The sequence below is a fragment of the Serratia sp. FDAARGOS_506 genome (assembly GCF_003812745.1).
Taxonomy (GTDB): domain Bacteria; phylum Pseudomonadota; class Gammaproteobacteria; order Enterobacterales; family Enterobacteriaceae; genus Serratia.
Genome location: NZ_CP033831.1, coordinates 397,996 through 513,338, shown reverse-complemented (window position 1 = coordinate 513,338; position 115,343 = coordinate 397,996). Strand labels below are relative to the sequence as shown.

General features: G+C 58.4%; 99 protein-coding genes, 2 tRNA genes and 3 rRNA genes (2 of these 104 only partly in view). 62 read left to right on the top strand and 42 right to left on the bottom strand.

The window, feature by feature from the left end; genetic code table 11:
- The 4 genes in view from EGY12_RS02735 to EGY12_RS02720 are tightly spaced (at most 60 nt apart) and all read left to right on the top strand, a layout consistent with a single transcriptional unit that may run on beyond the window.
- Window positions 1-4,384: the 3' portion of an alpha-2-macroglobulin gene (locus EGY12_RS02735; protein ID WP_123892490.1), read on the top strand. 1,592 nt of this gene lie to the left of the window's left edge; only the last 4,384 of its 5,976 coding nucleotides appear in the window; its start codon lies beyond the left edge, outside the window; it ends in the stop codon at window positions 4,382-4,384.
- 49 nt (window positions 4,385-4,433) lie between these two features.
- A complete protein-coding gene (gene pbpC, locus EGY12_RS02730) occupies window positions 4,434-6,782 on the top strand; it encodes a penicillin-binding protein 1C (protein ID WP_123892489.1) in 2,349 nt (782 codons plus the stop codon).
- A 60-nt stretch (window positions 6,783-6,842) separates the two neighbouring features.
- Window positions 6,843-7,613, top strand: coding sequence for a tRNA pseudouridine(65) synthase TruC (gene truC, locus EGY12_RS02725; protein WP_123892488.1), 771 nt, complete (start codon window positions 6,843-6,845; stop codon window positions 7,611-7,613).
- Between the two features lie 33 nt (window positions 7,614-7,646).
- On the top strand, window positions 7,647-8,099 hold the full coding sequence (locus tag EGY12_RS02720) for a flavodoxin (protein ID WP_123892487.1): 453 nt from the start codon (window positions 7,647-7,649) through the stop codon (window positions 8,097-8,099).
- A gap of 57 nt (window positions 8,100-8,156) precedes the next feature.
- Here EGY12_RS02720 and EGY12_RS02715 read toward each other — a convergent pair whose 3' ends face one another.
- The 4 genes from EGY12_RS02715 to map all read right to left on the bottom strand — a co-directional run bounded on the left by EGY12_RS02715 (window position 8,157) and on the right by map (window position 13,073).
- Window positions 8,157-8,546, bottom strand: a complete 390-nt coding sequence (locus tag EGY12_RS02715; protein WP_004931929.1) for a DUF3461 family protein — start codon at window positions 8,544-8,546, stop codon at window positions 8,157-8,159.
- 129 nt (window positions 8,547-8,675) lie between these two features.
- Complete coding sequence (dapD, locus tag EGY12_RS02710; protein ID WP_004931932.1) at window positions 8,676-9,500, bottom strand: 2,3,4,5-tetrahydropyridine-2,6-dicarboxylate N-succinyltransferase; 825 nt, start codon at window positions 9,498-9,500, stop codon at window positions 8,676-8,678.
- Between the two features lie 42 nt (window positions 9,501-9,542).
- Entirely contained in the window at window positions 9,543-12,206 is a 2,664-nt protein-coding gene (gene glnD / locus EGY12_RS02705) for a bifunctional uridylyltransferase/uridylyl-removing protein GlnD (protein WP_123892486.1), read from the bottom strand.
- 72 nt (window positions 12,207-12,278) lie between these two features.
- Window positions 12,279-13,073 (bottom strand): type I methionyl aminopeptidase, encoded by a 795-nt coding sequence (map, locus tag EGY12_RS02700; RefSeq protein WP_004931936.1) that lies wholly within the window; start codon window positions 13,071-13,073, stop codon window positions 12,279-12,281.
- Between the two features lie 345 nt (window positions 13,074-13,418).
- Here map and rpsB point away from each other — a divergent pair, with 345 nt between their 5' ends.
- The 25 genes from rpsB to EGY12_RS02575 all read left to right on the top strand — a co-directional run bounded on the left by rpsB (window position 13,419) and on the right by EGY12_RS02575 (window position 44,699).
- Window positions 13,419-14,144: a 30S ribosomal protein S2 gene (gene rpsB / locus EGY12_RS02695; protein WP_016929891.1), complete on the top strand. Its 726-nt coding sequence runs from the start codon at window positions 13,419-13,421 to the stop codon at window positions 14,142-14,144.
- Window positions 14,145-14,273: 129 nt separating this feature from the next.
- Complete coding sequence (gene tsf / locus EGY12_RS02690) at window positions 14,274-15,125, top strand: translation elongation factor Ts (RefSeq protein WP_033632247.1); 852 nt, start codon at window positions 14,274-14,276, stop codon at window positions 15,123-15,125.
- 148 nt (window positions 15,126-15,273) lie between these two features.
- Complete coding sequence (gene pyrH / locus EGY12_RS02685) at window positions 15,274-15,999, top strand: UMP kinase (RefSeq protein WP_004931940.1); 726 nt, start codon at window positions 15,274-15,276, stop codon at window positions 15,997-15,999.
- 119 nt (window positions 16,000-16,118) lie between these two features.
- A complete protein-coding gene (gene frr, locus EGY12_RS02680) occupies window positions 16,119-16,676 on the top strand; it encodes a ribosome recycling factor (protein ID WP_004931943.1) in 558 nt (185 codons plus the stop codon).
- A gap of 157 nt (window positions 16,677-16,833) precedes the next feature.
- Entirely contained in the window at window positions 16,834-18,030 is a 1,197-nt protein-coding gene (ispC, locus tag EGY12_RS02675) for a 1-deoxy-D-xylulose-5-phosphate reductoisomerase (protein ID WP_123892485.1), read from the top strand.
- 277 nt (window positions 18,031-18,307) lie between these two features.
- A complete protein-coding gene (ispU, locus tag EGY12_RS02670; protein WP_038878777.1) occupies window positions 18,308-19,066 on the top strand; it encodes a (2E,6E)-farnesyl-diphosphate-specific ditrans,polycis-undecaprenyl-diphosphate synthase in 759 nt (252 codons plus the stop codon).
- A gap of 9 nt (window positions 19,067-19,075) precedes the next feature.
- Entirely contained in the window at window positions 19,076-19,918 is an 843-nt protein-coding gene (gene cdsA / locus EGY12_RS02665) for a phosphatidate cytidylyltransferase (protein WP_049198254.1), read from the top strand.
- Window positions 19,919-19,945: 27 nt separating this feature from the next.
- The gene (gene rseP, locus EGY12_RS02660; RefSeq protein WP_004931952.1) at window positions 19,946-21,301 is read left to right on the top strand and encodes a sigma E protease regulator RseP; all 1,356 of its coding nucleotides are present in this window, start codon (window positions 19,946-19,948) and stop codon (window positions 21,299-21,301) included.
- Between the two features lie 35 nt (window positions 21,302-21,336).
- The gene (gene bamA / locus EGY12_RS02655; RefSeq protein ID WP_123892484.1) at window positions 21,337-23,763 is read left to right on the top strand and encodes an outer membrane protein assembly factor BamA; all 2,427 of its coding nucleotides are present in this window, start codon (window positions 21,337-21,339) and stop codon (window positions 23,761-23,763) included.
- Between the two features lie 156 nt (window positions 23,764-23,919).
- On the top strand, window positions 23,920-24,417 hold the full coding sequence (skp, locus tag EGY12_RS02650; RefSeq protein ID WP_004931958.1) for a molecular chaperone Skp: 498 nt from the start codon (window positions 23,920-23,922) through the stop codon (window positions 24,415-24,417).
- Window positions 24,418-24,420: 3 nt separating this feature from the next.
- Entirely contained in the window at window positions 24,421-25,443 is a 1,023-nt protein-coding gene (lpxD, locus tag EGY12_RS02645) for a UDP-3-O-(3-hydroxymyristoyl)glucosamine N-acyltransferase (protein WP_049198252.1), read from the top strand.
- 160 nt (window positions 25,444-25,603) lie between these two features.
- Window positions 25,604-26,059, top strand: coding sequence for a 3-hydroxyacyl-ACP dehydratase FabZ (gene fabZ, locus EGY12_RS02640; protein WP_004931962.1), 456 nt, complete (start codon window positions 25,604-25,606; stop codon window positions 26,057-26,059).
- Between the two features lie 3 nt (window positions 26,060-26,062).
- A complete protein-coding gene (gene lpxA / locus EGY12_RS02635) occupies window positions 26,063-26,851 on the top strand; it encodes an acyl-ACP--UDP-N-acetylglucosamine O-acyltransferase (RefSeq protein WP_038878788.1) in 789 nt (262 codons plus the stop codon).
- Window positions 26,852-26,854: 3 nt separating this feature from the next.
- Window positions 26,855-28,003, top strand: a complete 1,149-nt coding sequence (gene lpxB, locus EGY12_RS02630; protein WP_038878789.1) for a lipid-A-disaccharide synthase — start codon at window positions 26,855-26,857, stop codon at window positions 28,001-28,003.
- Entirely contained in the window at window positions 28,000-28,593 is a 594-nt protein-coding gene (rnhB, locus tag EGY12_RS02625) for a ribonuclease HII (RefSeq protein ID WP_123892483.1), read from the top strand. The genes lpxB and rnhB overlap by 4 nt, the downstream gene beginning before the upstream one ends.
- An 82-nt stretch (window positions 28,594-28,675) precedes the next feature.
- The gene (gene dnaE / locus EGY12_RS02620; protein ID WP_123892482.1) at window positions 28,676-32,164 is read left to right on the top strand and encodes a DNA polymerase III subunit alpha; all 3,489 of its coding nucleotides are present in this window, start codon (window positions 28,676-28,678) and stop codon (window positions 32,162-32,164) included.
- A 12-nt stretch (window positions 32,165-32,176) separates the two neighbouring features.
- The gene (gene accA, locus EGY12_RS02615; protein WP_004931972.1) at window positions 32,177-33,136 is read left to right on the top strand and encodes an acetyl-CoA carboxylase carboxyl transferase subunit alpha; all 960 of its coding nucleotides are present in this window, start codon (window positions 32,177-32,179) and stop codon (window positions 33,134-33,136) included.
- 111 nt (window positions 33,137-33,247) lie between these two features.
- The gene (locus EGY12_RS02610) at window positions 33,248-35,392 is read left to right on the top strand and encodes a lysine decarboxylase LdcC (RefSeq protein ID WP_123892481.1); all 2,145 of its coding nucleotides are present in this window, start codon (window positions 33,248-33,250) and stop codon (window positions 35,390-35,392) included.
- A gap of 105 nt (window positions 35,393-35,497) precedes the next feature.
- Window positions 35,498-35,887, top strand: a complete 390-nt coding sequence (locus EGY12_RS02605) for a VOC family protein (RefSeq protein ID WP_123892480.1) — start codon at window positions 35,498-35,500, stop codon at window positions 35,885-35,887.
- 89 nt (window positions 35,888-35,976) lie between these two features.
- The gene (gene cadC, locus EGY12_RS02600; RefSeq protein WP_123892479.1) at window positions 35,977-37,530 is read left to right on the top strand and encodes a lysine decarboxylation/transport transcriptional activator CadC; all 1,554 of its coding nucleotides are present in this window, start codon (window positions 35,977-35,979) and stop codon (window positions 37,528-37,530) included.
- A gap of 369 nt (window positions 37,531-37,899) precedes the next feature.
- On the top strand, window positions 37,900-39,243 hold the full coding sequence (cadB, locus tag EGY12_RS02595; protein WP_123892478.1) for a cadaverine/lysine antiporter: 1,344 nt from the start codon (window positions 37,900-37,902) through the stop codon (window positions 39,241-39,243).
- A 95-nt stretch (window positions 39,244-39,338) separates the two neighbouring features.
- On the top strand, window positions 39,339-41,477 hold the full coding sequence (gene cadA, locus EGY12_RS02590; protein WP_033635725.1) for a lysine decarboxylase CadA: 2,139 nt from the start codon (window positions 39,339-39,341) through the stop codon (window positions 41,475-41,477).
- 68 nt (window positions 41,478-41,545) lie between these two features.
- Window positions 41,546-42,997, top strand: a complete 1,452-nt coding sequence (gene dtpD / locus EGY12_RS02585; RefSeq protein WP_123892477.1) for a dipeptide permease DtpD — start codon at window positions 41,546-41,548, stop codon at window positions 42,995-42,997.
- A 56-nt stretch (window positions 42,998-43,053) separates the two neighbouring features.
- On the top strand, window positions 43,054-44,382 hold the full coding sequence (gene tilS, locus EGY12_RS02580) for a tRNA lysidine(34) synthetase TilS (protein ID WP_123892476.1): 1,329 nt from the start codon (window positions 43,054-43,056) through the stop codon (window positions 44,380-44,382).
- 2 nt (window positions 44,383-44,384) lie between these two features.
- Complete coding sequence (locus tag EGY12_RS02575) at window positions 44,385-44,699, top strand: cytochrome c (RefSeq protein WP_123895544.1); 315 nt, start codon at window positions 44,385-44,387, stop codon at window positions 44,697-44,699.
- A 50-nt stretch (window positions 44,700-44,749) separates the two neighbouring features.
- Here EGY12_RS02575 and rof read toward each other — a convergent pair whose 3' ends face one another.
- Together rof and EGY12_RS02565 are read right to left on the bottom strand one after the other, a co-directional pair.
- On the bottom strand, window positions 44,750-45,013 hold the full coding sequence (rof, locus tag EGY12_RS02570) for a Rho-binding antiterminator (protein ID WP_004931991.1): 264 nt from the start codon (window positions 45,011-45,013) through the stop codon (window positions 44,750-44,752).
- A complete protein-coding gene (locus EGY12_RS02565) occupies window positions 45,000-45,200 on the bottom strand; it encodes a YaeP family protein (RefSeq protein WP_004931993.1) in 201 nt (66 codons plus the stop codon). Before EGY12_RS02565 ends, rof begins: the two co-directional genes overlap by 14 nt.
- Before the next feature lie 213 nt (window positions 45,201-45,413).
- Here EGY12_RS02565 and EGY12_RS02560 point away from each other — a divergent pair, with 213 nt between their 5' ends.
- Genes EGY12_RS02560 through nlpE form a run of 3 tightly spaced genes read left to right on the top strand, consistent with a single transcriptional unit; the run spans window position 45,414 to window position 47,092 of the window.
- A complete protein-coding gene (locus tag EGY12_RS02560) occupies window positions 45,414-45,962 on the top strand; it encodes a YaeQ family protein (RefSeq protein WP_123892475.1) in 549 nt (182 codons plus the stop codon).
- A gap of 3 nt (window positions 45,963-45,965) precedes the next feature.
- Window positions 45,966-46,379: an alternative ribosome rescue aminoacyl-tRNA hydrolase ArfB gene (gene arfB, locus EGY12_RS02555; RefSeq protein WP_028127523.1), complete on the top strand. Its 414-nt coding sequence runs from the start codon at window positions 45,966-45,968 to the stop codon at window positions 46,377-46,379.
- Between the two features lie 29 nt (window positions 46,380-46,408).
- Window positions 46,409-47,092 (top strand): envelope stress response activation lipoprotein NlpE, encoded by a 684-nt coding sequence (nlpE, locus tag EGY12_RS02550; protein WP_123892474.1) that lies wholly within the window; start codon window positions 46,409-46,411, stop codon window positions 47,090-47,092.
- A 62-nt stretch (window positions 47,093-47,154) separates the two neighbouring features.
- Here nlpE and proS read toward each other — a convergent pair whose 3' ends face one another.
- From proS to metN, 6 genes are all read right to left on the bottom strand, one after another.
- Window positions 47,155-48,873, bottom strand: a complete 1,719-nt coding sequence (gene proS / locus EGY12_RS02545) for a proline--tRNA ligase (protein WP_123892473.1) — start codon at window positions 48,871-48,873, stop codon at window positions 47,155-47,157.
- A gap of 120 nt (window positions 48,874-48,993) precedes the next feature.
- Window positions 48,994-49,701: a tRNA (N6-threonylcarbamoyladenosine(37)-N6)-methyltransferase TrmO gene (gene tsaA / locus EGY12_RS02540; protein ID WP_123892472.1), complete on the bottom strand. Its 708-nt coding sequence runs from the start codon at window positions 49,699-49,701 to the stop codon at window positions 48,994-48,996.
- The gene (gene rcsF / locus EGY12_RS02535; protein ID WP_025304011.1) at window positions 49,698-50,102 is read right to left on the bottom strand and encodes an Rcs stress response system protein RcsF; all 405 of its coding nucleotides are present in this window, start codon (window positions 50,100-50,102) and stop codon (window positions 49,698-49,700) included. The genes tsaA and rcsF overlap by 4 nt, the downstream gene beginning before the upstream one ends.
- Before the next feature lie 114 nt (window positions 50,103-50,216).
- Window positions 50,217-51,032 carry a MetQ/NlpA family lipoprotein gene (locus EGY12_RS02530; protein WP_123892471.1) on the bottom strand — a complete coding sequence of 272 codons (816 nt, stop codon included), beginning with the start codon at window positions 51,030-51,032 and terminating at the stop codon, window positions 50,217-50,219.
- Window positions 51,033-51,072: 40 nt separating this feature from the next.
- Window positions 51,073-51,726: a methionine ABC transporter permease MetI gene (locus tag EGY12_RS02525; protein ID WP_123892470.1), complete on the bottom strand. Its 654-nt coding sequence runs from the start codon at window positions 51,724-51,726 to the stop codon at window positions 51,073-51,075.
- Window positions 51,719-52,750, bottom strand: a complete 1,032-nt coding sequence (metN, locus tag EGY12_RS02520; RefSeq protein ID WP_004932012.1) for a methionine ABC transporter ATP-binding protein MetN — start codon at window positions 52,748-52,750, stop codon at window positions 51,719-51,721. The genes EGY12_RS02525 and metN overlap by 8 nt, the downstream gene beginning before the upstream one ends.
- 187 nt (window positions 52,751-52,937) lie before the next feature.
- On the opposite strand from metN, the gene gmhB reads away from it, so the two are divergent.
- The 7 genes from gmhB (at window position 52,938) to EGY12_RS02485 (ending at window position 60,604) form a co-directional block, all read left to right on the top strand.
- Entirely contained in the window at window positions 52,938-53,501 is a 564-nt protein-coding gene (gmhB, locus tag EGY12_RS02515) for a D-glycero-beta-D-manno-heptose 1,7-bisphosphate 7-phosphatase (RefSeq protein WP_015378880.1), read from the top strand.
- A gap of 392 nt (window positions 53,502-53,893) precedes the next feature.
- Window positions 53,894-55,435 (top strand): 16S ribosomal RNA (locus EGY12_RS02510).
- 74 nt (window positions 55,436-55,509) lie between these two features.
- A tRNA-Ile gene (locus EGY12_RS02505) sits at window positions 55,510-55,586 on the top strand.
- A gap of 38 nt (window positions 55,587-55,624) precedes the next feature.
- Window positions 55,625-55,700 (top strand) — tRNA-Ala (locus tag EGY12_RS02500).
- A 207-nt stretch (window positions 55,701-55,907) separates the two neighbouring features.
- Window positions 55,908-58,813, top strand: a 23S ribosomal RNA gene (locus EGY12_RS02495).
- A 106-nt stretch (window positions 58,814-58,919) separates the two neighbouring features.
- Window positions 58,920-59,035, top strand: a 5S ribosomal RNA gene (rrf, locus tag EGY12_RS02490).
- The 16S, 23S and 5S rRNA genes sit together here with 2 tRNA genes alongside, the layout of an rRNA operon.
- 258 nt (window positions 59,036-59,293) lie before the next feature.
- Window positions 59,294-60,604 (top strand): MFS family transporter, encoded by a 1,311-nt coding sequence (locus EGY12_RS02485; protein WP_123892469.1) that lies wholly within the window; start codon window positions 59,294-59,296, stop codon window positions 60,602-60,604.
- Between the two features lie 36 nt (window positions 60,605-60,640).
- Here EGY12_RS02485 and pssA read toward each other — a convergent pair whose 3' ends face one another.
- From pssA to trxC, 4 genes are all read right to left on the bottom strand, one after another.
- Window positions 60,641-61,996 carry a CDP-diacylglycerol--serine O-phosphatidyltransferase gene (pssA, locus tag EGY12_RS02480; protein WP_172962897.1) on the bottom strand — a complete coding sequence of 452 codons (1,356 nt, stop codon included), beginning with the start codon at window positions 61,994-61,996 and terminating at the stop codon, window positions 60,641-60,643.
- A 152-nt stretch (window positions 61,997-62,148) separates the two neighbouring features.
- Entirely contained in the window at window positions 62,149-64,797 is a 2,649-nt protein-coding gene (locus tag EGY12_RS02475; protein WP_123892467.1) for a bifunctional acetate--CoA ligase family protein/GNAT family N-acetyltransferase, read from the bottom strand.
- A gap of 48 nt (window positions 64,798-64,845) precedes the next feature.
- The gene (locus tag EGY12_RS02470; RefSeq protein ID WP_123892466.1) at window positions 64,846-65,535 is read right to left on the bottom strand and encodes a tRNA-uridine aminocarboxypropyltransferase; all 690 of its coding nucleotides are present in this window, start codon (window positions 65,533-65,535) and stop codon (window positions 64,846-64,848) included.
- Between the two features lie 114 nt (window positions 65,536-65,649).
- Complete coding sequence (gene trxC, locus EGY12_RS02465) at window positions 65,650-66,069, bottom strand: thioredoxin TrxC (protein ID WP_004928868.1); 420 nt, start codon at window positions 66,067-66,069, stop codon at window positions 65,650-65,652.
- A 207-nt stretch (window positions 66,070-66,276) separates the two neighbouring features.
- Between trxC and EGY12_RS02460 the strand changes: the two genes are divergently transcribed.
- Window positions 66,277-67,365: a tRNA/rRNA methyltransferase gene (locus EGY12_RS02460; protein WP_015378876.1), complete on the top strand. Its 1,089-nt coding sequence runs from the start codon at window positions 66,277-66,279 to the stop codon at window positions 67,363-67,365.
- Between the two features lie 60 nt (window positions 67,366-67,425).
- Here EGY12_RS02460 and emrB read toward each other — a convergent pair whose 3' ends face one another.
- The 7 genes from emrB to EGY12_RS02425 form a co-directional block, all read right to left on the bottom strand.
- Window positions 67,426-68,964: a multidrug efflux MFS transporter permease subunit EmrB gene (gene emrB / locus EGY12_RS02455; RefSeq protein WP_123892465.1), complete on the bottom strand. Its 1,539-nt coding sequence runs from the start codon at window positions 68,962-68,964 to the stop codon at window positions 67,426-67,428.
- Window positions 68,965-68,981: 17 nt separating this feature from the next.
- Window positions 68,982-70,154 (bottom strand): multidrug efflux MFS transporter periplasmic adaptor subunit EmrA, encoded by a 1,173-nt coding sequence (gene emrA, locus EGY12_RS02450; RefSeq protein ID WP_033649764.1) that lies wholly within the window; start codon window positions 70,152-70,154, stop codon window positions 68,982-68,984.
- Window positions 70,155-70,177: 23 nt separating this feature from the next.
- Window positions 70,178-71,629, bottom strand: a complete 1,452-nt coding sequence (locus EGY12_RS02445) for an efflux transporter outer membrane subunit (RefSeq protein ID WP_123892464.1) — start codon at window positions 71,627-71,629, stop codon at window positions 70,178-70,180.
- A 28-nt stretch (window positions 71,630-71,657) separates the two neighbouring features.
- Entirely contained in the window at window positions 71,658-72,176 is a 519-nt protein-coding gene (gene mprA, locus EGY12_RS02440) for a transcriptional repressor MprA (protein ID WP_004928879.1), read from the bottom strand.
- Window positions 72,177-72,338: 162 nt separating this feature from the next.
- Entirely contained in the window at window positions 72,339-72,686 is a 348-nt protein-coding gene (ygaH, locus tag EGY12_RS02435; protein WP_033635704.1) for an L-valine transporter subunit YgaH, read from the bottom strand.
- Complete coding sequence (locus tag EGY12_RS02430) at window positions 72,676-73,422, bottom strand: AzlC family ABC transporter permease (RefSeq protein ID WP_123892463.1); 747 nt, start codon at window positions 73,420-73,422, stop codon at window positions 72,676-72,678. The genes ygaH and EGY12_RS02430 overlap by 11 nt, the downstream gene beginning before the upstream one ends.
- A gap of 121 nt (window positions 73,423-73,543) precedes the next feature.
- The gene (locus EGY12_RS02425) at window positions 73,544-74,743 is read right to left on the bottom strand and encodes an MFS transporter (RefSeq protein ID WP_047730006.1); all 1,200 of its coding nucleotides are present in this window, start codon (window positions 74,741-74,743) and stop codon (window positions 73,544-73,546) included.
- A gap of 105 nt (window positions 74,744-74,848) precedes the next feature.
- Between EGY12_RS02425 and EGY12_RS02420 the strand changes: the two genes are divergently transcribed.
- The gene (locus tag EGY12_RS02420) at window positions 74,849-75,727 is read left to right on the top strand and encodes a LysR family transcriptional regulator (protein ID WP_123892462.1); all 879 of its coding nucleotides are present in this window, start codon (window positions 74,849-74,851) and stop codon (window positions 75,725-75,727) included.
- A 30-nt stretch (window positions 75,728-75,757) separates the two neighbouring features.
- On the opposite strand, the gene proX is transcribed toward EGY12_RS02420, so the two are convergent.
- The 5 genes from proX to EGY12_RS02395 form a co-directional block, all read right to left on the bottom strand.
- Window positions 75,758-76,759, bottom strand: a complete 1,002-nt coding sequence (gene proX / locus EGY12_RS02415; protein WP_033635697.1) for a glycine betaine/L-proline ABC transporter substrate-binding protein ProX — start codon at window positions 76,757-76,759, stop codon at window positions 75,758-75,760.
- Between the two features lie 70 nt (window positions 76,760-76,829).
- Entirely contained in the window at window positions 76,830-77,936 is a 1,107-nt protein-coding gene (proW, locus tag EGY12_RS02410) for a glycine betaine/L-proline ABC transporter permease ProW (RefSeq protein WP_123892461.1), read from the bottom strand.
- Window positions 77,929-79,131, bottom strand: a complete 1,203-nt coding sequence (gene proV / locus EGY12_RS02405) for a glycine betaine/L-proline ABC transporter ATP-binding protein ProV (protein ID WP_123892460.1) — start codon at window positions 79,129-79,131, stop codon at window positions 77,929-77,931. The genes proW and proV overlap by 8 nt, the downstream gene beginning before the upstream one ends.
- Before the next feature lie 408 nt (window positions 79,132-79,539).
- Window positions 79,540-80,226, bottom strand: a complete 687-nt coding sequence (locus EGY12_RS02400) for a response regulator (protein ID WP_033635694.1) — start codon at window positions 80,224-80,226, stop codon at window positions 79,540-79,542.
- Between the two features lie 32 nt (window positions 80,227-80,258).
- The gene (locus EGY12_RS02395; RefSeq protein WP_123892459.1) at window positions 80,259-81,851 is read right to left on the bottom strand and encodes a sensor histidine kinase; all 1,593 of its coding nucleotides are present in this window, start codon (window positions 81,849-81,851) and stop codon (window positions 80,259-80,261) included.
- Between the two features lie 326 nt (window positions 81,852-82,177).
- Between EGY12_RS02395 and EGY12_RS02390 the strand changes: the two genes are divergently transcribed.
- Window positions 82,178-83,533 (top strand): 2-hydroxycarboxylate transporter family protein, encoded by a 1,356-nt coding sequence (locus EGY12_RS02390; RefSeq protein WP_123892458.1) that lies wholly within the window; start codon window positions 82,178-82,180, stop codon window positions 83,531-83,533.
- Between the two features lie 98 nt (window positions 83,534-83,631).
- Here the strand turns inward: EGY12_RS02390 and EGY12_RS02385 are convergent, their stop codons facing one another.
- A complete protein-coding gene (locus EGY12_RS02385) occupies window positions 83,632-84,603 on the bottom strand; it encodes a patatin-like phospholipase family protein (RefSeq protein ID WP_123892457.1) in 972 nt (323 codons plus the stop codon).
- Between the two features lie 206 nt (window positions 84,604-84,809).
- On the opposite strand from EGY12_RS02385, the gene EGY12_RS02380 reads away from it, so the two are divergent.
- Window positions 84,810-85,754: an MBL fold metallo-hydrolase gene (locus EGY12_RS02380; protein ID WP_123892456.1), complete on the top strand. Its 945-nt coding sequence runs from the start codon at window positions 84,810-84,812 to the stop codon at window positions 85,752-85,754.
- Between the two features lie 12 nt (window positions 85,755-85,766).
- Here the strand turns inward: EGY12_RS02380 and EGY12_RS02375 are convergent, their stop codons facing one another.
- Complete coding sequence (locus tag EGY12_RS02375; RefSeq protein ID WP_123892455.1) at window positions 85,767-86,660, bottom strand: LysR family transcriptional regulator; 894 nt, start codon at window positions 86,658-86,660, stop codon at window positions 85,767-85,769.
- Between the two features lie 101 nt (window positions 86,661-86,761).
- Between EGY12_RS02375 and EGY12_RS02370 the strand changes: the two genes are divergently transcribed.
- Entirely contained in the window at window positions 86,762-87,502 is a 741-nt protein-coding gene (locus tag EGY12_RS02370; protein ID WP_123892454.1) for an SDR family oxidoreductase, read from the top strand.
- Window positions 87,503-87,566: 64 nt separating this feature from the next.
- The gene (locus tag EGY12_RS02365) at window positions 87,567-87,770 is read left to right on the top strand and encodes a DUF1289 domain-containing protein (RefSeq protein WP_123892453.1); all 204 of its coding nucleotides are present in this window, start codon (window positions 87,567-87,569) and stop codon (window positions 87,768-87,770) included.
- A 62-nt stretch (window positions 87,771-87,832) separates the two neighbouring features.
- Here EGY12_RS02365 and nrdF read toward each other — a convergent pair whose 3' ends face one another.
- The 5 genes from nrdF to EGY12_RS02340 form a co-directional block, all read right to left on the bottom strand.
- Window positions 87,833-88,804 (bottom strand): class 1b ribonucleoside-diphosphate reductase subunit beta, encoded by a 972-nt coding sequence (gene nrdF / locus EGY12_RS02360; RefSeq protein ID WP_123892452.1) that lies wholly within the window; start codon window positions 88,802-88,804, stop codon window positions 87,833-87,835.
- Between the two features lie 8 nt (window positions 88,805-88,812).
- Complete coding sequence (gene nrdE, locus EGY12_RS02355) at window positions 88,813-90,957, bottom strand: class 1b ribonucleoside-diphosphate reductase subunit alpha (RefSeq protein WP_123892451.1); 2,145 nt, start codon at window positions 90,955-90,957, stop codon at window positions 88,813-88,815.
- Entirely contained in the window at window positions 90,939-91,343 is a 405-nt protein-coding gene (gene nrdI, locus EGY12_RS02350; RefSeq protein WP_015378865.1) for a class Ib ribonucleoside-diphosphate reductase assembly flavoprotein NrdI, read from the bottom strand. The genes nrdE and nrdI overlap by 19 nt, the downstream gene beginning before the upstream one ends.
- 9 nt (window positions 91,344-91,352) lie before the next feature.
- Window positions 91,353-91,583: a glutaredoxin-like protein NrdH gene (gene nrdH, locus EGY12_RS02345; protein ID WP_004928934.1), complete on the bottom strand. Its 231-nt coding sequence runs from the start codon at window positions 91,581-91,583 to the stop codon at window positions 91,353-91,355.
- A gap of 273 nt (window positions 91,584-91,856) precedes the next feature.
- Complete coding sequence (locus tag EGY12_RS02340; RefSeq protein WP_123892450.1) at window positions 91,857-92,288, bottom strand: carboxymuconolactone decarboxylase family protein; 432 nt, start codon at window positions 92,286-92,288, stop codon at window positions 91,857-91,859.
- A 95-nt stretch (window positions 92,289-92,383) separates the two neighbouring features.
- Here EGY12_RS02340 and EGY12_RS02335 point away from each other — a divergent pair, with 95 nt between their 5' ends.
- Window positions 92,384-93,817, top strand: coding sequence for a PLP-dependent aminotransferase family protein (locus EGY12_RS02335; RefSeq protein WP_123892449.1), 1,434 nt, complete (start codon window positions 92,384-92,386; stop codon window positions 93,815-93,817).
- A gap of 61 nt (window positions 93,818-93,878) precedes the next feature.
- Here EGY12_RS02335 and EGY12_RS02330 read toward each other — a convergent pair whose 3' ends face one another.
- Window positions 93,879-94,187: a YqjD family protein gene (locus tag EGY12_RS02330; RefSeq protein WP_004928950.1), complete on the bottom strand. Its 309-nt coding sequence runs from the start codon at window positions 94,185-94,187 to the stop codon at window positions 93,879-93,881.
- A gap of 92 nt (window positions 94,188-94,279) precedes the next feature.
- Window positions 94,280-95,254, bottom strand: coding sequence for a nickel/cobalt transporter (locus tag EGY12_RS02325; RefSeq protein ID WP_123892448.1), 975 nt, complete (start codon window positions 95,252-95,254; stop codon window positions 94,280-94,282).
- A gap of 200 nt (window positions 95,255-95,454) precedes the next feature.
- Here EGY12_RS02325 and asr point away from each other — a divergent pair, with 200 nt between their 5' ends.
- Complete coding sequence (asr, locus tag EGY12_RS02320; protein WP_004928953.1) at window positions 95,455-95,805, top strand: acid resistance repetitive basic protein Asr; 351 nt, start codon at window positions 95,455-95,457, stop codon at window positions 95,803-95,805.
- Between the two features lie 195 nt (window positions 95,806-96,000).
- Here asr and EGY12_RS02315 read toward each other — a convergent pair whose 3' ends face one another.
- Both EGY12_RS02315 and EGY12_RS02310 read right to left on the bottom strand, forming a co-directional pair.
- Complete coding sequence (locus EGY12_RS02315; RefSeq protein WP_123892447.1) at window positions 96,001-96,381, bottom strand: DUF4440 domain-containing protein; 381 nt, start codon at window positions 96,379-96,381, stop codon at window positions 96,001-96,003.
- A complete protein-coding gene (locus EGY12_RS02310; RefSeq protein WP_123892446.1) occupies window positions 96,378-97,760 on the bottom strand; it encodes an MFS transporter in 1,383 nt (460 codons plus the stop codon). Before EGY12_RS02310 ends, EGY12_RS02315 begins: the two co-directional genes overlap by 4 nt.
- Window positions 97,761-97,865: 105 nt before the next feature.
- On the opposite strand from EGY12_RS02310, the gene EGY12_RS02305 reads away from it, so the two are divergent.
- From EGY12_RS02305 to EGY12_RS02295, 3 genes are all read left to right on the top strand, one after another.
- Entirely contained in the window at window positions 97,866-98,771 is a 906-nt protein-coding gene (locus tag EGY12_RS02305; RefSeq protein WP_123892445.1) for a LysR family transcriptional regulator, read from the top strand.
- A 90-nt stretch (window positions 98,772-98,861) separates the two neighbouring features.
- A complete protein-coding gene (locus EGY12_RS02300; protein WP_123892444.1) occupies window positions 98,862-100,034 on the top strand; it encodes an MFS transporter in 1,173 nt (390 codons plus the stop codon).
- A gap of 102 nt (window positions 100,035-100,136) precedes the next feature.
- Complete coding sequence (locus EGY12_RS02295; protein ID WP_033644143.1) at window positions 100,137-100,475, top strand: DUF2002 family protein; 339 nt, start codon at window positions 100,137-100,139, stop codon at window positions 100,473-100,475.
- Between the two features lie 25 nt (window positions 100,476-100,500).
- On the opposite strand, the gene EGY12_RS02290 is transcribed toward EGY12_RS02295, so the two are convergent.
- Both EGY12_RS02290 and EGY12_RS02285 read right to left on the bottom strand, forming a co-directional pair.
- Entirely contained in the window at window positions 100,501-100,947 is a 447-nt protein-coding gene (locus EGY12_RS02290; protein WP_025303978.1) for a DUF1198 family protein, read from the bottom strand.
- Window positions 100,948-101,013: 66 nt separating this feature from the next.
- Window positions 101,014-101,349, bottom strand: a complete 336-nt coding sequence (locus EGY12_RS02285; RefSeq protein ID WP_004928976.1) for an MbeD/MobD family mobilization/exclusion protein — start codon at window positions 101,347-101,349, stop codon at window positions 101,014-101,016.
- Between the two features lie 184 nt (window positions 101,350-101,533).
- On the opposite strand from EGY12_RS02285, the gene smrA reads away from it, so the two are divergent.
- Window positions 101,534-102,106, top strand: coding sequence for a DNA endonuclease SmrA (gene smrA / locus EGY12_RS02280; protein ID WP_123892443.1), 573 nt, complete (start codon window positions 101,534-101,536; stop codon window positions 102,104-102,106).
- A gap of 64 nt (window positions 102,107-102,170) precedes the next feature.
- Here the strand turns inward: smrA and EGY12_RS02275 are convergent, their stop codons facing one another.
- Window positions 102,171-102,842: a LexA family transcriptional regulator gene (locus EGY12_RS02275; protein ID WP_019455565.1), complete on the bottom strand. Its 672-nt coding sequence runs from the start codon at window positions 102,840-102,842 to the stop codon at window positions 102,171-102,173.
- A gap of 173 nt (window positions 102,843-103,015) precedes the next feature.
- Here EGY12_RS02275 and EGY12_RS02270 point away from each other — a divergent pair, with 173 nt between their 5' ends.
- The 11 genes from EGY12_RS02270 to EGY12_RS02220 form a co-directional block, all read left to right on the top strand.
- Window positions 103,016-103,384 carry an antiterminator Q family protein gene (locus EGY12_RS02270; RefSeq protein WP_123892442.1) on the top strand — a complete coding sequence of 123 codons (369 nt, stop codon included), beginning with the start codon at window positions 103,016-103,018 and terminating at the stop codon, window positions 103,382-103,384.
- Window positions 103,385-103,655: 271 nt separating this feature from the next.
- Window positions 103,656-104,060 (top strand): phage tail terminator-like protein, encoded by a 405-nt coding sequence (locus tag EGY12_RS02265; RefSeq protein WP_172962896.1) that lies wholly within the window; start codon window positions 103,656-103,658, stop codon window positions 104,058-104,060.
- Between the two features lie 126 nt (window positions 104,061-104,186).
- The gene (locus tag EGY12_RS02260) at window positions 104,187-104,849 is read left to right on the top strand and encodes a phage tail protein (protein WP_123892440.1); all 663 of its coding nucleotides are present in this window, start codon (window positions 104,187-104,189) and stop codon (window positions 104,847-104,849) included.
- A 73-nt stretch (window positions 104,850-104,922) separates the two neighbouring features.
- On the top strand, window positions 104,923-105,276 hold the full coding sequence (locus EGY12_RS02255) for a phage tail assembly chaperone (RefSeq protein ID WP_019455561.1): 354 nt from the start codon (window positions 104,923-104,925) through the stop codon (window positions 105,274-105,276).
- A 110-nt stretch (window positions 105,277-105,386) separates the two neighbouring features.
- Window positions 105,387-105,578 carry a DUF1799 domain-containing protein gene (locus EGY12_RS23445; protein ID WP_019455560.1) on the top strand — a complete coding sequence of 64 codons (192 nt, stop codon included), beginning with the start codon at window positions 105,387-105,389 and terminating at the stop codon, window positions 105,576-105,578.
- Window positions 105,579-105,633: 55 nt separating this feature from the next.
- The gene (locus EGY12_RS02245) at window positions 105,634-108,078 is read left to right on the top strand and encodes a phage tail tape measure protein (protein WP_123892439.1); all 2,445 of its coding nucleotides are present in this window, start codon (window positions 105,634-105,636) and stop codon (window positions 108,076-108,078) included.
- Between the two features lie 74 nt (window positions 108,079-108,152).
- Window positions 108,153-108,494 (top strand): phage tail protein, encoded by a 342-nt coding sequence (locus EGY12_RS02240; RefSeq protein ID WP_123892438.1) that lies wholly within the window; start codon window positions 108,153-108,155, stop codon window positions 108,492-108,494.
- 8 nt (window positions 108,495-108,502) lie between these two features.
- Window positions 108,503-109,255, top strand: a complete 753-nt coding sequence (locus tag EGY12_RS02235; protein ID WP_123892437.1) for a phage minor tail protein L — start codon at window positions 108,503-108,505, stop codon at window positions 109,253-109,255.
- 2 nt (window positions 109,256-109,257) lie between these two features.
- Window positions 109,258-109,968: a C40 family peptidase gene (locus EGY12_RS02230; protein ID WP_123892436.1), complete on the top strand. Its 711-nt coding sequence runs from the start codon at window positions 109,258-109,260 to the stop codon at window positions 109,966-109,968.
- Window positions 109,965-110,585, top strand: coding sequence for a tail assembly protein (locus tag EGY12_RS02225; RefSeq protein WP_060441078.1), 621 nt, complete (start codon window positions 109,965-109,967; stop codon window positions 110,583-110,585). Before EGY12_RS02230 ends, EGY12_RS02225 begins: the two co-directional genes overlap by 4 nt.
- A 54-nt stretch (window positions 110,586-110,639) precedes the next feature.
- Window positions 110,640-115,343: the 5' portion of a DUF1983 domain-containing protein gene (locus tag EGY12_RS02220; protein ID WP_172962895.1), read on the top strand. It continues 1,014 nt past the right edge of the window; the window shows 4,704 of its 5,718 coding nt (coding positions 1-4,704); it begins with the start codon at window positions 110,640-110,642; the stop codon falls past the right edge of the window.

Here is a 115,343-nt window from a genome sequence, read left to right as displayed (position 1 = left end):
CGAGCATTTCAAATACCAGACGGCGCTCAACAACGAGCGGCCAGGGGAAGTGAACTATCAGGGCATCGATCTCTCCCGTTATCTCTCCACCAACGCCAGTTCCCATCGAGGGGTATTCCTGCTGACGCTGTCTGAATGGCAGCCGAACCGGAAACCGGCGGCGGAAGAGGCGGGCGCCGAGCCAGAACAGGAACCGGACGAGAACACCGGGGATGAGCAGCCCGACGTCGGCGATTCGCGCTTTGTGGTGGTGACCGATCTGGGCATCGTCGCCAAGAGCTCGCAGGATAAGACGCGCGACGTCTTCGTGCAGTCGATCCAAAGCGGCGCGCCGGTCAGCGGCGCCAACGTGTCGGTAGTGGCCAAAAACGGCGTGACGCTGCTCAGACAAACCACCGGGGCCGACGGCCACGTGCGTTTCCCGGCGCTCGACGTGTACACCAACGAGCGCCAGCCGGTGATGTTCCTGGTGGAAAAGGAAGGGGATGTTTCCTTCCTGCCGACCGGCAGTTATAACGACCGCGGGCTGGACTTCTCGCGCTTCGACGTCGCCGGTGAACAAACGCCGACCGATCCGCGCACGCTCAGCAGTTACCTGTTCTCCGATCGCGGCGTTTATCGGCCGGGGGATACCTTTAACATCGGCCTGATCACCCGCGCCGCCGACTGGGGCGTTGGCCTGGCCGGCGTGCCGGTGCGCGCCGAAATCCGCGATCCGCGCGACAAGCTGATGACCACCGTGCCACTGACGCTGGGTGCCAGCGGTTTCAACGAGCTGAGCTATACCACCGATGAAAATTCGCCCACCGGCGAGTGGAACGTCTATCTGTATCTGATCGGCAAAAACAACGATACCTCCACGCTGCTCGGCCATACTGCGGTTAATGTGAAGGAGTTCGAGCCGGATCAGCTGAAAGTGAAGCTGGCGCTGACGCCGAACCGTCAGCAAGGCTGGGTCAAACCGTCTGAGCTGAAGGCCAGCATCGATGTGCAGAACCTGTTTGGCACCCCGGCGCAGGATCGCCGCGTGGCCACCAGGCTGACGCTGCGGCCGATGTATCCGAGCTTCGATCGCTTCCCGGATTATGCGTTCTATGAAAACCGGCAAAACAGCGACGGGTTCGAAACCGAGCTGGAAGATCGCACCACCGATGAGCACGGCGCGGCCGATATCCCGCTCGATCTGAAATCTTATGCCGACGCCACCTATCAGCTGCAGCTACTGTCGGAGGCGTTCGTCGCCGGCGGCGGGCGTTCCGTGGCGGCTACCGCCCGCACGCTGGTTTCGCCTTACGATTACCTGATCGGCGTGAAGGCGGACGGCGATCTGGGTTACATCAACCGCGACGCGGAGCGGCATCTGAACGTGATCGCCATCGATCCGAACCTGAAACAGATCGCCATGCCAAACCTGAAACAGGTGTTGATCGAGCAGAAATACATTTCAGTGCTGACCAAACAGGATTCGGGCGTTTACAAATACCAGTCGAAGATGAAGGAAGTGCAGCTGGCGGAACAGCCGCTGGGGTTGAGCGCGCAGGGCGCCGATCTGCGGCTGGCGACAGACAAGCCGGGTGATTTCGTGCTGGTGATCGAAGATGCGCAGGGCAAGACGCTCAACCGCGTCGCCTACAGCGTGGCCGGTAACGCCAACCTGAGCCGCTCGCTGGATCGCAACGCCGAACTGAAGCTGAAACTGAACCAGGCGGAATACCAGCCGGGTGAAGAGATCGAGGTGGCGATCAACGCGCCTTATACCGGCAGCGGCTTGATCACCATTGAGAAGGACAAGGTTTACGCCTGGCAATGGTTCCATACCGACACCACCAGCTCGGTGCAGAAGATCCGCGTGCCGGCCGGCATGGAGGGCAACGGCTACATCAACGTGCAGTTCGTGCGCGACATCAACTCCAGCGAAATCTTCATGAGCCCGCTGAGCTATGGCGTGATGCCGTTCAAGATCAGCACCAAGGCGCGCCAAAACAGCCTCGAGGTGACGGCGCCGGAGGTCATCAAGCCGGGTGAAAACCTGACGATGACGGTCAAGACCGACGCGCCGCAGCAGGTGGCGCTGTTCGCCGTCGATGAGGGCATTCTGCAGGTGGCGCGTTACCGCCTGAAGGATCCGTTGGAGTTCTTCTTCAGCAAGCGTGAACTGAACGTGAGCAGCTCTCAGATCCTCGATCTCATCTTGCCGGAGTTCAGCAAGCTGATGGCGCTGACCGCAGCGCCGGGCGGCGATGCGGGCGAAGGGCTGGATCTCAACCTCAACCCGTTCAAACGCAAGCGCGACAAGCCGGTGGCCTATTGGTCCGGCATTACCGAAGTCAGCGGCGAGAAGCAGTTCGTCTACCCGGTGCCGGACTACTTCAACGGTAAAATCCGCGTGATGGCGATTTCGGTGACGCCGGAGAAAATCGGCAAGGCGCAAACTGCCGCCACGGTGCGCGACAACTTCATCATGACGCCGAACGTGCCGGCGATGGTGGCGCCGGGCGACGAGTTCGACGTCAGCGTGGGCGTCAGCAACAACCTCGAAGGGCTGAACGGCCAGTCGGTGGCCATCAACATTCTGCTGACGCCGCCGCCGCAATTGGAGGTGGTGGGCAACGCGACGCAAAGCCTGACGCTGGCGGAAAAACGCGAAGGCGTGATCACCTTCCGCCTGCGTGCCAAATCCGTGCTGGGCGATGCACCGCTGGTGTTCGACGCCCGTTACGGCGACCAGGCCAGCCGCCGCACCGTCAGCACCTCGGTGCGGCCGGCGGCGCCGTACCGTACCCAGTCGGTGATGGGGCGCATGAGCGGCAGCAGCCAGAACGTCGATGGCCTGCGCCAGATGTTCGACGCTTTCGCGCAGCGTCGGGCTGCGGTGTCGAATTCGCCGCTGGTGCTGACCAGCGGGCTGGCGCAATACCTGGCGGATTACCCGTATTACTGTTCCGAGCAGATCGTCAGCCGCTCCATTCCGCTGATGCTGCAGAGCCGCCACCCAGAGATGAAAAGCAGCCTGAGCCAGGCGGAAGTCAGCAAGCAGCTGCGCAACCTGCTTGGCGTGCTGCGCGCGCGCCAGAACGACAGTGGAGCGATCGGCGCCTGGCGTTCGTCGCCGGATGCCGATCCTTTCGTCACGCCTTATGTGGTGCAGTATCTGCTCGAAGCCAAAGCGGCGGGCTACGCCCTGCCGGAAGGCATGCTGGACGAGGCCAACGGCGCATTGCGCGAGCTGGCGGCCAGCGGTTTCGACGATCTGTATCTGCTGCGCCTGCGCAGCTGGGCGGTTTACCTGCTGACGCTGCAGGGCGAAGTGACCACCAACTCGCTGGCGGCGGTGCAGGATACGCTGCAAAAACGCTATGGCGAAGGGTGGAAAACCGATCTGAGCGCGTTGTATCTGGCCTCTTCCTATCGCCTGTTGAAGATGGACGACGAAGCCGCCGCGTTGCTGCAACCGAGCTGGCAGCAGCTGAGCAAGGCGTATGACAGCGCCTGGTGGACGCAGAACTATTTTGATCCGCTGGTGCAGGATGCGACGCGGCTGTATCTGATTACCCGTCACTTCCCGGAGAAGGTGGCGTCGATCCCGCCGCAGGTGCTGGAGAATATGGTCAAGGCGCTGAAAGAAGAGCGTTATACCACCTACTCCTCCGCGATGAGCATTCTGGCGCTGGAAAGCTACTCGACTCAGGTGGCGGCGCAATCCGCCAATGCGGACGCATTGGGCATCGCGCAGGTGGGCAAAGCCGGCGGCGAGCAGCAGCGCATCAGTGAGCTGCAGGGGATGTTCGTTCAGGGGCAATTCAACGCCGATGCCACTGCGGTGCGCTTCACCAACGGCGGCAATGCGCCGGCCTGGTATGTGGTGACGCAGGCCGGTTACGACCTGAATGCGCCGCAAAAAGCGCTGTCACGCGGGATTGAGATCGTCCGCGATTACACCGACGAACAGGGCAAACCGGTGACGCAGGTGACGCTGGGGCAGAAGATCAACGTCCATCTGAAGGTGCGAGCCAATTCGAAAGAAGGGCAGAGCAACCTGGCGATCGTCGATCTGCTGCCGGGCGGGTTCGAAGTGGTGCAGCAGACGCCGCCGGAACCGGCCGATGCCGGCGAGGAGAGCGACGAACGCGGCGGTTGGCAGTCGCCGCTGGCCGCCTCCGGCTCCACCTGGGCGCCGGATTACAGCGATATCCGTGAAGATCGGGTGATTATCTACGGCAGCGCCGGCACCGAGGTGCAGGAATTCGTCTATCAGATCAAGGCCACCAATACCGGCAGCTTTATTGTTCCACCGGCGTACGGCGAAGCCATGTATGACCGTGAAGTACAGGCCATGTCGGCTGGCGGCGGCAAGCTGGTGGTGGTGCCGGCGGGCAGCGACTAGGCCGGATCCGGCGCCAGGCCAGCGTCTGGCGCCGGGGCGGTGAGAACCTATGAGGATCCTGACCGGGCGTGCGCTGCAAAACGGTTTGATGGCGGTGTTTTTACTGGCACTGCTGTTGACCGCGATTCGGTTGTGGCCGCACCCGCCCCTGTGGCAGGGGCTGCCGCAGTCATCCGTCTATTACGACAGGCACGGCGCGCTGCTGCGCATCACGCTGGCCAACGACGACCGCTACCGGCTGTGGACGCCGCTGGAGCAGGTGTCGCCGCTGGCGGTGCACGGGCTGCTGCTGCACGAAGACCGCTGGTTCTACTACAACCCCGGCTTTAACCCCGTCAGCCTGATGCGCGGCTTCTGGCGCAGCTATGTCGCCGGCGGAAAAATGCAGGGCGGATCGACCATCAGCATGCAGCTGGCGCGCATGCGCTGGCATCTCAACACCCGCACGCCAGGCGGCAAGCTGCTGCAGGTATTGCGCGCAGTGCAGTTGGAACTCAGTTACTCCAAGCGTGATATCCTGGAAGCCTACCTGAATTACGCCCCCTACGGCCGCAACATCGAAAGCATCGGTGCCGCCAGCCTGATCTATTTCGGTAAGTCGCCGAAGGCGTTGACCCTGCCGGAGGCGCTGACGCTGGCGGTGTTGCCGCAGTCACCCAGCTACCGTCTGGAGCCGAAAACCGGTGTGCTCGGCGCCGCGTTGACGCAGGCGCGCAACCGTCTGTTTCAGCGCTGGCAGCGGGTTTACCCGACCGATGCCAGCCAGCAAACGCTATTCCGCCTGCCGCTGGCGCTGCGGCAGCCTGAGCAAGTGCCCTATATCGCGCCGCATTTTATTGAACAGCTACGCCAGCAGACGCAGCAATTGGTGCAGCGCGATACCCGTGTCGACACCACGCTGGACGCCGGCTTGCAGCGGCTGGTCGAGCGGCAGGTCAACGCGTTTATCGCCCGCAACCGCAGCCGCGGCATCCAAAACGCCGCGGTGCTGCTGGTGGACAGCCGCGATATGGGGGTGCGCGCGCTGGTGGGATCGGCGGACTATTACAATCGGCCGATCCAGGGGCAGGTGAACGGCACCAACGCCAAGCGTTCGCCGGGATCGACGCTGAAGCCATTCATCTACGCGCTGGGCATGGAGCAGGGCGTGCTGCATCCGATGACCATCCTGAAAGACGTGCCTTCGTCGTTCGGCGCCTATGCGCCGGAAAACTTCGACCGGCGTTTTCTCGGTCCGGTGACCGCCACCGATGCGCTGAATTTCAGCCGCAACATTCCGGCGGTGTATGTCGCCTCGCAGCTGCGTCAGCCGACCTTTTATCAGTTCTTGCGCCTGACCGGCGTGGCCAATATGGCCAATGAGAGCCACTATGGGCTATCGCTGGTGCTGGGCGGCGGCGAGGTGACGGCGCAGGAATTGGCGAAGCTGTATGCGCTGCTGGCGAACCGCGGCGAGCTGCGGCCGCTTCGTATGCAGCTGAATGAGGCCGAATCGACGCCGGTTCGGCTGCTGAGCGAGGAGGCCAGTTTCATCACGCTGGATATGCTGCGCCAGCACCGGCGGCCGGGCGATACGCTGGCACAGCGTTCTTCTTCGCTGCCGGTGTACTGGAAGACCGGCACCTCCTGGGGCTTTCGCGACGCCTGGAGCGTCGGGATTTTCGGCCCTTACGTGCTGGTGGTGTGGGAGGGCAACTTCGACGGACGCGGCAACAATGCGTTGGTCGGCGCCGAGGCGGCAGCGCCGCTGTTCTTCAACATCATCGACAGCGTGAACGCCAGCTACCCTGGCCTGCGGGAACCGAAGCACCCGTTCCCCCAACGGCTGCGGCGGGTGGACATCTGTCTCGCCAGCGGCGATCTGCCGACGCCGTGGTGCCAGCAGAAGGGCAAGACCTGGTTCATTCCCGGCAAGTCGCCGATCAAGGTCGACAGCGTTTACCGGCCGGTGGTGCTGGATATTCACAGCGGCGAGGTCGTTTGCCCGCCGTATGACGCGGCGCAGACCCGCACCGAAATCTTTGAGTTCTGGCCTTCCGATTTGGCCAACGTGTTCGCCCAGGCCGGGCTGCCGAAGCGCACGCCGCCGGTCAACCGCTGCAAGGACAACGGCATCGCCGTCGGCGGCAACGCGCCGCGCATCACTTCGCCGCTGAAAAACACCACTTATACCCTGCGCCAGTCGCAGCAAGGGCGGGATAAAATCGCCTTCAACGCGGTGACGGACGCCGACAGCAAGACGGTGTACTGGTTCGTCGACGATATCTATCTCGGCAGCAGCGCCAGCAAAAAGCCGATCGACTGGCGGCCGATCAACAACGGGCGCTACCGCATTCGGGCGGTGGACGATCGCGGCCGCGCCGATACGCGCCTGGTGACCATCGAATGGGTGAACTAGCGCTGAGCCGCACGCCTGTTATACTCGCGCCCGAAACGGCTATTTACCTGGGAAAGCGATGTGATTGAGATTTTGTATCAGGATGAACACCTGGTGGCGGTGAACAAGCCGTCGGGCTGGTTGGTGCACCGCAGTTGGCTGGACCGTCATGAAACTCGCTTTATGATGCAGACGGTGCGCGATCAGCTCGGGCAGCACGTCTTTACCGTGCACCGTCTCGATCGCCCGACCTCCGGCGTATTGCTGATGGCGCTCTCCAGCGAGGTGGCGCGCCTGCTGTCACAGCAGTTCGAGCAGCATCAGGTGCAGAAAACCTACCATGCGGTGGTGCGCGGTTACGTGCAGGAGGGGGCGACCCTTGATTACCCGCTGACGGTGGAGCTGGACAAAATCGCCGATAAACATGCCGATGCCGACAAGGGGCCTCAGCCGGCGGTGACGCACTACCGGCCGTTGGCACAGGTAGAGATGCCGGTGGCCGTCGGCCGCTACGACAGCGCGCGCTACAGCCTGGTGGAGTTGCAGCCGGAAACCGGCCGCAAGCACCAGCTGCGGCGCCACATGGCGCATCTTCGCCATCCGATCATCGGCGACAGCAAACACGGCGATCTGCGGCAGAACCGCGGTATGGCGCAGCATTTCGGCTGCCCGCGCCTGATGCTGCACGCCAGCCATCTGCAGCTGACGCATCCGGTGACCGGCGAACCGCTGCGGGTGACGGCGCGCTGGGACGAAGATTGGCAAGGGGTGATGGCGCAGTTCGGCTGGGCGGGGGTATTCCCTGAACTTGCCGGGGTTGAGTTTAGCGCGGCTAACGGTCAGGATAGCTGACAATTTTTAAAGGTAATGAAGGGAGTAGGAGCCATGGCTCAGGTTGGTATCTTCGTGGGAACGGTCTACGGCAATTCGCTGCTGGTGGCGGAAGAAGCGCAAAACATCCTCAGCGAACAGGGCCATGAGGTCACATTGTTCGAAGAGGGCACGCTGGAGGCCTGGCAGTTTTATCGCCAACACTACGCGCTGGTGATCACGTCCACCACCGGGCAGGGCGATCTGCCGGACAGCATTGCGCCGCTGTTCCACGCCATTCGCGATCAGGTTGGTTACCAGCCGGAACTGCGCTATGGGCTGATCGCCCTCGGCGACAGCAGCTATGACAACTTCTGCGGCGCCGGGCGCGCGTTCGACGCGTTGCTGCAAGAGCAGGGCGCGACCCGCGTTGGCGAAGTGCTGGAGATCGATGCGATGGAACAGCCGGAGCCGGAAGTGGCCGCCTGTCCGTGGGTCGAACAGTGGGGCACGCTGCTGCAATCGTAAAGTAAAAAGGCGCCGCGAAAGGGCGCCTTGGCGATGATGCGGGTCAGCCGATCCGCATTACTTGCCGCGGGTGAGTTTTTCCAGATCGGCTTCGATCTCGGCAATCTTGTGCGACACCACGCCTTCGAGATGGCGCAGGTCGTCGAGGATTTTACGCTTCAGATCCACTTCCACCTGATCGCGCTGGCACAGCTGATCCAGTTCGTCGATCACGTAACGCAAGTTCGGGTTGATCTCGTGAATTTCCTTGTAGCCCTGGCCGGCGTTGTCCGCCACCACGGTTTTACGCTGGCGCGGGTACTTGAACTTCACGCTCTTGGCGAAGAACTCGCCCTTGTCTTTGCGGAAATAGATCTTGAGGATGTCGTTGTTGGCCTCTTGACGCAGGCTATAGCGATCGACGTCTTCCGGTTGATTGATGCCCAAACTCTTCAAGTTATCGTACATACTGCGCCCTCTTTAGATGTGATCGTTATATTCCACGACTGCGATTATGGCGGAAAGCGAGATCTGCGACTGTGACTGCCAGCGAAACGCAGACAAAAAAATAGCGGGTGAATCACCCGCTATTTCAATTTAGTCGATAGTACGCAATAACTCATTAATGCCCACTTTACCGCGCGTTTTGGCATCGACTTTCTTGACGATCACCGCGCAGTACAGGCTGTAAGAGCCGTCTTTCGACGGCAGGTTGCCGGAAACCACCACCGAACCCGCCGGCACGCGGCCGTAATGGATTTCGCCGGTCTCGCGGTCATAGATACGGGTGCTCTGGCCGAGGTACACGCCCATCGAAATCACCGAGCCTTCTTCCACGATCACGCCTTCCACCACTTCGGAGCGCGCGCCGATGAAGCAGTTGTCTTCGATGATGGTCGGGTTGGCCTGCAGCGGCTCCAGCACGCCGCCGATGCCGACGCCGCCGGACAGGTGAACGTTTTTGCCGATCTGCGCGCAAGAACCGACGGTGGCCCAGGTGTCGACCATGGTGCCTTCGTCGACGTAGGCGCCGATGTTAACGTAAGACGGCATCAGCACGGTGTTGCGGGCAATGAACGCGCCCTGGCGCACGGTGGCCGGCGGCACAACGCGGAAACCTTCCTTCTGGAAGCGTGCTTCGTCGTAGTCGGCGAACTTCATCGGCACTTTGTCGTAGTAGCGGGTTTCCGCGCCGTCCATCACCTTGTTGTCGTTGATGCGGAAAGAGAGCAGCACGGCTTTCTTCAGCCACTGGTGGGTGACCCATTGACCGTCGATCTTCTCGGCGACGCGCAGGGCGCCGCTGTCCAGCAGGCCGATCACCTGGTTTACCGCTTCGCGCGTTACGGTGTCTACGTTCGCCGGGGTGATGTCCGCACGGCGCTCGAAGGCGCTTTCAATAACGTTCTGTAATTGCTGCATGCTGTTCTCTTTCCTGATGTTGTCGGTAAAAAGTTACTTGTATCACATTTTATCGTTTGGGGTGAGGGCCTCTGTCAACCGTTGCTCCAACTTTCTGCGCGTTTCCTGATCGAGCGCGCGTCGCTCGCCGTCGGCCAGGATAAACAAGTCCTCGACCCGCTCGCCGATGGTGGTAATGCGTGCGCCGTGCAGCGACAGCCCCAGATCGGCGAACACTTCGCCCACCCGCGCCAGCAGGCCGGGCTGGTCGAGTGCGATCAGCTCCAGGTAGCTGCGGCGATCGGTGTGGGTCGGCAGGAAGGTCACCTCGGTCGGCACGCTGAAGTGACGCAGCTTGGAAGAAGGCCGACGCACGCGCGGCGGCTGGTATTCCCGCTGAGTGATGGCCTGCAACAAGGCCTGGCGGATCGCCGTGTGGCGATCCTGTGCCAGCGGGCTGCCGTCCGGCTCCAGCACGATAAAGGTGTCCATCGCCATGCCGTCGCGGTTGGTGAAGATCTGCGCGTCGTGCACGCTCAGGTTGCGGCGATCCATCTCCCCGGCGACGGCGGCGAACAGGTAAGGGCGGTCCGGGCTCCAGATAAAGATCTCGGTGCCGCCGCGCGTCGCCTGGCGGCTGACCAGCACCAGCGGCTGAGTGGAGTCGTGAGCCAGCAGGTGACGGGCGTGCCAGGCCAGCTGGTTCGGCGAGTGGCGCAGGAAATAGTCGGCGCGGCAGCGGCTCCAGATGCGGTGCAGCGCCTCTTCGTCGATGTTGTCCATGCGCAGCAGCGCCAGCGCCTGCAGGCGGTGATGACGCACGCGTTCGCGCAGATCCGGGCTGTTTTGCATGCCGCGGCGCAGCTGCTTCTCGGTGGCGAAGTACAGCTCGCGCAACAGGCTCTGCTTCCAGCTGTTCCACAGGGTTTCGTTGGTGGCGCAGATATCCGCCACCGTCAGGCACACCAGGTAGCGCAGGCGGGTTTCGCTCTGCACTTCGCTGCTGAATTGCTGGATCACCGTCGGGTCTTGAATATCGCGGCGTTGCGCGGTGACCGACATCAGCAGGTGCCAGCGCACCAGCCAGGCTACCAGTTGGGTTTCGCGCGAGTTGAGGCCGTGCAGTTCGGCGAACTCCACCACGTCTTCCGCACCGAGGATCGAGTGATCGCCGCCGCGCCCTTTGGCGATATCGTGGAACAGCGCCGCCAGCAGCAGCAGCTCCGGATGCGGCAGACGCGGGTACAGCTCCACGCACAGCGGATGGCGCGGCCGGGTTTGCGCATCGGCGAAGCTCTCCAGCTTCTGCAGCACGCGGATGGTGTGTTCATCGACGGTATAGGCGTGGAACAGGTCGAACTGCATTTGCCCGACGATCTTGCCCCACTGCGGCATGTAGGCCCACAGTACGCTGTGACGGTGCATCGGTACCAGGGCGCGCGACACCGCGCCGGGATGGCGCAGAATGGCCATAAACAGATCGCGCGCTTCCGGAATGGTGCACAGCGGTTGCTTCAGGTGGCGGCGCGCGTGGCGCAGTTGGCGCACGGTGGTGGAATAAATGCCCTTGATCTCGCGGTTGCGCACCATCAGGTAGAACATGCGCATGATGGCTTGCGGCTCGCGGATGAACAGCGTTTCGTCGCGCAGATCGATCAGATCGCCGCGTAGCTGGAAATCGTCGTTCAGCGGGCGCGGCTTCTCGGTGGCGTCCAGCGCCAGGATGGCCTCGTCGAACAGCTGCAGCAGCATGTGGTTGAGCTCGCTGACGCGCCGCGTCATGCGGTAGAAGTCTTTCATCATGCGCTCGACCGGCTCGTTGCCTTCGCCTTCATAGCGCAGCAGCTGCGCCACGCTGAGTTGACGATCGAACAACAGGCGGTTGTCGTAACGCGGCAGCACCAGGTGCAGCGCGAAACGGATGCGCCACAGGAAGCTCTGGCATTCGTTCAGCTCGTTGCGCTCGGCCTGGGTGAGGAAACCGAAGCCGACCATTTCGTCCAGCGAGGTGGCGCCGAAGTGGCGACGCGCCACCCACAGCAGGGTGTGGATGTCGCGCAGGCCGCCGGGGCTGCTTTTGATATCCGGCTCCAGGTTATAGCTGGTGCCGTGGTAGCGCTGGTGGCGCTCCTGCTGTTCGTTGACCTTGGCGTGAAAAAACTGCGGTGAGGGCCAGAAGCCATCGCTGAAGATATGCTTTTGCATCTGCAGGAACAGCGCGACGTCGCCGCAGATCATGCGCGATTCGATCAGGTTGGTGGCCACGGTCAGATCCGCCAACCCCTCCAGCAGGCACTCTTCCAGGGTGCGTACGCTGTGGCCCACTTCCAACTTGAGATCCCACAGCAGGGTGATGAATTCGCCGACCCGCTGCGACTGTTGTTCCGTTAGTCGGCGCTGGCTGAGCACCAGCACGTCGATGTCCGACAGCGGGTGCAGTTCGCCGCGGCCATAGCCGCCGACCGCCACCAGTGCGGTTTCCGGGATATCTTCGAAGCCGTAGAAGGTCCACAGCCGACGCAGCAGGCGATCGATGAAGTCGCTGCGCGCCGCCACCAGGCTTTCGGCGCTGGCGCCGGCGTCGAACGCTGCCGCCAGCCACAGCTGAAACTGTTCCAGCCGCTGTTTCAGCACCGGACAGGTGAGCTCGTTGTCGCCGTAGGTACTGGGGGAGGCAGGCGGCATCGGCACGGCCGGGGCCGCCGGTTGAAGGAGATTGTCAGACATAGTGCGCAGCCCATAAAAAAGCCGGCAAAAGCCGGCCTGGTGACATTCTGCACGCGGCGTTCGCCGCGGTGCTTACATCTCGTGCGTAATGATGTTGGGGATGGTGTCATCCTTGCGCAACGTCATTATCTCGCAGCCGTTATCTGTGACCACAATAGTATGCTCATACTGCGCCGACAAGCTGCGATCTTTGGTTTTTACCGTCCAGCCGTCTTTCATGGTGCGGATGCGGTAGTCGCCGGCGTTGACCATCGGTTCGATGGTGAAGGCCATGCCCGCCTGCAGTACCACGCCGCCGTCATCGGCATCATAGTGCAGCACCTGCGGTTCTTCGTGGAACACTTCGCCGATGCCGTGGCCGCAGTACTCGCGCACCACGGAGAACTTCTCGGCTTCGACAAACTGCTGGATAGCCTTGCCCAGGGTGCGCAGGCGGATGCCTGGCTTGACCATCTTCAGCGCCAGATACAGGCTTTCCTGAGTGACGCGACACAGGCGCTCGCCCAGAATGGTCGGTTTGCCGACGATGAACATCTTCGAGGTGTCGCCGTGGAAACCGTCTTTAATCACGGTCACGTCGATATTGACGATGTCGCCGTCTTTCAGCGTTTTGTCGTCGCTCGGGATGCCGTGGCACACCACTTCGTTCACCGAGATGCACACGGATTTCGGGAAGCCGTGATAGCCGAGGCAGGCGGAAATGGCCTGCTGCTCGTTGGTGATGTACTCGTGACAGATACGGTCCAGTTCGCCGGTGGTCACGCCAGGTTTGACGTGCGGCTCGATGATTTCCAGCACTTCGGCGGCCAGGCGGCCGGCCACGCGCATTTTTTGGATGTCATCAGGTGTTTTAATTGAGATTGCCATGAAATTTGTCCGCAGGTGTCGTTATCGTCGACAATAAGAAGCAGTGACTTATGGTATCAGCCCGGCCGGGGGCTGCCAAATTTCATTTCCCGATGCCCGGCGCAAAGCAACAAAAGTTGGTGTCCGCGGCGGGTTTATGGTATAAAGCGCGCCGGCGATCCGCGACTTGGTTCTTGTGACCTGGCAGGAATTGGCCGAAAATACTTTAACTGCACTCATTTTGTGTAAATAACACACACGTATCGGCACATCCGCCGGGGTGCCCTGAGGTGACTTGTCGCCGCCAGGGTCGGCGTTATGGGATACGTGGAGGCATAACCCCAATTAATCTATAGAGGTTTAATCATGGCAACTGTTTCCATGCGCGACATGCTCAAGGCTGGTGTTCACTTCGGTCACCAGACCCGTTACTGGAACCCGAAAATGAAGCCTTTCATCTTCGGCGCTCGTAACAAGGTTCACATCATCAACCTGGAGCAGACCGTACCAATGTTCAACGCCGCTCTGGCTGAACTGAGCAAGATCTCTTCCCGTAAAGGCAAGATCCTGTTCGTTGGTACCAAACGCGCAGCAAGCGAAGCGGTAAAAGACGCTGCGAACAGCTGTGACCAGTTCTTCGTGAACCACCGTTGGTTGGGTGGCATGCTGACTAACTGGAAAACCGTTCGTCAGTCCATCAAGCGTTTGAAAGATCTGGAAATCCAGTCTCAAGACGGCACCCTGGACAAGCTGACCAAGAAAGAAGCGCTGATGCGCACTCGTGAACTGGCCAAGCTGGAAAACTCCCTGGGCGGTATCAAAGATATGGGCGGTCTGCCAGACGCACTGTTCGTTATCGATGCCGATCACGAGCACATCGCGATCAAAGAAGCCAACAACCTGGGTATCCCGGTATTCTCTATCGTTGATACCAACTCCAACCCAGACGGCGTTGACTTCATCATCCCTGGTAACGACGACGCAATCCGTGCAGTAAACCTGTACCTGACTGCTGTTGCTGCCGCTGTGCGTGAAGGTCGTTCTCAAGATCTGGCCGTTCAGGCGGAAGAAGGCTTCGTAGAAGCTGAATAATAAGGCAAGCTCATCACTGAGCCCTTATTAACCAGGTATTGACATATGTTGGTTAGGGGGGCCTGTAAAGGCCCCCTTTGCTTATCTGAATGAGAACTGTCTCTACGCGAGATAACCGAGGAAAAATAAATGGCTGATATTACCGCTGCCCTGGTAAAAGAACTGCGCGAGCGTACCGGCGCTGGCATGATGGATTGCAAGAAGGCGCTGGTTGAATCCAACGGCGACATCGAACTGGCAATCGAAAACATGCGTAAGTCCGGTGCGATCAAAGCCGCTAAAAAAGCAGGCAACGTGGCTGCTGACGGCGTGATCAAAACCAAGATCGAAGGCAACTACGGCATCATCCTGGAAGTTAACTGCCAGACTGACTTCGTAGCGAAAGACGCCGGTTTCCAGGCGTTCGCCGACAAAGTGCTGGATGCCGCTGTTGCCGGCAAAATCACTGACGTTGACGTGCTGAAAGCACAGTTCGAAGAAGAGCGCGTAGCGCTGGTGGCAAAAATCGGCGAAAACATCAACATTCGTCGCGTTGCTTCCCTGGAAGGCGAAGTGCTGGGTAGCTACCTGCACGGCGCGCGTATCGGCGTTCTGGTTGCGGCTAAAGGCGCTGACGAAGAGCTGGTTAAGCAAATCGCAATGCACATTGCGGCAAGCAAGCCAGAGTTCGTGAAGCCAGAAGACGTGTCTGCTGAAGTGGTAGAAAAAGAGTACCAGGTTCAGCTGGACATCGCCATGCAGTCCGGCAAGCCGAAAGAAATCGCAGAGAAAATGGTTGAAGGCCGCATGAAGAAATTCACCGGCGAAGTTTCTCTGACCGGTCAGCCTTTCGTTATGGATCCGAGCAAATCTGTTGCTCAGGTGCTGAAAGAGCACAATGCTGACGTGACCAACTTCATTCGCTTCGAAGTGGGCGAAGGCATCGAGAAAGTCGAAACCGACTTCGCTGCTGAAGTTGCCGCGATGAGCAAACAGTCTTAATGACTGTCGATGGAACCGCCGTCTGGCGGTTCCATACTATCCAGCCAGAATTACACCGGTGGCAGGCCCTGCAGCGTGATACTCACCTCAGGCGCGTTTCATCGGCTGAAATCCCCAATACTAATACTGCTTCTTAGGACAGAACACCATGGCAACCAATGCAAAACCCGTATATCAGCGTATTCTGCTTAAACTGAGTGGCGAAGCCCTGCAAGGTGCAGAAGGTTTTGGTATCGACGCCAGCGTTTTGGATCGCATGGCTCAGGAAGTAAAAGAGCTGGTCGAACTGGGAATTCAGGTCGGTGTAGTTATTGGCGGCGGGAACTTGTTCCGCGGCGCGGGCCTGGCGCAAGCCGGCATGAACCGCGTAGTGGGCGACCACATGGGAATGCTGGCTACCGTGATGAACGGCCTGGCTATGCGTGATGCACTGCACCGTGCCTATGTGAACGCCCGCCTGATGTCAGCGATCCCGCTGAACGGCGTATGTGATAATTACAGTTGGGCAGAGGCTATCAGCCTGCTGCGCAACAACCGCGTGGTGATCTTCTCCGCCGGTACCGGCAACCCGTTCTTCACCACCGATTCCGCCGCTTGTCTGCGCGGCATCGAGATCGAAGCGGACGTAGTGCTGAAAGCCACCAAAGTGGATGGCGTATATTCCGCAGATCCGGTGAAAAACCCGGATGCGACGCTGTATGAACAATTAACCTATCAGGACGTGCTGGAGCGCGAGCTGAAAGTGATGGATCTGGCGGCGTTTACGCTGGCCCGCGATCACGGTCTGCCGATCCGCGTGTTCAACATGAACAAGCCTGGTGCGCTGCGCCGCGTGGTGATGGGTGAGAATGAAGGTACGCTGATCAGCAAATAAGGCTGTTCACACCCCTTTTTCGGAGCGCGTGACGCCAGGCGCTGCGCGCTCTCCGAGTACGATTACGGGCTATACTTGAGTATCGCCTGCCAAGTAACCAGCTTCCAAGGGTTTGCAACGTGACTAATGAAATCAGAAAAGATGCTGATTCACGCATGGAAAAAAGCGTAGAAGCATTCAAAAACCAAATCAGCAAGATCCGTACCGGCCGCGCTTCGCCAAGCATTCTGGACGGCATCATGGTGGAATACTACGGCGCCGCTACGCCGCTGCGCCAGCTGGCCAACGTGACCGTGGAAGACTCCCGCACGCTGAAAATCAACGTGTTCGATCGCAGCCTGAGCCAGGCCGTTGAGAAAGCGATCATGAGCTCTGACCTGGGCCTCAACCCGTCTTCCGCCGGTTCTGACATTCGCGTTCCGCTGCCTCCGCTGACCGAAGAGCGTCGTAAAGATCTCATCAAGATCGTGCGCGGCGAAGCCGAGCAGGGCCGCGTAGCGGTGCGTAACGTGCGTCGCGACGCTAACGACAAAGTCAAGGCGCTGCTGAAAGACAAAGAGATCAGCGAAGACGAAGAACGTCGTTCACAAGACGAGATTCAGAAAATGACTGACGCTTACATCAAGCTGGTCGATGCCGCGCTGGCAGAGAAAGAAAAAGAGCTGATGGATTTCTAATCAGCATCGCGCAGAAAAAAAGCGTCGCCTGGGCGGCGCTTTGTTTTTTGTGGCGCAGATCCCGTTTCATCGTACTGAAAGATCATGGACAAGCGGTGTCCAAGGTTCCACACTGGAGCACCTCCGATCTCATCAGACAGTTATTCAGAGTGAACTCATGAAGCAACTGACCATTCTTGGCTCGACCGGCTCGGTAGGGACCAGCACCCTGGCCGTGGTCAGGGCAAATCCTGACCGTTTTGCGATCAAAGCACTGGTGGCCGGCCGCAACGTCGCGGTCATGGCGCAGCAATGCATGGAATTCCGGCCCGCCTTTGCCGCTATGGCGGATGAAAGCGCTGCGCGCGAGCTGCGCGCCATTCTGGCGGAAAACGGCGTCGCTACCGAGGTATTGGCAGGGGAACAAGCGGCCTGCGAACTGGCTGCTTTGGATGACGTCGATCAAGTGACGGCAGCGATCGTCGGCGCTGCGGGGCTGTTACCGACGCTGGCGGCGATCCGCGCAGGCAAGCAGGTGCTGCTGGCCAACAAAGAGTCGCTGGTCACCTGTGGCCGTTTGTTTATGGATGCAGTGCGGCAAAGTCAGGCGCAGCTGCTGCCTCTCGACAGCGAGCACAACGCGATTTTTCAGAGTTTGCCTGAGAGCATTCAGCGTCAGTTGGGATACTCTTCACTGGACGATCATGGTGTTTCGCGCATCGTGCTTACCGGCTCCGGCGGCCCGTTCCGCACCACGCCGCTGGAGCAGTTCGCCGCGATGACGCCGGATCAAGCCTGCGCTCACCCGAACTGGTCGATGGGGCGCAAGATTTCGGTGGACTCCGCCACCATGATGAACAAAGGTCTGGAATACATTGAGGCCCGCTGGCTGTTTAACGCCTCGGCCGAGCAAATGGAAGTGATCCTGCACCCGCAATCGGTGATTCACTCGATGGTGCGCTATGCCGACGGCAGCGTGCTGGCGCAGCTGGGCACGCCGGATATGCGCACGCCGATCGCCCACGCGATGGCGTATCCGCAGCGTGTGAACTCCGGCGTGGAAGCGCTGGACTTCTGCCGCATCGGTTCGCTGACCTTCGCCGAACCGGATCGCGAGCGTTATCCTTGCCTGTATTTGGCGATCGAAGCGTTTGACGCCGGCCAGGCGGCGACCACCGCACTGAACGCGGCCAATGAAATCGCCGTGGCGGCATTTTTGCAGCAGCAGATTCGCTTTACCGACATCGCCGCGGTCAACCGCCAGGTGGTGGAGTGCCTCGCGCTGCAGGAACCGACGTGCATCGAAGCGGTCTTAGACATTGACCGCCAGGCGCGCGCCGCTGCCGAGGAGCGCGTTCGCTCGTTGCGCGGTTGATCACGGTGATTATCCGATTTTGCTCGTAATTCGCGTGTGCCGCAGCGGGGCCGTTTGTTCATGCCCCGCTGAGGTGGTATAGTCTGCGCCACCTGTCAGCGGTTATACCGTTGAATTATGGCCCGATTGGTGCCCTGTGCGCCAATGGCGACCCGGCAGTGCCGGGTATCGCGAGGGCAGGCTGAAAGCCGTGTCGGGCACACGGCTTTTTTTGCGCGTAAGGGCCTGATGTTCCGGAAAGGCAGTTATATTTCTATTGAGGAAATAAGTACGAGTTATGTCGTCCGCAAACCAACAAGAGGCTAATCCATCTTCCCCGGGGCCGCGCCATGTCGCCATTATCATGGACGGTAACGGACGCTGGGCCAAACGTCAGGGCAAGTTACGTGTCTTCGGTCATAAAGCAGGGGTGAAATCGGTTCGCCGCGCGGTCAGCTTTGCCGCCAGCAACCATTTAGATGCACTCACGCTTTATGCCTTCAGCAGCGAAAACTGGAATCGTCCGGTGCAGGAAGTCTCCGCCCTGATGGAGCTTTTTGTCCGTGCTCTGGATAGTGAAGTAAAAAGCCTGCATAAACATAACGTCAGGCTGCGGGTGATCGGCGATATCAGCCGCTTCAGCTCGCGTTTGCAGGAGCGGATCCGCCGTTCTGAAGCACTGACGGAAAATAACGATGGTCTGACGCTCAATATCGCTGCCAACTACGGCGGCCGTTGGGATATCATTCAGGGAGTAAGGGAACTGGCCGAACGGGTACGGGTGGGGGAGTTGCACCCGGATCAGATCAGCGAGGAATTATTGAGCGAGCGGGTTTGCATGAGCGACCTGGCGCCGGTGGATCTGGTTATCCGCACCGGTGGCGAGCATCGCATCAGTAACTTCCTGCTGTGGCAAATCGCCTATGCTGAACTTTACTTTACTGATGTGCTCTGGCCTGATTTCGATGAACTTGTCTTTGAAGGTGCGCTGAATGCATTTGCACAACGTGAGCGCCGCTTCGGGGGAACAACACCTATCGGCGCCGATGCGTCCTAGGGAGAACTTTTGCTGAAGTATCGCCTCATAACTGCTCTGATTTTAATCCCGATCGTTATCGCGGCGCTGTTCTTGTTGCCGCCGCTGGCCTTTGCTCTGGTAACGCTCGTCGTGTGCATGTTAGCAGCCTGGGAGTGGGGCCAACTGGCCGGTTTTACCTCCCGTCCGCAGCGCATCTGGCTGGCGATACTGTGTGGTTTCTTGCTGGCGCTGATGATGCTCAGCGTCCCCGCGTACCATCAATCCGTGCCGCAGGTGAGCGGCTCGCTGTGGCTGTCGTTGGCCTGGTGGCTGGCGGCGCTGCTGCTGGTGCTGTTCTACCCCGGCTCGGCCGCTATCTGGCGCAATTCGCGCCCGCTGCGTCTGCTGTTCGGTCTGCTGACCATCGTGCCGTTCTTCTGGGGAATGCTGGCGCTGCGTCAGTTCGGCTACGAGCAAAACCCGTATACCGGCGCCTGGTGGCTGCTGTACGTGATGCTGCTGGTGTGGGGCGCGGATTCCGGCGCCTACATGTTCGGCAAGCTGTTCGGCAAGCATAAGTTGGCACCGAAGGTTTCGCCGGGCAAAACCTGGGAAGGGTTGATCGGCGGTCTGCTGACGTCGGCGGTCATTTCCTGGCTGTTCGGCCGCTATGCGCCACTGAACGTGGTGCCGACCACCCTGTTGGCCTGTTCGGTGATTGCCGCGCTGGCTTCGGTGCTGGGCGATTTGACCGAAAGCATGTTCAAACGCGAAGCGGGCATCAAGGACAGCGGTCATTTGATTCCCGGTCATGGCGGCATACTGGATCGTATCGACAGCCTGACCGCGGCGGTGCCGGTGTTTGCCTGCCTGATGCTGTTGGTGTTTTAATCCGTCGATGACGGAAAGTGAGGGATGATGGTCAGCGTGCTTTGGAACCTGGTGGCGTTTCTGATTGCGCTCGGTATCTTGATTACCGTGCACGAGTTCGGACACTTTTGGGTTGCCCGTCGTTGCGGCGTGCGCGTTGAGCGTTTCTCCATCGGCTTCGGCCGCGCGCTGTGGCGCCGTACCGATCGCCAGGGCACCGAGTACGTCATCGCCTTGATTCCGCTCGGCGGCTACGTGAAGATGCTGGACGAGCGCGTAGAGTCGGTAGCGCCGGAAATGCGCCATCAGGCCTTCAACAATAAAACCGTTTGGCAGCGCGCGGCTATCATTAGCGCCGGCCCCATCGCCAACTTCCTGTTTGCTATCCTTGCCTACTGGCTGGTGTTCATCATCGGCGTGCCGAGTTTCCGCCCGGTGATCGGCGAAATCGCGCCGCAATCCATCGCCGCCAAGGCTGAAATTTCGTCTGGAATGGAACTAAAGTCGGTTGACGGCATCGAAACGCCTGATTGGGAGTCAGTTCGTCTGGCGCTGGTGGCGAAGATTGGCGATGCGCAAACCGAAGTCGGCGTCGCGCCGTTTGGCTCTTCGCAGGTAGTGACCAAAACCCTGGATTTGCGCCAGTGGAATTTTGAGCCGGACAAGCAGGATCCCGTTGTCGCGCTGGGCATTATGCCGCGCGGCCCGCAGATCGAATCCGTCTTGGCGGAAGTGCAGCCTAATTCGGCGGCGCAAAAGGCGGGTTTACAAGCGGGGGATAGGATCGTTAAAGTCGATGGTCAGCCGTTGGGTCGTTGGCAGACGCTGGTGAAGCGTATCCACGATGGCCCGGGGCAACCGCTGGCTTTGGAGATTGAAAGAAACGGCGCCCCCTTGTCTTTGACACTGATACCGGATACAAAGCCGGTGGGAAAAGACAAATCGGTGGGGTTTGCAGGCATCATTCCAAAAGTGCTGCCGCTGCCGGACGAGTATAAGACGATTCGCCAGTATGGACCGTTCCCGGCGCTGTATCAGGCCGGCGACAAGACCTGGCAGCTGATGCGGCTGACGGTTAACATGCTGGGCAAATTAATAACCGGTGATGTAAAGCTGAACAACCTGAGTGGCCCGATCTCGATTGCACAGGGAGCAGGGGCGTCAGCCGGAGTCGGGTTCGTGTATTATCTGATGTTCCTGGCGTTGATTAGCGTCAATCTGGGTATCATCAACCTGTTCCCATTACCGGTGTTAGATGGTGGGCATCTCCTCTTCCTGGCGATAGAAAAGCTGAAGGGTGGGCCGGTTTCCGAGCGAGTACAGGACTACAGCTACCGCATAGGTTCGATCGTGCTGGTGTTGTTGATGGGTCTTGCACTTTTCAATGATTTTTCCCGCCTTTAGGGGCGGGGATAGGTTAGGAAGAACGCATAACAACGATGGCGATGAAAAAGTTGCTCATAGCGTCGCTGCTGTTTGGCAGCGCCACCGTATACGGTGCAGACGGGTTCGTAGTGAAAGATATTCATTTCGAAGGCCTGCAGCGAGTCGCCGTCGGTGCGGCGTTACTCAACATGCCGGTTCGCGTCGGCGATACCGTCACTGACGATGACATCAGTAATACCATCCGTGCCTTGTTTGCCACCGGCAACTTCGAGGACGTGCGCGTACTGCGCGATGGTAATACCTTGATCGTGCAGGTGAAGGAACGTCCTACCATCGCCAGCATCACTTTCTCCGGCAACAAGTCGGTGAAGGATGACATGCTCAAGCAGAACCTGGAAGCCTCCGGCGTCCGGGTGGGCGAGGCGCTCGACCGCACCACGATCTCCAGCATTGAAAAAGGGCTGGAAGACTTCTACTACAGCGTCGGTAAATACAGCGCCTCGGTGAAAGCCGTAGTCACGCCGCTGCCGCGCAACCGTGTCGACCTGAAGCTGGTGTTCACGGAAGGGGTCTCTGCCAAGATTCAACAAATCAACATCGTCGGCAACCATGCTTTCACCAACGACGAACTGATCTCGCGCTTCCAACTGCGTGACGAGGTGCCGTGGTGGAACCTGGTCGGCGATCGCAAATACCAGAAGCAAAAACTGGCGGGCGATCTCGAAACCCTGCGCAGCTTCTATCTGGATCGCGGCTATGCCCGCTTCAATATCGATTCTACCCAGGTGAGCCTGACGCCGGATAAAAAAGGCATCTACATCACCATCAACATCACCGAAGGCGATCAGTACAAGCTTTCCGATGTTGTCGTGAACGGCAACCTGGCCGGCCACTCGGCGGAAGTCGCTCAGATCACCAAGATCGAACCGGGTGAGCTGTATAACGGCAGCAAGGTGACCAAAATGGAAGACAACATCAAAACGATGTTGGGCCGTTATGGTTACGCCTACCCGCGCGTCGGCACTCAGCCGGAGATCAACGACGCGGATAAAACCGTCAAGCTACACGTCAACGTTGATGCGGGCAACCGCTTCTATGTGCGCCGCGTCAAGTTCGAAGGCAACGACACCAGCAAGGATTCCGTACTGCGCCGCGAAATGCGCCAGATGGAAGGCGCCTGGCTCGGCAACGAACAGGTCGAGCAGGGTAAAGAGCGTCTGAACCGCTTGGGCTACTTCGAAACGGTTGACGTGGAAACCCAGCGCGTGCCAGGCACCGCCGATCAGGTCGACGTGACCTACAAGGTGAAAGAACGCAACACCGGTACCTTTAACTTCGGCGTCGGTTACGGCACCGAGAGCGGCGTCAGCTTCCAGGCCGGCGTGCAGCAGGACAACTGGTTGGGTACCGGCTACTCTGTCGGCATCAGCGGCACCAAGAACGATTATCAAACGTATACCGAACTGTCGGTTACCAACCCATACTTCACCGTCGACGGTGTAAGCCTGGGCGGCCGCGTGTTCTACAACGACTTTAAAGCGGATAACGCGGACCTGTCCGACTACACCAACAAGAGTTACGGTGTTGACGGCACGCTGGGCTTCCCGATCAACGAAAACAACTCGTTGCGCACCGGCCTGGGTTACGTCCACAACGGCCTGTCGAACATGCAGCCGCAGATCGCCATGTGGCGTTATCTCGAGTCGATGGGCAAGGATCCGAACAAAACCGACCGCGCGAGCTACTCGACGGACGACTTTACCTTGAACCTGGGCTGGACCTACAACAACCTGGACCGCGGCTACTTCCCGACTTCGGGTAACCGCACCACGTTGAACGGCAAGGTCACCATTCCAGGCTCGGACAATGAATACTACAAGGTGACGCTGGACAGCGTACAGTACGTGCCGATCAACGACGACCGCACTTGGGTGCTGTTGGGCCGCGGCCGTTTGGGCTACGCGGATGGGCTGGGTGGCAAGGAAATGCCGTTCTATGAGAACTTCTACGCCGGTGGTTCGAGTACCGTGCGTGGCTTCCAGTCCAATACCATTGGTCCGAAGGCGGTGTATTACAACTCCAACTCGTACCAGTGCCAGTTCAACGCCGGCAGCACGACCGATCGTCAGAGCATCTGTAGTTCGGATGACGCGGTGGGCGGTAACGCCATGGCGGTCGCCAGCCTGGAACTGATCACTCCGACGCCGTTCATCAGCGAGAAATACGCCAACTCGGTGCGGACGTCGCTGTTCATCGATGCGGGTACCGTGTGGGATACCAAGTGGAAGAATACCAACGAAACGCTGATGTACGGCGTGCCTGACTACAGTAAGGCCAGCAATATTCGTTCTTCCGCCGGTATTGCGCTGCAGTGGATGTCGCCGCTTGGGCCGTTGGTGTTCTCTTACGCCAACCCGATCAAGAAATACGAAGGCGACAAGTCCGAACAGTTCCAGTTTAACATCGGTAAGACCTGGTAACGGGTCTCACCTCTGGGCATAACGGTTATTAAGAATCGCAATGGCCAGGCACCCGCCGGCAGAGGGAGATGATTCTCATTGTGTGGTGGGATAAGTCTGGCAAATTGTGTACTTCAGTGTCATATGACACAAATGGGTGATGGTAAGGAGTTTATAGTGAAAAAGTGGTTGTGTGCCGCAGGCCTCGGTTTAGCAATGGCTGCTTCAGCTGGCGTTCAGGCAGCAGATAAGATCGCTGTCGTTAACGTCTCCAGCATTTTCCAACAGCTGCCGGCCCGCGAAGCGGTCGCTAAACAGCTGGAAAACGAGTTTAAAGGCCGTGCAAGCGAACTCCAGAACATGGAACGTAGCCTGCAGACCAAAATGCAACGTCTGCAGCGTGACGGCGCTACCATGAAAGCCAGCGACCGCAGCAAGTTGGAAAAAGACGTGATGGCGCAGCGCGAGCAGTTCTCTCAGAAAGCGCAGGCTTTCGAGCAGGACAACCGTCGTCGCCAGATGGAAGAGCGTAACAAAATCCTGAGCCGCATCCAGGACGCTGTGAAATCTGTCGCCAGCAAAGGCGGCTATGACGTGGTGATCGACGCCAACGCCGTTGCCTATGCAGACTCTTCCAAAGATATCACTGCTGACGTGCTGAAACAGGTTAAATAACACATGCTTTCAATTCGACTGGCTGATTTAGCGCAGCAGTTGGATGCACAATTGCACGGTGATGGCGATCTCGTCATCACCGGCATTGCTTCTATGCATTCGGCACAGCCTGGCCAAATCACGTTTTTGTCAAACAGCCGCTATCAAGAGCAGCTGTCTTCCTGCCAGGCAAGCGCCGTGGTGCTTACCGAAGCGGACTTACCACACTGCCGTACTGCGGCGCTGGTGGTTAAAAACCCTTACTTGACCTACGCGCGCATGGCGCAGCTGATGGATACCACGCCGGCGCCGGCGCAGGATATCGCGCCAAGCGCGGTGATCTCGCCTGAAGCGCAGCTGGGGCAGAACGTCGCCATTGGGGCGAATGCGGTGATTGAGTCGGGTGCGGTGCTTGGCGATAACGTGGTTATCGGCCCGGGCTGCTTCATCGGCAAACACGCACGCATCGGCGCAGGTACGCGTCTGTGGGCGAACGTCACGATTTATCATGCGGTTGAAATCGGTCAGCGCTGCCTGATCCAGTCGGGCACCGTGATTGGCGCGGACGGTTTCGGCTATGCGAACGAGCGCGGCGAGTGGATCAAAATTCCTCAGTTGGGCACGGTGATTATCGGCGATCGCGTCGAAATTGGCGCTTGCACCACCATTGACCGCGGCGCTTTGGATAACACCCAAATCGGGAATGGTGTTATCATCGACAACCAATGCCAGATTGCACATAACGTCGTGATTGGCGACAATACTGCCGTCGCCGGCGGCGTGATCATGGCCGGCAGCCTGAAAATCGGCCGCTACTGCCAGATCGGCGGTGCCAGTGTGATCAACGGTCACATGGAGATTGCCGACAAGGTTGTTGTTACCGGAATGGGAATGGTTATGCGACCAATCACCGAACCTGGGGTATACTCTTCGGGCATTCCGTTGCAGCCTAACAAGGTTTGGCGTAAAACCGCTGCGTTGGTGATGAATATCGATGAGATCAGCAAGCGCTTGAAAGCTGTCGAACGTAAAGTCGGAAAAGACTAATCATTGCCGCCCGCCTTGGCGGGTACAAAACGAAACGCGTTGGTCGTGAGACCAAAAGCGCAAAGAGATGTTAATTTGCGGCCTGCATGATGATCTCCTTTTGGGGTCAGCGCAGGCCGTGTTGTTGATGCCATCAGTTTTTAGAGACAGGAAGAGTATTTTGACTACTGACACTCATACTCTGGATATTGCAGAAATTTTGGATCTGCTTCCTCACCGTTACCCATTCTTGCTGGTCGACCGCGTCCTCGAGTTTGAAGAGCACAAATATCTGCGTGCGGTGAAGAACGTATCGGTGAACGAACCGTTTTTCCAGGGCCACTTCCCTGGCAAACCGATTTTCCCAGGCGTATTGATCCTGGAAGCCATGGCGCAGGCCACCGGTATCCTGGCGTTTAAAAGCGTCGGCAAACTGGAGCCGGGCGAGCTGTATTACTTCGCCGGTATCGACGAAGCGCGCTTCAAGCGCCCTGTGGTACCAGGCGATCAGATGGTCATGGAAGTCACCTTCGAGAAAACTCGCCGCGGCCTGACTCGCTTCAAAGGCGTAGCGACCGTTGACGGTAAAATTGTCTGCGAAGCAACCATGATGTGTGCCCGCAGCCGGGAGGCTTAATCCGTGATTGACCAAACCGCCTTTATCCATCCTAGCGCGATAGTCGAAGAGGGCGCCGTCATCGGCGCCAACGTGCATATCGGCCCTTTCTGCTACGTCGGCTCCCAGGTGGAAATCGGCGCCGGCACGGTGCTGAAATCCCACGTGGTGGTGAACGGCATTACCAAGATTGGCTGCGATAACCAGATTTATCAGTTCGCTTCCATCGGTGAAGTGAACCAGGATCTGAAATACGCGGGTGAACCGACGCGCGTTGAAGTAGGCGATCGCAACCGCATTCGCGAGAGCGTCACCATTCACCGCGGCACCGCGCAGGGCACCGGCCTGACCAAAGTGGGCAGCGACAACCTGCTGATGGTCAACGTGCACGTTGCCCATGACTGCGTGGTCGGCAATTCTTGCGTGTTGGCCAACAATGCCACGCTGGCGGGGCATGTGGAAATCGACGATCACGCCATCATCGGTGGCATGACGGCGATCCACCAGTTCTGCATTATCGGCGCGCATGTGATGGTAGGCGGTTGCTCCGGCGTTGCTCAGGACGTACCTCCTTTTGTCATCGCTCAGGGTAACCACGCGACGCCGTTCGGCGTCAACGCGGTCGGCCTGAAGCGTCGCGGCTTTGACAAGGATGAAATGCAGGCGATCCGCAATGCCTACAAAATCCTGTATCGCAGCGAGAAAACGCTGGATGAAGCGAAAGCGGAAATCGAAGCCTTGGCCAAAGAGCAGCCGGTGGTGCAGCAGTACCTCGATTTCTTCACCCGTTCTACCCGCGGCATCATTCGCTGAGTTATGTCGAATCGTCCATTGACTATCGGATTGGTCGCCGGAGAAACCTCCGGTGACATTCTCGGCGCCGGTTTGATCCGCGCGCTCAAGGCGCAGATCCCCGACGCGCGTTTTGTTGGCGTCGCCGGCCCGCTGATGCAGGCCGAAGGCTGCGAAGCCTGGTACGAAATGGAAGAGCTGGCGGTCATGGGCGTGGTGGAAGTGCTTGAGCGCTTGCCACGCCTGTTGAAGATCCGCAAGGATCTCACCCGCCGCTTCGGCGAACTGCGGCCGGACGTGTTTGTCGGCATCGACGCGCCGGACTTCAACATTACGCTGGAAGGCCGCCTCAAGCAGCGCGGTATTCGCACCATTCACTACGTCAGCCCTTCCGTGTGGGCCTGGCGGCAAAAGCGCGTTTTCAAAATTGGCAAAGCCACCGATCTGGTGCTGGCCTTTCTCCCTTTCGAAAAAGCGTTTTACGATCGTTTCAACGTGCCTTGCCGGTTTATCGGCCATACCATGGCGGATGCCATGCCGCTGCAGCCCGATCGGCTGGCGGCGCGCGCCCAGCTTGGCATCGCTCCGCAGGCGCGCTGTCTGGCCTTGCTGCCGGGCAGCCGCGGCGCCGAAGTCGAGATGCTGAGCGCCGACTTTCTCAAAACAGCGCAACTGCTGCGCACGCGTTATCCCGAGCTGGAAGTGGTGGTGCCGCTGGTTAACGCCAAGCGGCGCGAGCAGTTTGAGCGCATCAAGGCGGAAGTGGCGCCGGACCTGACGGTGCACCTGCTGAACGGCCAGGGGCGCGAGGCGATGATCGCCAGCGATGCGGCGCTGCTGGCATCCGGCACGGCGGCGCTGGAATGCATGCTGGCCAAGTGCCCGATGGTGGTGGGCTATCGCATGAAGCCGTTCACTTTCTGGCTGGCGCAGAAGCTGGTGAAAACGCCTTACGTCTCGCTGCCGAACCTGCTGGCGGGGCGCGAGATCGTCACCGAGCTGCTGCAGCATGACTGCGTGCCGGACAAACTGGCCGCCGCCGTGATGCCGCTGCTCGAAGAGAGCCCGGAAACCGAAGCGCTGAAACAAACTTTCCTTACCTTGCACCAAAGCATCCGTTGCGGTGCGGACGAACAGGCCGCTCAGGCTGTGTTGGAGCTGGCGAAAGCATGATTGAACCCTTTATCTATCCCGCTGCCACGCTGATTGCCGGTGTGGACGAAGTGGGCCGCGGCCCGTTGGTCGGCGCGGTGGTCACCGCCGCCGTGATCCTCGATCCGGCACAGCCGATCGTCGGGCTGGCGGATTCCAAGAAACTCAGTGAAAAACGCCGCCTGGCGCTGTATGACGAAATCGTCGCCAAGGCGCTATCCTGGAGCCTGGGGCGCGCCGAACCGGCGGAAATCGACCAACTGAACATTTTGCACGCCACCATGTTGGCGATGCAGCGTGCGGTGGCCGGGTTGCATATCGCGCCGGACATGGTTTTAATCGACGGTAACCGTTGCCCGAGCCTGCCGATGCGTTCGCAGGCGGTGGTGAAGGGCGACAGCCGCGTGGCGGAGATCAGCGCAGCGTCCATTCTGGCGAAGGTCACGCGCGATCGCGAAATGGCCGAACTGGACAGCGAGTTCCCGGACTACGGTTTCGCGCAGCATAAAGGCTACCCGACCGCCCTCCACCTGGAGCGGCTGGCCGCGCTGGGCGCCACCGAGCACCACCGCCGCAGCTTCGCGCCGGTGAAAAGGGCGCTGGCGCTGTAGTCTACGGGCCTGGTTGACCAGGTTCGACAATAGCATTAACCCGGGCTCAGCCTGCTGAGCCCCTTCAATCAGGTATCTGGAGATGGCCGAACCTCGTTTTATTCACCTGCGCGTCCACAGTGACTACTCCATGATTGATGGATTGGCCAAGACGGCGCCGCTGGTGAAAAGAGCCGCCGCGTTAGCCATGCCTGCTCTGGCAATCACCGATTTCACCAACCTGTGCGGGTTGGTGAAGTTCTACGGCAGCGCGCACGGCGCCGGGATCAAACCGATCATCGGCGCGGATTTCCATGTGCAAAGCGAAGAACTGGGCGACGAACTGGCTCAGTTGACGGTGCTGGCCAGCAACAACGAAGGCTACCAGAACTTGACGCTGCTGATTTCCCGCGCCTATCAGCGTGGTTACGGCGCCGCCGGCCCGATCATCGATCGCGACTGGCTGATTGAGCATCGTGAAGGGCTGATTCTGCTCTCAGGCGCGCGTCAGGGCGACGTCGGCAAGTTTTTGCTGCGCGGCAACCAGGCGCAGGTGGATCAGTGCCTGGACTTCTACCAGCAGCACTTCCCGGACTGTTACTATCTGGAACTGATCCGCACCGGTCGCCCGGACGAAGAGAACTACCTGCATGCGGCGGTGGCGTTGGCCACCGAGCGCGGTTTGCCGGTGGTGGCCACCAACGATGTACGCTTCCTGGTGGAAGACGACTTCGATGCCCATGAGATTCGCGTCGCCATTCACGACGGCTTTACGCTGGACGATCCCAAGCGGCCGCGCAACTATAGCCCGCAACAATATATGCGCAGCGAAGACGAGATGTGCGAGCTGTTCGCCGACATCCCGGAAGCGCTGCTGAACAGCGTCGAGATCGCCAAGCGCTGTAACGTCACCATTCGCCTCGGCGAATACTTCCTGCCGCAGTTCCCGACCGGCGACATGAGCACCGAGGACTTCCTGGTACTCAAGTCGAAAGAGGGGCTGGAAGAGCGTCTCGAGTTCCTGTTCCCCGATCCTGAAGTGCGCGCGCAGCGCCGCCCGGAATACGACGAGCGTCTGGACGTCGAGCTGAAGGTGATCAACCAGATGGGGTTCCCCGGCTACTTCCTGATCGTGATGGAGTTTATCCAGTGGTCGAAGGACAACAACGTGCCGGTTGGCCCAGGGCGTGGCTCCGGCGCAGGTTCGCTGGTGGCCTATGCGTTGAAAATCACCGACCTCGATCCGCTGGAGTTCGACCTGCTGTTCGAACGCTTCCTGAACCCGGAGCGTGTCTCGATGCCCGACTTCGACGTCGACTTCTGCATGGAGAAGCGCGACCAGGTGATCGAGCACGTGGCGGAGATGTACGGCCGCGAAGCGGTATCGCAGATCATCACCTTCGGCACCATGGCCGCGAAAGCGGTTATCCGCGACGTGGGCCGGGTGCTTGGGCATCCGTACGGCTTCGTCGATCGCATTTCCAAGCTGGTGCCGCCGGATCCGGGCATGACGCTGGAAAAAGCCTTCGCCGCCGAACCGCAGCTGCCGGAAATTTACGAGGCCGACGAAGAGGTTAAGGCGCTGATCGACATGGCGCGCAAGCTGGAAGGGGTGACGCGCAACGCCGGTAAACACGCCGGGGGCGTCGTGATTGCACCGACCAAGATCACCGACTTCGCGCCGCTGTACTGCGATGCCGAAGGGAACCACCCGGTGACCCAGTTCGACAAGAACGACGTGGAATACGCCGGGCTGGTGAAGTTCGACTTCCTCGGTCTGCGCACCCTGACCATCATCGACTGGGCGCTGGAGATGATCAACGCCCGGCGCGCCAAGACCGGGCTGGAACCGATCGACATCGCCGCCATCCCGCTCGATGACAAGAAAAGCTTCGACATGCTGCAGCGTTCGGAAACCACGGCGGTGTTCCAGCTTGAATCGCGCGGCATGAAAGATTTGATCAAACGTCTGAAGCCCGACTGCTTCGAAGATATGATCGCACTGGTAGCGTTGTTCCGTCCGGGGCCGCTGCAGTCGGGCATGGTGGATAACTTCATCGACCGTAAGCACGGCCGCGAAGAGATCTCCTACCCGGATATCCAGTGGCAGCACGAGTCGCTTAAGCCGGTGCTGGAACCGACCTACGGCATCATCCTGTATCAGGAACAGGTCATGCAGATAGCCCAGGTGTTGGCGGGCTATACGCTGGGCGGCGCGGACATGCTGCGCCGTGCGATGGGTAAAAAGAACCCGGTCGAAATGGCCAAGCAGCGCGGCGGCTTCGAAGACGGCGCCAAAGCGCGCGGCATCGACGGCGAACTGTCGGTGAAAATCTTCGACCTGGTGGAGAAGTTCGCCGGTTACGGCTTCAACAAATCGCACTCCGCCGCCTATGCGCTGGTGTCGTATCAGACGCTGTGGCTGAAGGCGCACTACCCGGCCGAGTTTATGGCCGCGGTTATGACCGCCGATATGGACAACACCGATAAAGTGGTGGGTCTGGTGGACGAATGCTGGCGCATGGGGCTGAAGATCCTGCCGCCGGACATCAACAGCGGCCTGTATCACTTCCACGTCAACGACGACGGCGAGATTGTTTACGGCATCGGCGCCATCAAGGGCGTGGGGGAAGGGCCGATCGAAGCCATCATCGAGGCGCGCAACAGCGGCGAACAAGGCTACTTCAAAGACCTGTTTGACCTGTGTGCGCGCTCCGACATCAAGAAACTGAACCGCCGCATTCTGGAAAAGCTGATCATGTCCGGGGCGTTCGATCGCCTTGGGCCACACCGCGCCGCGCTGATGAATTCGCTCGGCGACGCGTTGAAAGCGGCGGATCAGCATGCAAAAGCCGAAGCGATCGGCCAGGTGGATATGTTTGGCGTGCTGGCGGAAGCGCCGGAGCAGGTGGAGCAATCCTACGCCAATATCGCCCCCTGGCCGGAGCAGGTGGTGCTGGACGGTGAGCGGGAGACGCTGGGGCTGTATCTGACCGGCCACCCGATCACCCAGTACCTGAAGGAGATCGAACGTTACGCCGGTGGCCAGCGTTTGAAAGACATGCACCCGACGGATCGGGGCAAAATGACCACCGCCGTCGGGCTGGTGGTCGCCGCGCGGGTGATGGTGACCAAGCGCGGCAACCGCATCGGCATCTGTACATTGGATGACCGTTCGGGCCGTCTGGAAGTGATGTTATTCACCGAAGCGTTAGAAAAATACCAGCATTTGTTGGAAAAAGACCGTATCCTTATCGCCAGTGGACAGGTCAGCTTTGATGACTTTAGCGGCGGGCTTAAAATGATGGCCCGCGAGGTAATGGACATCAGTGAAGCCCGGGAAAAATACGCTCGCGGGCTTGCTATCTCGCTGACTGACAGGCAAATTGATGACCAGCTTTTGAACCGTCTCCGTCAGTCGTTGGAACCCCATCGATCGGGGACGATTCCAGTGCATCTCTACTATCAACGGGAAGATGCGCGAGCCAAGCTGCGTTTTGGCGCAACCTGGCGCGTGACGCCCACCGACCGCTTGTTGATCGACTTGCGGACGTTGGTAGGCAATGAGCAGGTGGACTTGGAATTTGACTAAAATAGGAATGCTATGAGTCTGAATTTTCTTGATTTTGAACAGCCGATTGCAGAGCTGGAAGCGAAAATTGACTCGCTGACTGCAGTCAGCCGTCAAGACGAAAAATTAGATATTAATCTGGACGAAGAGGTTCAGCGCCTGCGTGAAAAGAGCGTTGAGCTGACGCGCAAGATTTTTGCCGATCTTGGGGCCTGGCAGATTGCCCAATTGGCACGCCACCCGCGCCGTCCTTATACCCTGGATTATATCAAACACATCTTTACCGACTTCGAAGAGTTGGCGGGCGATCGCGCTTACGCCGACGACAAAGCGATCGTCGGTGGTATTGCGCGCCTGGATGGCCGCCCGGTGATGATCATCGGGCACCAGAAAGGTCGTGAAACCAAAGAGAAGATCCGCCGTAACTTCGGCATGCCGGCGCCGGAAGGCTACCGCAAGGCTTTGCGCCTGATGGAAATGGCCGCGCGCTTCAAGATGCCGATCATCACCTTTATCGATACCCCAGGCGCGTATCCGGGCGTGGGCGCGGAAGAGCGCGGCCAGTCCGAAGCCATCGCGCGTAACCTGCGTGAGATGTCGCGTCTGAACGTACCGGTCATCTGCACCGTCATCGGCGAAGGCGGCTCCGGCGGCGCGCTGGCGATCGGCGTGGGCGATAAGGTGAACATGCTGCAGTACAGCACCTACTCGGTGATTTCGCCGGAAGGCTGTGCTTCCATCCTGTGGAAGAGCGCCGACAAGGCGCCGCTGGCCGCAGAAGCGATGGGCATTACCGCGCCGCGCTTGAAAGAGCTGAAGCTGATCGACTCGGTGATCCCGGAGCCGCTGGGTTCCGCCCACCGCGACGTGCCGGCGATGGCGGCCGCGCTGAAAGCGCAGCTGCTGGCCGATCTGAAAGATCTGGACGGTCTGAACGACGAAGAGTTGCTCAACCGCCGCTATCAGCGTCTGATGAACTACGGCTACTGCTGAGTTCTGTTCTTCGCTGCAAGAAACCGCCTCCGGGCGGTTTTTTTTTGGCTACACACCACCGGATTTTCGTGGTGTTATAGAGACTTGGCCGTTAACTGACAGGAGCTGCCGATGAATATCATCGCCATCATGGGCCCGACGGGCGTCTACTACAAAGATGAGCCGATCCGCGAGCTCCACGCTGCGCTGGCCACCATGGGATTCCAACTGGTGTACCCCAAAAACAGCGGTGACCTGCTGAAGCTGATTGAAGCCAATGCCCGCATCTGCGGGGTGATCTTCGACTGGGACGACTACAGCCTGGAGCTGTGCAGCGAGATCAACGAGCTGAACGAATACCTGCCGCTGTACGCCTTTATCAATACCCACTCCACCTTCGACGTCAGCCTGCATGAAATGCGCATGGTGCTCTATTTCTTCGAGTATGGTCTGAATGCGGCGGACGATATCGCGCAGCGCATCCAGCAGTACACCGCGGAATACATCGACACCATTACGCCGCCGCTGACCAAGGCGCTGTTCAACTATGTGCGCGAAGGGAAGTACACCTTTTGCACGCCGGGCCACATGGCCGGCACCGCGTTTCAAAAAAGCCCGGTGGGCTGCCTGTTCTATGACTTCTTCGGCGCCAATACCCTGAAGGCCGACATCTCGATTTCGGTTACCGAACTCGGTTCGCTGCTGGATCACACCGGGCCGCACCTCGAGGCCGAAGAGTATATCGCGCGCACCTTCAACGCCGAGCAGAGCTATCTGGTCACCAACGGCACCTCCACGGCCAACAAGATCGTCGGCATGTATTCGGCGCCGGCCGGCAGCACGGTGCTGATCGACCGCAACTGCCACAAATCGCTGTGTCACCTGCTGATGATGAGCGATATCGTGCCGATCTATCTGCGCCCGCTGCGCAACGCCTACGGCATCCTCGGCGGCATTCCGCAGCGCGAGTTCACCCGTGAAAGCATCGCCGCTCGGGTGCAGGAGACCCAGAACGCCACCTGGCCGGTGCACGCGGTGATCACCAATTCCACCTATGACGGCCTGCTGTACAACACCGACTACATCAAGCAGACGCTGGAGGTGCCGTCGATCCACTTCGACTCCGCCTGGGTGCCTTATACCAACTTCCATCCGATTTACGACGGCAAAAGCGGCATGAGCGGCGAGCGGGTGCCCGGTAAGGTGATTTACGAAACCCAATCGACGCACAAGCTGCTGGCGGCCTTCTCGCAGGCCTCGATGATTCATATCAAGGGCGACTACGACGAGAGCACCTTCAACGAAGCTTACATGATGCACACCACCACTTCGCCGCACTATGGCATCGTGGCGTCGATGGAAACCGCCGCCGCCATGCTGCGCGGCAATCCGGGGCGCCGCTTGATTAACCGTTCGGTGGAGCGTGCGCTGCATTTTCGCCGCGAAGTGCAGCGGCTGCGCGAGGAGAGCGACAGTTGGTTCTTCGACATTTGGCAACCGGAAGAGATCGATGAGGCGCAATGCTGGCCATTGGATCCGGACGACAACTGGCACGGTTTCGGCCAGACCGATCGCGATCACATGTACCTCGATCCGATCAAGGTAACGATCCTGACGCCGGGCATGAACGAGCTGGGTACGCTGGAGGAGGAGGGGATCCCGGCGGCGTTGGTGGCGAAATACCTCGACGAGCGCGGTATCGTGGTGGAGAAGACCGGGCCGTATAACCTGCTGTTCCTGTTCAGCATCGGCATCGACAAAACCAAGGCGATGAGCCTGCTGCGCGGCCTGACCGACTTCAAGCGCGCCTACGATCTCAACCTGCGGGTGAAGAACATGCTGCCGGATCTGTACGCCGAAGATCCGGATTTCTACCGCCATATGCGCATCCAGGATCTGGCTGCCGGCATTCATCGCCTGATCTGCCAACACGATCTGCCTCGCCTGATGCAGCGGGCGTTCGACGTGTTGCCGGAAATGAAGCTGACGCCGCACCAGATGTTCCAGGAGCAGGTGCGCGGCAACGTGGAAACCTGTGAGCTGAATCAGCTGGTGGGCAAGGTGGCGGCCAATATGATCCTGCCGTATCCGCCGGGCGTACCGCTGGTGATGCCGGGAGAGATGATCACCGAAGAGAGCCGAGCAGTGCTCGATTTTCTGCTGATGCTGTGCTCGATCGGCGAGCGCTACCCCGGTTTTGAAACCGACATCCACGGCGCCAAGCTGACGGAGGACGGGCGCTACCTGGTGAAGGTGTTGAAAGCCCCGCAGCCGTAATACATAACACGCCCGGCGGTTTGGAAAGCTATGCCGGGCATTCTCATTGACGGCATCATCGCCGCCGGATATTTTGCCTCATCAAACCGAACAGGGGAGGGCGCCATGCTGGCGTTACGTCAGGTACACCATATCGCGATCATTGGCGCGGACTACGCCGCCAGCAAGCGTTTTTACTGCGACATTCTCGGATTTACCCTGCTGAGTGAAGTCTACCGCGAGGAGCGCGACTCCTGGAAAGCGGATCTGGCGCTCAACGGGCAATACACCCTCGAGCTGTTCTCTTTCCCTTCGCCGCCGGCCCGCGTCAGCCGCCCGGAGGCCTGCGGCCTGCGCCATCTGGCGTTCAGCGTCGACGATATCGACCAGGCCATCGTTCATCTACAGACGGTCGGCGTCGCCTGCGAACCGGTACGCGTCGATCCTTATACTCAATCCCGCTTTACCTTTTTCAGCGATCCCGATGGTTTACCGTTAGAATTATACGAGAGTTAACGGCTTAATCGCCTCCCGGCGGCCACAGCCGGGGACGGTTATGCTATGATCGCGCCCTTGCCCTACATGCCTACAGAGTTATTTCCGCCATGCAAGAGCCTGCTTTTCGCGTCGGGGAGTGGCTGGTTACCCCTGCCGACAACACCATCAGCCGCGACGGACGCCAAAAAACGCTGGAACCGCGCCTGATCGACATGCTGTGCTATTTCGCCCGGCATCCCGACGTGGTGCTGAGCCGCGACGAGCTGATCGACAACGTCTGGAAGCGCAATATCGTCACCAACCACGTGGTGACCCAATGTATTTCAGAGCTGCGCAAATACCTGAAAGACGGCGACAGCGACAGCCCGGAATACATTATCACCGTACCCAAGCGTGGATATAAGCTGGCGACGTCGGTGATCTGGTGTGAAGAGGGGGAGAGGCAGCCCGCTCCTGCGCCGGCGCCGCAGATCGCGGTGATCATGCATGAGCCGGAAGACGGCAGCGAGGAAGACGAGACGCCATATGTGCCGCCGCGCCGGGCAAGTACACCGCCTGCCGCGCCCGGCGAAAAGAAGCCGCGTTTTTATCGCCGCTCGACCTTTTGGGTATGGCTGGCGTTTCTGGCGGCGCTCAGCGTCTGCGTGGCGTTTGTCGGCATCGCCACGCTGTCGCAGCGCGTGCCGGTATCCACCATGCCGGTACTGCTCAACCCGCGCGATATCGATATTCGTATCCAGGGCGGCGAGAGCTGCAGCAACTGGATGCCGCAGCTCTCTTATGTAGTGGGCGTCAGCGAACTGATCACCGATTCGCTGAACACCTACTCGACCTTCCTGGTGCACGACCAGACCAATTACAACTATTCCGGCCCCAGCAACTCGGGCAAATCGCTGTATATCGAGTTCGTCAATCAGCGCCACTACCGCGCCCAGCAGTGTTTCCTGTCCGTGCGGCTGGTGGATAACGCCGACAGCTCAGTCATGCTGGACAAGCGTTACTTCATCACCGCCGATAACCAGCTGAAGATCCAAACCGACTTTCTCTCCAGCCTGTCCGCTGCGCTGAAGCAGCCTTGGCCGCCGCAGCTGGAGCAGAGGCTGGCGCAACTGCTGCCTGACAACGGGCCGTTGCTGCAGCGTTTCTACCAGGCGCATCAGTTGCTGATCCACGGTGACGCCGATTCGTTGACCCGCGCCAGCGCCCAGCTGAGCGAGCTGATTAAAAGCGCGCCGAACTTCCACTACCTGCTGGCGGAAAAAGCGCTGGTGGACCTGCTGCGCAATTCTTATCAACCGTTCGACAGCCATACATTGGCGCAACTGCGCGCCGATATCAGCCATCTGGCGACGATCCCTGAATTGAAAAACACGCCGATCATGCAGCAAGTTCTGGCGGTAGATGCATTGACGCAGGGGCGCATTGACGAGGCGCACCGGGCGATCGACCTGGGGATTGAATTGCAAATGTCGTGGCTGAATTATGTGCTGCTGGGCAAGGTGTATGAAATGCAGGGGCAGAACCATTTGGCGGCGGATTCTTATATTACCGCATTCAATCTTCGCCCCGGCGAAGACACATTGCATTGGATCACCAATGGCGTATTCCAGACGTCATTGACCAACGTAGTGCCTTATTTAAATAACTATCAGCGCCAATAATTAACCGATATCACGCCGCCATTATTCTTCGGGAATCATGGTGGCGTTATTTATTGGTGAAGGCATGTTGCATGAATGTATTATTTTGCTGCGCGATATCATTCCTTTTTTGTCACTTGTTATACGTTTTTAACCCAGCCATCTTTTTGTTTTTAAATGATGTTTATCTTTTCTTTAGCTTACCTTTTTATCTTGATGTGTTAATGAAAAACCTCAGGTTATCATTTGTATGATCATGAGCGTAATCTCACTTTATCTTTAGGACTTTATTCCCCCCGATGGTTAGCATCCTGACTATCAAGCCGGCTCATTAAAATCTTTTATTTATGGGTGTGGCTTATAAGAAACGTAAATCAGGAGAAACTGACCATGGCTTCACCCAAGAAAATAGGGCTTATTGCCTGCACCGGCGTCGTCGCCGGTAATATGATGGGGAGCGGGATTGCCTTATTGCCCGCCAACCTGGCGAGTCTCGGATCTATCGCCATCTGGGGATGGGTGATCTCGATTATCGGGGCGATGTCGCTGGCCTATGTGTATGCCCGCCTCGCCACCAAAAACCCGCAGCAGGGCGGCCCTATCGCCTATGCCGGTGAAATTTCCCCGGCTTTCGGTTTCCAGACTGGCGTGCTTTATTACCATGCCAACTGGATCGGTAACCTGGCCATCGGCATTACCGCCGTTTCTTATCTCTCTACCTTCTTCCCGGCGCTGAACAACCCGGTACCTGCCGGCATCGCCTGTATCGCCATCGTGTGGGTCTTCACCTTCGTGAACATGCTGGGCGGGACCTGGGTCAGCCGTTTGACCACCCTGGGCCTGGTGCTGGTGCTGATCCCGGTGATCGTGACCGCCACCATCGGCTGGCACTGGTTTGACGCCGCCACCTATCAGGCTAACTGGAATACCTCCGGCACCACCGACAGCCATGCGGTCATCAAAAGTATCCTGTTGTGCCTGTGGGCGTTTATCGGCGTGGAATCCGCAGCGGTCAGCACCGGCATGGTGAAAAACCCGAAACGCACCGTCCCGCTGGCAACCATGCTCGGCACCGGCCTGGCGGGCATCATCTACATCGCTGCCACCCAGGTGATCAGCGGCATGTTCCCGGCGTCTGAAATGGCCGCCAGCGGCGCGCCATTCGCCATCAGCGCCTCGGCGATTATGGGCAACTGGGCCGCACCGATGGTTTCCGCTTTCACCGCCTTCGCCTGCCTGACGTCACTGGGTTCGTGGATGATGCTGGTCGGCCAGGCCGGGGTACGCGCCGCCAACGACGGCAACTTCCCGAAAGTGTACGGCGAGCTGGATAAAAACGGCATTCCGAAGAAAGGCCTGCTGCTGGCGAGCTGCAAAATGACCGCGCTGATGGTGCTGATCACCCTGATGAGCTCCGCCGGCGGCAAAGCTTCCGACCTGTTCGGCGAACTGACCGGCATCGCGGTGCTGCTGACCATGCTGCCTTACTTCTACTCCTGCGTAGACCTGATCCGCTTCGAAGGGGTCAACGTGCGCAACCTGCTGAGCCTGATCGCTTCGGTGTGCGGCTGCGGCTTCTGCTTCATCGCGCTGATGGGCGCCAACTCATTCGAACTGTCCGGCACCTTTATCATCAGCCTGATTATCCTGATGTTCTACGCCCGGAAAATGAATACCCGCCAGGCTGCCAACGCAGCGGCGGTCGATGAAAACACCACGGCCAAAGCGCACTGATTCGCGTCCGCTGACCGACTGAATTTACCCAGCCCCTTTCTTTCCGACCTGTCAGCCGCGACGGGAAGGGGCTTGCTTTGCCAGGAGAAATGCATATGAACGTTATCGCCATCATGAATCACATGGGTGTCTACTTTAAAGAAGAGCCTATCCGTGAACTGCATCAGGCGCTGGAAAGTCTGGATTTCCGCATCGTTTACCCTAACGATCGCGAAGACCTGCTGAAACTGATCGAGAACAACGCCCGTCTGTGCGGGGTGATCTTCGACTGGGACAAATACAACCTGGAGCTGTGCGAAGAGATCAGCCAGCTGAATGAGTACATGCCGCTGTATGCGTTTGCCAACACCTATTCGACGCTGGACGTCAGCCTGAACGATCTGCGTATGCAGGTGCGCTTCTTCGAATATGCGCTCGGTGCGGCAACCGACATCGCCGCCAAGATCAAACAGAATACCGACGAGTATATCGACACCATCCTGCCGCCGTTGACCAAGGCGCTGTTCAAATACGTGCGCGAAGGCAAATACACCTTCTGTACGCCGGGCCACATGGGCGGCACTGCGTTCCAGAAAAGCCCGGTGGGCAGCCTGTTCTACGACTTCTTCGGCCCGAACACCATGAAGTCGGATATCTCGATTTCGGTGTCCGAACTGGGATCGTTGCTGGATCACTCCGGCCCGCACAAAGAGGCGGAAGAGTACATTTCCCGCGTGTTCAACGCCGAACGCAGCTACATGGTCACCAACGGCACCTCCACCGCCAACAAGATCGTCGGCATGTATTCGGCGCCGGCGGGCAGCACGGTGCTGATTGACCGTAACTGCCATAAGTCGCTGACTCACCTGATGATGATGAGTGACATCACGCCGATCTACTTCCGCCCGACCCGCAACGCCTACGGCATCCTCGGCGGTATTCCGCAGAGCGAGTTCCAGCGCGCCACCATCGCCAAACGCGTGAAGGAGACCCCGAACGCCACCTGGCCGGTGCACGCGGTGATCACCAACTCCACCTATGACGGCCTGCTGTACAACACCGACTTTATCAAGAACACCCTGGACGTGAAGTCTATCCACTTCGATTCCGCCTGGGTGCCTTACACCAACTTCCACCCGATCTATAAAGGCAAGTGCGGCATGAGCGGCGGCCGCGTGGAGGGCAAGGTGATCTATGAAACCCAGTCCACCCACAAACTGCTGGCGGCCTTCTCGCAGGCTTCGATGATCCACGTGAAGGGCGACATCAACGAAGAAACCTTCAACGAAGCCTACATGATGCACACCACCACCTCGCCGCACTACGGCATCGTGGCGTCGACCGAAACCGCCGCGGCGATGATGAAAGGCAACGCCGGCAAACGCCTGATCAACGGCTCTATCGAGCGCGCGATCAAGTTCCGCAAAGAGATCAAACGCCTGAAAGTCGAATCCGACGGCTGGTTCTTCGACGTCTGGCAGCCGGAACATATCGATGAGCCGGAATGCTGGCCGCTGCGTTCCGACAGCGCCTGGCACGGTTTCAAGAACATCGATAATGAACACATGTACCTCGATCCGATCAAGGTCACCATCCTGACGCCGGGGATGAGCAAGGAAGGCGAGATGCAGCCGTTCGGTATTCCGGCCAGCATCGTGGCGAAATACCTCGACGAGCGCGGCATCATCGTCGAGAAAACCGGGCCGTACAACCTGCTGTTCCTGTTCAGCATCGGCATCGATAAAACCAAGGCGCTCAGCCTGCTGCGCGCGATGACCGACTTCAAACGCTCGTTCGATCTGAACCTGCGGGTGAAAAACATGCTGCCTTCGCTGTATCAGGAAGCGCCTGATTTCTATGAAAACATGCGCATTCAGGATCTGGCGCAGAACATTCACCGCCTGGTGGAGCAACACAACCTGCCGGACCTGATGTACCGCGCGTTCGAAGTGCTGCCAACCATGGTGATGAACCCGTACCAGGCGTTCCAGAAAGAGCTGCATGGCGAAGTGGAAGAGGTTTATCTGGAAGAGATGGTCGGCAAGGTCAACGCCAATATGATCCTCCCATACCCACCGGGCGTGCCGCTGGTGATGCCGGGCGAAATGCTGACCGAGGAGAGCCGGCCGGTGTTGGAGTTCCTGCAGATGCTGTGCGAAATCGGCGCGCATTATCCGGGCTTTGAAACCGACATTCACGGCGCCTATCGTCAGGCGGACGGACGTTATCGGGTGAAAGTGCTGAAGGCGAAATAACCGCAGCCAATAACAGGGGAGGCGCTCGCGCTTCCCCTTTGTCGTTCACCGACTGATGGGAGACCACCATGAAAACACCCTCACAGCCGCGCGCAATTTACTATGTCGTAGCCATACAAATTTGGGAGTATTTCAGCTTTTACGGCATGCGTGCGTTACTGATTCTCTATCTGACCCACCAACTCGGCTATACCGACAGCCACGCCATCGATCTCTACAGCGCCTACGCTTCGTTAGTTTACGTCACTCCTATTTTGGGCGGCTGGCTCGCCGACCGCCTGTTGGGCAACCGCGTCGCGGTGATCGCCGGCGCGGCGCTGATGACCCTGGGGCATATCGTGCTCGGCCTGAGTGCGGTCTCCGCCCAGTCACTCTATCTGGCGCTGGCCATCATCATCTGTGGCTATGGCCTGTTCAAATCCAATATCAGCTGCCTGTTGGGCGAGCTGTATCCGGCGCAGGACTCGCGCCGTGAAGGGGGGTTCTCGCTGCTGTACGCCGCCGGCAACGTCGGTTCCATTTTGGCGCCGATTGCCTGTGGGCTGGCGGCCGAGCGCTATGGCTGGCACGTCGGCTTTGCGTTGGCCGGGATCGGCATGTTCGCCGGCCTGGCGATCTTCCTGCTCGGCGGCCGCCACTTCCGCCATACCCGCGGCGTGAATGCCCCGCTGATGCGCGCCAAAAGCCTGGGCTTGCCGCACTGGGGCTGGCTGTTGGCGGCACTGCTGGTATCGCCACTGTTCTTCACGCTGCTGTTTGTACGCGACTGGGCCGGCTATTTGCTCGGGCTGGTGTGCGTGGCGGCGGTAGTGTTGGTGGCGCGCATTATGCTGCGTGCGGATGCCCTACAGCGACGAGGGCTTTGGCAGATCGTTGTGCTGATGCTGCTGGGCACGCTGTTCTGGGCTTTCGCCCAGCAGGGCGGCAGCTCCATCAGCCTGTTTATCGATCACTTCGTCGATCGGCGGTGGTTCGGCTGGACGGTGCCGACCGCGCTGTTCCAGTCGGTTAACGCCTGCGCGGTGATGCTGGGCGGCGTGGCGCTGGCATGGCTGGCGAGCGGCGACGGTAGGGGCGATCGCACGCTGCGCATCTGGTGCAAGTTCGCCTTCGGTCTGCTGTTGATCGGTGTCGGCTTTACGCTGATGGCGCTCAATACGCGGCTGCACGGGCCGGGTTCGATGGGGCTGATGATCGCCGGTCTGGCGGTGATGGGCTTCGCCGAACTGTTTATCGATCCGGTGGCGATGGCGCAGATCACCCGCCTGAATATCCCCGGCGCCACTGGCGTGCTGACCGGTATCTATATGCTGGCGACCGGCTCGATCGCCAACTACCTGGCGGGCATTATCGCCAATCAGACCGCCGAGGATCACATTGAGGGGGCGGCAATGCAGGCGTATGGCCGCATTTTCGCTCAGATCGGCTGGGGAGCGGCCGGATGCGCGCTGGCGGTGATCGCGGTGCTGGGCGGCTGGTGGTTGCTGACGCGGCGCCAGGCCCGGACGGTTAATGCTTGATTGATGACGGTCGGCGGGGTTAACGTGCAGCTATGTAGAAGTGACAAAGCCTACCGATGGATACTGATCAATTAACGACGCGGGTGGCGGACCAGTTGGGTGCGCAGCAGCGGCTGCTGGTGGCGTTCAGCGGCGGCCTGGATTCCAGCGTACTGCTGCATGTGCTGGCGGCGTTGCGCCGCCAGCGTCCGGCGCTGCAGCTGCGTGCGTTGCACGTGCACCACGGCCTGAGCGCCTTCGCCGACCGCTGGGTTGAGCATTGCCGCAGCCGCTGCGCCGACTGGCAGATCCCGTTGACGGTGACGCACGTGCAGGTGGATGCCCGCGAGGGCGGCATCGAAGCGGCGGCGCGTGCGGCGCGCTATGCCGCCTTCAGCGCCGCTCTGACGGAGGGGGAAGCGCTGCTCACCGCTCAACACCTCGACGATCAAAGCGAAACCTTCCTGTTGGCGCTCAAGCGCGGCAGCGGGCCGGCGGGACTGTCGGCGATGGCGGCGCGTGCGGCGCTGGGCGAGCACCTGTTGTTGCGGCCGCTGTTGGGCTGTTCGCGCCAAACGCTGGAAAGCTACGCGCAACGCCACGCCTTAATCTGGATAGATGACGACAGCAATCAGGACACGCGCTTCGATCGCAATTTCCTGCGGTTGCAGGTGCTGCCGCAGCTCAATCAACGCTGGCCGCACTTCGCCTCGGCGGTGGCGCGCAGCGCCAGCCTGTGCGCCGAGCAGGAGCAACTGCTGGACGAACTGCTGGCGGAACCGCTGCAAAGCCTGTTAGCGGCGGATCGCTCGTTGGCGATCGACGGCCTGACGGACTGTTCACCGGTGCGGCGTTTCGCTTTGCTGCGGCGCTGGATCGCGTTGTTTAACGTCACCATGCCGGCGCGTGAACAGCTGCAGCGCCTATGGGAAGAGGTGGCGCTCAGTCGGGAGGATGCCGAACCACAGCTGCAGCTCGGCACCTATCAGATTCGCCGTTTCCGCGGTCGATTGTACCTGTTGCCGCCGCTGGCGGTGCTGCGCGATGTACAGCTGCCCTGGCAGCCTGAAGAGCCGCTGACGTTGCCGGACGGGTTGGGTCGCCTGATCGCCGGTGAGGGCGAGCAGGCGCTGCGCGCGCCGCTGCGCTCGCAGAGGGTCAGCATTCGTTTTGGCGGCGTGCAGGGCACGGTGCGTATCGTGGGGCGCGCCCATTCACGACCGATAAAAAAACTGTGGCAGGAGCTGGGTATTCCGCCCTGGCAGCGTGAACGCATCCCGTTGATTTATTATGATGAGCAGCTGATCGCCGCGCTGGGCGTTTTCGTCTGTGAGGCGGGGCTGGTGCCGGAAGGCGAACGCCCGTGGCGGCTGCATTGGGAAAAGAATCATAATCGCGAGGAGTAATGATGAAGTTTGTGGGGATCACGCTGTTGGCCGCCGGCCTGTTCAGCCTGCCGGCGTTGGCTGCGGGGGATGCGGCCGCCGGTCAGGCGAAAGCCACCGCCTGTGCGGCGTGCCACGGCGCGCAGGGCAAGGTGACGGTGCCGATGTATCCGAATCTGGCCGGGCAGAACGCCATGTACCTGCAGCACGCGCTGCAGGCATATAAGAAAGGGGAGCGCAACGGCGGTCAGGCCGAGGTGATGAAGGCCTACGTGTCGGGGCTGTCGGATGACGATATTGCCGATCTGGCGGCCTATTACGCCAGCCTGAAGCCTTAAATGACGAGGGCAGCCGTTGGGCTGCCCTGTTGGGATGGGGTTACCGCTGCTCAGTCCGACAGACTGACGACCACGGTACCGATTTCCGGATGACTGAAACTGCTGATATGGTCCAGGCGCAGGTCGCGCTGCTGGCCGTTCTGTTCGATGGTCAGATACTCAACGCGTTTCTTTTGCAGCAGGTCGATCGCCTTGGCCTCGATCACTTCTCCGTCGCGTAACTCCAGCTTCAGAATAAGTTTATGCTGACAGGCGAGTTCCAGGTTGTCGTAGTCATCGCAATTGATGGGTTGGTACTCATCATTCATCAACATAGTCGCTCACCAATAAGTTAGCGGCGGCAAAGGCCGCCTGTTCCCTAACGGAGGACGGTAGCGCGTCGTTCGCTGCGACATCGTCCAATGCCTTTAACGCACAAGCCAGCGCATCAGGCACGTAGCCAAGATCTCCACTGCCAATCTCGGCGTAAGTACGGCGTACTAACTCACAGTATTGTTGCACAGTTTCCTCCCTTAAGAACCTCTGCATCATCAAGACCGCTCTCGCGATGAGGCGCAGGCTCTCGGAGTTTTATCCTATCCTAGACGACTATAGCACAGCTGTTATGGAGTTATCAGCACCCTGGCACGCCTTTCGCACTGCCGCGGCCTGGCCGCGCTGGCGGGGTTTGGCCCTGATCAAGTACACTGTCGCCGGATAATAACGAGGTCACCCATGGCGCTGAAAGCAACCATTTATAAAGCCGCGGTCAATATTGCTGATATGGATCGTCACTTCTACCACGACGCCGCGCTGACGCTGGCGCAACATCCGTCCGAAAACGAGCAGCGCATGATGTTGCGTCTGCTGGCCTGGATCTGCCATGCCGACGAACGGCTGGTGTTTACCAAAGGGCTGAGCGCCGACGACGAGCCGGAGATCTGGCAGCGCAACGACCACAACGGCCTGGAAATGTGGATCGAGATGGGTTTGCCCGACGAGAAGCGCCTTCGCAAGGCCTGCAACCAGTCGCCGCGTGTGGCGCTGTACGCTTACGGCGAGCGCGCCGCGCACGTGTGGTGGCAGGGAATGCAGAGCAAGGTGGCCGGCTACAAGAACCTGAGCGTGCGTTTCCTCGACGACGAACAGCTGGCGCGGCTGGCTGCGCTAGCCAGCCGCACCATGACGCTGCAGGCGACGTTGCAAGAGGGAACTATTTGGCTGTCCGATGCTCAGAATAGTCTGGAAATCCAGTTCGCCGAGTGGCAGCGGGCGCAGGTTTGACCGGTGCTGGAACTGTCAAGAAACGTAGCCATACCGGATAATGAGCTGGAATTGACGGCGATCCGCGCGCAGGGCGCGGGCGGCCAGCACGTGAACAAAACCTCAACGGCGATCCATTTGCGCTTTGACATCCGGGCATCCAGCCTGCCAGAGTATTATAAGGAAAGGCTGCTGGCGCTGAATCATCATCTTATTACCGCTGATGGTGTGGTGATTATCAAGGCGCAAGAGTATCGCAGCCAGGAATTGAATCGCGAAGCGGCGTTGGCCAGATTGGCCGCGCTGATTCGGCAGGCGATGGTGGTGGAAAAAACGCGCAAGGCGACCAAGCCCACAAAAGGGGCCAAACTGCGTCGCCTGGAAGGCAAGGCGCGTAAAGGCGCCACCAAGGCGCTGCGCGGCAAGGTTCGTACTTAGGAATACATGAACACAGTAGGAGAATAACTGTGAAAAAAATTACGGTAGCCCTGTTCCTCGCGGCAGGCGCACTCTCGTTGTTGGGATGCAACAATCATTATCAACCGAAGGAACAGCCGCTGCAGCCGATGCCGCAGAGTTATCAAGGGGTGTTGCCTTGCGCCGATTGCGGCGGTCTGGATACGGCGCTGTTCCTGGATGAGGACGGCACCTTCGTGCTGCAGGAAACCTATCGCGGCACCAAAGACGGCGATCAGACCTTTGCCGATTACGGTAAATGGGCGCGCACCGCGGATAAGCTGGTGCTGACCGACAGCAGCGGCGAAAAACGTTACTTCCGCCCGGTGGGCAAGAGCCTGGAAATGCTGGATCGCAGCGGCGTGCCGATCGAGTCCAAGCTGAATTACCGTCTGGATCCGGTTGAGAAGCCGTTGCCTAAAACGCCGATGACGCTGAAAGGCAACTACACCTATATGGCGGACGCGGCGGTCTTCAAGGACTGCGCTACCGGCAAAACCTTCCCGGTGGACAACAACATCGCGCTGGAGCAGGGTTACGCCAAAGCATACAAGACCGCCGGCGAGCCGGTGTTCCTGACGTTCAGCGCGCATTTCAGCGTGCAGCCGTCGATGGAAGAAGGATTGACCGAGAAGGCGCTGGTGCCGGACGGCAAAATCGCGTTTGACCGCAGCAAGAGCTGCAGCAGCAAATAAGCGATTTCGGATATAAAAAAAACCCGCCTGAGCGGGTTTTTTAATTTTCTGACGTTCGTCGCTTAGCGTTTGATCTGGCCCAGCAGGAAATCAACGATTTCGCCGGTTTTGATCATTTGCTTCTCGCCGACGCGGCGGTTCTTGTACTCGATCTCTTCGTTGTCGAGGTTGCGATCGCCGATAACGATAGAGTGCGGCACGCCGATCAGCTCCATGTCCGCGAACATCACGCCCGGGCGCTCTTTGCGGTCATCGAGGATCACGTCGATGCCGTGGGAGCGCAGCGTGTTGTACAGCTCTTCGGCCAGCGCCTGCACGCGGAACGACTTGTGCATGTTCATCGGCAGGATCGCCACCTGGAACGGCGCGATGGCGTCCGGCCAGATGATGCCGCGTTCGTCATGGTTCTGTTCGATGGCGGCGGCCACGACGCGGGTAACCCCGATGCCGTAGCAACCCATGGTCAGCACCTGATTACGGCCGTCTTCGCCTTGCACGGTCGCTTTCATCGCTTCCGAGTACTTGGTGCCGAGCTGGAAGATATGGCCCACTTCGATGCCGCGTTTGATCAGTAGCGTACCCTGACCGTCCGGGCTGGCGTCGCCTTCTACCACGTTACGGATATCGGCCACCTGCGGCAGCGGCAGATCGCGCTCCCAGTTGATGCCGAAGTAGTGTTTGCCGTCAACGTTGGCGCCGGCGCCAAAGTCGCTCATCGCCGCCACGCTGCGGTCAGCAACCACCGGCATCGGCAGGTTGACCGGGCCGAGTGAACCCGGGCCGGCGCCGACGATGGCGCGAATTTCTTCTTCGGTGGCGAAGGTCAGCGGCGCGGCAACCTGCGCCAGCTTCTCGGCCTTGATTTCGTTCAGTTCATGATCGCCGCGCACCAGCAGAGCAACCAGCTTGTGGCCGCTCTCTTCGGTGGCGCGCACCATCAGCGTCTTCACGGTTTTTTCCACCGGCAGCTGGAACTGCTCGACCAGCTCGGCGATTGTTTTGGCGTTCGGCGTATCCACCAGACGCAATTCTTCGCCGGCCGCCGCGCGTGGAGCCGCCGGCGCGACCGCTTCCGCCAGCTCGATGTTGGCGGCGAAGTCGGAACCGGTGGAGAATACGATATCGTCTTCACCGCTGTCTGCCAGCACCTGGAACTCGTGCGAGGCGCTACCGCCGATCGAGCCGGTATCGGCCTGCACCGGGCGGAAATCCAGGCCCATGCGGCTGAAGATTTTGCTGTACGCTTCGTACATCGCGTCGTAAGTCTCCTGCAGAGACTCCTGTGAGGTATGGAAGGAGTAGGCATCCTTCATCAGGAACTCACGGGAACGCATCACGCCGAAACGCGGGCGCACTTCATCACGGAACTTGGTCTGGATCTGGAAGAAGTTCAGCGGCAGCTGTTTGTAGGAGCTGATCTCGTTGCGGATCAGATCGGTGATCACTTCTTCATGCGTCGGGCCCAGCACGAACGGACGGTCGCCGCGGTCGACGAAGCGCAGCAGCTCGGGGCCGTATTGCTCCCAACGGCCGCTTTCCTGCCACAGATCGGCAGGCTGAACCACCGGCATGGAAACTTCGATCGCGTTAGCATTGTTCATTTCTTCGCGAACGATGTTTTCAACCTTTTTCAGAACGCGCAGGCCGGTCGGCAGCCAGGTGTAAAGACCGGAGGCCAGCTTGCGGATCATCCCGGCGCGCAGCATCAGCTGGTGGCTGATCACTTCGGCGTCGGCAGGTGTCTCCTTCAGTGTGGAGAGCAGATATTGGCTAGTACGCATGGTGTTTTGGTTCCGTTAGAACTGCAAATTGCATCGGGCTGCCAGAGTGGCGGCCAAAAGTGACAAAAGTGGTTTAGTTTACCAGCGCGAGCGGGTCGCCAAAAGAGAGGCGGCGGAATTTTAACGCGGGTCGAGCGCCAACACTTCGGTATGACCGTCCGCGACGCGCCAGCGCACGTTGAAATCCAGCAGCCAGACAGCGTAATCCCGCTCGACGTCCTCTCCTTTACGATAGGCGGGACGGGGGTCTTGCGCCAGTACCTGGCTGATAAAACGCCTTAATTGCGGGTAACGTGCCTGATGTTGCTGCAGCTGCTGCTCGGCCTGCGGCGCGAAATGCACCGGCATATCGCCGGCGGGGGCGGCCTGAGCAAAGCCGGCGCGGGCCTGCGGCTGGCTCTCGGCGAACGGCAGATAAGGCTTGATATCCACCACCGGGGTGCCGTCGACCAGATCGAGGCTGCCCAGCTCCAGCGCCACTTCGCCGTTTTTTACCCGCACGCCTTTCAGTTCAATGAGAGACATGCCGAGCGGGTTGGGGCGGAAGGTGGAGCGGGTGGCGAACACGCCCATGCGAGCATTGCCACCTAAGCGCGGCGGGCGCACCGTCGGCCGCCAGCCACCTTCCAGGGTTTGATGAAAAATGAACATCACCCACAGATGGCTGAAATCGCTGAGGCCGCGTACCGCCTCCGCCTGGTTGTAGGGCGGCAGCAGCAGCAGTTCGCCGCCACCGTCTTCGACCAGCCCCGGCTGGCGGGGAACGGCGAATTTTTCTTTATACGGCGAGCGGATCACGCCGATCTGCTCGAAAACGAATTCGGTCATTTGGACGAGACGTTAAGTGCCGAGCCCTGGCAAACGGCCTGCTGGTAACAACCGGCGACGCCGCTGACAATCTGGCAGTCGTGTAGCAGCACGGCGTTGGCCTTCATGTAAGACGCGCGGATTTGCATGCGCTTACGGGCGGTGGCCAGATTCGGAGGGGAGTCTTGTACGGTGGTTTGGCACGATTCGCCGGACACTTCACCCAGATCGCGGAACGGTTTGCCCACGAGCTCTTCTGCACTTTTGTACAGTTTTACCGGAGCGGGGCGGGCGGCCGGCGTGGTCTTGGCCGGAGCGGTCGTGGTCGGCTTGCTGGTGCTGTTTGTTGAGGACGGCGCGATACGTTGCGATGAACATCCGGCCAGCGCGAGCGCTAACAAACAGAGAGGTAAAACACGCATTGAGATTCCTCTGCCTTAATGAAAGTGGCGCTATTGAAGCAATCTATGGCGGAAATAACAAGACGGGCCTTGGCCCGTCTTGCAATTATAGGAATAAAATTGGCGAATAAGCGCTTACCAGCCTTTCACCGCGCCGCCGTTGAAGATTTTGTTGGCGGCGGCGTCAACTTCGTCAGACTGATAGGCCTGCACGAATTTCTTCACGTTTTCCGCATCTTTATTATCTTCACGGGCCACGAGGATGTTGACGTAAGGAGACTCTTTATCTTCCACGAACAGACCGTCTTTCGCCGGCGTCAGGCCGATCTGGCTGGCGTAGGTGGTGTTGATCACTGCCAGTGCGATCTGCTGATCGTCCAGGGAGCGTGGCAGCTGAGGCGCTTCCAGCTCAACCAATTTCAGGTTTTTCGGGTTCTCGGTCACGTCCAGCACGGTTGGCAGCAGGCCAACGCCGTCTTTCAGTTTGATCAGACCGACTTTCTGCAGCAGCAGCAACGAACGGCCCAGGTTAGTCGGATCGTTAGGCAGTGCGATCTGAGAACCCTCTTTCAGCTCGTCCAGCGATTTGATTTTCTTGGAGTAGCCGGCGATCGGGTAAACAAAGGTATTGCCGACCGGCACCAGCTTGTAGCCGCGATCTTTGATTTGCTGATCCAGGTATGGCTTGTGCTGGAAGGCGTTCAGATCGATATCGCCTTTGCTCAGCGCTTCGTTAGGCAACACGTAGTCGTTGAAGGTGACCAGTTCAACGTCCAGACCGTATTTCTCTTTCGCCACTTTCTGAGCGACTTCAGCCACTTGCTGCTCAGCGCCGACGATCACGCCGACCTTGATGTGGTTCGGATTCTTTTCATCCTGGCCACAGCCCGCCAGAGCCAGAGTACCGATCAGTGCGCCAATTGCCGCGATGGATTTAAATTTTAACGACATATCCCTTCCTCATTAGACTCGCATTAAACATGCTGTGAAACTATTTATGGGTAACGGCTTTGACGATGCGATCGCCGCAGAACTGGATCAGATAAACCAAAACTACCAGTAATACTAATACGGTATTCATCACTGTGGCGTTATAACCGATATAACCGTATTGATAACCGATTTGACCCAGACCGCCGGCACCGACCGCACCGCCCATGGCGGAGTAGCCCACCAGGGTGATCAGCGTGATGGTTGCGGCGTTGACCAGACCCGGCAGGGCTTCCGGCAGCAACACTTTCTTGATGATCTGCATCGGCGTGGCGCCCATGGCGCGCGCCGCTTCCACCAGGCCTGACGGGATCTCCAGCAGGGCGTTTTCCACCATGCGCGCGATGAACGGTGCGGCGCCCACGGTTAACGGCACAATGGCCGCCTGCAGACCGATAGAGGTGCCGACGATCATGCGGGTAAACGGAATCATCCAAACCAGCAGGATAATGAACGGGATGGAACGGAAGATGTTCACCAGCCCGGACAGGATTTTATACAGCGAATTGTTGGCGATGATCTGCCCCGGACGGGTGACATACAGCAGCACGCCTACCGGCAGGCCGAGCACGAAACCGAAGAAGCCGGAGACAAAGGTCATCATGATGGTTTCCCACACGCCACGCGCCATCAACCACATCATTGCCTCAGACATAACCCAGAACCTCTACTTTCACCTGATTTTCCTGCAGGAACTTAATCGTTGCCAGCGCGTCTTCGTCGCTGCCGTGCAGCTCCGCCAGCATCACGCCGAATTTCACGCCGCCGGCATAATCCATCTGGGCGCTGATAATGTTGTTGTTCACGTTGAAGCGGCGAGCGGCTTCAGACAGCAGCGGCGCATCGACCGACTGGCCGGTGAACTCCAGGCGCAAAAGCGGCTGGCGGTCGCCCTGGCGCTCCGGTGACAGACGTGCGGCGTAGTCGTCCGGGATATCCAGATGCAGCGTGGACTGAATGAACTGTTGGGCCAGTGGAGTTTTCGGGTGCGAGAACACCTCGCTGACGCTGTCTTTTTCAATCAGTTGCCCCTGGCTGATGACCGCGACCTGGTCGCAGATGCGTTTCACCACGTCCATTTCATGGGTGATGAGCAAAATGGTCAGCCCCAGACGGCGGTTGATGTCTTTCAGCAGTTCCAGGATGGAACGGGTGGTGGCCGGATCCAGCGCGCTGGTGGCTTCGTCGCACAGCAGCACTTTGGGGTTGCTGGCCAGCGCACGGGCGATCGCCACGCGCTGTTTCTGGCCGCCGGACAGGTTGGCCGGGTAGGCGTCGTGTTTGTCCGCCAGGCCGACCAGCTCCAGCAGTTCGGTCACGCGCTTTTTGATCTCGGCGCGCGGCGTATTGTCCAGCTCCAGCGGCAGCGCCACGTTACCGAATACCGTGCGGGAAGAGAGCAGGTTAAAGTGCTGGAAGATCATGCCGATTTGGCGACGGGCGCGCGTCAGTTCGCTTTCTGACAGCGAAGTCAGATCCTGACCATCGACCAGAACCTGGCCGGACGTTGGGCGTTCCAGCATATTGGCACAGCGGATCAGCGTGCTTTTGCCGGCACCGGAAGACCCGATAACGCCATAGATTTGCCCGGCAGGGACGTGAAGGGTCACGTCAGAGAGCGCGGTAATGGTGCGCGAACCCTGCTGGAACACTTTAGTGATGTTAGAAAGTTTAATCATATTCTTCTTATTTTAGCGTGGTTGCCCGTGGCTAGATAAAAGTAAACCTCGGCGTGGAACCAAGGCATGGACAGATGTTAAGGCGTCTAGACGTCTAAGTCAACGGCCAACAACGTTCTCCGGCGTTCTCAGTGCGGGGTAAAACATGCGATACTGTCAGCGTATTCAGCCCCTCAGGAGCAAAGCGGTGACACAAAGCGTTCCAGCAATTTTTCTCGATCGTGACGGTACGATTAACGTCGACCATGGCTATGTCCATGAAATCGACAACTTCCACTTTATCGACGGCGTGATTGACGCCTGTCGCGAACTCAAAAAAATGGGCTTCGCGCTGGTGATGGTGACCAATCAATCCGGCATTGCGCGCGGCAAGTTCAGCGAAGACCAATTTATGTACCTGACCGAGTGGATGGACTGGTCGCTGGCCGATCGCGACGTCGACTTCGACGGCATCTATTTCTGCCCGCACCATCCGGAAGCAGTAGTAGAAGAGTATCGTCAGGTGTGTGACTGCCGTAAACCGCAGCCGGGTATGCTGCTGCAAGCGCAGCAGGAATTGAACATTGATATGGCTGCTTCTTATATGGTGGGTGATAAACCGGAAGATATGCAGGCGGCGATCGCGGCCGGCGTCGGCACCAAGGTGCTGGTGCGTACCGGCAAGCCGGTGACGGAACAGGGCGAAAAGCTGGCCGATTGGGTGCTAAATAGCCTGGCAGACCTGCCGGCAGCCATCAAAAAGCGGGTTTAATAGGCGTTACGAATGAATAGTGAGCGGTCAGATAAAAAATGCATATTATCGCTTGTCATTCTGAACCGGCTCCCTATAATGCGCCTCCATCGACACGGCGCAAGTGATTCACTTCACACAGCGGCCGGGAAGAAAGAGAAAAAATCCTGAAAATTAGGGTTGACTCTGAAAGAGGAAAGCGTAATATACGCCACCTCGAGTTAGCAAGCGAAAGCGCCTAACTCACTGCTCTTTAACAATTTATCAGACAATCTGTGTGGGCACTCCACAAGACGATATCCAGCATCTTCGGATGCAAAAAAATATCAAGTCTTGAAGAGTGACTAACTGAAGTAAAATTCATGCAGTAAATCTTTGAGCATCGCTTCTCGAGTGGAAGCAAATCAAGCTTTTAATTGAAGAGTTTGATCATGGCTCAGATTGAACGCTGGCGGCAGGCTTAACACATGCAAGTCGAGCGGTAGCACAAGGGAGCTTGCTCCCTGGGTGACGAGCGGCGGACGGGTGAGTAATGTCTGGGAAACTGCCTGATGGAGGGGGATAACTACTGGAAACGGTAGCTAATACCGCATAATGTCGCAAGACCAAAGAGGGGGACCTTCGGGCCTCTTGCCATCAGATGTGCCCAGATGGGATTAGCTAGTAGGTGGGGTAATGGCTCACCTAGGCGACGATCCCTAGCTGGTCTGAGAGGATGACCAGCCACACTGGAACTGAGACACGGTCCAGACTCCTACGGGAGGCAGCAGTGGGGAATATTGCACAATGGGCGCAAGCCTGATGCAGCCATGCCGCGTGTGTGAAGAAGGCCTTCGGGTTGTAAAGCACTTTCAGCGAGGAGGAAGGTGGTGAGCTTAATACGCTCATCAATTGACGTTACTCGCAGAAGAAGCACCGGCTAACTCCGTGCCAGCAGCCGCGGTAATACGGAGGGTGCAAGCGTTAATCGGAATTACTGGGCGTAAAGCGCACGCAGGCGGTTTGTTAAGTCAGATGTGAAATCCCCGGGCTCAACCTGGGAACTGCATTTGAAACTGGCAAGCTAGAGTCTCGTAGAGGGGGGTAGAATTCCAGGTGTAGCGGTGAAATGCGTAGAGATCTGGAGGAATACCGGTGGCGAAGGCGGCCCCCTGGACGAAGACTGACGCTCAGGTGCGAAAGCGTGGGGAGCAAACAGGATTAGATACCCTGGTAGTCCACGCTGTAAACGATGTCGATTTGGAGGTTGTGCCCTTGAGGCGTGGCTTCCGGAGCTAACGCGTTAAATCGACCGCCTGGGGAGTACGGCCGCAAGGTTAAAACTCAAATGAATTGACGGGGGCCCGCACAAGCGGTGGAGCATGTGGTTTAATTCGATGCAACGCGAAGAACCTTACCTACTCTTGACATCCAGAGAACTTTCCAGAGATGGATTGGTGCCTTCGGGAACTCTGAGACAGGTGCTGCATGGCTGTCGTCAGCTCGTGTTGTGAAATGTTGGGTTAAGTCCCGCAACGAGCGCAACCCTTATCCTTTGTTGCCAGCGGTTCGGCCGGGAACTCAAAGGAGACTGCCAGTGATAAACTGGAGGAAGGTGGGGATGACGTCAAGTCATCATGGCCCTTACGAGTAGGGCTACACACGTGCTACAATGGCATATACAAAGAGAAGCGACCTCGCGAGAGCAAGCGGACCTCATAAAGTATGTCGTAGTCCGGATTGGAGTCTGCAACTCGACTCCATGAAGTCGGAATCGCTAGTAATCGTAGATCAGAATGCTACGGTGAATACGTTCCCGGGCCTTGTACACACCGCCCGTCACACCATGGGAGTGGGTTGCAAAAGAAGTAGGTAGCTTAACCTTCGGGAGGGCGCTTACCACTTTGTGATTCATGACTGGGGTGAAGTCGTAACAAGGTAACCGTAGGGGAACCTGCGGTTGGATCACCTCCTTACCTAAAGATATTGATTCGAGTGGCGTGCTCACACAGATTGTCTGATAGAAAGTAACGAGCAGAAATACCTTTATAGGCTTGTAGCTCAGGTGGTTAGAGCGCACCCCTGATAAGGGTGAGGTCGGTGGTTCAAGTCCACTCAGGCCTACCACTTCTCGGAAGTGGAAAAGGTACTGCGCGTGACTGTATGGGGCTATAGCTCAGCTGGGAGAGCGCCTGCCTTGCACGCAGGAGGTCAGCGGTTCGATCCCGCTTAGCTCCACCATATAGTCCGGTATTTCAATACTTCAGAGTATATTGGCGACAGTATGCTGCGAAGTATTTTGCTCTTTAACAATCTGGAACAAGCTGAAAATTGAAACATGACGGCTGAAATTTGTCCCTCCGTAGAAGTACTGGGATAAAGAGTAACCTGTCATAGAGTCTCTCAAATGTTTGCAGCGCGAACGATGGAAACATCTTCGGGTTGTGAGGTTAAGTGACTAAGCGTACACGGTGGATGCCTAGGCAGTCAGAGGCGATGAAGGGCGTGCTAATCTGCGAAAAGCGTCGGTAAGGTGATATGAACCGTTACAACCGGCGATACCCGAATGGGGAAACCCAGTGTGTTTCGACACACTATCATGTCATGAATACATAGTGGCATGAGGCGAACCGGGGGAACTGAAACATCTAAGTACCCCGAGGAAAAGAAATCAACCGAGATTCCCCCAGTAGCGGCGAGCGAACGGGGAGGAGCCCAGAACCTGAATCGGCTTGTGTGTTAGTGGAAGCGTCTGGAAAGTCGCGCAGCAAAGGGTGATAGCCCCGTACACTAAAATGCACAGGTCGTGAGTTCGATGAGTAGGGCGGGACACGTGACATCCTGTCTGAATATGGGGGACCATCCTCCAAGGCTAAATACTCCTGACTGACCGATAGTGAACCAGTACCGTGAGGGAAAGGCGAAAAGAACCCCGGCGAGGGGAGTGAAATAGAACCTGAAACCGTGTACGTACAAGCAGTGGGAGCACCTTCGTGGTGTGACTGCGTACCTTTTGTATAATGGGTCAGCGACTTATATTTTGTAGCAAGGTTAACCGTATAGGGGAGCCGTAGGGAAACCGAGTCTTAACTGGGCGATTAGTTGCAAGGTATAGACCCGAAACCCGGTGATCTAGCCATGGGCAGGTTGAAGGTTGGGTAACACTAACTGGAGGACCGAACCGACTAATGTTGAAAATTAGCGGATGACTTGTGGCTGGGGGTGAAAGGCCAATCAAACCGGGAGATAGCTGGTTCTCCCCGAAAGCTATTTAGGTAGCGCCTCGTGAACTCATCTTCGGGGGTAGAGCACTGTTTCGGCTAGGGGGCCATCCCGGCTTACCAAACCGATGCAAACTCCGAATACCGAAGAATGTTATCACGGGAGACACACGGCGGGTGCTAACGTCCGTCGTGAAGAGGGAAACAACCCAGACCGCCAGCTAAGGTCCCAAAGTCATGGTTAAGTGGGAAACGATGTGGGAAGGCATAGACAGCCAGGATGTTGGCTTAGAAGCAGCCATCATTTAAAGAAAGCGTAATAGCTCACTGGTCGAGTCGGCCTGCGCGGAAGATGTAACGGGGCTAAACCATGCACCGAAGCTGCGGCAGCGACGCTTAGGCGTTGTTGGGTAGGGGAGCGTTCTGTAAGCCGTTGAAGGTGGCCTGTGAGGGTTGCTGGAGGTATCAGAAGTGCGAATGCTGACATAAGTAACGATAAAGCGGGTGAAAAGCCCGCTCGCCGGAAGACCAAGGGTTCCTGTCCAACGTTAATCGGGGCAGGGTGAGTCGACCCCTAAGGCGAGGCTGAAAAGCGTAGTCGATGGGAAACAGGTTAATATTCCTGTACTTGGTGTTACTGCGAAGGGGGGACGGAGAAGGCTAGGCTGGCCGGGCGACGGTTGTCCCGGTTTAAGCGTGTAGGGGGTGTGACCTGGTAAATCCGGTTGCATGTTAACCCTGAGGCGTGATGACGATGCACTACGGTGCAGAAGTAGTTGATGCCCTGCTTCCAGGAAAATCCTCTAAGCTCCAGGTAACATTGAATCGTACCCCAAACCGACACAGGTGGTCAGGTAGAGAATACCAAGGCGCTTGAGAGAACTCGGGTGAAGGAACTAGGCAAAATGGTGCCGTAACTTCGGGAGAAGGCACGCTGGCATGTAGGTGAAGTCCCTTGCGGATGGAGCTGAAGCCAGTCGAAGATACCAGCTGGCTGCAACTGTTTAATAAAAACACAGCACTGTGCAAACACGAAAGTGGACGTATACGGTGTGACGCCTGCCCGGTGCTGGAAGGTTAATTGATGGGGTCAGCCGCAAGGCGAAGCTCTTGATCGAAGCCCCAGTAAACGGCGGCCGTAACTATAACGGTCCTAAGGTAGCGAAATTCCTTGTCGGGTAAGTTCCGACCTGCACGAATGGCGTAATGATGGCCAGGCTGTCTCCACCCGAGACTCAGTGAAATTGAACTCGCTGTGAAGATGCAGTGTACCCGCGGCAAGACGGAAAGACCCCGTGAACCTTTACTATAGCTTGACACTGAACATTGAGCCTTGATGTGTAGGATAGGTGGGAGGCTTTGAAGCGTGGACGCCAGTCTGCGTGGAGCCATCCTTGAAATACCACCCTTTAATGTTTGATGTTCTAACTCGGCCCCGTGATCCGGGGTGAGGACAGTGTCTGGTGGGTAGTTTGACTGGGGCGGTCTCCTCCCAAAGAGTAACGGAGGAGCACGAAGGTTAGCTAATCACGGTCGGACATCGTGAGGTTAGTGCAAAGGCATAAGCTAGCTTGACTGCGAGAGTGACGGCTCGAGCAGGTACGAAAGTAGGTCTTAGTGATCCGGTGGTTCTGAATGGAAGGGCCATCGCTCAACGGATAAAAGGTACTCCGGGGATAACAGGCTGATACCGCCCAAGAGTTCATATCGACGGCGGTGTTTGGCACCTCGATGTCGGCTCATCACATCCTGGGGCTGAAGTAGGTCCCAAGGGTATGGCTGTTCGCCATTTAAAGTGGTACGCGAGCTGGGTTTAGAACGTCGTGAGACAGTTCGGTCCCTATCTGCCGTGGGCGTTGGAAGATTGAGAGGGGTTGCTCCTAGTACGAGAGGACCGGAGTGAACGCACCACTGGTGTTCGGGTTGTCATGCCAATGGCATTGCCCGGTAGCTAAGTGCGGAAAAGATAAGCGCTGAAAGCATCTAAGCGCGAAACTTGCCTCAAGATGAGTCTTCCCTGGGCCTTCAAGGCCCCTGAAGGAACGTTTAAGACTAAGACGTTGATAGGCTGGGTGTGTAAGTGCAGCGATGCATTGAGCTAACCAGTACTAATGATCCGTGAGGCTTAACCTTACAACACCGAAGATGTTTTGGTGAGACCAGGACAATATTCAGCTTGTTTACAGATTGGTTCTGATGGCGACACGAAAGTGACGCGGTTGGAATGAAACAGAATTTGCCTGGCGGCAATAGCGCGGTGGTCCCACCTGACCCCATGCCGAACTCAGAAGTGAAACGCCGTAGCGCCGATGGTAGTGTGGGGTCTCCCCATGCGAGAGTAGGACACTGCCAGGCATCAAATAAAGCCGAAAGCCCTGAACTGACGTTCAGGGCTTTTTGCTGTGCGTAAAATGGAAAATCCCCGTTGTAATCCGCTTCATCTTTCATCTAACGATTCTATATTCATCACAAAACCAATTCATTTTTTGCATGAGTCACAGATATTCTTCGTCCGCTATTAAGTTTGGCTGTTAACTTATAAATAACAATAAAGTAACAACCAGGGCAGCAGGACGCCGAACTTCATCATTGTTATGGCTCGGAGAATACATCATGACAGAAACAACATCGGCTCTTGGGGATGAGCACGGCGTCGAACAGGGGGCGCTGGATAACAAAAAACGCATTTTTGCTATCGTCGGGGCTTCGTCAGGCAATCTGGTGGAGTGGTTTGATTTTTACGTCTACTCCTTCTGCTCAATCTACTTTGCCGCCTCATTTTTTCCAGCGGGCAACAGCACTACACAGCTGCTGCAAACCGCCGGGGTATTCGCCGCCGGCTTCTTTATGCGGCCGATTGGCGGCTGGCTGTTCGGCTACATTGCCGACAAGCATGGCCGAAAAAACTCCATGCTGCTTTCGGTCTGCATGATGTGCGCCGGATCGCTGGTGATCGCCTGTCTTCCGACGTATGAGTCGATCGGCAGCTGGGCACCGGCGCTGTTGCTGATCGCGCGATTGTTTCAGGGATTGTCGGTAGGCGGAGAATACGGCACCAGCGCTACCTATATGAGCGAGGTGGCGATCAAGGGCCGACGCGGCTTCTATGCGTCGTTCCAATATGTCACGCTGATTGGCGGGCAACTGCTGGCGCTGCTGGTATTGGTGATCCTGCAGCAGATTTTGTCCGCCGGTGAGCTGAAGGCCTGGGGATGGCGTATTCCGTTTGCCTTGGGGGCGGTGTTGGCGGTGGTGGCACTGTACCTGCGCCGTTCGCTGAATGAAACCTCCGATGCGAAGACGCGTAACCACCAAGATGCCGGTTCGCTGACGGGGCTGTGGAAAAACCGCAAGGCGTTTCTGATGGTGCTGGGCTTTACCGCCGCCGGTTCGCTGACCTTCTACACCTTCACCACCTACATGCAGAAATATCTGGTGAACACCGCCGGTATGGACGCCAAGCTGGCCAGCGCCATCATGACCGTCGCACTGTTCGTCTTCATGCTGCTGCAGCCAGCGGTCGGCGCGTTCTCGGATAAAATCGGCCGTCGCAGCTCAATGCTGATCTTCTCGGCATTGGCCACCGTGCTGACGGTGCCGATCCTGTTTGCCCTGAAAGAGGTAACCAACCCCTTTATGGCGTTCGGTCTGATCGTGCTGGCGTTATTCATCGTCAGCTTTTACACCGCAATCAGTGGGCTGCTTAAAGCCGAGATGTTCCCACCAGAGGTGCGCGCGTTAGGAGTTGGCTTGTCTTATGCGGTAGCGAATGCCCTGTTCGGCGGTTCGGCAGAATATGTCGCGCTATCGCTTAAATCGTTCGGCGTGGAGAATGCCTTTTTCTGGTACGTATCGGGCATGTGCCTGCTGGCGTTGCTGGTCTCTCTCCGGCTGCATCGAAAAGGCAAGGAGATACAGCTGTAATAAAAACCCCGGCCTTGGCCGGGGTCAGAGTCGCGTTTACAGGATACGGCTAATCAGCCGATCGATGCGGATACGCCGTAGACGGCGAATCAGCTTGCGCACCTTGATCGGGTACTGCTGAATGCTTTGCAGCTCCTGATAATGGCCGACCACAGTGGTGTGCGTGCGGATGCATTCCAGCTCTTTCTGCCGTTGCTCGCGCATCTCTTGCTTAGGATCGTGGATCAGAATGGCGTTTTCCAGATCCAGCCGCCAGGCGCGCGGGTTGAGGTTATTACCGGTAATCAGCTGCCACTCTTCGTCTACCCACATGCCTTTCAGGTGATAGCTGTTATCGCCATCCTTCCACAAACGTACGATCAATTGGCCGGTGTCGATGTAACGCTGCAATCGGCTCAGGAAGCGGCGCAGATTGATCTCATACAGGTAGGGTAGCGCGCCGATGATTTTGAACGGCTGATCTTCCGGAATATAGAAGTCGTTGGCGGTTTTATCGCCGACGATGATCTCCACCTGCTTGCCCTGGCGCAGCAGATAAATGATGTTGCGCACCAGCAGCGCCGGCAGGTTGAAATAGGGGGTGCACAGCGTCAGTTTCTGGTCGGTGCAGGACATCAGGTGATGAATGGTTTTATTCAACACGCTTTGCTTGCCAAGCCCAACCATCGGCGTCACCGCCAACTCATCGTTGCCGGCCTTGCCGCGGAAGTGGTAACCGGCGCGGCGCAGGGCGAAACGGAACAGACGGGTCTCGTTTTTGATCTCCGGGCTTTTCGGCCGATCGCTGCGATCGAGGCGCTGTACGGCACCGGCGGTGAGCAGATGCTGCTTGATGTAATCGATCAGGGTATCGGCCAACACGTCATTGGTGATCAACTGGTAGCGATCGTAACGGTATTTCTCATGCTGATGCAGATAAACGTCGTTGATGCTGGCACCGCTGTAGATCACGGTATCGTCGACTACGAAGCCCTTCAGATGCAGTACGCCCAGCGCTTCACGGGTATTGACCGGCACGCCGTAGATCGGTACCGACTGCTCCGGATGCTGGCTGGCCATGGCGCAGTACCAGTCGGCGTTGGTATTGGCCGCGGCGGCGCCGATGCGCCCGCGCTGTGCGCGGTGCCAGTCGACCAGCACGCAGATTTCCAGCTCGGGCCGCCGCTGCTTGGCTTGATACAGCGCGTTGAGGATCTCGCGCCCGGCGTCGTCATGCTCCAGATACAGGGCCACCAGATAGATGCGTTGAGTGGCGTTGGCGATGGCGTCCAGCAGCGTAGTGCGAAAGTCGGACGGCGCGTACAACGTACGAACATCAGCAACCGTCTGGGGGAGTTTGGGCAGTTGTGCAAGGTGTTGTTGATGTTTGCTACGTTTAAATTTTGACAACATCACAGTGCGTTTCTTCTCTCATGATTGATGGCCGGAACGCCACAGGCTTAAAAACAATAAACCGAATAATCGGGCGATAATACCATTAGTTGCCTCGATTGTGCGTATGTTTTGGCGTTAAGTGGTGGATTCGTAGCGCATTGCGACGCAGGTCACTGCGCGTCGGCGGCCTGCAGCGGCAGCGTCAGATTGACGATGCCATCCTCAAGCTGCACCTCGATGCCAAAGCCCAGCCGCTGCGCCAGTGCGATCATGCCGCGGTTATTTGGCATGGTGATGCCGCTCAGGCGGGTCAGGCCATGAGCGCGCGCATAGGCGATCATTTTCTCCAGCAGCTGACGGCCCAGGCCTAGGCCTTTCAGATCGGAACGCACCAGCACGGCGAACTCGGCATCGGTGTTGTCCGGATCGGACAGCGCGCGGGTCACGCCGATGATCTCGTCTGCGCGCACCGCCACAAAGGCCATTTCTCGATCGTAGTCGATCTGCGTCATGTTGGCCAAATCGTCATGGGTAAACTCGTTGATCTCGCTGAAGTAGCGATAATAGAGATCTTCCTTGGTCACCCGGTCGATGAAATGCTTCAGCGCCGGCTCGTCTTCCGGCAGGATCGGACGGAACAGGCATTGGCTGCCGTCTTTTAGCGCGATGGTCTCTTCCAGCTCCTGCGGATAAGGGCGGATCGCCAGCCGCGCCTGCGGATCGCCGCTGAAGGGTGCGAGCTGCATCGAAACGTCCAGCAGAGTGAATTCGCTGCCGGAGGCCAGTACCGGGTGAATATCCAGCCGGGCGATCTCCGGGCAGTCGAGGATCAGATTGGAGACCTGCACCAGCAGGCGGCTCAGCCCAGGGATATCCAAAGGCCGCAGCGCGCTGCGCCCGCGGATCTTGCCGCCTTTCACCGCCTGCAGCACCAGATAACGCGCCAGCGCCATGTTCAGCGGCGGCAGCGCGACCGCCACCTGATTTTCCTGGCGCCACTCCACGCCGCCTTCGCCCAGCATGATCAGCGGGCCGAAAATTGCATCCTGCTCTACCGCGATGCGCAGCTCCTGGGCGCCGGCGCGGTTGGCCATGCTCTGCACCAACAGGCCATGGATGCGCGCTTGGGGATAGGTGCGCTTCACGCGGTCGAGGATCGCTTCCGCCGCGCGCTGCACTTCGGTCGCGGTGCGCAGGTAGAGCATGACGCCCTGAACTTCCGATTTGTGCGGGATATCCGGCGAACGCAGCTTCAGCGCCACCGGGTAACCGATCTGTTCGGCAATGTGTACCGCTTCGGCGCTGTCTTCCGCAATCCAGGTCGGCAGGGTGCTCAGGTCATAGGCCTGCAGAATGGATTGCACCTCGTGGGTATCCAACTGGGTGGCGCCTTCGGCCAGCGCCTGATGGATAAGGCGGTGAGCGTCGGCGGTGTTGGCGGTCAGGCCGACCGGCAGCGCCGGCGTCTCTTTCAACTGTTTCTGGTTGCGGCGATATTCCACCATATGCATAAAAGCCGTCACCGCGCCTTCCGGCGTGCGGTAGGTCGGAATGGCGGCCTCGGTAAATAATCGGCGCGCCTCTTGCGAAGAGTATTCGCCGCACCAGTTGGTCAGCAGCGTAATGCGCTTGCCGCGCGCATGGCGGTGCAACACCTCGATCAGCCGTTCCGCCGTGGCGGTGCCGGGGGCCGCCGCGCTTGGCGCGTGGATTAACAGCAGCGCGTCATAGTCGTGACTGTCGAGCAGCGCTTCGAGAGCCGCCAGGAAGCGCTGCGGCGTGGCGTCATCGCGCAGGTCGAGTGGGTTGCCGGCACGGATGAAATCCGGCAGCGCGTCGCTCAATTTCGCCAGGCTCTCATCGCTCAGCGTGGCCAGCTTGCCGTTGCGTCCGAGCAGCTCGTCCAGCGCCATCGCCGCCGGCGCCGCGCCGTTGCTGACGATCATCAGCCGTTCGCCGCGCAAGGGATGCATATGGCTGAGGGTTTCCACCGCCGAGAACAGCTCATGGGTATCCTGCACGCGCAGCAGGCCGGCGCGCTGGATGGCGGCGTCATAGGCGGCGTCCAATCCCAGCTGGCTGTTGAGCAGCAGCTGCGCCTGTTGGCTGCGGCCGCTTTTGATCACCAGAATGGGCTTGTTGCGTGAGGCGCTGCGCGAGGCGGAGAGAAACCGCCGTGCGTCGCTGATGTTTTCCAGATACAGCAAAATGGCGCTGGTCTTGCTGTCGCGCGCCAAAAAGTCGAGCAGGTCGTCGACGTCGATGTCCAGGCTGTCGCCCAGCGCGATGAAGTAGGAGAAGCCGACTTCGCGCTGCTGCGCCCAGTCGAGAATGGTGTTGGCCACGGCGGCGGACTGCGAGATAAACGCCAGCTTGCCTTTTTGGATCGGCACCGGCGAGAAGCTGGCGTTGATGCCCTGCCACGGCGCCAGCAGCCCCAGGCTGTTGGGGCCCAACAGCCGCATGGCGTAGCGCTGCGCGCAGGCCTTCAGCTCGGCGAACTGTTCCGGCGGCGAAGAGAGCACGACGGCGGTTTTACAGCCGCGTTGGCCCAGCGCTTCAATCAGCGCCAGATTACGTTTGGCGTGGGTGCAGATGATCGCCAGATCAGGCGTTAGCGGCAGGCTGGCGACGTCGGGATAGGCCATTACGCCGCATACCGCCTTGTAGCGCGGCGTGACCGGCAAGATGGGCCCGCCGAAACCGCCGGCCAGCAGGTTGCTCATCATCAGGTTGCCGGCGCGGCCGGGCTGCTGCGAAGCGCCCAGAACGGCGATCGATTTGGGACGTAGTAGCGCTTCTAACCCTCGCTGGCTCATGCACGGCTCCTTTTGGCAACGTTACGCCTGATTTTAGGCGCTTTATGGCTACATTGCTGTGACCGGTGCCTCCGGCCGGGTCGGTTTTCCCGCCAGATACTGTTGACGGAAATAGCGGAAATGCTGATTCAAGCCGTCGGCGGCCGACAGATCGCCTGCCTGTTGCAGCAGAGCGGCGGCCACTTCCGCCGTGCAGTGTTGCTCGGCGCGGCTGGCTTCGCGCAGCTGGTAGGCCGATGCGGCGTCGACGTTGAGGGAAAACACCGGGAATTGATTGAGGTACGGGCTTTTACGGAACATTTTGCGCGCTTCCGCCCAGGTGCCGTCCAGCATGATGAACAGCGGCGGTTTGCTGCCGGCGGGCAACTCGCTGAACACCGGCCGTTCGGCGTCGGCGTAGGAGGCGGGGAACACCACATAAGGCTGCCGCGCAGGATCGTTGATGGCCGCCAGCAGGGCGGGATCGATCTCGGTGCGCGACCAGAGGAACGCCTGGGTGTCCGGCAGAATATCGGCGATCAGACGGCCGGTATTGCTGGGTTTGAGCGGCTCGGCGCCGAACATGATCAGGCAGAAACGGCTGCCGGCCTGCTGCGGGCGAATGGTGTCACACAGGCAGTTTTTATGCGGCAGCAGGCATCCCTGACAACGCGCCACCCGGCAACCGCGCGCCAAAAAAGGGCGGGTGGCGCGGTCTAAACGGAATTGGCGCAGGCGAAGTACGGCGTTGTCGGTCATAACGATCCTGGGGAAAAACCGCTATTGTAACGCAGAAAAAAGCCCGCCGGGAGGGGCGGGCTTGATCGGCGCGCGTGCGCGCGCGATGGCGGGATACGGCCTATACTTGCCGAATCACACTAACTCGTTGAGCCAGTTGTCAAACGGCGCTTTCGGCATCGCGCCGTTGAGCATGTCGACCATCTTGCCCTGACGGAACACCATGATGGTCGGGATGCTGCGGATGCGGAAACGGGCACTCAGCTCCGGCTCGGCTTCGGTGTTCACTTTCACGAAGCGCACTTTGCCGGCGCGCTCTTCGGCCACGTCTTCAAAGATCGGCGCAAAGCTGCGGCATGGGCCACACCACGGCGCCCAGAAATCGACCACGACCGGCAGATCGTCCTGCAGCAACTGGTCCAGCGTGGCGGCGGTGGCGTTAATCACTTCACCGTCGAAGAGCTCATGGCCGCAGCGGCCGCATTTCGCGTTGTCCGCCAGACGTTCTTCCGGCACGCGGTTGGTGGCATTGCAAGCTGCACAAACTGTATTCATGTTGACCTCGGGTACAGAGAAAGCATGGTCCCCGCAACACGGTTGCGGAGATGTTTCTTTAATGCTGACAATTATCGGCAAAACCCGGCGCATGAACAATGAGGTTTGTTCAATGGATGTGATAGTTGGGAGCTTTTAGCGCAAGTTGGTGGCTTCGTGCACCAACATCAGGTAATCTTCGCGCCCTGCGCGTTGGTGGAGAAGACAATGAACGATTCCTTTAGTGGCAAGAACGGTAAAGTCAAAGTGATGTACGTCCGCAGTGACGACGACAACGGCGACGACCGCAACAAGAATAAACGTCCGGCCGGCAAAGGCCGTCCGGCTGACGGTGCGCGCTCGGGCCGCACCGGTCAAGACAAGGCGCGCGGCGGTAACGATCGCCGCGGTGCCGACTCCCGCCGCAGTGAAAGCGATCGTCCTCGCCGCCCGGCGCGCTCTGAAGATCGCGGTGGCAACGAGTCACCGTGGAGAACCGTTTCGCGCGCGCCGAATGAAGAGCCGGCGTTCGATCACGGCGGTATCAGCGGCAAGAGCTTTATCGATCCGGAACAGCTGCGCCGCCAGCGTGCGGAAGAAACCCGCGTTTACGGTGAAAATGCCTGTCAGGCGCTGTTCGCCAGCCGTCCGGAAGCGATTGTGCGCGCCTGGTTCGTGCAGTCGGTCACCCCGCGTTTCCGCGAAGCGCTGCGCTGGATGGCGGCTAACCGCAAGGCTTACCACGTGGTGGATGAGGAAGAGCTGGCCAAGGCTTCCGGCACTGAGCACCACGGTGGCGTGTGCTTCCTGATCAAAAAGCGTCAGGGCCTGGATGCGCAGACCTACCTGAAAAGCGCACCGGCGACCGACTGCGTGCTGGCGCTGGAAGAAGTGGGTAACCCGCATAACCTGGGCGCCATCGTCCGTTCTTGCGCCCACTTCGGCGTCAACGGCGTGCTGCTGCAGGATCCGGCGCTGCTGGAATCCGGCGCGGCGGTGCGTACCGCAGAAGGCGGCGCGGAGCACATCAAGGCGATCAACGCCGACGATTTCCTGTCGGTGCTGGATACCTTCCGCAAGGCGGGTTATACCATCGTCACCACCTCCAGCCACAAAGGCACCGCGCTGGCGCAGGCCAAGCTGCCGGCCAAGATGGTGCTGGTGCTGGGCCAGGAACGCGACGGTCTGAGCGACAGCGCCTGGCAGCAGGGCGACATGAACGTGTCTATCGGCGGCACCGGCAAAGTGGAAAGCCTGAACGTTTCCGTGGCGACCGGCATTCTGTTGGCGGACTGGTGGCGTCAGAATCAGGCGTAATCTTTTCTACGTCGGATAAAAAAACGGGCGCCCCAGGGCGCCCGTTTCGTTTATTGAAGCTTAGTGAGCGCCGCCGCCCCCACCACCGCCGGAACTGAACGGCGGTTTCGCCACCCACACCAGCGCCAGCAGCACCAGGAACACCCCGGCCGACAGCCAGAAGATCTCGTTGGCGGAGATGATCAGGCCCTGTGCGGTGATCTCGTTGGCGAGGTAGGCCGAGGCCTGTTGCTTGCTCATGCCGAGCTGCTCCAACTGCCGGTACATTTCCTGCGACTGCGGGTTGTACGGGTTGACGAACTCCGTCAGCTGCGCGTGATGCTGCGATTCGCGCTGCGTCCATAGAGTGGTGGTGATCGAGGTACCGATCGAACCCGCCAGCGTTCGCGTAAAGTTCGACAGGCTCGACGCCGCCGCCATGCGTTCCGGCGGCAGGCCGGACAGCGTGATGGTGGTCAACGGCATGAAGAAGCAGGCGATGGCGAAGCCCTGGACAAACTGCGGCCAGGCGGAAGCGCCAAAGTCCATACCCGGTTCAAACGTATAGGCGCGCCAGTAGAAGCACACGGCATACATAATGAAGCTGAAGGTGACCAGCCGACGCATGTCGAGCCGGTTGCCGAACTTGCCGATGATCGGCGACAGCAGCACCGGGATCAGCCCGACCGGCGCCGACGCCAGCCCCGCCCAGGTGGCGGTATAGCCGTACACCTCTTGCAATAGCTGCGGCAACAGCACGATGGCGCCGAAGTACAGCATGTAGGCCAGGCTGATACACAGGCAGCCGATGGTGAAGTTGCGCGATTTAAACAGCGACAGATCCACCACCGGATGGTCGTCCGTCAGCTCCCACACCACCAGGAACAACAGCGCCACCACCGCTACGACGGTGAGCGTGATGATCTCGGTCGAGTTGAACCAGTCCAGCTCTTTGCCCTGATCGAGCATGATCTGCAGCGAACCAATACCGACGATCAGCAATACCAGGCCGACGGTGTCGATCGGTTTGATCTCGGTTTTGGTTTCCCGCCCCTTCAACGTCGCCATCGCCGCCACGATCACGAAGACGCCGATCGGGATGTTGATGAAGAAGATCCAGCCCCAATGGTAGTTGTCGCTGATGTAGCCGCCGAGGATTGGCCCGAAGATCGGCGCGACGATAACGGTCATCGACCAAAGCGCCAGGGCCATCGCCCGCTTGGCGGGCGGATAGTTGTTCAGCAACAAACTCTGCGACAGCGGGATCAGCGGCCCGGCCACCACGCCCTGGATCACGCGGAAGAAAATCAGCATGCCGAGGCTGTTGGAGATGCCGCACAGCCAGGAGGCGAGGGCGAACAGTGCGGTGGACCAAAGGAACAGCCGCACTTCGCCGAAGCGTTTCGCCAACCAGCCGGTGATCGGAATCGAGATGGCGTTCGCCACGCCGAACGAGGTGATCACCCAGGTGCCCTGCGAGTTTGAAGACCCGAGGTTACCGGAAATGGTGGGGATCGCCACGTTGGCGATGGTGGAGTCCAGCACCTGCATGAAGGTCGCCATGGCGAGCGCGACCGTCATCCAGGCAAGCTGGGCGCCTTCAAGCGGTTTCTGTGGCAAGATGGCCTCCCGCGCGCTTAGCCGGCGTTCGCATGGATCACGTCGGCGATCAGTTGGTTAACCGGCGCCAGATTCAACGCCAACGCGTCGCTCTGGTACAGCGGTTTGTCGCGCACAACGTCGGCCAGCACGCGGCCGTCCAGGTTGGCGGTGTCAACGGTCACCAGCGTAGAAAGACCGATGCGCAGCGGATGATCGGCCACCTGCTTGGCGTCGAGCTCAATGCGCACCGGCAGACGTTGCACCACTTTGATCCAGTTGCCGGTGGCGTTTTGCGCCGGCAGCAGCGAGAAGGCGCTGCCGGTGCCCATGTCGATACCGGCCACTTTGCCCTGGTACACCACGTCGTCGCCGTAGACATCGCTGACCACCGTCGCCGGCTGGCCGATGCGCATGTTGGCGATCTGGGTTTCCTTGAAGTTGGCGTCAACCCAAATGTGATCGGCCGGCACCACCGCCATCAGCGGCGAACCGGCGGCGATTTGCGCACCGACCTGCACGCTGCGGCGCGAGACATAGCCGGTGATCGGGCTGATCACCTTGGTACGCTGCAGCGCCAGCCAGGCATCGCGCATCTGCGCGGCGGCCTGTTGGATCGCCGGCTGCTGTTCCAGCGGGGTGTTCAGCACCATCGCCTGATTGGCGTTGTATTGCTGCACCGCCACTTCCAGCGCGGCCTTGGCGCTGTCGACCGCATCGCGAGCGTGTTGCAGCTCTTCGCGGCCGATGGCGTCAACGCTGCCCAGCACCACGCGGCGCTTCAGATCGTTCTCGGCCTTACTCAGATCGGTCTTGCGCAGGGCGATGTTGGCCTGATACTGCTTGCTGTTGATGATCAGCTGGTGGGTCTGCCGCACGCTGTTGGCCAGGCCGGTCTTGGCGCGTTCAAACGCCTGCTCGGCATCGGTCGGATCGAGCGTCAGCAGCACGTCGCCCTGCTTGACGTAGTCGGTGTTGTCGAAGTTGACGCTGTTCACGCTGCCGGACACCTGGGCCATGATCTGCACCTGGTTGCCGGAGACATAGGCGTCGTCGGTTTCCTGGTGATGACGCAGCACCAGGAACCAATACACTAAGTAAGCCACCCCTATAACAATGAAAATAACCGTCAGCAACAGCAGCCAAAATTTACGCTGCTTCTTTTTGCCGCTCGGCTGCTGCGGGTTTTGGATTTCCGCGCTCGCGCTCATGGTGTTCTCCAAGCCTTATATTATTATGCTTTCGAATCCGCTGCGGCCGGGGCCTGATAGCCACCGCCCAGCGCACGGATCAGTCCTATCTTCGCCTGCAGTAAATTGCTGCTGGCATTCAACTCCGCCTGTTGCTGCTGCAATAGCTGCGTCTGGCTGGTCAACAGATCGTCGCGTCCGATAATCCCTGCCTGGTAACGGGCGTTGGCGACCTGATACACCTGTTGCATCGACCGGGCCGCGGACGCCGCCTGCAGCTGCTGTTGCGCAGAGCTCTGCTGGATGGTGATGGCGTCAGCGGTTTCCTGTACCGCATTCAGGATGGTTTGGTTATAGGATTCCACCGCTTCGTCATACAGCGCGGATTCCTCGCCCAGCTTGCTGCGCAGTGCTCCGGCGTGGAAGATCGGCAGCGAAATCGCCGGCATCACGTTCCAGGCCTGGCTGGCCGCTTCAAACAGATTCGGGCTGGTGCCACTGGTATTGGTGGTCATCAGGCCGGCGAAGGCTGAAATGGTCAGGCTGGGGTAAAACTCTTTACGCGCGGCGCTGACGCGCTGGCTGTAAGACTCCACCAGCTGGCGTTGCGCGGCGATGTCCGGGCGTTTGCCCAGTAGATCCGCTGTCAGTTCGCCCTGCGGCGCCATCAGGTTGTCTGCGGGCAACGGCACCTGACGCAGGTGTTGCATGGCGTTCGGCCCCTGGCCGGCCAGCGCGGCGAGCTGGTGTCTGAGCTGCTCGATCTGCGACTGCAGCTGCAGGATCTGCTGCTTGGCGACGTCGGACTGCGCCTGGGTTTGTTGCGGTACGTCGACGCCGGTCAGACCGGCCTGATAGCGCTGTTGGCGCAGCGCGGTCAGGCGCTCATTGTTATTCACTTCCTGTTGCAGCAGCTTCTCGAGTGCCAGATTGCTCTGCAGCTGATAGTAGGCGGACGCCACCGAACTGGTCAGCATCAGCGCTGCCTGTTCCTGCTCGGCGCGCGCGGCGTTCACCTGCGCCTTGGCGGCGTTCACCTGGTTGCGGTATTTGCCCCACCAGTCGAACTCGTACGCCAGGTTCAGCCCCAGCGAGTTGGAGCTTTCGTAGATCGGCTTATGCGGATACCCCAGCCCCATATTGACGTTTTGCGGCACGCGCTGGCGTTGGGTGCTGGCGTTCAGATCCAGGTTAGGCCCGTTGGCGGCGCTGGCTTCACCCACCACGCTCTGCGCTTCGCGCACGCGGGCAGCGGCCTGCCGCAGGGTCGGCGAGCTTTGCAGCGTCTGCGTCATCAAGGCGTCCAACTGCGGATCCTTGAGGGCGCGCCACCACTGCGGGCTGACGGCCAGCGAACTGACTTTCGGCTGAGCCAACTGCAGGCTCTGCGGATCCATCAGCGTGGATTGCGGGGCAATATTATCGGTCGAAGCACACCCGGCCAGCAGCAACATGGCGAACAGCGGGGTGAATCTCCAGTTAAATGGGGATCGCATAAGTAGGTACCTGAACAGAAATTGTGAATTAGGGTAACTGTTCTGTGATTTCCATTTGATCCAGACGTGCCAGCAATTTGCGCGTCAGCTGTTCCAGCTGTTTTTGCTCATCGTCGGTCAGCGTGGACCACAGGAAATGCAGACATTGGTGCTGCGGCGGCAGCAGTTGACTGAGAAATTCTTCCCCCTGCGGCGTCAGATGCAGATGCAGGCAGCGGCGATCGTTGTCGCTTTCCCGGCGCTCGATCCAGCCGCGTTTCTCCAGCTCGTCGGCGATGCGGGTCGCATTGGTGCGCGAGGAGCCTAAGGCAGAGCTTAGCTCAGAAGGTTGGATGCTGTGGCTTTCCTGCGCATCCAGGGTGATCAGCGCCATAAACAGTGTTTCGTTAATCCCCTGCGCCTTCAGCATCTTATTGCGGTTTTCCAGCAGCTTGCCTTGCATGTGCATGCACAGGCGGGTCAGCAGGATTTCCTGATAAGGGAAATCTTTCTGCCGTGTGGCGCGGAAATTCAGCATTTGTTCTATGGGGGCAAACGAGCTTTCCATAATTTAGGGCCTCATTAATTTCGTTCGAGATAGTAACGACGGTGACAAATAATGTAAATGTTCAGCCGTGCGGATAATTTAGCAATTCGTGTCATTTGTCAGTGTTTGTAAAGAAGTGGCGCATGAAAACGCCAAAGTGAAGCCAAACGATCGGGAGCGGCGTCAGCCTGGACCGAAAAGCATTAACAGCTTTAATGTGACGCCAAAGGCCGTCGCGCCGAGCAGCGTCGACAGAATGATGCTTTTGCTGCGGTAGAAGCACAGCGCCAGCGCGGCGAAGCCCACCAATGTCGGCAGCAACTTGTCCGGTTCACGCATCACTACCGGCGTGCTGGAGACCACCAGCAGGGCGCAGATCGAGGCGATGCCGATGCTGTCGAGCAACAGGGCGGCTTTACCGCGTTTGAGGCCGGGCTGGGCGCGCGCCGGCGCCAGCCTGAGCGGTAGATAACGGAACAGGTAATTGGCGCAACCGACCACCAGGCCGATCACCAGCACATCAGTGTTCATGGTTGGCCTCCGCAGGGGCGGGCTGGAACAGGGCGGCGACGCAGCCGGCGCCGATGCCGGCCAAAATGGCGATCGGAATGGAGAACAGCACTGCACCGAGCAGCGCGCCGGCCAGCGCGGCGGCGATAGTCAGGCCCTGCGGGCGTCGGAAGGCGGCCAGCAGGAAACTGAGAAACAGCGCCGGCAGCATGAAGGCCAGCGAGGCCTCGATCACCGGGAACTGCTCCAGCGGGCCGTTGCCGAACAGCGCACCGAGCGCGGTGCCGGCCACCCAGGAAAGCCAGGCACAGAGCGCGATGCCCAGCATCCAGTTTTCGCTCCAGCTGCGGTTATTGCGCATCAGTTTGGCGGTAGCGGCGGCGAAGACCTCGTCGGTCAGGCCAAAGGCCCACATCGCCGTTTTACCGGGCGACATGCGCGAGACGATGCGGTGGCGCAGCGCCGGGCCGTACAGCAGGTGGCGCACGTCCATCGCCATCACCGTCAATGCGGAGACCCACAGCGACATCCCGGCGCTCAGCAGGGCGGTGATCACGAACTGGCTGGCGCCGGCGTAGATGATGCAGGAGAAGAAAATGCTTTCCAGCGGGGAAAAGCCCAGTTTGACGGCGCTGAGGCCGAAGGCGAACGCTACCGGGACATATCCGATGACGATCGGCAAACTGTCGACGACGCCGTTGGCGAAGGTGGCGCTGACGGCGGGCGGATTGAGGCTGTCTGCAGCTTGGCTTTGCATGGTTGTGGGTCGCAGGGTAGATAGGACTTCAATAGTTTATGCCCAGAACATTACCAGAGAGTAAGTAATGTTTATACCCTGCACCGCTAATAAATTTCTTAAGTTACTATTTGCACGATAATCAGATTGTCGCCGGCCCCTGCGGATCGTGGTGCTTGCCGAGCCACCAGGTCAGCAGGTTGAGCAGGCATAACACCCCGCCGGCGGCGGCTACGCCGTACCAACCGGCATGCTGATAGGCCGAGGCGGAGAGCAGCGAACCGAGGGCGCCGCCGATAAAGTAACTGGTCATGTAGCCGGCGGTCAGGCGATTGCGCGCGTCCGGCATGATGCGGTACATCACGCTTTGGTTGGTGACGTGTACCGCCTGCACCGCCAGATCGAGGATCAGGATGCCGGCGATCAGCGCCCACAGCGATTGTTTGGCGAACGCGATAGGTATCCAGGACAGCAGCAGCAGCACCAGGCCGACGGTGGTGGTCAATCCGGCCTTGCCTTTGTCCGCCAGATGACCGGCGCGCGAAGCGGCCAGCGCCCCGGCGGCGCCCACCAGGCCGAACAGCCCGATCACGCCCTCGGAGTAGTTGAACGGCGGCGCGGCGAGCAGAAAGGCCATTGAGGTCCAGAGCACGCTGAAGTTGGCGAACGACAGGGCGCCGAGGATGGCGCGGGTGCGCAGCAGCGGCGTGCGGCAGAACAGGCTGAAGATCGAGGCCAGCAGCTGCGGATAGTTCAGCCCGGAGTGTTGCTTATAGCGCGGCAGCGCGCGCCACAGGATCAGCGCCATCAGGATCATCAGCACGCTGGCGACCCAGTAGATGGTACGCCAGCCGCCGAACGACGCCAGCGCGCCCGCAACGGTACGCGCCAGCAGGATGCCGAGCAGCAGGCCGCTCATGATGATGCCGACGGTCTTGCCACGCTTTTCCGGATGGGCCAGCGTGGCGGCCAGCGGCACCAGGATCTGCGCCACCACCGAGAACAGCCCGGTGAGCGCGGTGCCGAGGATCATCATCGGCAGCGTGGCGGAAGTGGCGGTGATCAGCATGCCCCCGGCGGCCAGCAGCGTCATGAAAACGATCAGCCCGCGGCGCTCGAACATATCGCCGAGCGGCACCAGCAGCAGCAGCCCGGTGGCGTAACCCAGCTGCGCGGCGGTAACGATAAAGCCGGCCTGATTGACCGACAGGTTGAAGCCGGTGGCGATGGTTTCCAGCAGCGGCTGCGCGTAATAGTTGCTGGCGACCGCCAGGCCGGTAGCGATGGCGATCAGCACGGTCAGCGCCGGGCTGAGGCCCGGGTGGGTGTTTTGTTGGCTCATGGTTTTTTCATCACGGGAAGAAGATGGCGCGCAGTATCCGGCAACGCACGCCGGGAAACCAATGTATAATTTTCATTTTATTTATCTCATTTCAAGATAGATGCCATGAACCTAAAGCAGATCCGCTATGCGCTGGCGGTGGCGGAAGAGCTGAACTTTACCCGAGCGGCGCAGCGCTGCCATACGGTGCAGTCGGCGCTTAGCCACCAGCTCGCCAAACTGGAAGAAGAGCTGGGCTGTACGCTGTTTGAACGCACTTCGCGCCGGGTGCGGTTGACCCCCGCCGGCCAGGCTTTCGTGGCCCCTGCGCAGCGGCTGCTGGCGGCGCAGCAGGCGCTGGTGGAAGAGGTGACGGCGGCCGATGGCGCGGTGTCCGGCACCCTGACCATCGGCACCATTTCAACGATAAACGTGATGGCTCTGACCGAAAGGCTCGACAAGTTTCACCGCCACTATCCGGCGGTGAATATCCGCCTGTACGTCGGCATGAGCGAAGCGCTGTTGGAAGACGTGCGCCAGCAAAAATGCGATATGGCGTTCGTCGGCATCTGGCCGGGCGATGCTGACCTGCTGCCGCTGTCGCACCGGCAGTTGGCCGATGAGCCGCTGGTGGCGCTGGTGGCGCCGCAGCATCCGTTGGCCGGCCGCGAGCGGGTGAATTTGCAGGCGCTGGCGGAAGTGCCGCTGGTGGATTTCTACAGCGGCACCGGCGCGCGGCGCCAAACCGATCGCGCCTTTCAGGCGGCGGGCATCCGTCGGCACGTCAGTTTTGAAATCGATCATATCGAATGGCTGGAGAATTTGGTGCGGCGCGGACTGGCGGCGGGCATCGTACCGATCTCGACCGCGCAACGCTTAAGTGCGCTGGTGTCGATTCCGATTGAAGATGGGCCGCGGCGCCAGGTGTATTGTATTTGGCCGCAGCCCATGTCGACTGTCGCCGAGCGCTTTTTGCATTTCAGCGGCATCGATATGGCGGGGTAGGGGCGCGGCACAGGCGGCGCCCCTGAGCAGTTACGGCTTCGCCGCTTCGGCGGCGGTTTTCACCCAGCCGTCGAAGGTGGCCTGGTGCGCCTTGATCCAGCCGTTGACATGGTTCTGGATGTCGGCTTCCGAAGCCTGGCCTTCATGCATGCGCAGGTTTTGCGCGTTGATGTCGGCGATCGGTAGCTTCATGATGGCGAACAGCTTGGCGGCCGCCGGATTGGCTTCGGCCCACTGCTTGTTGGCGGCGATGCGCATGGTGTTGACCGGGAAGCCGTAGTTGGCGCCGTTAGGCAGCTTGGTGTCGACGTTCTTCTGCTCGCCCGGCAGGGAGGAGAACGGCACCTGCAGCCAGACCACGTCGCGCCCCGGCACCATCACATCGCTGACCCAGTACGGCGTCCAGGTGTAATACAGCACCGGCTTGCCCTCTTTGTAACGGGTGATGGTATCGGCGATCATCGCCGCGTAGTTGCCCTGGTTGTGTTCGACGGTGTTGCTCAGGCCATAGGCCTTGATGTGGTGGTTGATCACTGCTTCGCAACCCCAGCCCGGGGTGCAGCCTGTCAGATCGGCCTTGCCGTCGCCGTTGGTGTCGAACAGCTTGGCGATCTTGGGATCCTTCAGCTGTTCGACGTTGGTGATGTGGTACTGCTCGGCGGTTTTCTTGTCGATCAGGTAGCCCTGCGCGGCACCGTTGACGTAGACGCCTTCGCGGTAGAACTTGGCGTCGCCGCCGGCGGCCTTGTACTGATCGGCGTGCAGCGGATCCCAGTTGACCGCGATAAAGGTCGCGTCGCCGGAAGCGATCGAGGTGTAGGCGACGTTGTAATCCACTTCACGCGGTTCCTTCACGTCGTAACCCAGTTTTTCCAGCGCTTTGCTGACCAGCAGCGTCTGGAAAGTCTCTTCGGAAATGGTGCTTTGCACCGGCTGAACCGCGATCCCCTTGCCGGGTAAATCTGCCGCGCTCACGCTCTGTGAGCCAATCAGCGTCGTCAGGGCGAGAGCCCAGATGCCCGTGGTGCGCATAGTGTTTCCCCTTTTTTCGATGTGGTGGTGTCATAGCCCGCCGGGGCCGCAGCCGCCGGCGGGAAAAGCGTCAGGCTTGTTTGATGAACGGGCGAGTCAGCAGCCCGATGGGGCCGCGGCGATACCAGCGGCCGATGCCCTTGCTGCGGCGATCGCGCCCCAGCGATTGAGTGAGGCGATCGAGAATGATCGCCAGGATCACGATGCCGACGCCGCCGACGGCGGCCAGGCCCATGTCCAGCCGGCCGATGCCGCGCAGCACCATCTGGCCCAGACCGCCGACGGCGATCATCGAGGCGATGACCACCATCGACAGCGCCAACATCAGCGTTTGGTTCACGCCGGCCATGATGGTCGGCATCGCCAGCGGCAGCTGCACCTTGAACAGCAGCTGGCGCGGGCTGGCGCCGAAGGACTCGGCGGCCTCGATCAGATCCTCCGGCACCTGCTTGATGCCGAGAATGGTCAGACGCACGATCGGCGGCAGCGCGAAGATGATGGTCACTACCACGCCCGGCACGTTGCCGATGCCGAACAGCATGACGATCGGCACCAGGTAGACGAAGGCCGGAGTGGTCTGCATGGCGTCGAGCAGCGGTCTAATCACCTTGGCGGCGTGCTTGCTGCGCGCCAGCCAGATGCCGAGCGGCAGGCCGATAAGGATGCAGAAGAACAGCGCGGTCAGCACCAGCGCCAGCGTGACCATCGCCTGCGACCAGGCACCGATGGCGCCGATGGCGACCAGGGAGAGCAGCGTGGCGGCACCCATACCGAGGCCCGATACCTGCCAGGCGAGCAGCGAGAACACCAGGATGGCGATCGGCGCCGGCATGCCCAGCAGCAATTGCTGGAAGCCGCTCAGGATCATGTCCACAGGCACGCGGATGCCCTGGAACAGCGGACGGAAATGCAGCACCAGCCAGTCGATGCCTTGCGTGACCCAGGTATCGAACGGCACCCAGGCTTTGTGGAACGGATCGAGCAGGCTGAAGTGTTCCGGCTGCGCCGGGGCGCTGCTGAGCCAATCGGCGCCTTGTCCGGCGGCGTCATGAGCGGCTGGCGGCGGCGCGCTGGACCAGGCGTCGCCGGCGTTGGCGGCGGCATCGTGAGCGGGTGCGGCGCCGGTATCGGCCGGTGCGGTAGCCCAGGGATCCTGGGTCTGCGTGGTATCACTCATTGGCTGAGCCCTCCTTGTCCAACGCCTGCAGCAGCATGGCCTTGGAGATGATGCCGAGATAATTATGTTCTTCGCATACCACCGGCACCGCGCACGGCGCCTGGGCGACCAGGGAAATCAGATCGCTGAGCGGCGTGTCGGCCGGCACGGCGGTGGGCGCTTCCAGCAGGGCATCGTCCAGCGTTTGATTGGCGGACAGCGCCTTTTTCAGCGACTCTATCGACACCACGCCGATAAATTTCTTCCCGCGTTCAACAACATAACCATAATCACGGTCCTCATCGCGTAACAGCTGCAGCGCCGATCGGGGGCCAAAGCCGGGGGTTTTGCGGATCAGCGTCACCGGGCGCCGTTGGGCGATATCCTTGGCGCTGAACACATGACTGATGTCCACGCCGCGGAAGAAGGTGCGGACATAGTCATTGGCCGGGTTATTCAGGATCTCGTCCGGCGTGCCGACCTGGATCACCTCACCGCCCTGCATGATGGCGATGCGATCGCCAATGCGCATCGCTTCGTCCAGATCGTGGGAAATAAACACGATGGTGCGCTGATGCTGAGCCTGTAATTTCACCAGCTCATCCTGCATTTCGGTGCGAATTAACGGATCGAGCGCCGAGAAGGCTTCGTCCATCAATAATATATCCGGATTATTGGCCATGGCACGGGCTAATCCCACGCGCTGACGCATGCCGCCGGATAATTCATCCGGATAAGACAAGGCATAATTCTCCAGCCCGACCTGACGCAGGGCGTCCAGCGCTTTTTCCTGGCGCTCCTGTAGCGGCATGCCGGCTAATTCCATACCAAAGGCGGTATTATTCAGGACATTCATATGCGGCATTAGCGCGAATGACTGAAATACCATGCTGATCTTATTTCGCCGCACGGTGCGCAGCGCGGTATCGGATATTTTGGCGATGTCCTCACCGTCGATCAGCACCTGACCGCGGGTGGGTTCTATCAGACGATTGAGAAGGCGTACCAGGGTGGACTTACCGGAACCGGAGAGCCCCATGATGACAAATATCTCGCCTTCTTCAATGGCCAGAGTGGCGTCTTTTACGCCGAGCGATAAGCCGGTTTTTTCAAACAGCTGATCTTTTGTCAGACCTTTATCCAGCAGTTTGAATGCGCGTTCCGGGTGTTCGCCAAATATCTTATACAGGTTCTTTACTTCGAGTTTAATTGCCATGCAATTTGCTGTTTCCTCTGGTTTAATTAAAAACGATATGGGCTGTCCTTAGCAAAATAAAAGAGCTTTTTACCCTAACACAGTGAATATCTGAGACAACCCTCAATGTGGTTTAAATGGAATATTAGTGGTTTACATCAAGGTTTTAATTAGTTATGGTAATTTGGCCCATGACTCAAAATTGACGGCTGTTATTCGCCATAATGGATTGGTTTTTGGGGGAAATAACGCAGCGTGAAGCAATGGGATATTTCGGTTCTGCACCTGCCGTTCGGATAATAAAAAACCCGACCAGAGGCCGGGTAAAAGTCATCAGTATTTCATCAGTTTTAACGACAGGTGCCGATATCGAGGGGGATATCGTCGGGCGCCATGTTATCGCCGTAATATGACAACCAGATGGCAGCCTCAGGCCTTGCGATACAGCCGCCGCGGGTGGCCGATATTGCCGTACAGCATTTCCACCCGCACGAACTGGGTGGCGACGCAGTATTCCAGATAACGGCGTGCGGTGGTCTTGCTGATACCGACCTGCTCAACCACGTCTTCCACCGCATGCGCCACCGCCGGCTGAGCGATAAACAGTGCCTGCACCAGCTCGAGGGTATTGGTTTCTATGCCTTTGGCGCTCGGCTCGCTGGAGAACTGCTTCGACTGCAGGTTATACAGCGCATCGACGTTGTCCTGATCGATGATCTTGAAGGTGCGCTGGGTCTGCACGAACTGCATGAAGCGTTCGAGCGAATTGCGCAGCCGCTTGTAGGATACCGGCTTGATGATGTAATCGAAGGCGCCGTTGCGGATCGCCTGGCTGCAGGTATGCATGTCGCTGGCGGCGGTGATGAAGATCACCGAACAGGCGGGGTTCTTCACCGCCGGCTCTTCCATCAGCTCGATGCCCTGGCCGTCCGGCAAAAAGTTATCCAGCAGGATCAGCCGCGGCTGATGCGCGTTGGCTTTGGCCCGCGCTTCGGCCAGCGTGGCGGCGTAAGCCACCACCCGCAGGTTGAAATTTTTCTCGATGAACTCCGCGTGCAGCGTCGCCAGTTGCGGCTCGTCTTCCACGATCAGAACGTCCAGTGCTTGGTGTGACATAATCGGGTGCTCAAAAAATCGGGTTATGGGTTTTATTTAGGGATAAATATAGAGAATATCGCGCCGTGCGGCTCGTTGTCCGACACTTCTATGCTGCCGTGCGCCTGCGCCACGTGGCTGGCGACCAGATGCAGACCGATGCCGTGGTCGCTTTTATCCGCTTTGGTGGTCACGCCCTGTTCAAACAGCGTATCACGAATCTCCTCGGCGATGCCGGTGCCGCGATCCGCTACCTCGATCACCAGCTCGTCGCTGCCGTCGCTGATATAAAGCTCGATCGCTTCGTGCGGGGCCGGGCAGTGCAGCGTCGCCTCCACGGCATTATCCAGCAGGTTGCCGACGATCGACATCAGTTCGGTCTCATTAAGCGCCGCCGGGATTTGCCGCAGCTGGCAGGCCGGATCGAAGCGCAGTTCGATGCCTTTTTCTCTGGCGCTGGAGTATTTGCCCAGCAGCAGGCCGCACAGCGCCGCCGAACTGAAACGCTGCGAGATGAAATCGAGGATCTCCTGCGCGCCCTCCGACTGGGCCTCCACATAGCGGATGGCCTCGTCGTAACGCTGCATGTGCAGCAGCCCGGCCAGCGTGGCGGTCCAGTTCAGCTGTTCGTGGCGCATGATGCGCAGGTTGTCGGCATAGCGTTTCACCTGGCTGAGCTGGCTGCTCAGGGTATTGATATCGTTCTTGTCGCGGAAGCTGATCACCCAGCCTTGCAGCTCTTGCTCCTGCATGATGCGCACCCGGCTGGCGATCACCCGCACGTGGTTGAAGCGGCACACCTCGTCGTGCGTATCCTGGCCCAGCTGAGTGGCGGCAAAGAAGTTCGGCTGCGCCTGGATCACGTCGCCGATCGGCCGGCCCAGCAAGCCGGCGGCGGGCTGGTGCAGATCCAGCAGCTCGCGCGCCGCATGGTTGATGGTGATGATCCGCATCTGCGGATCGATGGCGATCACCCCTTCATAGATGGCTTCCAGCAGCGCTTTTTGCTGGCGCACCAGCAGCGCGATCTCTTTCGGCTCCAGCCAGAACATCTGGCGCTTGAGGTTTTTCGACAGCAGCCAGGAAAAGATGAACAGGGCGATCAGCAGCAGCACGATGGAGCCGATAATTTGCGTCAACGTCCTGGCATTTAAATTATCGATATGCGATTTCAAATAGCCGACGGAAACGATGCCGATGACGTGATTATTTTCATCCACGATCGGCGCCTTGCTGCGCAATGAAACGCCAATGCCGCCCTTGCGAATGGAAATAATGCTTTTTCCTTCCAGCACCTCTTTATTATCGCCGCCGATCATCGGCGTGCCCAGGCGGCCTTCATATTCGGAATGATAAAGATGGCGGGCGTGATTATCGCCGATGACGATATAACTGGCGTCGCTGCTGGCGCGGATTTTTTTCATCAGCGCGGCAATTCTGGCGGCGTCGTTGTTTTCCACCGCGTCCACCAGCGAAGGGATAAGGGCGATTTCCCGCGCCTGCACCTGGGCGCGGGCGCCGAGATCGCGGTGCAGCTGTGCATCCAGCTGGTAATAAGTGTAGGCGCCGATACAGGTCAGCAGCAGGCAGGAGAAGGCCACCAGGCACAGAAACAGCTTGATTTGAAATGAGAGTTTGAGGCGCATGGCGGTGTTTCACCGTAAAAAGATCCTGGAGCCTTACCCTATCACGAGATATGGGGTCTGTAATATTGCGCCCGATCAACTTGTGATCCCTCACACGGGATTAGAGTGAACCGGACGAGAATTGTTCGTCTGCGATAAAGTTGATAAGCTTTAAAATAAAAACGGTATTAACACCATTAAAACCACACCTGTTTTTACATAATCTCAATTAACTCCATAGAAACCATAACCACCATTAAAACCCCTTTTTAACTTTGAACATAATCACAGCAGATAATCCGTGCGCTTCTCTATGATGGCTGAACAAACTAATAAGAGGCCAGATTATGAGCACAACAGATGATTCTTACCTCGTAGCCAAAGACAAGACCGCCGATATTCCTCTGCGTGAGAAATGGTGGCGGATACTGGACAATTATAAAGTAGGGATTATTCCGTTACCGTTCTTTATTCTGGCCGGTGTATTGATTCTGCTCGACTGCCTGGAAGGCAAGCTGCCGAGCGATATCGTGGTGATGGTGGCCACGCTGGCATTCTTCGGTTTCGCCTGCGGCGAATTCGGCAAGCGCCTGCCGCTGATCGGCAAAATGGGTGCGGCGGCGATCTGCGCCACCTTCATTCCTTCCGCGCTGGTGCACTACGGCCTGCTGCCGGACGTGGTGGTGGAGTCGACCACCAAGTTCTACAAATCGACCAACATTCTTTATCTCTACATCTGCTGCATCATCGTCGGCAGCATCATGAGCATGAACCGCCAGGTGCTGATTCAGGGCTTCCTGCGCATCTTCATTCCGATGCTGTGTGGCGAGATCGTCGGCATGCTGGCGGGGATGGGGGTCGGCATAGCGCTGGGCCTGGAGCCGTTCCAGATCTTCTTCTTCCTGATCCTGCCGATCATGGCCGGCGGCGTGGGTGAAGGGGCGATCCCGCTGTCGATGGGCTACGCGGCGATCCTGCACATGGAGCAGGGCGTGGCGTTGGGGCGCATTCTGCCGATCGTGATGCTCGGCAGCCTGACTGCCATCGTCATCGCCGGCCTGCTCAACCAACTGGGCAAGCGTTATCCGCACCTGACCGGCGAAGGCAGCCTGATGCCGAGCAAGCAGGGCGACAGCGACATGAACGCGGTAGAAAAAATCAGCGGTAAGGTGGACGTCAGCACCATCGCCTGCGGCGCGCTGCTGGCCATCCTGCTGTATATGGTGGGCATGCTGCTGCACCGTTTGATCGGTCTGCCGGCGCCGGTGGGCATGCTGTTCGCCGCCGTGGCGGTGAAGTTGGCGCACGGAGTATCGCCGCGCATTCAGGAAGGTTCGCAGGTGGTGTACAAATTCTTCCGCACCGCCGTGACCTACCCCATCCTGTTCGCCGTCGGCGTGGCCATTACGCCTTGGCAGGAACTGGTGGACGCGTTTACCGTACAGAACCTGATCGTGATCGTCACGACCGTCAGCGCGCTGGTGGCGACCGGTTTCTTTGTCGGCAAGAAAATCGGCATGCACCCTATCGACGTGGCGATTGTCTCCTGCTGCCAGAGCGGGCAGGGCGGCACCGGCGACGTCGCAATCCTCACCGCCGGCAACCGCATGTCGTTGATGCCGTTCGCCCAGATCGCCACCCGGATTGGGGGCGCCATCAACGTCTCGCTGTCGCTGCTGGTGTTGGCCAAGTTCTTCGTATAACTCCTATAAATCCTTAGCGTTACTTTGCCTTTCCCCGCCCCCGCGGGGATTTTTTTTGCCCGCGCGCCGGCCGTACGCGCGGGCCGGGATAATGCCGGTTACGCAGCCTGTTTCATGGTGGCGTCGTACCAGGCGAAATAGCGCTCTACGCCGCGGCGGCCGGATTCGATCAGCGCGCGTTTCTTCTCTTCGCTGATGCCGAACTCCAGCGTGCCGACGTCGAGCGTATCGACATACACGGTGCGCTTCCAGTCGTCGCTGTCCAGGTGTACCTTGGTTTGGATGTCCAGCATCACGTTGGCCACCGCCAGGGTGAAGTCAAACAGGTTGTTGACCGGCGTGCGCGGGCCGGCCTGTCCGGCGGCTTGGGCGATTTCGCCGGCGGAATCCAGACGAAGGCCCAAAGTGCGGGTGTTGATGCGCTGGCTGGAACTGTCGATATAAGGCGGTGTGGCAGAGAAGTCATAGTCGAACAGCCGCACCGGGTAGTTATCGATCATGCCGCCGTCGATGCACAGATCGCCCAGGGTATTGTTCTTCGCCACAAAGGCGAACGGGAACGACATCGAAATGCGCAGGCCGTCCGCCACTTTCATGCGCGGCGTGGTGCGATGCGAATAGACCTCGCGTTGGCCGCTGTTGAGGTTGGCGCCGATAAAGTAAATCGACTTGAATCCTTTCGCCGCTTTCATCGCTTCGAACTGCTCGAAAGTAATATCCGGGTTGCCGGTATATTGCTTGATAATATCGCGCGACCATTGATAGAAATAATCGCCGGGCGCGATGCCGTATTGATTGAACAGGCGATAGGCATCCTGGATCGTACCGAAAAAACCGCCGTTATAATCGAGGAATTTCTTAAAATCCATCTCTGACAGAATTTTGGTTACGTCTGCCGAGCTGCAGCCCAGGCCGACCAGTAACGCAGCGATAGCGCCCGCTGAGGCGCCTGAGGTTTGCTTGATCTGCGGCATGATGCCTTTGGCTTCCAGCAGTTCCAGCGCGCCGCCATAGGCGATGCCTTTTACGCCGCCGCCTTCAAAGACCAGGTTTTCGAATTGATAGCTCATGATATTTCCTTACTCGTGGTTTAGGGAGTAAGAAAAATAACCAAGTGACGAGCGAGAGAATATTGATTGGGGTTGTGTGAGTCGGCAAACAAAATTATTTATAATAAATACATTATTTATAAATTTATCAAAGGCATTTATTAAGCAGGCGCATCGGGCCTTTTGCGTCAATACTTAGCGCTGTCCTATTCTCACAAGGAGTCATCATGTTCTGGAAACGTTGTCTGCTGGGGGCGGCGCTGGCCGTTATGTCATTACAGGCCGGGGCCGCCGCGCCGCAGGCCAAAACCCCGACGCCGGGATATTACCGCATCATGCTGGGCAGTTTTGAAGTGACCGCGTTGTCCGACGGCGTCATTCGCCTGCCGGCAGACAAGCTGTTGCTGAACACCACGCCGCAGCAGATCGCCGCCGGGTTGGCCGAGCGGCATCAAAGCCTGCCGGTGGTGACCTCGGTCAACGCCTATCTGATCAATACCGGCGACAAGCTGGTGATGATCGACAGCGGCGCCGGCCAGCTGCTGGGCGACGGCCTGGGCAAACTGGTGGATAACCTGCGCGCGGCGGGCTACCAGCCGGAGCAGGTGGATGAGATCTACCTGACCCACATGCACCCGGATCACCTCGGCGGCCTGACGCACGACGGTAAGGCGGTATTCCCCAATGCGGTGGTACGCGCCGCCAGCCAGGACGCGGACTTCTGGCTGAGCGCCGACCAGCTGAAACGGGCCAACGCGGAAAATAAAAGCAACTTCGAAAGAGCCCAGGCGGCGATCAAACCTTATCAGGCGGCCGGGCACTTTAAGCCATTCAACGGCGACGGCGAGCTTTCGCCGGGCATCGTCGCCTTTGCCGCCCACGGGCATACGCCGGGCCACAGCGTCTATCAGGTGACGAGCCAGGGCAAAAAGCTGCTGTTGCTGGGGGATCTGATCCACGTAGCGGCGGTGCAGATGCCGCATCCGACGGTGGCTATCAGCTTTGACAGCGACGCCAAGGCGGCGGTCGCTCAACGGCTGCGGGTGTTCGGCGACAGCGCGCGGCAGAGCGAGCTGGTGGGCGGCGCTCACCTGTCGTTCCCAGGGCTGGGCTACCTGAACCGCCAGGGCGAAGGGTACAACTGGGTGCCGCTGAATTACGGCGCGCTGTAACGCACGCGGTCGCTACCGGTTGCGCTCGGCGAATACCCGGCTGAACCAATCGAGAAACACGCGCACCCGCGGCGACAGCTGGCGGTTGCGCGGATAAAGCAGTGAGACCGGCATCGGGGGAGAAGGCCAATCCGGCAGCAGCGGCAACAGACTGCCGTTGGCCAGATCGCCGCGCAGGTGATAGCGCGGCACCTGAATGATGCCCAACCCGGCGCGGGCGGCGGCGACCAGGCTCTCCGCTGCGCTGACCGACACCGTCGCCGGCAGCGTGATGGGCTGCGCTTGCCCCGCCACCGTGAACGCCAGCGGCATTAGCGCGCCGGTCGCCGAAGAGCGAAAGCCCACCATGCGGTGATGGCGCAGATCGTCCAGGCTTTGCGGCGTGCCAAAGCGCTGCAGGTAGGCCGGGGCGGCACAGGTCACCTCGTCCAGCTCGCCCAGGCGGCGCGCCACCATGTCGCTGTCCCGCAGTTTGCCGACGCGTATCACGCAGTCGATGCCTTCCCGCAACGCGTCCACCAGCCGATCGCCTTCGCTCATATAGAGCTCGATATCGGGGTATTGCGCCAAGAAATCGGGCAGATCGGGCAACAGAAAATGACGCGCCAGCGTGCCGTGCACCTCGATGCGCAGCAGCCCGCGCGGTTTGGCGCCGGCGAACGCCATCTCCGCTTCTTCGATGTCCGCCAGAATGCTCAGACAGCGCTGATAGTAGGCTTCGCCGTCCAGCGTCGGGCTGACGTGGCGGGTGGTACGCTGCAATAGCCTGACCTGCAGCCGGGCTTCGAGCTGTTTGATGGCGTCGGTCACGGTGGAGCGCGGCAGGTTCAGATCCTGCGCTGCCTGGGTAAAGCTGCGTTGTTCTACCACGCGGGTGAACAGGCGCATGGCGTCGATTCTGTCCATAATTGTTCGTTTATTTCGGATAGTGATAACGAAGAATAGGGGATTATTCGCCGTGCCGAAAGGTGCATGATGACCACTCACTAACCCAGCAGGAGAGACTTATGCAGCACGCCACTCAACGCGTCGCCATCGTCACCGGCGCATCGCGCGGCATCGGCGCCGCCATTGCCGAGCGTCTGGCCGCCGACGGTTTTACCGTCATCATCAACTATTCAGGCAACCCGGCGCCGGCCGATGAACTGGTGCGCAAGATAGAACAGGCGGGCGGCCGCGCGCTCGGCGCCAAAGCCGACGTCAGCGATGCGGCAGCGGTTTCCCGATTGTTCGACAGCGCCGAACAGGCGTTTGGCGGTGTCGACGTGCTGGTCAACAACGCCGGGGTAATGGCGCTGGCGCCGGTGGCGGACATGCGTGATGAAGACGTGGATCGACTGATTGACATCAACCTGAAAGGCAGCTTCAACACGATGCGTGAAGCGGCGAAGCGCCTGCGCGACAATGGCCGCATCATCAACTTCTCCTCCAGCGTGGTGGGGCTGCTGCAGCCGGGGTACGGCATGTATGCCGCCAGCAAGGCGGCGATCGAAGCGTTGACCAGCGTGCTGGCAAAAGAGCTGCGCGGCCGCAATATCACGGTGAACGCCGTTGCGCCGGGGCCGACCGCGACCGGATTGTTCCTCGATGGTAAAACCCCGGAGCTTATCGAGCGGCTGGCGAAGATGGCGCCGCTGGAGCGCCTGGGCACGCCGGAAGATATCGCCGCGGCGGTGGCGTTCCTCGCCGGGGCCGACGGCGGCTGGATCAACGGCCAAACCCTGCGTGCCAACGGCGGCATCATCTGATTGACGACGCGCCGCCGCAGGATCGGGTATCCTGTGGCGGTACACATCACATCAAGGGCGGTTTATGGTGGGCGACAATCAGCAATTCCAGCACGGCGTGAGATCGCCCTGTGTCAGCCTGTGCCGCATCGACGACGAAACCCAGCGGTGCCGGGGATGTCGGCGCACGCGGGCGGAGATCGCCGCCTGGCCGAGCGCCAGCGACGAGGAGAAACGCGCTATTTGGCGGCGGCTTGAGCTGCGTGCGGCCTTCAAGCAAAACACATAGTCGCGGGAGCACGACACGTCGCACTCCCGCGAAAGCCTTTTCCTGATACGGCCAGCCAGCCCTCAGAAATCCCAGTCCTCATCCTCGGTGTTGACCGCCTTGCCGATGACGTAAGACGAACCGGAGCCGGAGAAGAAGTCGTGGTTTTCATCGGCGTTCGGCGACAATGCCGATAAGATCGCCGGGTTGACCTCCGCCATCGCCGGTGGGAACAGCGCTTCATACCCCAGATTCATCAGCGCCTTGTTGGCGTTGTAGTGCAGGAAGGTTTTCACGTCTTCCGTCCAGCCGACGCCGTCGTACAGCTCCTCGGTGTAACGCACCTCGTTGTCGTACAGATCCTGCAGCAGATCGAAGGCAAAGTTTTTCACCTGCCGGCGCCGCGCGGCGTCCACTTTCTCCAGCCCTTTCTGGAACTTATAGCCGATGTAGTAGCCGTGCACCGCCTCGTCGCGGATGATCAGACGGATCAGATCGGCGGTGTTGGTCAGCTTGGCGCGGCTCGACCAGTACATCGGCAGATAAAAGCCCGAATAGAACAGAAACGACTCGAGGAACACGCTGGCGACCTTTTTCAGCAGCGGATCGTCGCTGCGGTAGTGCGCCAGAATGATGCCGGCTTTCTTCTGCAGCGCGCGGTTTTTCTCGCTCCAGCGGTAGGCGTCGTCCACGTCCGGCGTTTGGCACAGGGTGGAGAAGATTGAGCTGTACGAGCGGGCGTGCACCGCCTCCATAAAGCTGATGTTGGAGTACACCGCCTCTTCGTGCGGCGTCAGCGCATCGGCGATCAGGGCCGGCGCGCCGACGGTGTTCTGGATGGTGTCCAGCAGCGTCAGCCCGGTAAACACCCGAATGGTCAGTTGCTGCTCCTTCGGCGTCAGCGTGGCCCAGGAGGGGATATCGTTGGACAGCGGCACCTTCTCCGGCAGCCAGAAGTTGGAGGTCAGGCGGTTCCATACCTCCAGATCCTTGTCGTCTTCGATGATGTTCCAGTTGATGGCGCGCACCAGCGGCGCCGATGTTAGGGTCGTCATAAGTTGCCTCACAGCGAGCAGGACACGCAGCCCTGCACCTCGGTACCTTCCAGCGCCATTTGGCGCAGGCGGATGTAGTAAATGGTCTTGATGCCTTTGCGCCAGGCGTAGATCTGCGCGCGGTTGATATCGCGGGTGGTGGCGGTATCGCGGAAGAACAACGTCAGCGACAGCCCCTGATCGACGTGCTGCGTGGCGGCGGCGTAGGTATCGATGATCTTTTCCGGGCCAATCTCATAGGCATCCTGGTAATACGCCAGGTTGTCGTTGGTCATGTAGGGCGCCGGGTAGTAAACGCGGCCGATCTTGCCTTCCTTGCGGATCTCGATGCGCGAAACGATCGGGTGGATGCTGGAGGTGGCGTTGTTGATATACGAGATGGAACCGGTCGGCGGCACCGCCTGCAGATTCTGGTTGTACAGCCCGTGCAGCATCACCGACTGGCGCAGCGCGCGCCACTCGTCGCGGCCCGGAATGGCGATGCCGGCGGCGGCGAACAGCTCGCGCACCCGCTCGGTCTGCGGTAGCCAGTCGCGTTCGGTGTACTTGTCGAAGTATTCGCCGCTGGCATAGCGGGAGTGTTCAAAACCGTCGAAGGCGCCGCCGCGCTCGATCGCCAGCCGGTTAGAGGCGCGGATGGCGTGATAGGCCACGGTATAGAAATAGAGGTTGGTGAAGTCGATGCCTTCTTCCGAGCCGTAGAAAATGCGCTCGCGCGCCAGGTAACCGTGCAGGTTCATCTGGCCCAGGCCGATGGCGCGGGCGCTGCGGTTGCCTTCGGCGATCGACGGCACCGAGCGGATGTCGCTCATGTCGGCCACTGCGGTCAGCGCGCGGATCGCGGTCTCGATCGCCTTGCCGAAGTCCGGCGCGTCCATGGTTTTGGCGATGTTCAGCGAGCCGAGGTTGCAGGAGATGTCCTTGCCGATGCGATCGTAGCTCAGATCCTCGTGATAGGTGCTGGCGCGGTTGATCTGCAGGATCTCCGAACACAGGTTGCTCATGTTGATCCGCCCGGCGATCGGGTTCTCCCGGTTGACGGTGTCCTCGAACATCACGTACGGGTAGCCGGATTCGAACTGGATCTCCGCCAGCACCTGGAAGAACTCGCGCGCGTTGATGCGCGATTTGCGGATGCGCTTGTCGTCCACCATCTCGCGGTACTTCTCGCTGACGGCAATCTCCGAAAACGGCACGCCATACACCCGTTCGACGTCGTAGGGCGAAAACAGGTACATCTCTTCGTTGTTCTTCGCCAACTCGAAGGTGACATCCGGGATCACCACCCCCAGCGACAGCGTTTTGATGCGGATCTTCTCGTCGGCGTTTTCCCGCTTGGTGTCGAGGAAACGCAGAATGTCCGGGTGGTGGGCGTTGAGATACACCGCGCCGGCCCCCTGGCGCGCGCCGAGCTGGTTGGCGTAGGAGAAGGCGTCTTCGAGCATTTTCATTATCGGAATGACGCCGGAGGACTGATTCTCGATGCGCTTGATTGGCGCGCCCACCTCGCGAATATTACTCAGCAGGAAGGCCACGCCGCCGCCGCGTTTCGACAGCTGCAGCGCGGAGTTCACCGCCCGCCCGATCGATTCCATATTGTCTTCGATACGCAGCAGGAAGCAGGAGACCAGCTCGCCGCGCTGGCGTTTGCCGCAGTTGAGGAAGGTTGGGGTGGCCGGCTGGAAGCGGCCGGAAATCATCTCCTCCACCAGATCCTGCGCTAACCCGGTATCGCCCGCCGCCAGTGTCAGCGCTACCATGCATACCCGATCTTCGTAGCGCTCCAGATAGCGTTTGCCGTCGAAGGTTTTGAGCGTATAGCTGGTGTAATACTTAAAGGCGCCGAGGAAGGTCTCGAAGCGGAATTTTTTGGCGTAGGCCTGCTGGAACAGCTGCTTGATAAACGGGAATTCGTACTGCGCCAGCACCTGCGGCTCGTAGTAGCCTTCCTCTACCAGATAACGCAGCTTTTCCTCCAGGTTATGGAAGAACACGGTGTTTTGGTTGACGTGCTGCAGGAAGTAGTGCCGCGCCGCCAGCCGATCTTTATCGAACTGGATCCGGCCTTCCGCATCGTAAAGATTGAGCATCGCGTTGAGCGAATGGTAATCCAGCGCGCCCGTCTCGGGCCTGGTCAGTTCTGTCGTTGCCAAAATGCGGTTACTCCCTGTCGAACGTTTTCAACGTCTTGCGCGGTGCCGAGCAGCTCGAAGCGGTACAAAAAAGGCACCTGGCATTTTTTGGCGATGATGTCGCCGGCGATGCCGTACGCTGCGCCGAAGTTGGTGTTCCCGGCGGCGATGACGCCGCGCAGGTATGAACGGTTTTGCGGAACGTTGAGAAAGCGGATGACCTGGATCGGCACCGCGCCGACGGCGCTGCCGCCGCCATAGCTGGGCACGATCAAGATATAGGGTTGTTCCATCAGCAATTTGCTGCGGGCACCGGCGATCGGAATGCGGATCGCCGGCAGGCCCAGTTTCTCAACGAATCGATGGGTGTTCTCCGAGCTGCTGGAGAAATAGACCAGCGGATTCATCGGCGGGCCTCAGCAGGTGAGCGCCAGCGCGCCGATTTTGTCCGGCCGGAACCCGGACCAGTGATCGTCACCGGCGATAATCACCGGAACTTGCTGATAACCTAAGGATTTAACGTGGTTCAGCGCCTGCTGATCCTGGGTGAGATCGATCACCTGATAATCAATCCCCTGTTTATCAAATGCGCGATAGGTGGCGTTGCACTGGACACAGTCCGGCTTACTGTAAATAATAATGCTCATGATTCGCATTTACCTTTAGGCCGAAGGAAAGGCGGACAAGTCAGATAACGGAGCATCGTTCCTGGCGTTTCTGACGGCGTTATCAACCGAACGACACTCCCTGCGGTTGACCTATAAAATACTATATGTTGATATTTATTTTATCAACCACGCTATATATGGTGTTTTGTAAGGTTGAAGGCGCAGGCCGCGCCGGGGCTGGAAAAGGCGAGGGAAAAAATTTTTGCGGGTGTGAAATTCCCCCTCAGAGTCAAGAGGGGGGAGGCGAGTGCATTACTGGCGCATGCTGACGGCCAGCCGGTTGAAGGCGTTCATGATGCTGATGGCGAAGGTCAGATCGGCGATCTCGGTATCGCTGAAGTGCGCCTTCAGCGCCTCGAAAACGCTGTCCGGCGCGCCGGTGGCGGCGATCAGCGTCACCGACTCGGCCCATTCCAGCGCGGCGCGTTCGCGCTCGCTGAACTCATGGCTGACGCGCCAGCCCGCCAGCGTATCCAGCTTGGCATGGCTGAAGCCGCTTTCGCGCAGCGCTTTGCCGTGCATATCCAGGCAGTAGGCGCAGCCGTTGATCTGCGAAACGCGCATAAACATCAACTCGATGGTCGCCTTGTCCAGGGCACCTTTCTCCAGCGCCATCAGCGCGCTTACCATATTCTTGTACGGGGCGGGCGCCAGCTCGGCATAGTTCAAACGTTGCTTAATCATGGTCAACCTCAATCGGTAGTAACGAAATCATGGCGCTACTTTAGCGGCCTGATGGTCTATGCTATAGGGCCATAAAATGATTATTTAACCAGGCCATGATGCCATCTTTCCTGACCTCACTGCGGCTGGACAGCCGGCTTGCCGAACCGCTGTACCGGCAGATTTACCTGCGGATTAAAGACGCCATCGCCCAGGGCAGCCTGGTGGCGGGCAGCCGGTTGCCCTCGGTGCGCGGGTTGGCGAGCGATCTGGGCGTGGCGCGCGCCACGGTGGAAAGCGCCTACGCGCAACTTATTGCCGAAGGTTTCTTGCAGAGCCGCGGGCAGGCGGGCACTTATGTCTCGCCGCAGCTGCCGCACGTGCCACCGGGCGCGGTATCCGCTGTGCCGCCGCTGGCGGTGATGGCGCCCGATCCGCTGCAGCCGCAGGGCATACTGCAGCCTTTCCAGCTGGGCGTGCCGGCGCTGGATGCGTTTCCCCGGGCGCTATGGCAGCGCATTGTCGCCCGCCAGCTGCGCGGTTCCACGGTGGCTTCCCTGGCGCTGCCGCCGGCCGGCGGCCTGCCTGAGCTGCGTGAGGTGATCGCCCATTATCTGCATTTGTCGCGCGGCATCAGCTGCAGGCCGGAGCAGGTTTTCCTCTGCGCTGGTTATCCGGCGCTGTTGGACTGGGTGGTGGAGACGCTGTTGCATGCCGGCGACGCGGTATGGATCGAAGATCCGGGCTATCCGGTCACGCGGCCGCTGCTGCGGGCCGCCGGCGTCAGGCCGGTCGCCGTGCCGGTAGATGAACAGGGCATGGACGTGGCCGCCGGTATGCTGACGGCGCCTGAGGCGCGACTGGCGGTGGTGACGCCGACCCATCAAAGCCCGCTCGGCGTCTCGCTCAGCCTGGCGCGGCGGATGGCGCTGCTCGACTGGGCGCAGCAGCGCGGGGCCTGGATCCTGGAAGATGACTACGACAGTGAATTTCGCTATCACGGGCGGCCACTACCGCCGTTGAAAAGCCTCGATGTTCAGGGGCGGGTATTGTACGCCGGGACCTTCAGCAAAACGCTGTTCCCGGCGCTGCGCATGGCTTATTTGGTGGTGCCCGCCGGTTTGACGGAGGCGTTTGCGCGCAGCAGCCGGCTGCGCGGCTGCGGCTGCCCACCGCTGCTGCAGGCCGGCGTGGCCGATTTCATCCGGCAAGGGCATTTCTACCGCCACCTGAAACGCATGCGGCCGCTGTACCGCCAGCGGCGCGAGTGGTTGATGCAGGCGCTGGAACGGCAGCTGGGGGCGTGGCTGACGGTGGTGCCGCAGCAGGGCGGCATTCAGCTATTGGCTCGGTTGCATGACGGGCTGTCGGATTCGCCGTTGGCGACACAAGCGTGGCAACAGGGGCTGGCGGCGCAGGCGTTGTCGGACTGGCGAATCGATCATCCGGCGGGGCAAGGGTTACTGTTGGGGTTCGCCAATTTCAGCCGGCGAGAGGAGACGGAGCGGGCGGTGCAGGGGCTGGCGCAGCTGTTCAAACGCCTCAATTAAACGGCCCGCGATTTCCGCGGGCCAGACGCACATCTGTTTTATCTTTATGACTGCAGGGGTGTTAACGCCGGGCCAGCAGCACGCCGAGCACGATGCCGACGGCGGCACCGATCCCTACGCCCTGCCAAGGTTTGTCACGCACATAGCTGTCGGCTTGATCGACCGCGTCGCGCGCATGCTGTGTCAGACTGGTGGAGCCATTGAACCGCGCCCGGGCGTCGCGCAGCACGCCTTTCGCCTTGCTGTGCAGCTCTTTCAGTTCCTCTTTGGTCTTGTCACCGGACTCGCGCAACACTTCATCCAGCGTATCGGCCAACAGAGTGACGTCCTGATCGATGTCGCGTTCTGTTCTTTCCGCTTTTTTAAACATTCAGCTCTCCATTTCGACACATGTCTTTTAAGTGTAGACCATGCCGAGATTTGTGTGGTCGATCACGCAAAAAAACGATGATTTCACCGGCGTTAGCAGCCGGCGGCGATAAAATCGCCGTTGGCGCTGACCGGGATCACCGAATTGAACAACACCAGCGCGAACAGGATCAGGATCACGCCACCGAGCATCACGGCGATACGCGACGCCTGTGCCAGATAGTAGCCCGTCAGGCCGGGTTGCTGGGCCAGAAAGCGCTCGCGGGCGTGATGCACCAGCGTGGCGAGGATCATGATCGACAGCCCGGTGCCCAGCGCCATGCTCATGGCGGAGATCACGCCCCAGGTGAACATGCCGATGGCGTTGGCGAACACCAGAATCAGGATGGCGCCGCTGCACGGACGAATACCGATGGAGACGATCAGCCACAGCGCGTTGCGCCAGCCGCCGGTCAGTTCGGCCGCGCTGGGCTGATGCCGGTGGCCGCACTCGCACGCCGCGCTATGCGTGTGCTCCGCCGGGTGCAGCGCCTGAATGACCGGTGCGCGGCGCCGACGCCAGCGCCAGCCGCTGGCGCGCAGGATCACCATCAGGCCGAAGGCGGCGATGAAGACCGCACTGCCTTTTTCCACCCAATAACGGCTGAGGCTGAGATCGCCCATCGACAGGTTGAGCGCCACCGCCAGCACCACCACGAACACAATGGCGACCACGCCTTGCATCAGGCTGCCCAGCAGGGTGATCGCCCGGCTGGCGTTCAGCCGTTCGCGGTGGGTGGCCAGATAAGTGGTGATGACGAACTTGCCGTGCCCGGGGCCGATGGAGTGCAGGAAGCCGTAAGCGAAACTGGCCAGCGTCAGCATCAGCCCGCCGCTGTATTGCTGGTTGCGCTGCTGCAGCAGGTAGAGCACCAGATAGCGGTGCATGTAAATCTGGAAGTTGATGCAATACTGCACAAACTCGGCCCAGTGCTGCACGAACAGGTAGAGCAGCGTCAGCAGCAGCAGACCGGCGAGGGCCAGACCGGCGTAGCGGCCCGGCGCGTGTTTCAGCGAGACGGTTTTCATAGCGTGAGCGAGCCTGTACCGAGGGGCGTCTTCCTTCAGCATATACCCGCCGATGCGGTTCACAAGCGCCGTTCACAAACGTTGTACATTTGGTTACTCGGCGAAACCAATCACTCACGGAAACGGCGGTTTGATTCCACTAGTATCTGTTTCAACGGCTCCACCGGAGCTTACCGAAACAACACTCTGAGGATTTAAAGATGAAAAAAGTATTAGCGCTGATCGTTGCTGCCACTATGGGTCTGTCTTCTGTTGCTTTCGCTGCTGATACTGCAGCTACTGCTCCGGCTACCACCACCGCGCCAGCTGCGACCACCACTACCGCTGCGCCAGCGGCTGCTGCTGAAAAAGCGCCAGCTAAAGCAACGCACCACAAGAAAGCTAAGCACCACAAAAAAGCGCCAGCCCAGAAAGCTCAGGCCGCTAAAAAGCACCACAAAAAAGCGCCAGCTCAGAAAGCCCAGGCTGCTAAAAAACACCACAAAAAAGCGCCAGTGCAGAAAGCTCAGGCCGCTAAAAAACACCACAAAAAAGCCGGTAAAAAAGCTTAATTAAGTGATGTTTGCGGAACCGAGAGGTTCCGCACTCTCCAGCCCGTACTCCAGACACCCGGTTCTTCCGGGTGTCTTCTTTTGAGGCGACGAACGATGATCAATCGCTATCTGTTTGAAGTCATTTTCAGTGCGGTAACCCTGTGCGGGGTGATCGTCGGTTGGGAACTGTTTTTGGCTGGCAGCTTTCTGTAATTATTGCGCGGCGGCGGTTTCGTGCAAATGCCGCCAGCTGAGCGCGCTGGGCTGACGTTCAAACACCACCGTGGAGTAGCGCAGCGTGGCGCTTTGCCCTGGCAGGCTCTGCTTTTCCCGGTAGCTGACTACCGCGCCCGTCGGCCATTCGGCCACCAGCTTCATCTCTTCTATCTCGATTTTCAATCCCGGTTTGGCAGCGCGATGCGCGCGGAAAAAGGCGCACAGTGCGGCAAAATCCAGCGGGGCGCCGCTCAGTGCGATCATGCTGAAATCCGGCGTAAAGCGCGCCAGCAGCGCCTGTTCTTCTCCAGCCCCTTTGCCCAGCCAGCGTTCAATGGCGATGTGGGCGTCGATCACTTCGGTAAAGTACGGGTTCATAAAGCATCCTGTTGAGCGTTGAGTTGGCGCACGATGGCGCGGTTGGCGAGGCGCAGGCACAGTAGCAGCGGAATAAATACGCTGGCGCCCGCCAGAATGAAGCAGGTGCGGTAGGCCGCTGCGGGCGGCAGCCCGGCCAGCAGCAGATTCAGCAGCAGGCTGAGCAGCGCCACGCCGAGGCAGAAACTGAGCTGGCGGTTGATGTTCCACAGCGCGCTGGCGTCCGCCAGCTGAGCGTCGGGGATCTGCAGGAACGCGCTGCTCTGCGCCGTGCTGCTGCACAGGCTGCCGCCAAACCCCATCAGGGCGAAGGCGGCGATCTGCAATGCGTGCTGGCCGGCCAGATCGATCTGCGCCAGCGTCAGCATGCCGGCACCTTGCAACAGGCAGCCGGCGATCAGCAGCGGCCGTGGGCCGAGGCGATTAAAGGTTTTGCCGGTCAGCGTGATTGCCAGGAACGACGCCAGCGCCCAGGGCAGCATCAGGCCGCCGACCTGGGCGGCGGGCATCCCCAGCTGGTTTTGCAGATACAGCATCGCCACCAGGCTGACGCCGATGAACAGGCCGGGAATGCACAAATAAACCGCCATGGCGTTGCGCAGCAGCGGATCGGCGACCAGCCGCAGGTTCAGCAGCGGCTGCGGGGTGCGCAGGCTATGGCGCAGATAATAGGCCAGCACCAGCAGGCCGGCGGCCAGCAGCGCCGCGCCGGAAGCCTGATGACCGGCCTCGCTCAGCCGGGTCAGGCCGAGCAGCAGCAGCGTCAACGCCGCGCAGGCGCTCAGCAGTCCTTTGCCGTCGAGCGGTTTACGCACCGCCGTCGACGTTTCCGCGCGCAGCCACAGCGCCGCCAGCGCCAGCGCCAGAGCCGCCAGCGGCAGGTTAGCGAAAAACACCCAGCGCCAGTCCAGCCGATCGACGAGCCAGCCGCCCAGCGCCGGTGACAGCGCCGGGGCCAGCAGCCCCACCAGCATGATGGCCGCCGACAGTCCGGCGCGTTCATGGCTACGGTACAGCTGGTAGGTCAGCGTTTGGCCGATGGGGATCAGCAAACCGCCGCCCATGCCCTGCAGGGTGCGCCAGCCGATCAGCGCACCGATGCTGTCGGCGTTACCCGCGCCGAGGGTAGCCAGCATGAACAGCGCCAGCGACAGCAGGAACACCCGCCGCCCGCCGATGCGCTGCGCCAGCCAGGCGCTGAGGGGGATCACCAGCGTCAGGCCGAGAATATAGCCGTTGCTGACCCACGCCAGTTGGCTGACCGACACCCGCATCGCCTGGCCGATGGCGGGGTAGGCGACGTTGGCGATAAACATATTGATCAGATCGACGAAAAAGCCGAGCAGATAGACGATTGCCACTTTGCTGCGATAAGACATGGTGCCTCCGGTTGAAGGCGAGCAGTGTATCGGGGGGAAAAGTGCGGATAAATCGGCGGCGGGCGATTACACTGTCAAAATGATTTTGACAATAAGGGCGGCGAAATGCTGAATTTGCAGCGCCTGGCGATCTTCGCGGCGGTGGTGGAGGCGGGCAGCTTTACCGCGGCGGCGGTGGCGCTGGGGCAAACCAAGGCGGTGGTGAGTTTTAACGTCAAACAGCTGGAGAACGAGCTGGGGGTGTCACTGCTGGCGCGCAGCACCCGGCGGCTGTCGCTGACCGACGCCGGCGAACGTTTTTACCAGCGCAGCCTGCAGCTGCTGCAGGAGGCGGAAAACGTGCTGGACGACGTGCGCCGCGATCATCACGGGCTGAGCGGCGTGCTGCGCATCACCAGCACGCCGGAGTATGGCGCGCAGGTGGTGGTGCCGGCGCTGGCGGCGTTTTCGCGGCAGCACCCGCGGTTGCGCATCCAGCATGTATCTTCTTCTTATCACGCCGATCTGATCTCGGAGCGCTTTGACGTGGCGATCCGCCTGGGCCAGCTGGCGGACTCCAGCCACCGCGCGGCGCTGATCGACAGCTTCGCCATTTTTCCGGTGGCGTCGCCGGGTTATCTGGCCGACCGACCGATTCATTCGCTGACGGATCTGGCGCAGGCGCAGTGGATTGCCCACAGCCGGCTCAGTTCACCGCTCAGCTGGCAGGTGGCCACGCCGCAGCGCGAAGCGGTGCTGTTCAAGGTGGCCGATGCTGCCACGCTCACCGGTGACAGCGCCGCGGCATTGCTGGCGTTCGCCCTGCATGGCACCGGGGTGGCGCTGCTGCCGGCGTGGCTGGCGCAGCCCGAAATCGACGCCGGCCGGCTGCAGCGGTTGCTGCCGGATCACCGTTTCCCCGAGCAGAGCATCTATGCGCTCTACCCGAACACCCGCCATGTGCCGGAAAAGGTGCGGGCGTTTATCGATTTTCTGCGCGCGCGGGTGGCGGCAAAATCGTTAGCGAAATAATAATTCGTTATAACTCTCTCATTTATCATCAGATCCCATCGGGGTATGCTGGCAATCTCTGTCTACCCCGTCCGATGCGAGCCACCTTCGATGACCGCAGAAAATAACCTCCAGCTGAACCGGCGCATTCTGTCCGTGGTGATGTTCACCTTCGTCTGCTACCTGACCATCGGCCTGCCGCTGGCGGTGCTGCCGGGATTTGTGCATGACCACCTGGGCTACAACTCGGTGCTGGCGGGCCTTATCATCAGCGCGCAGTACTTCGCCACGCTGTTCAGCCGCCCGCACGCCGGGCGTTATGCCGATCAGCTGGGGCCGAAGAAGGTGGTGCTGTTCGGCCTGGCCTGCTGCGGCGCCAGCGGCCTGTTTTACGCGCTGGCGTTCGGCGTAGACGGTTACCCGTGGCTCAGCCTGCTGTTGCTGTGTGTGGGGCGGGTGTTTCTCGGCGTCGGCGAAAGCTTCGCCAGTACCGGCTCTACGCTGTGGGGCATCGGCCGGGTCGGGGCGATGCACACCGCGCGGGTGATTTCCTGGAACGGCGTCGCCACCTATGGGGCGATGGCGGCCGGGGCGCCGCTCGGCGTGTATTTGAATCAGCAGTGGGGTTTGGCCGGGGTGGCGGCGCTGATCGTGCTGGCGGTCGCGGTGGCGCTGCTGTTGGCGAGCGGCAAACCGGAGGTCTCGATCGCCGCCGGGCAACGCATCGCCTTTCGCGCGGTGTTCGGCCGCATCTGGGCCTATGGCCTCGGGTTGGCGATGGGCACCGTTGGCTTCGGTGTGATCGCCACGTTCATCACCCTTTACTACGCGGACAAAGGCTGGAGCGGCGCGGCGTTTTCGCTGACGCTGTTCAGCTGCGCCTTCGTCGGCATCCGCCTAATCTTCAGCAACGTCATCAATCGCCACGGCGGTTTGAAGGTGACGCTGGCGTCGTTTTTGGTCGAGATCGTCGGGCTGCTGTTGATCTGGCAGGCCGGTGAACCCTGGATGGTGCAAACCGGCGCGTTGCTGGCCGGCGCCGGTTTCTCGCTGGTGTTCCCGGCGCTGGGCGTCGAGGCGGTGAAACAGGTGCCGCCGCAGAACCAGGGTACGGCGCTCGGCACCTATTCGGCGTTCCTCGACCTGGCGCTGGGCATCACCGGCCCGCTGGCCGGGCTGCTGATAGGGCAGGCGGGCGTGCCGTCGATCTATCTGGCGGCTGCGCTGCTGGTGGCGCTGGGAGTGCTGCTCACCCTGCGCCTGCTGCAGCGCCGTCGAGCCTGATTCAGGAATAGTCTGAAACCCGGATTCCTCCCCAGAAAATCATTGTTTCGGTGAATGATTACGGTAAGGTCGCTCAGCGGTCCAGAATGAGAGGAGGAATCGATGTATTTACGGCCGGATGAAGTGGCTAAAGTGTTGGAGAATACCGGCTTTGAGCGTGATTATGTCACCGATCAGGCCTATGGCTACCGCAAGGGCGCACACTACGTGTATGTGAACCGCGAAGCGCGGATGGGCAGAACCGCATTGGTGATCCACCCGGCTCTGAAAGAGAAAAGCGTGCATTTCGCCACGCCGACCTCTCCGGTGCGCACCAGCGAGCAGTATCTGGAGTTTCCCCTGGATTTAAGCAGCGACGCCCCGAACCAGCGTTACGGCATCGCACACGGCTTCAGCTCGCGCGAAGCGCTGTCGCGCTACCTCTACAGCATGTTCCTGTAATCGGTCCCCCGTTCGGGGGACGCTATCAACCGTGGGCCAACGCTTCGCGGTTGAAACGCTCATTGTAGGCGCGGCGGAACTGCGCCAGTTCAAATGCATCGATATCCAACTCGGCGAAGTAAAACAGCGCTGCTTCGGTGTGCTCGGCGTGCAGCTCCGGCGACAGCCCGGCGCGCAGCAGCACGTCGCGCCACAGGGCAATCTGTTCGTCGTCCGCTTGCTTGATGAACGTCAGGTAGATGAACAACAGATAAGCGGCTTGGTGCATCTCTTCGGTGTAGCCGTTGTTCAGCATGCGGATAAAGGTCTGGCTTTGGCGGCCGCCCATTTCCTGGATCATCGATTCGATCAGCATCGGTTTGACCCTCAGCAGATGGGCCAGCGAATCGATGGCTTTGCGGGTGTCGGACGTCAAGATGCGGTAACCGATAATAAATACGACGATCAGGGCGGCGAGGATGATCCAGGTCATTTAGGCTTTATTACACTCTCAATACGCCAAAGAGGGGCGGGAGGCGCTGTGCGACAGCGCCCGCTATCAATGCTGTTCGCCGCTGAAATTACCGACCGCGCTCTGTTGGCGCAGGTGGTGGTTGAAGGTGGCCGCGTCTTTGGCCAGCGCATCCAGATGGGCGCCGAGCATTTTGATCTGCTTCACCAGCGCATGTTGTTCCGGCACCGAACTGGCGGTGCTCAGCTTGCGCGCCAGTTGTTCATTCTGCGCCCGCAGCGCGGCTTCGCGCTGTTTGGCTTCTTCCAGCAGTTGCTGCAGCGCCTGGTAGCTCTGCTGCCATTCGCGGTGTTGCCGTTCGAAGCTGCTCTGCAACTCATTCATCGCATTTTGAAACTGGATTTCCAGCTCGCGCATTGTCATGGGCTCGATCCTTTGCGGCACTCAATGATGGCTTAGCAGTATAGCGAAAACTGTTCGCAAGCTCACCCGTTGACGACAAATGAGACAAATGCCGCTGACAATTCCCGGCTTGCAACCGTGGCAAGGCGTCTTACAATCGACCCCATTCCCGGCCGTAAAGGCTGCCGTTCAAGAGAGGTGGAAGATGAGCGAGCAGGAAAAAGACTTTTTTGAACAGGCGATGGCGGACGTGGTGCCGCTGGCGAGCAGGCGGCAGACGCTGTACCTCAAGCCGCAGGAGACGGTGGACAAAAGCGCGCGGCGCGAAGCGCAGCGGCTGCTGCAGGAAAACTTCCTCAGCACCGATTTTCTCGAGGTGATCCCCTGCGAACAGCCGCTGGAGTTCAAAGGGGAAGGCATTCAACAGGGCGTGCTGGACAAGTTGCGCAACGGCCGTTACCCGCCGCAGGCGTCGCTGAACCTGCTGCGTCAGTCGGTCGAAGCCAGCAGGCAGGCACTGTTTCGCTTCATCGTGCAGGCGGAGGCGCAAAACCTGCGTTCGCTGCTGATCGTGCACGGCCGCGGGCGGCAGAACGAAAGCCATCCGAATATCGTGCGCAGTTACGTCGCCAAATGGCTGGCGCAGTTTGAACAGGTACAGGCGTTTTGCCGCGCCTTACCGCGCGACGGCGGTGAGGGCGCCTGCTACGTCACGCTGCGTAAATCGGCACAGGCCAAGGCGGAAAACTTTGAGCGCCACGCCAAGCGCAGCCGTTGAGTGAGGAAACCGCTATACCTCAGGAGAATGATTGCGGCGTGACATGAGACATGAAACAGCGGACTTATCGATGGCGACGAGATTTACCCGAAAAGATAACAGTACCGATGATATGGCAGTTGCTGTTGATTGGGATGTAACGTTCCGGCCAATCAGGATTGAGTGCTTTTAGCATCCGTTCTGAGCCCTCTTCAATAAAACGTTTAAATGTGGTTTCGCCGAAGTCGCTCATTAAAGCGATCACGTCATCGCCATTCCAGGGGGTAACATCAGGATCGACAAAAATCAGATCGCCAGGGGAGTATTCCGGGCTCATTGAATCGCCGACCACACGCAAAATGTAGGTCCTTTCCCCACAGGCGACAGGGCAGGGATAGTGTTCTGTTTGAATCAAATCAACCTCTGAAAACGCGATTTCCGTCCAGGCTCCTGCCTGAACCCAGGATATCACCGGAACCAATTTTATCTTTTTATCGTTGCCGTACGATGTTTCCTGAACGTTGGTGTGGCCGGCGGCGGTGTCATGGGTTTTATCCAACCATCCGGTAGCAAGAGAAAAACAAATTTCCATATGGCGAGCGAGATCGTCGCCAATTTTTTTTGTGGGGTTTTTACCGATAACTCGGCTGATTTGCGTCGCTTCGCGATCCAACATGGCAGCGAAGTTTGAGTTGCCGCCCACGCCGTCGCGCAATTTTCTGGCGTTTTCCCGTCGGATTTCTTCGATCGTTTTCATATCACTTATTACAGCATATGTACCAAAATGGTACAAGTTACTTGTTTAACTATTTTTTATATGCATAATGTATCCATTGGGTGCATTTATTGATGGTTTTAGTCAGAGTAAATGTACTTTTAGCACATTTTTTGAGTGATAGTGAATTCATAAGGTACATTCCAGGAGGGGGCATGAGGGATATACAGCAGGTATTGATGCGGTGGGGAGGCTGGGCGCGGGAACATCCTTCGATGGGATACTCTCATATCGCTGCGGGCTTTAAGGGATTGTTGCCGCATACGGCAAAGAATCGCCTTTCTTGTTGTGATGAAGACGGATTGGCTGTCGATCGTGCCGTTGCTCGATTGCAGGCTATACGTCAACCAGAAGAGTTGGAATTGATTCTGCGTCACTATGTGTATGGCGAATCAAAATCGGCTATCGCACGTGGTTGGAAATGCTCTGAAGGGAGAGTTCGTCAGCAAATGCAAATTGCGGAAGGTTTTATAGATGGATGTTTATCTCATGAGGAAATAAAGTTGCAGATGGAAAAATATTAGCGTATTCATAAAAAAGCTGAGATTTTTCACATTTTTTATATAGCCCCGTTTATCGGGGTGTTTTTGTTTGTTTTGTTTTTTAATTTAAAAAAATAATAAAATAATTCTTCTCGCTTCGAATTTTATCATGTAGCTTGATAACATCTGAAGTTGGTATGCATGAGGCATTAATTCTAATTTTTTATTCTCGTTGAGAAAAACACCGTATAGGGGTGTGTCAATTCCTGATGGGCATGAGAGGATTTATGGGTTAAATAATTTGGAGGTTGTGTTGAGTACCTTAAAGATAAAAGATTTGTTTGAGTCGGTACTGTTGCAATGGGCGGAAAAAAACAATATCGACTATACGTTGGCAAATTTCCCTGTTGAGGGAAGTGCGGTGTTGCATCTTGAGCCATTTATTGTTCCTGCAGTCAATCAGGGGGTCGGTGTTTCTCAGGATGTGACGGTATACAGCGGTAATTATCAGATCAATATTGTGATCAAAAAAGGCGAGGGGAGCCATGAGGGCTATCTGTTAGCGGAGCGGGTGTTGTCACTTTTTCCCAATGGTGCTGAGCTTTCCGATGATTATTTGAGCTGCAGTATTAATTCCCCGGCCAGTGTTTTACCTGCTATTCAAAAAGAAGATAGCTATATCATTCCTGTTAGTATCAGTTATTGGTCTCAGTCATGAGGTTTCTAATGCGCTGAGACGTAACCGATTATAAATGCAATGAAGAAGCACATCAAAATGATGTCTTTCTTTTTATCTGTTACCGCCTCCTGGCGGTTTTTTTATATCTAAAAATGGAGAATTACCATGAGTTTTGCATTACCTAATGGCGCAACTGTATTTGCCGGTATCCCTGCTACTTCGACGGTAGCAACGACGGCGGTTAGCAACGCTAATGGCGCTGTATTTACTCTGGCCACAGGTCATGGTTTGAAAATTGGGGACATTGTCATTGTCAATTCAGGCTGGGGGCTGATTGATGACTTGGTTGCCAAGATCACAGCCTCAACCGATACCAGCGTTACTATTGGTGCGATCAATACTTCGGATGTGAAGTTTTTCCCTGCCGGTATCGGTAAAGGTGCACTGACTAAAGTCGCCAACTGGACCCAAATTCCGCAAATTACCGAAGTGGCTCAGTCGGGCGGCGATCAACAATATGCTCAGGTTCAGTTTCTTGAGGATGATCGTCAACGCAACCTCGCGACATTCAAGGCGGCGAAAACGCAAACCTTTACCTTCGCTCACGATTCGACACAGCCAATTTATAGCGTGTTGCAGAATGCGGATCGTAATGGCGATGTTTTGGCATTTTATATGTACGTCCCTAAAGCTAACGAACTGCGCTATTGGTCAGCAATTCCATCTTTTGACCCTCAACCAACAACGGCTGTCAACCAGGTGGAAACTGTGACTGTATCGCTGGCAATTCAGTCCAGCGACATGACTTTCTATAAAACTACCCTTTAATCGGTACGGCGAACAGGTCTTATCTCGGTAAGGCCTGTTTTTCAACGACACTATTTTTGCTTGGAGCTTTTTCATGATGACTGAATTTACCCTTAACCCAACCCCAACTTTTAGCATTGACGTTGCTATTCCACGTGCGGGAAGCGAGGATGGAATATTGACATTTTCGTTCAAACATAAAAAACGCAGCCAATTGGAAACGCTGGAAAAATCGCTGCGCGAAGCAACCGAACAGCAATTGGATGCGGGTAGCTACAACAATGAACCTATGGCCGATTTCTTACACGAAATTTGTGATGGATGGGCATTGCCCGACACGTTGAATAGAGAAAGCATTATCACATTGCTTGATAACTATCCGCGCGCGTTTGATGCAATTGCCACTGCGTATACCAAAGAGTTGATGGTGGTACGGGAAAAAAACTGACGGCGCTTGCCGAGGCTTTCTACACGCCTAAAACCCCTCCCGAAGAGCTTGCCGCATTTGGATTAACGATAGATGACTACGAAACGGTCACTCTGGAAATCTGGCCGGATATGGTATCAGCTGTCACTATTTTCCAGATGATGGCGACGCAGTGGCGTATCGGAATGAATGGTGTCACCGGGTTGGATTATAACTGTCTGCCTTGGTTAATGAAGGTTTATGCGGTAGATGACGAGGCGAGCACATTAAATGATATCCGTATTATGGAAAACGCAGCGCTAAGAGTCATTCACCGAAAATGATCGCCTGCGAGGGTGCCAGCCCCGTGCTGGCTTTTGTTGTGGCGAGGAGCCAGACATGGCAGATATTGCAACCATGACGCTGCGTATTCATACCGGTGATTTGCAGCGTGCGAATAAAGAATTGAACGACTTGCAACGTAACGCTTCGGCAACCGTCGGTAAAATCGATGTGCTGAATCGCGCTTTTCGTAGTGGGGCGCAGGATCTCCGCCGCTATAGTGATAGTTTACATCAGATGTCGACTCGGCTGGGTCCGTTAAATAATGAATTGGGCAAGTTGATTCGGCAGCAACGTCAAACCCAGAGTTCAGTTTCCCGCAGCGCCTTCGATGAGCAAGGTTTAAGGCGCCATGGGGCGGCGCTGCAGCAGCTTAGAAGGCAAATGGGGCAGCAAGCTGCTGATATGCATACTGGTAATAATAATGCCAAAGCCTATAAGGAAACATTAAACACTCTATCAACCAATATGTTGGGTTTGGTGTCGTCATTGGCGTCGGGGGAGCCTGTTTGGAAAGTTGCGCTAAATCATGGGGCACAACTGGTCACTTCATTTGGTGGCGTAAGCAATACGTTGCAAGCATTACGCCCATTGCTGGTGACCACCAGCGCCGCTTTGGGTGGGGTCATCGGTGGTGTCGCAACGTTGGCCAGTTGGGGCTATAACGTCCGTGAATCATTCGACAGTATGCGAACTTCCATCATTATGACCAACGGCCAGGCCTTCAACTCGATTGGCCAAATGGAGTCTCTGGCAGTTTCTATCGGTTCAATGACGAACAGCAGCATCAGTTCGAATGAAACATTACTCACGTCTTTGAACCGTTTGGGACGTTATTCCGCGCCGCAGATAGGCATTATTGCCAAAGCAACGCAGGATCTTGGTGCGGTGACCGAGGTGACCGCTGAAGAGGTTGAAGCCAACTTCCGCAAAATAGCGGACGATCCCGTTAAAGGATTGGCGGAGTTGGGTAAGCAGTATGGCTTTGTCAACGTTGAGATGTTAGAGCATGTCTCTCGTTTGGTCGATGCTGGGAAAAGCACCGATGCGGCTACGTTGGCGATGCAGTTCTATGGTGATGAGACCGGCAGGCAGTCTGCGGCTATCATGGAAAACATGTCTCCGCTGTCGCTGATGTGGATGGACGTAAAAAAATGGGCTTCTGATGCCGCACATGGCGTTGGCGTGGATATGTTGGCCATGGCCAGGTTGGTGAAAGATATCGTGGGCACGCTTATCGATGAAGTCAGGCTGTTAATCACAAAAGGCGATGGATTGATTTCCGGCTTTATCGTTGATTCTTTGGGGCCTATCGCCAAGATGGCCCACGTTGACTTTCTTAACGGTTTTATTGAGACGAATAAAAAAATTGTTGAGGACAGCCAGAAGACCTCAGCTAAGTTAGAGGAGAGCATCTTTCAGGGGCACGCAAGAATCAGTGCCGGTCTTGCAGGATATCGTGAGGCCATGACGGCGGAACAACCGCCTGTTCACAAGGGGGACAGCCGTGAGCAAATAGACACGTGGCTGGGTAAGCGCAATAAGCGCTCCGGATTTTATTCTCCCACGGCGGTAGCGGCCCCTGTCTCGTCGGCGAAAGGGCAAGAAAAGCCCGACTACGGCCATATTGCGGCGGATTACATTAATCAACAACGCTCAAAATCCCAGCAAGTACTGCAAGAAAGCGGAGTGAGTGACCGTGAATTGCAACGCCGTCGTGAGCTTCAGCAGTTGAGTCGGGAGAATAAAGAAAACCCGTTTGCGGCAAATATGGTGAGCGAGCTGACAAACACATTCGCCGCTGAAGATAAGGTTCGTGGCGACTGGCTTGCCGGTGCACGTAAAGGATGGAGCGAATATCTGGATACTGCGACCAACGTTTACGCCTCTATGGCGGATGTTGGGCGAGCCACCTTTAACGGCCTTTCCGGAATGTTGACGGATATGGTCACCACAGGGAAAACCAGTTTTCAAGAGTTTACTTCCTCTATCTTGAAAATGATCGTCCAGGTTATCAATCAGTTGTTGGTGGCGTTTATGGTGCAAAAAGCCATGGGATGGATTGCCCGAGATGCTTCTTCGGGCGGTAACACTCCCGGGGCGGTGCCGATGGGGTTGAAGTCCTCCGGTGGGTATACCGGTGATGGCGGCAAGTATGATGCTGCCGGCGTTGTGCATCGCGGTGAGTTTGTCATGACCAAGGAGGCGACGCAGCGTATTGGCGTAGGTCATCTTTACGCCATGATGCGCGGCTACGCTGACGGTGGTTTGGTCGGCGAGCGTGCACCGATGTTCGGACTGAAAGGCGATCGGGGAGGCGGTATTACGGTAAATAGTACTGTGGTGATGAGCCAGGATGGCAATGCGCGTAACGCCGGTGAGTCTCCTGCGGGAGGGATGGGGAAAATCGTACAGGGTATCGTCAACCAAGCGATTACCGAACGGTTGAGCAAAGAACTAAAACCGGGGGGATTAATTTGGAATGCCTCGGGAGCGCGCTGATTTTATCGGTGCTAAAACTACGAAATATACGGTCACAACCCGCTACGGCGGGTTTTTTTATGTCTGGAGTAAATATGCCAATCGATACTTTTCAATGGCGCACGCAGGCGGCACCTGTCGGCAACTTTTCTCACAATGTCCGCAGCGCACAGTTTGGCGACGGATATAAGCAAATCAGCAGCAATGGGTTAAACAGCGTTACCCAATCCTGGCAGCTGGTCTATACCGGCCACCCTACGGTTACGGAGTCGCTGTTGGCTTTTTTAAATGCGCATGTGATCCGCGCCTTTTTCTGGACGCCGCCCGGCGGCAGAAAAAATCTGTTTAGAGTCAAATCTGACTCCATCACGGTATCACCGCTTTCACGCAATGTGTTTTCGGTGAGTTTTACCTTTGAACAGGCCTTCGGGGTGTAGGGGGAGCCATGTCATATCACAGCGATGTGCAAAAATTAGAGCCCGGTGAAGTTATCCAATTGATTGAAATTGATGGGACCGGTTTTGGCGCGGACATCCTGCGCTTCCATGCGCACAGCCTTCCTCGGGAGTCTGAGGAGCTTGCTGCGTCTGCAGGGGATGAGCAACGTCTGAAGCCCAGGTCAATTTGGTGGCGGGGCCAGGAATATGAAGCTTACCCGTATGAAATTACCGGTTTGGCCACGACAACCGACGGTTCACAGCCTACGCCGAAACTGCGCGTTGCTAATATCAGCAATGTGGTGACTGCGTTATGTCTGGCGTACAGCGATCTTGTCCAGGCCAAAGTCTCCGTACATCAGACCTTTGTGAAATACCTTGATGCGCGCAACTTTCCGGCAGGCAATTCGCTGGCGGATGCCAGTCAGGAACGGGTGCAGGTATTTTATATCGATAGCAAAACTGCTGAGACTAACACCGTCGTGGAATTCCAACTGGCCACACCCTTTGATTTGCAGGGGCAACAATTGCCGTCACGGCAAATCCATGGTTTGTGCACGTGGTGTATTCGCGGTTGGTATCGTACAGGAAGAGGTTGCGACTACGGCGGCGTTGCCGGCTTCGACAAAGATGATCAACCGGTGGACGATCCCGCGTTGGATGTCTGTGGCGGCCGTGTTTCCTCATGCAGAAAAAGGTTTGGTGAAGCCCAGCCGCTCTCCTTCGGTGGTTTCCCTGGTTCAAATCTTTTAGGGAAATGAGCATGCAAGAACATGTTATGCAGGCCATATATGAGCATGCCCGCTCGGTGTACCCGAATGAAAGCTGCGGTTTTGTGGTGCTCAGTGGCCGTAAAGTACGGTATTTGCCGTGTGATAATGTGGCTGACTGCCCGCTGGAAGGGTTTGTTATTGCTCCGCAGGACTATGCTCGTGCGGAAGCGTGTGGGGAAATTATTCGCATTATTCACAGCCATCCCGATGTGCCAAATGTAGTTCCTTCTGAGTTGGACCGGGTTCAGTGCGATCATTCGGGTATTGTCTGGGGCATTTTGTCGTGGCCTGAAGGGGATTATCTCGAAATTGCACCGCGTGGCGATCGTCCGTTGATTGGCCGCAACTGGCTGCTGGGACATGCCGATTGCTGGTCATTGATCATGGATTATTACCACCGGCAGCATGGAATCATGCTGAATAATTACTCCGTAGAGCATGAGTGGTGGAGAGATGGTCATACCCGACTCTATGACGAGCATTGGTATCGTGAAGGGTTTCGTGAATTTGCGGGAGAAATACGGCCGGGTGATATGATCATGATGCAAATTTCAGCTCCGGTGACAAACCATGCGGGGATTTATTTAGGGGATAGCATGATGTTGCATCATCTCTATGGCCAGTTAAGCCAACGTTATCCCTATAACGGCTATTTCCAAGAACGAACGGTACGAGTGGTCAGGCGTAAGGAGTTGTTATGAACAAGGTAGCGAGAACAATCAGGTTAGGAGGCCAACTGGGCAAGCGGTTTGGCAAGACTCACCGGTTGGTGGTCGAAGATACTTGTGAAGCCTTGCGCGCGTTGTGCGTCACGGTCGAGGGGTTTGAGAAATATATGATGGGCGCTCATCGCCAAGGCATTCACTTCGCTTTTTTCAACGGTGATCAAAATATCGGGGTTGAAGAGTTCGCAACCTCGAAAGGTGATGCCGTGATCCGCATCATGCCGATCATTGCGGGCAGCAAGAACGGCGGCATGTTCCAGATAGTGCTCGGCGTTGCCGCTTTGATAGGGGCATTTTATACGGGGGGCGGCACGTTGGCGCTTTGGAAGGCATCCATGGCAACTTCTCTCACCGTTTCAACGCTCAGCATGATGGGTGCTTCCATGGTGATGGGCGGTGTCATCCAGATGTTGACACCGCAACCCAGCTTCGGCATGTCTGTTTCACAATCGGTGGAGAACAAACCCTCGTATGCTTTCGGTTCCCCGGTCAATACCACTGCACAGGGCTACCCTGTGCCCATTTTGTACGGTGAACGCGAGATCGGGGGGGCGGTGATCTCAGCGGGCATTTACGCCGAAAACCAACAATAGGACGTTTCTTTATTCATCATGGTCGCTCAGGCGGCCTTTTTTTATGGGCGCAATATGGCACAGACACTTATTCGCGGGCGCAAAGGTGGTGGTGGAGCGGCGCATACACCGGTCGAATCACCTGATGACTTGCAGTCCAATGCAAAAATTAAAATCCTCCTGGCGTTATCGGAAGGTGAGATCGCCGGCGAACTGGACGGCACGCGCATTCTGCTGGATGGCACGCCGATACACAATGCCGACGGCAGCGAGAATTTCACCGGACTGAAATGGGAGGTGCGCAATGGTACGCAAATGCAGGATTACATTCAGGGGATGCCGGACGTTGAGTCGGAAACCTCTGTCAACGTAAAACTGACGACGACCAATGCCTGGACACGTACTTTCACTAATACCGACATTGATGCATTGCGCATTCGGATGGGATTTCCATCGCTGTTTCGTTATGAAAATAACGGTGATATGCATGGCGCGGTTGTGGAATACAAAATTGAACTCTCCACCGACGGCGCTGCTTATCAAACGGTCGTTGCCGGAAAAGTAGAGGGCAAAACCACCAGTTTGTATGAGCGTGACCATCGGGTTAACTTGCCCAAGGCAACAAACGGCTGGACGTTGCGTGTAAGTCGTCTGACGCCGGACTCCACCAGCAGCAAACTGGTAAATAATACCCAGGTTCAGACTTATACCGAGATCGTTGACGCGAAGTTTCGTTATCCCAATACGGCACTGCTGTTCATTGAGTTCGACGCAGCTCAATTCAACGCGGTCCCTAAAATTACCGTCAGGCCAAAAGGCAAGATTATACGCATTCCCGCCAACTACGATCCGTTGGCTCGCAGTTACTCCGGCGCTTGGGATGGCAGTTTCAAATGGGCTTGGAGCAACAACCCTGCCTGGGTGTTCTACGATATTGCGCTTGATAAGAACTATGGGTTGGGGAACCGGGTTTCCGCATTGGAAATGGACAAATGGGGACTCTATCGAATCGCCCAGTATTGTGATGAGCTCGTCAGTGACGGACTGGGTGGTGAGGGTAAGGAACCGCGCTTTTTGTGCGATGTGTATATTCAATCTCAGCAAGATGCTTACACCGTCTTACGCGATATTTCGGCTATTTTCCGCGGTATTACCTACTGGGGTAACGATCAGCTATTTGCCTATGCGGATATGCCGCGCGATATGGATTTTGTCTATTCGCGAGCCAACGTGATTAACGGTGAGTTTACCTATGCCTCAGGTTCTTACAAGAATCGCTATACCTCGGCGTTGGTCAAATGGGGCGATCCATCCAATCATTATGCCGAGGCCGTTGAGGCGGCCTACGATAACGATTTGGTTAAACGGTATGGAGTGAACCAGACCGAAATAACGGCTATTGGCTGCACACGCCGGACCGAAGCTCATCGCCGCGGTCGCTGGGCTATTTTAAGCAATGCCAAAGATCGTACCGTCAGTTTTAACGTTGGACTGGACGGTAATATTCCTCTGCCTGCGCGTATTATCGGCGTCGCGGACGCGATGTTGGCCGGTAAGGCCAATGGCGGCAGGATCCGATCTGCACAGGAACGAACAGTCGTTTTGGATCGTGAGGTCGAGTTTACCGCGGGCGATCGTTTGTGCGTCAATCTGCCGGATGGCACGGCCCAACGCCGCACCATTGCCAGCATTGCCGCTGACAAGAAAACCGTAACGCTCACTGCGGCTTTTCGTCAGCAACCGGAAACGGAAGCGGTCTGGAGCATCGATTCTGACGACCTGGCCGTTCAACAGTTCCGCGTGATTTCAGTGCAATCCAACGATGACGGCACTTTCACCATCAGTGCGGTAGAGCACGATCCAAATAAATACGCGTTTATCGATAACGGTGTTCGGTTGGATTCTCCGCCGCTTACTGTCACCCCCCCTGGCACGATAGCCGCACCCGCCAATATCACTCTTTCCCGGTATGACTATGTCAGCCAAGGGATCAATATCGCCACTCTGCGCGTGCAATGGGCGAGGGTGACCGGTGCGCTGAAGTATGAAGCGCAATGGCGCAAAGACAGCGGCAACTGGGTGAATATCGGTGCGACCTCTTCGCTTGGGTTTGAAGTCAATGGTATTTTCGCTGGCAATTATGATGTTCGGGTGCGTGCGGTTAATGCAGTCGACGTCTCCTCACCTTGGGGCCGTTCGGAAACCACCTATTTGGCCGGTAAAGAAGGGGCACCGCCGCGAATCGTTGGGTTGCGCGCTTCTACCGATCGGGTATTTGGTATCCAACTTTCCTGGATGTTTGGTACAGGGGCTGAGGATGGTCTGAAAACAACGCTAGCCGTTGCTGCACGAGCGGATTTCTCTGATGAGAAACTGCTGGCAGACGTGCCTTATCCGCAAAATCACTATGACATGCAAGGGCTCAGGGCGGGGCAAACGCTGTATTTTCGCGCGGCGTTTACGGATAAAAACGGTTTACAGTCTGAATGGACGGAGTTTGTACGCGGCATTTCCTCCGATAAAGCGGATATCGTTTTGGAACAGATTGCTAACAGCATTACCGAGACGGAGTTAGGTAAAGAACTGTTGGATAAAATCTCCAGTTTGCCGTCCGATCAAAACGTTCAGGATCTGGCGAATAAGATCGCTAAGGCGCAGCGTGACATTGAGCAAAACAAGGAGGCACTGGCCGGCGATGTCGGTGCGTTGGAGCAGGCTCTCGAGAGTGTTAAAGAACAAGTTGCCGGCACCAATACCGATCTGAACATGACCGTAGAAGGTTTGCAGCGCAACCTGGAACAAATCAGCAAGGCGGCGATTGAGAATAGCCTGACACTCGATTTGGCACGCACTGATTTGACGATGGCGAAGCAAACGTTGGCCGGAGATATTCAAGATGCCCGGCATGAGCTCAGCGGGACGCGAGCGGCTCTGCAGCGGGCCGATGCCGAGCTGCAGGCTAAAGTAGACGCATTGACCGGCGGTGACGGCACCAGCATTGCAGAGGTGATTTCTCAGGTTAGCGTCTTGCGGGAACAGGACCAAGCGCTGGCAGAGCAATTGGCTGCCGTCGTGGCCAAATCAGCGGGCAATGCGGCGCAAATTGCTCAAGAAAAGCAGGCAAGGAGTGATGCCGATGAGGCAATGTCCCAAATTATCAATTCGGTAAAAGCCGTTTCCGATAAGCAGCAGGGAACGATCGCCCAATTGGAACAAACGCAGGCAGATGCTCAAGCGGCGTTGGCCAAAGTGGAATCGGATGTGGCCGCTAGTGCCCAAATTGTCGATGACCATCATGCGGAGCAAGGTCGGGTTAATGCGGCCGTTACGGCAAAAACGGAAGCATTGGCTAACCAGCAGCAGGCAATGGGTGAGCAGTTGGGCGGATTGGGCGCCGAGTTTAGCGATAATCAGGCCCAGGTTACGCAGCAACTGAAGACTTTGACGGATAGCGAGTCGGCTCTGGCGCGGCAACTGAGTGCCCTGGAATCACAAGCGGGCTCCAATACGGCAGCGATAGCAGCGGAATCGCAGACTCGCGCAGAAGCTGACAGCGCTCAGGCGAAAGCGCTTAACACGTTGGGAACGGCCGTTGATGGCCAGGCTTCGGCCATCAATGTACTTCAGCAGGCAGCCAGCAATGCCGAGAGTTCAATGGCGGGCATTACGCAATCGCTGGAAGCACTCAGCAAAGCGGATATCGAGAACGCATTAAATCTTGATAACAGCAAAAAAGATCAGCACGAAGTTAACGCCACGATTACCGTCCAACAGCAAGTTCAGGCCGATCAGTTGGCGTCTCAGGCACGGCAGTTGACACGTTTGCAGGCCAACTTTGGTGATGTTTCTGCAGAACTCCAGCAAGAGTTAACCGTGCGTGCAACGGAAGACAGCGCGCTGTCACGACGTTTGGACTCGCTCAATAGTCAAGTGGGCGATAGTCGTGCAACCTTGGCCCAACTACAGCAGGTTGTCAGCGATGCCGAAAGTGCACGGGCGGGAATGACGCAGTCGCTGGAAGCCTTGAGCAAAGCGGATATTGAGAATGCGCTAAACCTTGATAACAGCAAGAAAGAACAGGTTGGGGTAAACGCCGGGCTTATTTCGAAACAGGAGGTTCATGCCGACAAGCTGGAGTCGCAGGCACGGCAGTTGCTTATGCTGCAGGCTAACTTTGGCGATGTTTCTGCCGGGCTGCGGCAGGAGCTCACCGTACGCGCGACTGAGGACAGCGCATTATCACAACGGCTGGATTCACTTAATAGCCAGGTAGGGGAGAGCCAGGCTGCAATTACGCAGCTGCAGCAAACGCAATCTGATGCCGATAGCGCCAATGCCAGTCTGTCACAATCGTTGGCAGCGACGGCGAAAGCCAATATTGAGCTGGCATTGAAGCAAAGTGGGGATGTTCAGCAACAAAACACCATTACTGCGGGGCTCCAGACTCAACAGACGGTTTTGGCCGATCAGCAACAAGCGCAGGCTAGGCAGTTGATTGGCTTGCAAGCCAATTTTGGTAGCGTTGCGGCTAAATTGGCCACAGAGTTGACGGTAAGGGCGCAGGCCGATAGCGCTTTGGCACAACAGTTGACGACGTTAAGCGGCACGGTTGATGAGAATCAAGCGAACGTTGAACAACAGCTGCAGGTTTTGGTGGATACGGGTAGCGCTCAGGCAAAACAGCTTACCGATATATCCAGTAAAACAGAGGGAAATCGCGCTGCACTTACCCAACTGGCGAAAACAGTTACCGATAACCAATCGGCCTCTTCACAACAG

What these genes read in the sequence shown, in the direction of transcription:
- EGY12_RS02375 (WP_123892455.1), bottom strand. Translation starts at nt 86,660, where the DNA reads ATGGACAGAATCGACGCCATGCGCCTGTTCACCCGCGTGGTAGAACAA.
- EGY12_RS02430 (WP_123892463.1), bottom strand. Translation starts at nt 73,422, where the DNA reads ATGCAAAGCCAAGCTGCAGACAGCCTCAATCCGCCCGCCGTCAGCGCC.
- EGY12_RS02560 (WP_123892475.1), top strand. Translation starts at nt 45,414, where the DNA reads ATGGCGCTGAAAGCAACCATTTATAAAGCCGCGGTCAATATTGCTGAT.
- asr (WP_004928953.1), top strand. Translation starts at nt 95,455, where the DNA reads ATGAAAAAAGTATTAGCGCTGATCGTTGCTGCCACTATGGGTCTGTCT.
- tsaA (WP_123892472.1), bottom strand. Translation starts at nt 49,701, where the DNA reads ATGACCGAATTCGTTTTCGAGCAGATCGGCGTGATCCGCTCGCCGTAT.
- mprA (WP_004928879.1), bottom strand. Translation starts at nt 72,176, where the DNA reads ATGGAAAGCTCGTTTGCCCCCATAGAACAAATGCTGAATTTCCGCGCC.
- ygaH (WP_033635704.1), bottom strand. Translation starts at nt 72,686, where the DNA reads ATGAACACTGATGTGCTGGTGATCGGCCTGGTGGTCGGTTGCGCCAAT.
- nrdH (WP_004928934.1), bottom strand. Translation starts at nt 91,583, where the DNA reads ATGAGCATTATTATTTACAGTAAGCCGGACTGTGTCCAGTGCAACGCC.
- pssA (WP_172962897.1), bottom strand. Translation starts at nt 61,996, where the DNA reads ATGTTGTCAAAATTTAAACGTAGCAAACATCAACAACACCTTGCACAA.
- rof (WP_004931991.1), bottom strand. Translation starts at nt 45,013, where the DNA reads ATGTTGATGAATGATGAGTACCAACCCATCAATTGCGATGACTACGAC.
- EGY12_RS02365 (WP_123892453.1), top strand. Translation starts at nt 87,567, where the DNA reads ATGGTGGGCGACAATCAGCAATTCCAGCACGGCGTGAGATCGCCCTGT.
- pyrH (WP_004931940.1), top strand. Translation starts at nt 15,274, where the DNA reads ATGGCAACCAATGCAAAACCCGTATATCAGCGTATTCTGCTTAAACTG.
- EGY12_RS02715 (WP_004931929.1), bottom strand. Translation starts at nt 8,546, where the DNA reads ATGTACGATAACTTGAAGAGTTTGGGCATCAATCAACCGGAAGACGTC.
- EGY12_RS02390 (WP_123892458.1), top strand. Translation starts at nt 82,178, where the DNA reads ATGAGCACAACAGATGATTCTTACCTCGTAGCCAAAGACAAGACCGCC.
- EGY12_RS02255 (WP_019455561.1), top strand. Translation starts at nt 104,923, where the DNA reads ATGATGACTGAATTTACCCTTAACCCAACCCCAACTTTTAGCATTGAC.
- EGY12_RS02330 (WP_004928950.1), bottom strand. Translation starts at nt 94,187, where the DNA reads ATGTTTAAAAAAGCGGAAAGAACAGAACGCGACATCGATCAGGACGTC.
- EGY12_RS02230 (WP_123892436.1), top strand. Translation starts at nt 109,258, where the DNA reads ATGCAAGAACATGTTATGCAGGCCATATATGAGCATGCCCGCTCGGTG.
- rnhB (WP_123892483.1), top strand. Translation starts at nt 28,000, where the DNA reads ATGATTGAACCCTTTATCTATCCCGCTGCCACGCTGATTGCCGGTGTG.
- EGY12_RS02460 (WP_015378876.1), top strand. Translation starts at nt 66,277, where the DNA reads ATGAACGATTCCTTTAGTGGCAAGAACGGTAAAGTCAAAGTGATGTAC.
- emrA (WP_033649764.1), bottom strand. Translation starts at nt 70,154, where the DNA reads ATGAGCGCGAGCGCGGAAATCCAAAACCCGCAGCAGCCGAGCGGCAAA.
- EGY12_RS02225 (WP_060441078.1), top strand. Translation starts at nt 109,965, where the DNA reads ATGAACAAGGTAGCGAGAACAATCAGGTTAGGAGGCCAACTGGGCAAG.
- ispC (WP_123892485.1), top strand. Translation starts at nt 16,834, where the DNA reads ATGAAGCAACTGACCATTCTTGGCTCGACCGGCTCGGTAGGGACCAGC.
- EGY12_RS02295 (WP_033644143.1), top strand. Translation starts at nt 100,137, where the DNA reads ATGTATTTACGGCCGGATGAAGTGGCTAAAGTGTTGGAGAATACCGGC.
- EGY12_RS02310 (WP_123892446.1), bottom strand. Translation starts at nt 97,760, where the DNA reads ATGTCTTATCGCAGCAAAGTGGCAATCGTCTATCTGCTCGGCTTTTTC.
- EGY12_RS02400 (WP_033635694.1), bottom strand. Translation starts at nt 80,226, where the DNA reads ATGTCACACCAAGCACTGGACGTTCTGATCGTGGAAGACGAGCCGCAA.
- lpxD (WP_049198252.1), top strand. Translation starts at nt 24,421, where the DNA reads ATGCTTTCAATTCGACTGGCTGATTTAGCGCAGCAGTTGGATGCACAA.
- EGY12_RS02720 (WP_123892487.1), top strand. Translation starts at nt 7,647, where the DNA reads ATGGCTCAGGTTGGTATCTTCGTGGGAACGGTCTACGGCAATTCGCTG.
- EGY12_RS02260 (WP_123892440.1), top strand. Translation starts at nt 104,187, where the DNA reads ATGAGTTTTGCATTACCTAATGGCGCAACTGTATTTGCCGGTATCCCT.
- EGY12_RS02420 (WP_123892462.1), top strand. Translation starts at nt 74,849, where the DNA reads ATGAACCTAAAGCAGATCCGCTATGCGCTGGCGGTGGCGGAAGAGCTG.
- glnD (WP_123892486.1), bottom strand. Translation starts at nt 12,206, where the DNA reads ATGTCTGACAATCTCCTTCAACCGGCGGCCCCGGCCGTGCCGATGCCG.
- EGY12_RS02425 (WP_047730006.1), bottom strand. Translation starts at nt 74,743, where the DNA reads ATGAGCCAACAAAACACCCACCCGGGCCTCAGCCCGGCGCTGACCGTG.
- EGY12_RS02240 (WP_123892438.1), top strand. Translation starts at nt 108,153, where the DNA reads ATGCCAATCGATACTTTTCAATGGCGCACGCAGGCGGCACCTGTCGGC.
- EGY12_RS02245 (WP_123892439.1), top strand. Translation starts at nt 105,634, where the DNA reads ATGGCAGATATTGCAACCATGACGCTGCGTATTCATACCGGTGATTTG.
- proV (WP_123892460.1), bottom strand. Translation starts at nt 79,131, where the DNA reads ATGGCAATTAAACTCGAAGTAAAGAACCTGTATAAGATATTTGGCGAA.
- cadB (WP_123892478.1), top strand. Translation starts at nt 37,900, where the DNA reads ATGGCTTCACCCAAGAAAATAGGGCTTATTGCCTGCACCGGCGTCGTC.
- proS (WP_123892473.1), bottom strand. Translation starts at nt 48,873, where the DNA reads ATGCGTACTAGCCAATATCTGCTCTCCACACTGAAGGAGACACCTGCC.
- EGY12_RS02530 (WP_123892471.1), bottom strand. Translation starts at nt 51,032, where the DNA reads ATGTCGTTAAAATTTAAATCCATCGCGGCAATTGGCGCACTGATCGGT.
- EGY12_RS02285 (WP_004928976.1), bottom strand. Translation starts at nt 101,349, where the DNA reads ATGACAATGCGCGAGCTGGAAATCCAGTTTCAAAATGCGATGAATGAG.
- dapD (WP_004931932.1), bottom strand. Translation starts at nt 9,500, where the DNA reads ATGCAGCAATTACAGAACGTTATTGAAAGCGCCTTCGAGCGCCGTGCG.
- EGY12_RS02305 (WP_123892445.1), top strand. Translation starts at nt 97,866, where the DNA reads ATGCTGAATTTGCAGCGCCTGGCGATCTTCGCGGCGGTGGTGGAGGCG.
- EGY12_RS02275 (WP_019455565.1), bottom strand. Translation starts at nt 102,842, where the DNA reads ATGAAAACGATCGAAGAAATCCGACGGGAAAACGCCAGAAAATTGCGC.
- pbpC (WP_123892489.1), top strand. Translation starts at nt 4,434, where the DNA reads ATGAGGATCCTGACCGGGCGTGCGCTGCAAAACGGTTTGATGGCGGTG.
- EGY12_RS02270 (WP_123892442.1), top strand. Translation starts at nt 103,016, where the DNA reads ATGAGGGATATACAGCAGGTATTGATGCGGTGGGGAGGCTGGGCGCGG.
- trxC (WP_004928868.1), bottom strand. Translation starts at nt 66,069, where the DNA reads ATGAATACAGTTTGTGCAGCTTGCAATGCCACCAACCGCGTGCCGGAA.
- metN (WP_004932012.1), bottom strand. Translation starts at nt 52,750, where the DNA reads ATGATTAAACTTTCTAACATCACTAAAGTGTTCCAGCAGGGTTCGCGC.
- rseP (WP_004931952.1), top strand. Translation starts at nt 19,946, where the DNA reads ATGGTCAGCGTGCTTTGGAACCTGGTGGCGTTTCTGATTGCGCTCGGT.
- accA (WP_004931972.1), top strand. Translation starts at nt 32,177, where the DNA reads ATGAGTCTGAATTTTCTTGATTTTGAACAGCCGATTGCAGAGCTGGAA.
- smrA (WP_123892443.1), top strand. Translation starts at nt 101,534, where the DNA reads ATGAGCGAGCAGGAAAAAGACTTTTTTGAACAGGCGATGGCGGACGTG.
- EGY12_RS02325 (WP_123892448.1), bottom strand. Translation starts at nt 95,254, where the DNA reads ATGAAAACCGTCTCGCTGAAACACGCGCCGGGCCGCTACGCCGGTCTG.
- EGY12_RS02575 (WP_123895544.1), top strand. Translation starts at nt 44,385, where the DNA reads ATGAAGTTTGTGGGGATCACGCTGTTGGCCGCCGGCCTGTTCAGCCTG.
- rpsB (WP_016929891.1), top strand. Translation starts at nt 13,419, where the DNA reads ATGGCAACTGTTTCCATGCGCGACATGCTCAAGGCTGGTGTTCACTTC.
- map (WP_004931936.1), bottom strand. Translation starts at nt 13,073, where the DNA reads ATGGCAATCTCAATTAAAACACCTGATGACATCCAAAAAATGCGCGTG.
- EGY12_RS02315 (WP_123892447.1), bottom strand. Translation starts at nt 96,381, where the DNA reads ATGAACCCGTACTTTACCGAAGTGATCGACGCCCACATCGCCATTGAA.
- cadA (WP_033635725.1), top strand. Translation starts at nt 39,339, where the DNA reads ATGAACGTTATCGCCATCATGAATCACATGGGTGTCTACTTTAAAGAA.
- EGY12_RS02235 (WP_123892437.1), top strand. Translation starts at nt 108,503, where the DNA reads ATGTCATATCACAGCGATGTGCAAAAATTAGAGCCCGGTGAAGTTATC.
- lpxB (WP_038878789.1), top strand. Translation starts at nt 26,855, where the DNA reads ATGTCGAATCGTCCATTGACTATCGGATTGGTCGCCGGAGAAACCTCC.
- EGY12_RS02290 (WP_025303978.1), bottom strand. Translation starts at nt 100,947, where the DNA reads ATGACCTGGATCATCCTCGCCGCCCTGATCGTCGTATTTATTATCGGT.
- EGY12_RS02525 (WP_123892470.1), bottom strand. Translation starts at nt 51,726, where the DNA reads ATGTCTGAGGCAATGATGTGGTTGATGGCGCGTGGCGTGTGGGAAACC.
- EGY12_RS02335 (WP_123892449.1), top strand. Translation starts at nt 92,384, where the DNA reads ATGATGCCATCTTTCCTGACCTCACTGCGGCTGGACAGCCGGCTTGCC.
- EGY12_RS02370 (WP_123892454.1), top strand. Translation starts at nt 86,762, where the DNA reads ATGCAGCACGCCACTCAACGCGTCGCCATCGTCACCGGCGCATCGCGC.
- bamA (WP_123892484.1), top strand. Translation starts at nt 21,337, where the DNA reads ATGGCGATGAAAAAGTTGCTCATAGCGTCGCTGCTGTTTGGCAGCGCC.
- EGY12_RS02610 (WP_123892481.1), top strand. Translation starts at nt 33,248, where the DNA reads ATGAATATCATCGCCATCATGGGCCCGACGGGCGTCTACTACAAAGAT.
- EGY12_RS02485 (WP_123892469.1), top strand. Translation starts at nt 59,294, where the DNA reads ATGACAGAAACAACATCGGCTCTTGGGGATGAGCACGGCGTCGAACAG.
- EGY12_RS02380 (WP_123892456.1), top strand. Translation starts at nt 84,810, where the DNA reads ATGTTCTGGAAACGTTGTCTGCTGGGGGCGGCGCTGGCCGTTATGTCA.
- dnaE (WP_123892482.1), top strand. Translation starts at nt 28,676, where the DNA reads ATGGCCGAACCTCGTTTTATTCACCTGCGCGTCCACAGTGACTACTCC.
- dtpD (WP_123892477.1), top strand. Translation starts at nt 41,546, where the DNA reads ATGAAAACACCCTCACAGCCGCGCGCAATTTACTATGTCGTAGCCATA.
- proX (WP_033635697.1), bottom strand. Translation starts at nt 76,759, where the DNA reads ATGCGCACCACGGGCATCTGGGCTCTCGCCCTGACGACGCTGATTGGC.
- cadC (WP_123892479.1), top strand. Translation starts at nt 35,977, where the DNA reads ATGCAAGAGCCTGCTTTTCGCGTCGGGGAGTGGCTGGTTACCCCTGCC.
- rcsF (WP_025304011.1), bottom strand. Translation starts at nt 50,102, where the DNA reads ATGCGTGTTTTACCTCTCTGTTTGTTAGCGCTCGCGCTGGCCGGATGT.
- EGY12_RS02395 (WP_123892459.1), bottom strand. Translation starts at nt 81,851, where the DNA reads ATGCGCCTCAAACTCTCATTTCAAATCAAGCTGTTTCTGTGCCTGGTG.
- EGY12_RS02385 (WP_123892457.1), bottom strand. Translation starts at nt 84,603, where the DNA reads ATGAGCTATCAATTCGAAAACCTGGTCTTTGAAGGCGGCGGCGTAAAA.
- EGY12_RS02475 (WP_123892467.1), bottom strand. Translation starts at nt 64,797, where the DNA reads ATGAGCCAGCGAGGGTTAGAAGCGCTACTACGTCCCAAATCGATCGCC.
- nrdF (WP_123892452.1), bottom strand. Translation starts at nt 88,804, where the DNA reads ATGACGACCCTAACATCGGCGCCGCTGGTGCGCGCCATCAACTGGAAC.
- EGY12_RS02445 (WP_123892464.1), bottom strand. Translation starts at nt 71,629, where the DNA reads ATGCGATCCCCATTTAACTGGAGATTCACCCCGCTGTTCGCCATGTTG.
- tsf (WP_033632247.1), top strand. Translation starts at nt 14,274, where the DNA reads ATGGCTGATATTACCGCTGCCCTGGTAAAAGAACTGCGCGAGCGTACC.
- tilS (WP_123892476.1), top strand. Translation starts at nt 43,054, where the DNA reads ATGGATACTGATCAATTAACGACGCGGGTGGCGGACCAGTTGGGTGCG.
- EGY12_RS23445 (WP_019455560.1), top strand. Translation starts at nt 105,387, where the DNA reads ATGGTATCAGCTGTCACTATTTTCCAGATGATGGCGACGCAGTGGCGT.
- EGY12_RS02340 (WP_123892450.1), bottom strand. Translation starts at nt 92,288, where the DNA reads ATGATTAAGCAACGTTTGAACTATGCCGAGCTGGCGCCCGCCCCGTAC.
- ispU (WP_038878777.1), top strand. Translation starts at nt 18,308, where the DNA reads ATGTCGTCCGCAAACCAACAAGAGGCTAATCCATCTTCCCCGGGGCCG.
- EGY12_RS02470 (WP_123892466.1), bottom strand. Translation starts at nt 65,535, where the DNA reads ATGACCGACAACGCCGTACTTCGCCTGCGCCAATTCCGTTTAGACCGC.
- proW (WP_123892461.1), bottom strand. Translation starts at nt 77,936, where the DNA reads ATGAGTGATACCACGCAGACCCAGGATCCCTGGGCTACCGCACCGGCC.
- nrdI (WP_015378865.1), bottom strand. Translation starts at nt 91,343, where the DNA reads ATGAATCCGCTGGTCTATTTCTCCAGCAGCTCGGAGAACACCCATCGA.
- EGY12_RS02300 (WP_123892444.1), top strand. Translation starts at nt 98,862, where the DNA reads ATGACCGCAGAAAATAACCTCCAGCTGAACCGGCGCATTCTGTCCGTG.
- EGY12_RS02605 (WP_123892480.1), top strand. Translation starts at nt 35,498, where the DNA reads ATGCTGGCGTTACGTCAGGTACACCATATCGCGATCATTGGCGCGGAC.